At 42.1% G+C, this 100,593-nt stretch carries 73 protein-coding genes and 1 pseudogene; 45 read left to right on the plus strand and 29 right to left on the minus strand.

The annotated features are described in order from the left end of the window. Nucleotides 1-11 precede the first annotated feature (11 nt). From AC23P2_RS26415 to AC23P2_RS26465, 11 genes are all read right to left on the minus strand, one after another. On the minus strand, nt 12-737 hold the full coding sequence (locus AC23P2_RS26415; protein WP_487775972.1) for a hypothetical protein: 726 nt from the start codon (nt 735-737) through the stop codon (nt 12-14). A gap of 30 nt (nt 738-767) precedes the next feature. Next, nucleotides 768-1,886 carry an esterase gene (locus AC23P2_RS26420; protein ID WP_487775973.1) on the minus strand — a complete coding sequence of 373 codons (1,119 nt, stop codon included), beginning with the start codon at nt 1,884-1,886 and terminating at the stop codon, nt 768-770. 23 nt (nt 1,887-1,909) lie between these two features. Beyond that, the gene (locus tag AC23P2_RS26425) at nt 1,910-4,270 is read right to left on the minus strand and encodes a carboxylesterase family protein (protein ID WP_487775974.1); all 2,361 of its coding nucleotides are present in this window, start codon (nt 4,268-4,270) and stop codon (nt 1,910-1,912) included. A gap of 69 nt (nt 4,271-4,339) precedes the next feature. Continuing rightward, on the minus strand, nt 4,340-5,914 hold the full coding sequence (locus tag AC23P2_RS26430) for a glycoside hydrolase family 43 protein (RefSeq protein WP_487775975.1): 1,575 nt from the start codon (nt 5,912-5,914) through the stop codon (nt 4,340-4,342). Between the two features lie 114 nt (nt 5,915-6,028). Next, entirely contained in the window at nt 6,029-8,248 is a 2,220-nt protein-coding gene (locus AC23P2_RS26435) for a glycoside hydrolase family 127 protein (RefSeq protein WP_487776038.1), read from the minus strand. A gap of 75 nt (nt 8,249-8,323) precedes the next feature. Beyond that, complete coding sequence (locus tag AC23P2_RS26440; protein WP_487775976.1) at nt 8,324-10,000, minus strand: glycoside hydrolase family 43 protein; 1,677 nt, start codon at nt 9,998-10,000, stop codon at nt 8,324-8,326. Nucleotides 10,001-10,030: 30 nt separating this feature from the next. Next, the gene (locus AC23P2_RS26445) at nt 10,031-12,508 is read right to left on the minus strand and encodes a glycoside hydrolase family 95 protein (protein ID WP_487775977.1); all 2,478 of its coding nucleotides are present in this window, start codon (nt 12,506-12,508) and stop codon (nt 10,031-10,033) included. Between the two features lie 306 nt (nt 12,509-12,814). Further along, entirely contained in the window at nt 12,815-14,626 is a 1,812-nt protein-coding gene (locus AC23P2_RS26450; protein WP_487775978.1) for a RagB/SusD family nutrient uptake outer membrane protein, read from the minus strand. Between the two features lie 6 nt (nt 14,627-14,632). Continuing rightward, nucleotides 14,633-18,055, minus strand: coding sequence for a TonB-dependent receptor (locus AC23P2_RS26455; protein ID WP_487775979.1), 3,423 nt, complete (start codon nt 18,053-18,055; stop codon nt 14,633-14,635). A gap of 236 nt (nt 18,056-18,291) precedes the next feature. Then, entirely contained in the window at nt 18,292-19,356 is a 1,065-nt protein-coding gene (locus AC23P2_RS26460) for a FecR family protein (RefSeq protein WP_487775980.1), read from the minus strand. Between the two features lie 74 nt (nt 19,357-19,430). Further along, complete coding sequence (locus tag AC23P2_RS26465) at nt 19,431-20,015, minus strand: RNA polymerase sigma factor (protein WP_487775981.1); 585 nt, start codon at nt 20,013-20,015, stop codon at nt 19,431-19,433. A gap of 199 nt (nt 20,016-20,214) precedes the next feature. On the opposite strand from AC23P2_RS26465, the gene AC23P2_RS26470 reads away from it, so the two are divergent. Both AC23P2_RS26470 and AC23P2_RS26475 read left to right on the plus strand, forming a co-directional pair. Next, entirely contained in the window at nt 20,215-21,681 is a 1,467-nt protein-coding gene (locus tag AC23P2_RS26470; protein ID WP_487775982.1) for an MFS transporter, read from the plus strand. Nucleotides 21,682-21,765: 84 nt separating this feature from the next. After that, nucleotides 21,766-22,818, plus strand: coding sequence for a glycoside hydrolase family 43 protein (locus AC23P2_RS26475; RefSeq protein WP_487775983.1), 1,053 nt, complete (start codon nt 21,766-21,768; stop codon nt 22,816-22,818). Nucleotides 22,819-22,910: 92 nt separating this feature from the next. Here the strand turns inward: AC23P2_RS26475 and AC23P2_RS26480 are convergent, their stop codons facing one another. Then, complete coding sequence (locus tag AC23P2_RS26480) at nt 22,911-23,597, minus strand: NUDIX hydrolase (protein WP_487775984.1); 687 nt, start codon at nt 23,595-23,597, stop codon at nt 22,911-22,913. 187 nt (nt 23,598-23,784) lie between these two features. On the opposite strand from AC23P2_RS26480, the gene AC23P2_RS26485 reads away from it, so the two are divergent. Next, nucleotides 23,785-24,768: a metallophosphoesterase family protein gene (locus AC23P2_RS26485; RefSeq protein ID WP_487775985.1), complete on the plus strand. Its 984-nt coding sequence runs from the start codon at nt 23,785-23,787 to the stop codon at nt 24,766-24,768. A 65-nt stretch (nt 24,769-24,833) separates the two neighbouring features. On the opposite strand, the gene AC23P2_RS26490 is transcribed toward AC23P2_RS26485, so the two are convergent. After that, nucleotides 24,834-26,567 carry a PQQ-dependent sugar dehydrogenase gene (locus AC23P2_RS26490; protein ID WP_487775986.1) on the minus strand — a complete coding sequence of 578 codons (1,734 nt, stop codon included), beginning with the start codon at nt 26,565-26,567 and terminating at the stop codon, nt 24,834-24,836. Nucleotides 26,568-26,753: 186 nt separating this feature from the next. Between AC23P2_RS26490 and AC23P2_RS26495 the strand changes: the two genes are divergently transcribed. Both AC23P2_RS26495 and AC23P2_RS26500 read left to right on the plus strand, forming a co-directional pair. Further along, on the plus strand, nt 26,754-27,917 hold the full coding sequence (locus AC23P2_RS26495; RefSeq protein ID WP_487775987.1) for an ATP-binding protein: 1,164 nt from the start codon (nt 26,754-26,756) through the stop codon (nt 27,915-27,917). A gap of 87 nt (nt 27,918-28,004) precedes the next feature. Next, complete coding sequence (locus AC23P2_RS26500; protein ID WP_487775988.1) at nt 28,005-29,522, plus strand: glycoside hydrolase; 1,518 nt, start codon at nt 28,005-28,007, stop codon at nt 29,520-29,522. Nucleotides 29,523-29,545: 23 nt separating this feature from the next. Here AC23P2_RS26500 and AC23P2_RS26505 read toward each other — a convergent pair whose 3' ends face one another. After that, the gene (locus tag AC23P2_RS26505; RefSeq protein ID WP_487775989.1) at nt 29,546-30,727 is read right to left on the minus strand and encodes an ATP-binding protein; all 1,182 of its coding nucleotides are present in this window, start codon (nt 30,725-30,727) and stop codon (nt 29,546-29,548) included. Nucleotides 30,728-30,957: 230 nt separating this feature from the next. Here AC23P2_RS26505 and AC23P2_RS26510 point away from each other — a divergent pair, with 230 nt between their 5' ends. Next, nucleotides 30,958-40,671, plus strand: coding sequence for a LamG-like jellyroll fold domain-containing protein (locus AC23P2_RS26510; RefSeq protein WP_487775990.1), 9,714 nt, complete (start codon nt 30,958-30,960; stop codon nt 40,669-40,671). 193 nt (nt 40,672-40,864) lie between these two features. On the opposite strand, the gene AC23P2_RS26515 is transcribed toward AC23P2_RS26510, so the two are convergent. From AC23P2_RS26515 to AC23P2_RS26545, 7 genes are all read right to left on the minus strand, one after another. Beyond that, nucleotides 40,865-41,524, minus strand: coding sequence for a PD-(D/E)XK nuclease-like domain-containing protein (locus tag AC23P2_RS26515; protein ID WP_487775991.1), 660 nt, complete (start codon nt 41,522-41,524; stop codon nt 40,865-40,867). A gap of 73 nt (nt 41,525-41,597) precedes the next feature. Beyond that, nucleotides 41,598-42,422, minus strand: a complete 825-nt coding sequence (locus tag AC23P2_RS26520; RefSeq protein ID WP_487775992.1) for a DUF932 domain-containing protein — start codon at nt 42,420-42,422, stop codon at nt 41,598-41,600. A 77-nt stretch (nt 42,423-42,499) separates the two neighbouring features. Beyond that, nucleotides 42,500-43,159 carry a hypothetical protein gene (locus AC23P2_RS26525; protein WP_183980050.1) on the minus strand — a complete coding sequence of 220 codons (660 nt, stop codon included), beginning with the start codon at nt 43,157-43,159 and terminating at the stop codon, nt 42,500-42,502. A gap of 333 nt (nt 43,160-43,492) precedes the next feature. Continuing rightward, nucleotides 43,493-44,443, minus strand: coding sequence for a hypothetical protein (locus AC23P2_RS26530; protein WP_487775993.1), 951 nt, complete (start codon nt 44,441-44,443; stop codon nt 43,493-43,495). A gap of 5 nt (nt 44,444-44,448) precedes the next feature. Beyond that, the gene (locus tag AC23P2_RS26535; RefSeq protein WP_028524410.1) at nt 44,449-45,405 is read right to left on the minus strand and encodes a ParA family protein; all 957 of its coding nucleotides are present in this window, start codon (nt 45,403-45,405) and stop codon (nt 44,449-44,451) included. 65 nt (nt 45,406-45,470) lie between these two features. Then, nucleotides 45,471-46,427 (minus strand): relaxase/mobilization nuclease domain-containing protein, encoded by a 957-nt coding sequence (locus tag AC23P2_RS26540; protein WP_487775994.1) that lies wholly within the window; start codon nt 46,425-46,427, stop codon nt 45,471-45,473. Continuing rightward, complete coding sequence (locus AC23P2_RS26545; protein ID WP_487775995.1) at nt 46,424-46,705, minus strand: plasmid mobilization protein; 282 nt, start codon at nt 46,703-46,705, stop codon at nt 46,424-46,426. Before AC23P2_RS26545 ends, AC23P2_RS26540 begins: the two co-directional genes overlap by 4 nt. Before the next feature lie 175 nt (nt 46,706-46,880). On the opposite strand from AC23P2_RS26545, the gene AC23P2_RS26550 reads away from it, so the two are divergent. The 27 genes from AC23P2_RS26550 to AC23P2_RS26680 all read left to right on the plus strand — a co-directional run bounded on the left by AC23P2_RS26550 (nt 46,881) and on the right by AC23P2_RS26680 (nt 77,555). After that, on the plus strand, nt 46,881-47,270 hold the full coding sequence (locus AC23P2_RS26550; protein WP_487775996.1) for a hypothetical protein: 390 nt from the start codon (nt 46,881-46,883) through the stop codon (nt 47,268-47,270). A 5-nt stretch (nt 47,271-47,275) separates the two neighbouring features. Next, entirely contained in the window at nt 47,276-47,974 is a 699-nt protein-coding gene (locus AC23P2_RS26555) for a P-loop NTPase family protein (RefSeq protein ID WP_487775997.1), read from the plus strand. Continuing rightward, nucleotides 47,971-48,480 (plus strand): hypothetical protein, encoded by a 510-nt coding sequence (locus tag AC23P2_RS26560; RefSeq protein WP_487775998.1) that lies wholly within the window; start codon nt 47,971-47,973, stop codon nt 48,478-48,480. Before AC23P2_RS26555 ends, AC23P2_RS26560 begins: the two co-directional genes overlap by 4 nt. A 93-nt stretch (nt 48,481-48,573) precedes the next feature. Continuing rightward, on the plus strand, nt 48,574-49,236 hold the full coding sequence (locus AC23P2_RS26565) for a hypothetical protein (RefSeq protein WP_487775999.1): 663 nt from the start codon (nt 48,574-48,576) through the stop codon (nt 49,234-49,236). A gap of 18 nt (nt 49,237-49,254) precedes the next feature. Beyond that, nucleotides 49,255-49,578, plus strand: a complete 324-nt coding sequence (locus tag AC23P2_RS26570; RefSeq protein WP_183980711.1) for a DUF4134 domain-containing protein — start codon at nt 49,255-49,257, stop codon at nt 49,576-49,578. 1 nt (nt 49,579) lies between these two features. Continuing rightward, nucleotides 49,580-49,909, plus strand: coding sequence for a DUF4134 family protein (locus AC23P2_RS26575; RefSeq protein ID WP_487776000.1), 330 nt, complete (start codon nt 49,580-49,582; stop codon nt 49,907-49,909). Beyond that, on the plus strand, nt 49,906-50,352 hold the full coding sequence (locus tag AC23P2_RS26580; protein ID WP_487776001.1) for a DUF4134 family protein: 447 nt from the start codon (nt 49,906-49,908) through the stop codon (nt 50,350-50,352). The genes AC23P2_RS26575 and AC23P2_RS26580 overlap by 4 nt, the downstream gene beginning before the upstream one ends. Before the next feature lie 4 nt (nt 50,353-50,356). Next, entirely contained in the window at nt 50,357-50,698 is a 342-nt protein-coding gene (locus AC23P2_RS26585; protein WP_028524419.1) for a DUF4133 domain-containing protein, read from the plus strand. Further along, nucleotides 50,695-53,199 carry a TraG family conjugative transposon ATPase gene (locus tag AC23P2_RS26590; RefSeq protein ID WP_487776002.1) on the plus strand — a complete coding sequence of 835 codons (2,505 nt, stop codon included), beginning with the start codon at nt 50,695-50,697 and terminating at the stop codon, nt 53,197-53,199. Before AC23P2_RS26585 ends, AC23P2_RS26590 begins: the two co-directional genes overlap by 4 nt. Nucleotides 53,200-53,218: 19 nt before the next feature. After that, nucleotides 53,219-54,127: a hypothetical protein gene (locus tag AC23P2_RS26595; protein ID WP_487776003.1), complete on the plus strand. Its 909-nt coding sequence runs from the start codon at nt 53,219-53,221 to the stop codon at nt 54,125-54,127. A gap of 6 nt (nt 54,128-54,133) precedes the next feature. Continuing rightward, entirely contained in the window at nt 54,134-55,186 is a 1,053-nt protein-coding gene (locus AC23P2_RS26600; RefSeq protein WP_487776004.1) for a TraJ family protein, read from the plus strand. A 10-nt stretch (nt 55,187-55,196) separates the two neighbouring features. Then, the gene (locus tag AC23P2_RS26605) at nt 55,197-55,412 is read left to right on the plus strand and encodes a hypothetical protein (protein WP_487776005.1); all 216 of its coding nucleotides are present in this window, start codon (nt 55,197-55,199) and stop codon (nt 55,410-55,412) included. A gap of 1 nt (nt 55,413) precedes the next feature. After that, the gene (gene traK / locus AC23P2_RS26610) at nt 55,414-56,034 is read left to right on the plus strand and encodes a conjugative transposon protein TraK (RefSeq protein ID WP_487776006.1); all 621 of its coding nucleotides are present in this window, start codon (nt 55,414-55,416) and stop codon (nt 56,032-56,034) included. Next, the gene (gene traM, locus AC23P2_RS26615; RefSeq protein ID WP_487776007.1) at nt 56,034-57,362 is read left to right on the plus strand and encodes a conjugative transposon protein TraM; all 1,329 of its coding nucleotides are present in this window, start codon (nt 56,034-56,036) and stop codon (nt 57,360-57,362) included. The genes traK and traM overlap by 1 nt, the downstream gene beginning before the upstream one ends. A 7-nt stretch (nt 57,363-57,369) precedes the next feature. After that, complete coding sequence (gene traN, locus AC23P2_RS26620) at nt 57,370-58,293, plus strand: conjugative transposon protein TraN (RefSeq protein ID WP_487776008.1); 924 nt, start codon at nt 57,370-57,372, stop codon at nt 58,291-58,293. Further along, complete coding sequence (locus AC23P2_RS26625) at nt 58,290-58,832, plus strand: conjugal transfer protein TraO (RefSeq protein ID WP_487776009.1); 543 nt, start codon at nt 58,290-58,292, stop codon at nt 58,830-58,832. Before traN ends, AC23P2_RS26625 begins: the two co-directional genes overlap by 4 nt. 4 nt (nt 58,833-58,836) lie before the next feature. Next, complete coding sequence (locus tag AC23P2_RS26630) at nt 58,837-59,289, plus strand: hypothetical protein (protein WP_487776010.1); 453 nt, start codon at nt 58,837-58,839, stop codon at nt 59,287-59,289. Nucleotides 59,290-59,772: 483 nt separating this feature from the next. Further along, a complete protein-coding gene (locus AC23P2_RS26635) occupies nt 59,773-60,882 on the plus strand; it encodes a DUF4097 family beta strand repeat-containing protein (protein WP_487776011.1) in 1,110 nt (369 codons plus the stop codon). Nucleotides 60,883-60,910: 28 nt separating this feature from the next. Next, nucleotides 60,911-62,683, plus strand: coding sequence for a hypothetical protein (locus tag AC23P2_RS26640; protein ID WP_487776012.1), 1,773 nt, complete (start codon nt 60,911-60,913; stop codon nt 62,681-62,683). Nucleotides 62,684-62,790: 107 nt separating this feature from the next. After that, on the plus strand, nt 62,791-71,121 hold the full coding sequence (locus AC23P2_RS26645; RefSeq protein WP_487776013.1) for an Ig-like domain-containing protein: 8,331 nt from the start codon (nt 62,791-62,793) through the stop codon (nt 71,119-71,121). Nucleotides 71,122-71,125: 4 nt separating this feature from the next. Then, a complete protein-coding gene (locus AC23P2_RS26650) occupies nt 71,126-71,413 on the plus strand; it encodes a hypothetical protein (RefSeq protein ID WP_487776014.1) in 288 nt (95 codons plus the stop codon). Next, on the plus strand, nt 71,413-71,682 hold the full coding sequence (locus AC23P2_RS26655) for a hypothetical protein (protein ID WP_487776015.1): 270 nt from the start codon (nt 71,413-71,415) through the stop codon (nt 71,680-71,682). Before AC23P2_RS26650 ends, AC23P2_RS26655 begins: the two co-directional genes overlap by 1 nt. An 18-nt stretch (nt 71,683-71,700) precedes the next feature. After that, a complete protein-coding gene (locus AC23P2_RS26660; protein WP_487776016.1) occupies nt 71,701-73,164 on the plus strand; it encodes a hypothetical protein in 1,464 nt (487 codons plus the stop codon). 7 nt (nt 73,165-73,171) lie between these two features. Next, entirely contained in the window at nt 73,172-74,353 is a 1,182-nt protein-coding gene (locus tag AC23P2_RS26665) for a hypothetical protein (RefSeq protein ID WP_487776017.1), read from the plus strand. Next, entirely contained in the window at nt 74,241-75,776 is a 1,536-nt protein-coding gene (locus AC23P2_RS26670) for a hypothetical protein (RefSeq protein WP_487776018.1), read from the plus strand. The genes AC23P2_RS26665 and AC23P2_RS26670 overlap by 113 nt, the downstream gene beginning before the upstream one ends. Beyond that, nucleotides 75,773-76,861 carry a hypothetical protein gene (locus tag AC23P2_RS26675; RefSeq protein WP_487776019.1) on the plus strand — a complete coding sequence of 363 codons (1,089 nt, stop codon included), beginning with the start codon at nt 75,773-75,775 and terminating at the stop codon, nt 76,859-76,861. Before AC23P2_RS26670 ends, AC23P2_RS26675 begins: the two co-directional genes overlap by 4 nt. Nucleotides 76,862-76,925: 64 nt before the next feature. Next, nucleotides 76,926-77,555: a hypothetical protein gene (locus AC23P2_RS26680; RefSeq protein ID WP_487776020.1), complete on the plus strand. Its 630-nt coding sequence runs from the start codon at nt 76,926-76,928 to the stop codon at nt 77,553-77,555. 9 nt (nt 77,556-77,564) lie between these two features. Here the strand turns inward: AC23P2_RS26680 and AC23P2_RS26685 are convergent. Next, nucleotides 77,565-77,870: pseudogene (locus AC23P2_RS26685) on the minus strand (transposase); the annotation flags it as partial. Nucleotides 77,871-77,941: 71 nt separating this feature from the next. On the opposite strand from AC23P2_RS26685, the gene AC23P2_RS26690 reads away from it, so the two are divergent. Beyond that, nucleotides 77,942-78,214, plus strand: a complete 273-nt coding sequence (locus tag AC23P2_RS26690) for a transposase (protein WP_487776021.1) — start codon at nt 77,942-77,944, stop codon at nt 78,212-78,214. A gap of 8 nt (nt 78,215-78,222) precedes the next feature. Next, a complete protein-coding gene (locus AC23P2_RS26695) occupies nt 78,223-79,062 on the plus strand; it encodes an IS3 family transposase (protein ID WP_487776039.1) in 840 nt (279 codons plus the stop codon). Here the strand turns inward: AC23P2_RS26695 and AC23P2_RS26700 are convergent. Continuing rightward, nucleotides 79,016-79,945, minus strand: a complete 930-nt coding sequence (locus AC23P2_RS26700; RefSeq protein ID WP_487776022.1) for an IS3 family transposase — start codon at nt 79,943-79,945, stop codon at nt 79,016-79,018. The two genes, AC23P2_RS26695 and AC23P2_RS26700, sit on opposite strands and share 47 nt — an antisense overlap. Nucleotides 79,946-80,088: 143 nt before the next feature. Here AC23P2_RS26700 and AC23P2_RS26705 point away from each other — a divergent pair, with 143 nt between their 5' ends. After that, entirely contained in the window at nt 80,089-80,283 is a 195-nt protein-coding gene (locus tag AC23P2_RS26705) for a hypothetical protein (RefSeq protein WP_487776023.1), read from the plus strand. Here AC23P2_RS26705 and AC23P2_RS26710 read toward each other — a convergent pair whose 3' ends face one another. Next, nucleotides 80,284-81,333, minus strand: a complete 1,050-nt coding sequence (locus tag AC23P2_RS26710; RefSeq protein WP_487776024.1) for an IS5 family transposase — start codon at nt 81,331-81,333, stop codon at nt 80,284-80,286. 244 nt (nt 81,334-81,577) lie between these two features. Between AC23P2_RS26710 and AC23P2_RS26715 the strand changes: the two genes are divergently transcribed. Both AC23P2_RS26715 and AC23P2_RS26720 read left to right on the plus strand, forming a co-directional pair. After that, nucleotides 81,578-82,267, plus strand: coding sequence for a hypothetical protein (locus AC23P2_RS26715; protein WP_487776025.1), 690 nt, complete (start codon nt 81,578-81,580; stop codon nt 82,265-82,267). A gap of 950 nt (nt 82,268-83,217) precedes the next feature. Then, the gene (locus AC23P2_RS26720) at nt 83,218-84,159 is read left to right on the plus strand and encodes a RepB family plasmid replication initiator protein (protein ID WP_487776026.1); all 942 of its coding nucleotides are present in this window, start codon (nt 83,218-83,220) and stop codon (nt 84,157-84,159) included. 14 nt (nt 84,160-84,173) lie between these two features. Here the strand turns inward: AC23P2_RS26720 and AC23P2_RS26725 are convergent, their stop codons facing one another. From AC23P2_RS26725 to AC23P2_RS26745, 5 genes are all read right to left on the minus strand, one after another. Next, nucleotides 84,174-86,711 carry a toprim domain-containing protein gene (locus tag AC23P2_RS26725; RefSeq protein WP_487776027.1) on the minus strand — a complete coding sequence of 846 codons (2,538 nt, stop codon included), beginning with the start codon at nt 86,709-86,711 and terminating at the stop codon, nt 84,174-84,176. 13 nt (nt 86,712-86,724) lie between these two features. After that, nucleotides 86,725-86,964 (minus strand): hypothetical protein, encoded by a 240-nt coding sequence (locus AC23P2_RS26730; protein ID WP_487756954.1) that lies wholly within the window; start codon nt 86,962-86,964, stop codon nt 86,725-86,727. A gap of 21 nt (nt 86,965-86,985) precedes the next feature. Beyond that, the gene (locus tag AC23P2_RS26735) at nt 86,986-87,525 is read right to left on the minus strand and encodes a hypothetical protein (RefSeq protein ID WP_487776028.1); all 540 of its coding nucleotides are present in this window, start codon (nt 87,523-87,525) and stop codon (nt 86,986-86,988) included. A 269-nt stretch (nt 87,526-87,794) separates the two neighbouring features. Continuing rightward, a complete protein-coding gene (locus AC23P2_RS26740) occupies nt 87,795-88,292 on the minus strand; it encodes a hypothetical protein (RefSeq protein WP_487776029.1) in 498 nt (165 codons plus the stop codon). A gap of 125 nt (nt 88,293-88,417) precedes the next feature. After that, entirely contained in the window at nt 88,418-90,577 is a 2,160-nt protein-coding gene (locus AC23P2_RS26745; RefSeq protein WP_487776030.1) for a YWFCY domain-containing protein, read from the minus strand. A 102-nt stretch (nt 90,578-90,679) separates the two neighbouring features. Here AC23P2_RS26745 and AC23P2_RS26750 point away from each other — a divergent pair, with 102 nt between their 5' ends. The 7 genes from AC23P2_RS26750 to AC23P2_RS26780 form a co-directional block, all read left to right on the plus strand. Continuing rightward, nucleotides 90,680-91,111: a hypothetical protein gene (locus AC23P2_RS26750; RefSeq protein WP_487776031.1), complete on the plus strand. Its 432-nt coding sequence runs from the start codon at nt 90,680-90,682 to the stop codon at nt 91,109-91,111. Next, the gene (locus tag AC23P2_RS26755) at nt 91,093-93,084 is read left to right on the plus strand and encodes a hypothetical protein (protein WP_487776032.1); all 1,992 of its coding nucleotides are present in this window, start codon (nt 91,093-91,095) and stop codon (nt 93,082-93,084) included. Before AC23P2_RS26750 ends, AC23P2_RS26755 begins: the two co-directional genes overlap by 19 nt. 190 nt (nt 93,085-93,274) lie before the next feature. Further along, nucleotides 93,275-94,159, plus strand: a complete 885-nt coding sequence (locus AC23P2_RS26760) for a hypothetical protein (RefSeq protein WP_487776033.1) — start codon at nt 93,275-93,277, stop codon at nt 94,157-94,159. A 67-nt stretch (nt 94,160-94,226) separates the two neighbouring features. Then, complete coding sequence (locus AC23P2_RS26765; RefSeq protein ID WP_487776034.1) at nt 94,227-97,124, plus strand: T9SS type A sorting domain-containing protein; 2,898 nt, start codon at nt 94,227-94,229, stop codon at nt 97,122-97,124. Nucleotides 97,125-97,176: 52 nt separating this feature from the next. Beyond that, nucleotides 97,177-98,346, plus strand: a complete 1,170-nt coding sequence (gene porV / locus AC23P2_RS26770) for a type IX secretion system outer membrane channel protein PorV (RefSeq protein WP_487776035.1) — start codon at nt 97,177-97,179, stop codon at nt 98,344-98,346. Continuing rightward, nucleotides 98,339-98,782, plus strand: coding sequence for a DUF1896 family protein (locus AC23P2_RS26775; RefSeq protein ID WP_487776036.1), 444 nt, complete (start codon nt 98,339-98,341; stop codon nt 98,780-98,782). The genes porV and AC23P2_RS26775 overlap by 8 nt, the downstream gene beginning before the upstream one ends. 24 nt (nt 98,783-98,806) lie before the next feature. Further along, a partial coding sequence (locus tag AC23P2_RS26780; protein ID WP_487776037.1) for an N-6 DNA methylase occupies nt 98,807-100,593 on the plus strand: 1,787 nt, incomplete at its 3' end.

The following is a 100,593-nucleotide window of genomic DNA, read 5'->3' on the forward strand; positions in this document are numbered from 1 at the left end:
CTGCCTCGCTTTCACTTATGAGCTCTACATAGTTTTTCATTATACAAATATACGTCAACTTGATATGAGTTTAGTATCAAATCCTTATTTCTAAATATTTTAGAATTGTTGCCTAATAACATGCAAGCAAAATAAGTTGTGTACTTGCAAATCAAAATATTTGCAAATACCCATTTAAAGAAACTTTGAAATTTATCTTCAATTGATTGATTATTATCAAAGTACAGTTGAGCTAATTTAAGCATTTCTAAAAGATGCATTTTAAAATGATCATCTTCTAAATAGAATGAAAATGATTTTTCCTCTTTTAACTCTATTTTTGGAATAGAAGTACTTTTACCAGTTGCTAGATCAAGCCAGTGCTTAGGTGTATACTGCTTAAAAATTTCTAGAAATAAGTTATTTTCTTCACTTGATTCAGTATTTCTCTGACGAAAATTTGAATATTCAATTAATGCAAGAGCCGAGTTAAGTGCTATATTATTAAATTCTGCCCACAGCAATAGACTACTTATGATTTTTAAATCGTTATTTTCCTTCAGTTCTCCGTTAGTGACCAACCTTAAGATTTTAACTAAAATATTCCGATCTAAGATTATGACAAATCTCTTTTCTAAATATCCTGTAAAATCAGGGATTCCATTTGGGGATATTTTTGGATGTAATATTATTTGCTTTTCAATTAAAAATAACGTGATATTTTTAAGTTCACTTTCTTTGATTTCGAATGTTTTCATTTTGTCGAGCAGTATAGCATTTAGTTGAATTTATTTAAAAAGCTTAGGCGCAATGACGCTTAGGTAGTGCTTTACATTCATCCATGTATGCCCGCCGTCGGTGATGAGGCTTTCGTACTTAATCTTCTTCTGGTCAAGCACCTGCATATATTCCTGATTGACAGCATATAAGCCATCTTCTTTACCTACACCGATCCAAAATAATTTCAGGTTCTTATTGGCCTGTGCGGCATTCTTAAAAAACACCTCATTGTTACGGTCAAACTCATTTTTGAGCATACCCGGAGCGAAGCCACAGACATAGGCAAATTGGTCGGTGTTGTTCAGGCCAAAGTACAGCGTGGTTCCTCCACCGCCCGAAAAACCTGCGATGGCGCGGTTGTTTTTGTCGTTGAGGGTACGGTAATTTTTCTCAATAAACGGCATCAAATTGCCAAAAAAGTCCTTTTTGAATTCCTGCAAATTGTCCCAGTTTCTCAAACTTCCCGACGACTTGCTGATAACAGGATAAGCCCGTCCGTAGGGCATCACAATAATCATGGGTTTGGCCTTGCCCTGCGCAATCAGGTTGTCAAGAATGATATTGGCGCGGCCTACTTTTGTCCACGTTTCCTCGGTATCGGTGGTGCCGTGCAGCAAATAAAGCACTGGATAAGAAGTCTTTGGGTTAGATTCGTAGCCAGCAGGGGTATAAACCACCACGGGACGCGTTCCTAACTCTGCCGACTGGTAATATCGGTACGACACCGTGCCGTGAGGGACGTTTTGCAGGGTATGTACCAAAGGTGTGTTTCCCGTAATTTCGACCACACTATTCTGAAACCCTTCATTGGGAAAAAGCGCTGAATTGGCGGGGTCGGCCACCGAAATCCCATCAATATTGAACGCGTAGGGATACATATCGGGCTTCACGGGAGCCGTAGTGACGCTCCAAACCCCTTTGTCATCCCTGTTCATGGCCAAAGGCGATTTTTCAAACTGTACACTGAGTTTCACTTCTTTGGCCGCAGGCGCATAAAACCGAAACGTCACCGAATTGTCAGCATGTACTTCGGGCGAAACGATAGCGGGTCTTGACGCGGGCTGACCTATTGCAATACTCACGGTCAGGATTGCAAACAAAAGCAAGTAAATCGGTTGGGTTTTCATCGGTTAAGGGTTTGTTATTTGGTTTATTTTGCCCATTCTTTTCCTTCGGGCGTTCGTCTCCACTCGAAATACGAATTCAGTACTTTCATGGCATCTTCGCTCGGGACAGGCCCCATAAATGCCTTTTGCTGGAAATACATGACCGCAGGTTTTTGGGTAGAAAACGCTTCCCATTGCGGCACATTTCCGCCGTTTGGATTGCCGTTTTTGGCAAAATTTGTCCAGTACGTCATGATGGTTTCCGACATTTCGCCGTCCGTTGGCGTACGGTTCTGATCGGCAGGGTTGAGGTTTCCAAACACAAAAGCTACGTCCTGCGCGTGGGGTGAGCCGTAGCCAAACTTTGCCGAGCCTGCGGGGTGCTCAGGGTGTTGGTCAAAATAGTAATAGAAAACCTTCTCCTTTGATTTCTGAGACTGAAGATTGGCCCATGCCCACGTTTGCCAGCCAAAAGCGGCATCACGGGCTAAATCCCTTGCCGTTTTGGGAACGCTGTTTTCTTCAACAGGATACGCTTTTATCAGTTTTTCGGCAAACGGTCCGTAGCGTTTGTTGGTGCTTTCAATATAATCTTTCGGTGTTTTGGGAGGCATAAAACTTGCTCCTTCGTCGGAGTTGTAGCCAATCAATACAGGGGTATGGTTAAACTTGCCCTTTTGGTACAAAACATGTTGATCGTCGGGAATGACGTATCCATCGACGATTGGCCAGCCTCCGGGGTTGCCAAAACCGGATGGGAGTTTGTCGGCAGGCAAAGCACGAAGTTCAGCCAATGACGATGCCCCTGCTTTTTGCATAAACTCAACGCCTTGTTTTTCGGCCAACGCCAATAGCTTCATGTTTTCTCCGGGGTAGGTCGTGAGTCGGTGGGGGCCAAACGAGCCGCCGCTTTGCGAAATCGCCCCGTGAAAAAGTCCTTTGGCCAATGGTGAAGCACACAGCATACTCACGGCAATTCCTCCCGCCGATTCGCCAAAAATGGTTACTTTGTCAGGATTACCACCAAAGGCTCTGATATTTTTCTGCACCCATTGCAAACCCGCTATCATGTCCAGCAACCCATAATTTCCCGACGTTTTTTGTGGGGTTTCAGCGCTTAGCTCTGGGTGTGCCAAAAAGCCCATTTGATTGACCCGATAGGCGATACTGACGAGTATTACGCCTTTTTTTGCCAGTTTTTCGCCATTCGTTACGGGTTCGGAGGTAGCGCCAAAGCTAAACCCGCCGCCGTAAATCCATACCATAACGGGCAGGTTTTCATTGGCCGTTTTAGCAGGCGTCCACACGTTCAGGTACAAACAATCTTCGCTCTTGCCCGAAGGCGGATTGCCGCCCTGATAGGGGGCGGGGGCAAATTGGGTTGCTTGTTTTACACCTTCCCACTTGGCGGCGGGTTGCGGTGCTTTCCAGCGAAGGTCTCCCACGGGTGGGGCGGCAAAAGGAATGCCTTTATAGACCGATAACCCGTTTTCAGTGCTGCCTTGTACTAAGCCTTGCTCTACTTTTACAGGAGCGGGTGGTGCAATGCTGCTTTCGTCGATGTCGATTTTTTTGCCTTGCGACGCTAACAAAGCCGCTGCGTACCGCTTACCAAAAATGCGGATGCCTTCGCTGCTGAAATGCAGTTTGTCGGGAACGGCGGGCAATCCTTTGGACGAAACCACAATGGCTGACGGTATTGTTTGGGGCAACGTAGCGATGATGGTATTCATGCTCGCGCATTTACCACCCTGGTCGGCATTGACCAGTTCACCCGCCAGCAACGGAACCGAATTGGTGGGTAAATTCAGGTCGGCCAGTAAGTCGTCGTAGATTTTTTTGACCTTCATCGGCCATGCTTTATCGCCCGTGTTCGACTCGCCCTGATGCAGCAAAATGCCTTTAATAACCCCCGATTTTTGTGCCAAACGCGCCATTTCTACCAGTCTTTCGTACGGATTTCCACCGTATTGATTGGCCATGTTAATCATCCACGGCCTTTCTTTGGCCGAGGTGTCGAGGTACATTTTATAGTCTTTTTTATCAAAAATCTCAATTTTACTTCCCGCCACGGCCACGTGTACAAAACCTACTTTGACGTTTTGCGGTAGATTCGCAACTAACGTCCGACCGAAATAATCGGCGGGAGAAAGACGGGTATTGCAGCGGCAAAGTGGCGGTTTGGCTGTGTACCAGTTGCCTTTTGTTCGCCCCAACTCAGGACAATCGACTGCAGCCAACAATTGAAGTCGGTTGTCAACAGTGGTATCCTGTTGCTCAATTTTGGCAGGCCCTTCCATGTTTGACTGCCCGATGCAGAGGTAAATATGGAAATTAGAATCCTGGGCTTGGGCGCTGATGAACCCTACAAAACAAATGGTTAAAACTAAAAGTAAGCGTTTCATTAGTAGTAAGTTAAGGGGTTTATAACCACAAAGAGCTCAAAGAGTGGCACAACGGGCACGAAGTGATTATTACTTCTCTGAAATCTTGTCTTCAATTCGGAAATAGTCAAAATCGGCAAAACCGCCCGTGGTTTGAGTGGCGTAATTGAACAACCCGAAACGGTAGCCCATAAAGTGTGGAATGGTGTAAGGCATTTTCAGCGGTTCACCAATTTTTGTCCACAACTTACCGTCAAGGCTGTAAAAGAAATGGGCGATGTCAGCACGGTTCCTAAAATTGCATTCGGCTTTGAAATAGACAGTGCTTTGGGTAAGCGGAATGTTCTCAATGTCAACAGGTTTGCCCGTATTGGCGCTCACCATAACGATTGATTTCTGGCCTTTACTTACTCTGACTCCCACCAAACCAAAATTCTTTTGCAACAAACCCAAACCCGCGAAATCACCTTCTTTCATGTTCGAGGCATCCAGCAAGGCTGAGCCCGTCGATTCGGGGCCGATGGTGCGCTGGGTTAAGGTGTTTCGGGCCAGAACAAACGAGGTATCGACCCGACCTGTTTTTAACCGTAAAAAGCCTTTTCTTTCAGAAATTGACCACAGCTTATTATCTGGGTTGTGGTTCCATTGCCAGACCAGCGGCAAGGCCGCTTCGCCTTTTTTGCGGCTAAACTCGTCAGAGGCTACAATATTGGGAATCAGGGATTTGTTGGCGGGCAAATCCAGCGTTTCGGGGACTTTGCCGTTTTCGCCTAACACGGGCCAGCCGTCTTCCCACTTCACAGGTACCCAATACGGGATGCGCCCAACCCCGCCAAAATCGCGGAACAGGTACGCAAACCAGCGACCGTCGGGCGTATCAATCAGTCCACCCTGTGCCACCCCCAAATCCTGCAACGCCACTCGGCCTTCCCACGGCCCCGTGATTCTGTCGGATCGGTGAATAATCACCGTCCGCATGCCGCCCCGTGGCCAGCAGATGTTGAAGAGGTAGTATTTGCCGTTGTGCTTGAAAAGTTGAGAACCTTCAGCGCCCAACATGATATTGTTCCCTGCTGGCGCACTGGCATTTTCGATAACTACGATTTCGGTTGTCCCTTCGCGGACGCCCGTAAGGTCATCGTTGAGTTCAACCAATTTGAGTTTTCCTGCGCCGTAGATGAGATACGCCTTGTCGTTTTCATCAAAAAACAGCGTATGGTCGTGGTAGGCAGGTTTAAACGCGGCTACTTTCCACGGCCCTTTTTCAATGTTTTTGGTAGACCAGATATAGGTTTTTCCTGTCGTTTGGGCAAACGTTGTGACGTAGTAAGTACCCTTGTGAAAACGCAGACTGCTCGCCCACGAACCTCGTCCGTAGGTGCCTTTTCCGTCGGTGAGGTTCAAGGAGGGAACATTAGCCAGGGTGTCATAGACATAACTAACCATCTGCCAGTTGACCAAATCGTTCGATTTCATGATGGGCAGTCCTGGACTCATGTGCATGGTGGTGCTGCTCATGTAGTACGTATTTCCCACCCGAATCATAGCTAAATCGGGAACATCGGCATAAATGATGGGGTTGCGGGCAGTTTGAGCTATGGTCTGTACGGTCAGCAATAGCCCTACAATTGCCTTAAAAACACAATAAAAATTACATTTTAACATACGTTTATAACAATAGTCCGTGTTAAATTGACACAATTTAGGCTACCATAATTTGCCCCAAATACAGGTTTGTGATATCTAAAAGGCAGTGCGTTCCCGACCGCGAAACAGCCTTTATTTCACCAGCCTGATTTGAAAAAACCGTGGCGTCGGTCTTCCGTTTTCGGAGGTAATTTTTAGGTTGATAAGCTCTTTATCATTGGCTTTTACAATCATCACTTTGTCTTTCAATGCGATAACCTCGGCGGCTTGCTCATTGACTAAGAGGCCTACTTCCTCCGTTTTCAGATTCCCCGAAAAATGGATTTCGAGCGTTTTTCCTGCTAACTCCTTATTTTGTAATTGATATGAGATATACGAGCGGGTATTTCGCCAGAAGCGGCCATCGTCGTCGTAGCCAGAATCGCTCTTTTCTCCTTTATAGAGATGGTCCACTTCAGGCTGTTGTTCGCCGCAATTTATCTTATCAACCGTTCGGGCTTCCAGCGCAAGTGCTTCTGCTTCCTGCTGCTGTCGGGCGACTTTCTGGGCGTCAAAATCTGCCTGCGTAAAGGTTTGGAAGTACATTTGGTAACGGGTTTCATGTACTTCATAGAACGGTTGTAGTGTCAGCGAGTCGAGGGTAAAGGTCAGATTACCAGCCGATTTTAGTTTAGAAACATACGAATCGGGGCTGCCAATTAACGCATACGCCTTGTCGATGGGGTACAGTTTTCCTTTGGTTTCGTGCCCCATTCGGCTATCGTCGGCAAAAAGTCCGACTAAGTCGGTTTTAGCAGTTGGTGCCGCCAACACAATTGGCCCATGTACAAAGGCCGCCCAGTTGGAGTTGTCGGGCAGGTATTCCAGTTTGGTAGAAGTGGTAAAACGCACCACTACTTTATCGCCCGATTTCCATTTTTTCGCAATGCCCATGTAATTTGCAGGTTGGGCGTTGATCGGATAGGGTTTTCCATTGACCAACACCTCCGCGCTTTCTGCCCATTTCGGATAGCGAATGTTCAGGGTAAAGGTCTGGGATTTGTCCAGTTTCAGTACCAGCTCCGTCTGGTTTTTGTACGGAAACTCAGTGTTTTGAGTTAGTTGAATATTTTTCTCTTTCCAATTTAACGTGGAAGGAATAAACAGGTTGACAAACAGGTCATTGTCCGAATGACTGTAAATCAATTCGCCGTATTTCGTATGGTTTTCAATTCCCGAACCAACACAGCACCACATGCTGGTTTCGGGTTGGGAATAAACCCGATAATGGTTAGGGCGAATGGGGGTAAAATACACAAAACCACCCTTTTGCGGGTGCTGACTCGACAGGATGTGATTGTACAAAACCCGTTCGTAAAAGTCGAGATATGTCGGGTCGTTTTTATCCAGAAACAGCGCTTTACTCAGCCGCAGCATGTTGAACGAATTGCAGGTTTCAGGGCCCTGATTCGATTTGAGCATCGAGCTAAAATCGTTGGTCGGGTTAAAATGCTCGCGCACACTGTTACCGCCAAAGGCTACGCTTCGGGTTCGGGATACATTTTGCCAGAAAAAACGGGCGGCTTCCGACCACTCGGCATTGCCTGTCAGTTGCGCAATTTTTTCAAACCCAATCACCTTCGGAATCTGCGTATTGGCATGTAAACCAGTTAGTTTGTCCTGTTTTTGCAGTAACGGATTCAGAATAGCGCGGTGAGAAATACGCTCGGCGGTCGTCAAATACTTTTTGTTTTTGGTCAACAGATACAGGTCGGCAAAAACCTCGTTCATGCCCCCGTGTTCGGTACGGAGGATTTGTTGGATTTGGTCGTCCGAAAGTGGCTGTATGAGTTCGACAAACCAATCCCCCAAACCGACCAGTACCTGTTTCGCCTGTTGGTTTCCCGCAAACTCATACGCATCGCGCAGGCCCGCAAACAGCTTATGGATGTTGTACAGCGGCACCCACGTATTGTTTAACCCAAAACTGCTGCCGTCAATATCGCCTTTGTGAATCCGTTCCCAAAACACCTTTCCCTGCGGAATACCGCCTACGTAGCCGTTGCCGTTTTTAGCCTGACACTGAGCCAGTTGCTCCACCATGTAATCGAGCCGCTTTTTCAGTTCGGCATTGCCCGTCGAGGCATACATCATGGCCAGCGCCGACAGGTAATGCCCGCCGATGTGCCCGTCCAAGCCTGAGCTTTCCCAGTTGCCATAGCGTTGGGCTTTCAAAGGCAAACCCGCGTCGATCAGGTATGGCGCCAGCAGTTTGTCAGGGTTCAACGACAGGATGTATTTCATATCCACATCCTGCGCATTTTTAAATGCACCGTTCGTCACCTTCACCTCTTGAAGGGTGAACGATTGCATTTGCCCCAACGCCGAAAAGCTGAGCAAAAAGGCTGTTGCACTATGAAAAAAAGAGTGTTTCAAATCGAGTTTAATTTATTTTAAGACGGCATCATTGCCGCTGTATTTCAGGAATTTAAACGAGGCCGAGTTATCTGATTTTTCTCCCGACGAAGTTGCATACAGCCCATACACGCAGCCGATGAAACTATTGGCCACTTTGGTACTCAAGAATTTACCGTCTACCTGATCTTTCACCAGTTTCCAGTTTTTCCCGTCGGTTGAATAGTAGAAGCTATACAGGGCACCTTCCGACTGAATTTTAAAATTTACTTTGGCCGCAGGAGCCTCCAAAGGTAGTTCGGTCACTAACTCAACGGTCTTGTCTTTGCTCTTCCATAACTGAACGACGTCTTTGCCTTCGTTTTGCGATTTGGCAAGGAAATAAAAATGCCGTTCGTCCTGAAAGGTGACTAAACCTGCCTTTTCATTAGCCGTTTTTGGCGAAAAATTTACTTCGGTTTCGGCGGTGCTCGTCAAATGCTGCTGCCGTTTTCCGACAAACGAAGGGTTGCCCATTTCTGAAATGGTTTCAGATTTTAGTTTGAGCGTCAACCCGTTGGCTTTGGAGGTTTTGAACGAGCTACTATCTACCGTTCTCAAAAATAGCATTGACAAATCCAGCCCTTTGTCGAAGGTCATGGTGTAGGTAAAGTTGCCGTTTTGTGGTAACGCCCCTTTTTGTTTTACCTCCTTGATGTTGGTAGCATACTTGTATTGAATGGCTTTTTCGCCGTGCTCGATCATCGGCCAATCGTTCACCCACGTCAACGGTGCAATGAACATTTCGCGGCCAGTGTTGTAAAAATCACCTTCGTAGGGGCGAACGGCTAAGAAAATTGAGTACCAATTGCCGTCGGGGCCTTCGATAAATTGGGCGTGCCCTGCCGACGTAATCGGGTTGGGGCGGTCGGCGGGAAGTCCTCGTTGTGTCAATACAGGATTGCCTTCAAACGGTACATACGGCCCCCAAACGTCGCGGCTGCGCAAAGCCACTTGTGAGTGATTCACGGAGGTTCCTCCTTCGGCAGCGTACAGGATGTACCAGCCGTTGCGCTTCAAAATGTGCGGGCCTTCAATCCAAACGGGCTTTTTCGACAAATCCACCCCGCCGTTAACGAGTTGTTTTTCTTCGCCAACGACTTTCAAATTCTTATAATCAAACTCGTACATCCGAATAGTACGGTGTCCCGAATACAGTGGTTTGCGGTCGGGGGCATCGCTGTTATAAATGATGTAAGCTTTGTCGGTTTCTTCGTCAAAATAAATGGACGGGTCAATGCCTCGTACCTGTGGAATTTTCACGGGGTTGCTGTATGGTCCCGCTGGGTTGGTGGCGGTGACGACAAAGTTACCGTCGTGGTCAATATCCGTACAGGTAACGTAATAAATGCCTTTGTAATAACTGATGGCGGGGGCAAACAGCCCACGCGTCATCCGCTCGCCCATAAACTCCATTTGTGACGGGCGATTAATGACATTACCGATTTGTCTCCAGTTTTTCAAATCGCGGCTGTGCATGATAGGCAGCCCTGGAAAGTATGAAAATGTGGAATGTACCGTGTAATAATCAGGCCCTACTTTTACAATACTTGGGTCGGGGTAGAAGCCAGTAAGGATAGGGTTTGTCAGAGTAACTTTCTGAGCCAGAGTTACGGGGGTCAAAGCCACTAAACAAGCCAGACAAAAGGTAGTGAATGTAGTTTTAAACATGGTTATTAGTAAAGTATTCTGTTTGTCAATCTATTGAGCAACAAAGACATACGACTTACCCGCTTGCGTTGGTAAATCATACAGTACTGTTTCCTTCAACGAAAGGGGCGCCACGCTGGCTTTGGCCGAAATGACTGGCGTTGCGGTTTTCTGGGTGACATAAAAAGCATTCGGGTTCTCGCCAGTAGCGGGTTTTAGGCCGCCGCCGTTGGTGAGTTTGAGGGCATTAGGGGTACGCACCCGCAGGTTGCCACCCAAGGTTGATTTTACGGTCAGTTTGGTCAGTTTACCATCTTTCCACTGCATATCTGCCACCTCAAAACCGCCAATGGCGCGCAAGCCGCCCACGTTGCCAGAAGGCCACACATCGGGCAGTGCGGGCAGCAGGTGTACAGCCCCGTCAGCACTTTGCATCAGCATTTCGGTAATCCCCGACGTACAGCCAAAATTGCCGTCAATCTGAAACGGTGGGTGCGCATCAAACAGGTTGTTGTACGTTCCGCCGCCTTCCTTAATGACACCTAGTGGCGTCAATTGATTCTGAATCAAGGCATAGGCATGGTTTCCGTCCTGTAATTTGGCCCACCAGTTTACTTTCCACCCCATGCTCCAACCTGTTGAAACGTCGCCACGGTGAATTAATGTTGTTCGGGCGGCATTAAAAAGTTCGGGCGTGCGGTAAGGGGAAATCTGGTTGGATGGGAACAGGCCGTACAAATGCGACACGTGGCGGTGGTGGTCGTTGGGGTCGTCCACGTCGTCGAGCCATTCCTGCAACTGACCGTATTGGCCAACGTGCATGGGCGCCAGTTTATTCCTTAACTGCTTGAGCGTATCGGCAAAGGCAGCGTCTTTTTTGAGGATTTCCGATGCCCGAATCACCGTACTGAATGCATCAAACACAATCTGGTTGTCCATGGTCGTCCCCGCGTCCAGCGATGAACCATCGTGGGCTTGCGGGGCGTTTTCAGGAGAGCTTCCAGGGTTGATTACCAGCCATTTGTATTTGGGGTGTTCGATCAGGAAATCAGCGTAGAATAAAGCCGCCCCTTTCAAGATCGGGTAAATCTTTGTCAAATAGGTATTGTCGCCACTGTACAGATAGTGCTCCCAAAGATGCTGGGCTGTCCAACCGCCACCGCCGAGCCACATTCCCCAGAAAGCCCCGTCGATAGCGCCCGTTGCTCGCCAGATGTCGGTATTGTGGTGCGCCATCCAGCCACGAGTGTGGTACATGTCCCGCGCTGTCTGTTGGCCAGTTTCGGAAAGTTCGGTTACCATTTTCAAAAACGGTTCGTGCAGCTCCGACAGGTTGGTTTTCTCAGCAGGCCAGTAGTTCATCTGGGCATTGATGTTGATCGTGTACTTGCTGTCCCACGGTGGACGCATTCTATGGTTCCAGATACCTTGCAAGTTGGCGGGCTGCCCCGATTCCAGTTTATTGCCTGGCTGTGAAGACGAGATTAATAAATAGCGGCCGTATTGGTAATAGAGCGTAACCAGCTGAGGGTCATTGGTTGAGCGAAAGTTTTTAAGCCGCTCGTTGGTAGGAAGTTTCGCAGCTTCAGTAGTACCAAGGCTGAGTTGAACGCGGTTGAAGTATTTTTGGTAAGCAGCGATGTGGGGGGCTAAAATAGTCGCATATGACTTGAGATAAGCCTTGTTGAGATAGGCCGTTGCCCGCGCCGATTCGTCACCGCTGACGTCTTTATAACTGTTAAAATTGGTTGCAATGGAAATATAAATCGTGGCTGCCGAGGCACCTTTGACAATCAGGCTGGTATCATTAGCCGATACTGTTCCCCCTTCGGATTTGATGCGGGCGATTCCCTTAAAATTGACCACACCTGGCACACCCTCGTGGTCCGAGGTTGTGCCTGAAAGGGTTAATTCGTTGGCCGCCGTCGTTTTGATGTTTTTTTTAGTGTGCTGCGAAGCGTAGAAGGCTACAAACGAAAGGCTGTTGGGTTTGTCGGCCGCCAACCGCATGACAATCACACGGTCGGGGAACGAGGCCAGAATTTCGCGGCTATAAGTAACGCCATTGACAGTATAAGACGTTTTGGCAACGGCGCGTTCAATATCCAGTTCGCGGTAATAATTCGTGTAGTTGTCGTGTCCGTCAAAGGTAAGGTGTAGGGTGCCAACGGGCTGAAACATCTGCCCGTGTGATTTTTTGGTAATAATCGTTTTATTGGCCAGTTTCTCGGCATCTTTCTGTTTCCCGTCAAAAATCAGCTGGCGGATTTGGGGCAATGACTCCCACGCGTCAAGGTTATCGTTGCGGTTAGGGCCTCCCGACCAAACCGTATGTTCGTTGAGTTGAATGGTCTCCTTTCCTACGTTCCCGTACACCATTGCCCCAAGTCGGCCATTTCCAATCGGCAGGGCATTTTCCCAGGCCATACCAGAGGGTTGGTTATACCAGAGTTTAAGCTTTTTAGCTTCCTGACCAAAACCCATTAAGGAGAAAAGCAACAAAGAGTAAAACGAAAAAAACGGTTTCATTACTATAAAAAGTTTGTGATGGAATTCGCTTTGTAGGCTATTCCTCTGTGGAAAATAGAAAATGTGTAAATGTGACACATTTGTGGTCATAAAAAAAATAGTGATGGTAACACTACCGATTTTAGCAAACGATGACACCACTACAGATAGTTAGCTAACTTAGCGTGCCAATAGATATAAAAAGAGTTTAATTTATTTTATATAATGTACAAACAAGGTAAAAATCAAAAAAGATGTAAGTGACAAACGCCACTTACATCTCAGCATTCTATTTATCTATATTTCCACTTCATTCAATTAGAAAAATTAGTACCCAGGGTTTTGGGTGAACGCAGGCCCTACAACTACTCGATCAATTTGAGACTGAGGGATAGGTCTTAACATGTGAAACTCCTGAACGTAAGGCCCCGCTTCGTTATTCCATGCCTTTATGCGTTTTACAAGTGTTTTGGTACGCACCAAATCTTGAAATCTCATCCATTCACCAAACAACTCCCGACTTCTTTCATCCAAAATAAAATCCACTGTTACATCGTCGGCACTGATGGTCATTGCTGTAGCAGCGGCAGCATTTTGTGCAGCGGTGTTGGTTTTTCGATACGCTGCTCTTTGGCGAATGACGTTTAACAATTCAGCAGCTTTCGCTTTGTTTCCTGACATCAAATACGCTTCAGCACCCACCAAGTACACCTCAGAAAAACGAGTGATAACTACGGGTCGCGTAGAAGGGTCGTTGAAGTTAGTTCCGCGGCTTGGATCCATGTGCTTCTTGATGGCAGGGTACAAGTCAGATTTCCATAGACTTGGAGGAGCAATAATTCCTTTGAATGGACGTGTTCCGTTAAACTGAGGAGCACCTACAACTTCGTAATCAGTAATCCAAACCGCCGTATCCACTCCCATTTGCATGGTGTATCCAATTCCGCGTTTATTGTTTGCGGCAGTTACAGTATTTGTGACAGTTGTGTTAGAAATGTAAACGGTATAAAAAGTATTGGCAAAACGTGAATCGACGTCTCTCTTAACGAAAGCTTGATCGAGGAAATAATTTTTTCCTGCATTTGCCCCCGATGTTTGTTTTACACTATTGGGGCGAAGACGCTGATACGGACGACCATAGTAGGAGTCCCGAATCATAGTTGACGTACCCGAGTTGACCAAAACCCCTGACGCGTTTACAAACGAGTTAATCCCGCTGTTGTTAGGGTAATTCCAATTGGTAAACCAAGGCGTCAGGTTATTGGCAAATCCGCCGCTTTCGCCTGAACCTAGTCGGTAGTAGCCATACTTCGCATCGTTTGAGTGGTCGCTTACAAACAAGGTTTCTTTACCATAGTCGTTGGCAGGGACAAAAGCATCGCCGAAATCTTGCCATAAATCCAAACCGTAGGTGGCTTTGTTAGCGATAATATCATTCGCAATTTTGGCTGCTTCTGCAAAATCAGCCTGTGAGTTGGTCAACCAACCGCGCGTCAGATAGGCTTTTGATAAGAAAAATAAAGCGGCAGGTTTAGTGGCGGCTTTTCCTAAAAATGGCGCTGTAGGTTTGTCAGGTAAGTTGGCGGCTGCATCTGTAAAATCTTGAATAATAAGTTTATATACTTCCAAGGCAGGGTCCCTTTTGGCACTTTGCGAGGGAAGGGTAATAAACTCCGTGTGCAAGGGTACATCCCCCCAAGTTTGAACCAGATAAAAATACCAGAACCCTCTCAAAAACTTTGCTTGTGCTAGGTATTGTTTTTTGGTGGCTTCTGGTAAATCAATATTTTGCCCAAACTTCAAAACGCCGTTGATGGTATTGATACACGTAAAAGCTGATGCCCAAGCCGAACCAAAGTTGGTACTGTTGAGACCGTTGAAGGTATGCACAGGCCCTCCCCCGCTACTCGCACCTTGGATAAACTCGTCGGTGCCTGCTTGCATCTCAGAAGAAAAGCCCTCGGTTCCCCACTGTCCACGGATTTCGTTATACACCCCAGCGATTCCTCCCAATACCCCCGAAGCACTGTTGAAAAACGAAGGAACGATTTGGGATTGAGGATGCTCTTCCAGTATTTTGCCGCAGCCTAAGCAGAGCAATAACGTACAGGTAAGGAGTAAACTAGTTATCTTTTTCATCTTCAATTAAAATTTAAGATTTAAACCTAATGTAAATTGACGAACAGGAGGGTTGTTTAAATTTACAGTAATGAAGCGGTTGAAATTACCCCCTTGAATCGTGTTTCCGTATCCGTTTCCTTCAGGGTCAACGGCCAGTTTTGCTTTGACCAATGGCGAATAAAGAATAAACGGATTGGTTGCGTTTAGGTAAATACGGGCAGAACTTATGCCAAATCGAGTGAGCATTTTAGGGCTCACTGTATAGCCTAAGTTGATGCTTCGCATCTTAATGAAAGAGCCATCTTGGTAAGAAGTGGTAGAAGTGAAGTTACGTACGCCACCGCCTGCATCGGGTCGTGGGAATGCGTTAGTTGGGTTATCAGGTGTCCAATAGTCCATGACCAATTGGTTTGAGCGGCCTTGGTTTAAGAACCCAAATCCAGATCCCCCTCCCGACGTACCTGATAAATAGGGTACAACGACTTTCATGCCCATTCGAGCAAAAGTGACGATGGATAAATCAAACCCTTTGAAGCTGAATCGGTTCGTGAATCCTCCCTCCCATTTGGGTTGGAAATTACCGATGATTTTGCGGTCATTAGCATCAATAACCCCGTTGTTATCAACGTCTTCAACTCGGATTTCACCAGGAAGCTGTACGGGAGATTTTTGTTGTTTGAGCGTGCCGTTGTCAACGTCAGCCTGCTGCCAAATACCGATTTTGTTATAGTCATAAATGACCGTGAGCGGATGCCCAACAAACCAGAAGTTACCTTTATTGTCCAACTCGGTAGGAGTAGTGAGTTGGGTAATTTTTTCACGGTTCAAGAAATAGGTAACGTCGGCACTCCAGTTGAAACCGCTTTTATTTCTAAAAATGTCAAACGTCAACGATGACTCAAAGCCTTTTCCTTCGGTTCTTCCCAAATTTTTCAGGGTCGAACCTGCTCCGTTACTTTGAGGTAAGTTTACCGAAAGCAAAATATCTTTGGTCTTTTGGTAGTACACGTCAAACGACCCCGTAATACGATTGTTAAATAACCCAATTTCTAGCCCAATGTCTGATTGGGAGGTCGATTGCCAGCCCAAATCACTCGCAGGTAGGCTCGTAACAGTATACGCAAGTACTTGGCCCGCCGTGGTGGTACCGAAGTTGTAGTAACCTGTCGAAAGGGCACCTAAAGTAGCGTAAGCACCTACGTTGCGGTTCCCCGAAATTCCCCAACCACCTCTCAATTTTAAGTTAGAAAATACGGCTAAATTTTTCATGAATGGTTCATCGATGATGTTCCAACTCAAACCAATAGCGGGATAGTTAAAATACTGATTCCCTGGTGATAGCGTCGAAGAACCGTCGCGGCGGAACGTAGCTGTTAAATTATAACGGTCATTGAAGGTATAGTTTAGGCGTGCCATGTACGACAACAAACCTGTTTCGGCAAAGCTCCCGCTACCCGTCGGTTGCCCCGAAGCCAATGAGAAATTAGCAGTTTTGATGTAATCAGCAGGTACTCCCTTTACGTTGAAACTACTTCCAATGTTGTGGTTTTTGGTAATTTCATACAATGCCGTCAACCCGATTTTGTGCTTTTGCGCAAACACTTTATCGTAGTACAACAAGTGCTGCATGTTTATATCCCAATACTCCGTGTTTCTAATATCGGCGTTTGATACGTTTTGGTCAACCCCCGTATTGACGAAAGTGTTTGGTGGACCATAGCCATTAAAATGTACTTGGCTAAAGTTCAAACCTGCATTGAATCGGTACTTCAAGCCATCTAAAATATTTACTTCAGCATACAAGCTATTGAAGGTACGAATGGAGCGCTCATTGGAAAGAATGTCATTTCCGCGAGTGATGAGCGTCAGTGGGCTTACAGCTTGTGCCTCAATTGTTCCTTTTTTGGGATTTAAATTGACCGTTCCATCCTCATTATAGGGTTTAATGAGGGGAGAAAGCCGAACCAATTCAGTGGGTACACCGCCCCCCGCAGGGTCGTTTCGGTAGGTAAGAGTATTGATGGTATTTAAACCCACTTTTACGCGCTTGCCGATTTTTTGGTCGATGGTAGCCCGAATATTCATGCGTTGGAAATCTTGGTTAGGCATGATACCTGTTTCGTTAAAATAACCGATTCCTAGGCCATACTGGGTATTTTCGACGCCCCCTTGTAATCCAAGTTGATGGCTTGTGTTAAAGCCTTGTTTGTATAATAAATCCTGCCAGTCGGTCGAAACACCCGCGGCAAGGTTTGCTTTTTCTTCTTCTGTGAGTGGGTAGGCCGTTGTTCCTGCACCTTGGGTATTCAATGCCGCCGAAAGGTCTTTGAATTTGGCATATTGCTCACCGTTCATGACATTGTACTTGCCCATGATGCTCGTTACTCCGTGGTAGCCATCGTAGGTCAAAATGGGTTTGCCGACTTTACCTCGTTTAGTGGTAATCAAAATAACTCCACCCGCCCCACGCGAACCAAAAATGGCCGTTGCCGACGCATCTTTTAAGATTTCAAGATTCGCAATGTCATCGGGATTGATGTCGTTCAATCCTCCAAAAGGAATACCATCGACAACGACGAGCGGGCCGTCAAGGCCATCACCGTTTCCTGTAGTGATTGAGCGGTTTCCACGGATACGAATCGATGCTTGGCTTCCTGGCGTTGAGCCGTTGCTAACGATGGAAACCCCCGCCGCCCGTCCTTTGAGTTGGGTAAGAAGATTGGGGGCGGGTACTTCTTTCAGCGTCGCTTCGTTGACCGATACCACGGCCCCTGTCATGTCTCTTTTTCGCTGAGTTCCATAACCAACCACGACTACTTCACTAAGAGTCTTATTATCAGAGTCTAATCGAATGTTGATAATCTTTTGAGCGCCAACAGTCACTTCCTTCGTTACGTACCCTACGTACGAGAAAACCAATACAATACCATTGGCATCGCTTAGGTTTAGCTTAAAATCGCCATTGGCATCCGTGCTGGTTCCACGAGTGGTTCCTTTTACCTGAATGCTTACTCCAGGTAGGCCCTGGCCATCGTCACCCGTTACACGGCCCGAAATATCAATTAACTTCGCTTCGACGATTGAGGTTGCTTCCGATGCACTTGGTGCAAGAAAGGTGGTTGAGGCAGGCAGCCGTTTGATTAAAATTTGTTGCCCTACTACTTCGTAGGTTAAGTTTAGCGGTGTTAAAATGTGCTCTAATACGCCGAAAAGCTCTTCATTGTTGGCCTGGTAAGTGATTTTGCGTTTTGATTGTACAATTTCTCGACTGAATAAAAATTGCACTTTTGCTAATTTCTCGATTTTTTTGATAATCACTTCAGCATCCTGATTTTGAGCCGAAAAACTAATCCGACGATTCAAAAACTCCTGAGCTTTGCCATCATGGGCAAGACTGATTTTGAATAACAGAAGCACAAGCAAGAATTGCAGGCCTGAAATTTTCATAATCCTGATCCAAACGTTGTGTTTAAATAAATGGGAATCCATACATTTGTTCGTTTTGTTGTTTTTGGGAAGAAATGACAAACATAGTTCCTCGCCATCAAGGCGAAATGTGTCGTACAAACACATTTAGGAGCGGTACAAGCGATAGTGTTGGGAGCACTATCGCTTTTCTTTTTGGGAGAAGCGGTAGATTTTACTGCATAGTTCGATAGGATAGGTTAAAGATTGAATGAAAATTAGTTACAGCCTCGGCTGTGGATGATTACTTTATTGTCAACGATTTCGTAGGTTGATTCGATAGTAAGACAGATTAAACGGATTTTTTCAATAAAAGGCACATCATTGAGTTGCCCCGTAAACGTACACGATTGGAGCTTGTCTTTATCGTATTCAATGGGCATGTTATACGCTTCCTTCAGTTGGTTCAATACCTCAGGGACATTTGTAAACTCGTAAGTAAATTGCTGATTGACTATCGCCGAAGGATTGCCTTCTGCTTGAGAGTGTTCTTTCCGAATTACCTCATTGGTCTTTGCTTCAATACTAAGTTGCTGGTGTTCCGTAAGTAGGGTAGGTTTATTAGGGGATACCAAAGATGTAACCGCCACTTTTCCCGATTTTACTTTGACCAAAGCAATAGCTTCGTTTGCAAATGACCTTATTTGAAAGCTGGTGCCTAATACTTTTGTCGTCAGGTTGTTGGTATAGACAAAGAACGGGCTTTGGAGATTTTTTGTCACTTCAAAAAAGCCTTCTCCTTGCAAAAACACTTCTCGTTTGGTGCTGTTTTCTTTTTTGCTAAAACGTAAACTACTGCCTTTGGATAAAACCACCGAGGAGTTGTCGGGTAATAAAATCATCATGGGCTGCTGAGTATCATTGCTGACCAGAGTCCACTCTCCTACTTGCAAGCTTTTTTCTTCACTTCGGGTTGTCAGCGTGAGGGTTTGTATCTGGAATTGGTACCAGGTAATAAAACTAATGATAACCGCCGCGGCGACCCATCGTAGCCATGTCCAACCTAGTAATGGCTTTACGTTATCTGAAGACTCGTCTGGGATTAGGGCTAAAATCTGTTCTGTCTTATGGGCAACTTCCTCGTCGGAGATTGGGGCATTATTTCCCTCAATAACTAAAAATGCGGCAACCGCTTGTTCATATAGTTCTCTTTTCTCGGGGTAGGCCATGAGCCATTCTTCCCAATACAAACGATCCTCGTGGCGTCTTTCCTTCATCCACCGAAGGAAAGATTCGTCATTTAAAAAGTCTGCTACTGAAAAAGGAGGGGAGTGAAAGCTCATGGGGTACTTTTTTACTATTTTTTATGATAGTATGAAGAGCATTCACAGGGATACCCTAGTAAGAGCTCAGTTTTTTAAAGAAAAATACAAATAAGTAGAAAAACAGGTGCGACCAACCAACGGCTACGAAGTTTTGATAGGGCTTTTTGTAAAAAATTAGAGACTGACTGACGGTTCACATTCATCATTTCGGCGATTTCGGCTACCGACAGGTTCTCGTAGTATTTTAAGTACAATGCTTCTCGCTCGCGGGCAGGGAGGGTTTGGAGTTGACGTTTGAGTTCATTGACTTGAAACTGCGCCACTTCTTCCTGAATGAGGAGGGTTTCAGCATCTATTTCTTCGGGTAAGGAACTATCCCAATCAAGTTCTTGATGGGAGAAATGTTTTTCTACCCGTAGATATTGAATGACGTGGCTTCTCAATGATTTGAATAAATAATGCTTAACAGATGTCGTATCATTGATTTGTAGTCGGTTTTGCCAAAGTTGCAAAAACAAATCTTGAATACAATCTTCTACCGCAGCCTCATCTATCATAAACTTTAATCCATAGCGTCTCAATGTGCGATAATACCGCTCTGCAAGAGTGCCTAGAGCTTGTTTATCGCCCTCTCGATATGATTTCCATAGTACATGGTCTTGAACTGGAGAAGCCATAATGAATTAGAGCTAATATAACCAAACAAAGAATTTTTGTGAATAGTCTAACAAAAGTAATAAAGTTTTGCTATCTTATGGTATTTATTACAATAAGTTGATAGATATTTTTTAGAGCCTAAAAAAAATCTGTACATATTATAGTAAAAAATACCATAACCCTACTTATATTCCTGACTAACCTTTAATCGAAACTCCTATGAATTCCAACAATCAGCAACTTTCGGTCATTGAAAAAATTGGTTATAGCCTTGGCGATTTGGCAGCTAACCTAATTTTTCAGACATTGATGACGTTCCTGGCCTATTTCTACACTGACGTTTATAAAATTCCTGCTGGGACGGCAAGTGTCATCATTTTTGTAGGAGGAATTTTGGGGGCTTTTTTCAATGTATTGATGGGAATCATCGCCGACCGTACCAATACCCGCTGGGGAAAGTTTCGCCCGTGGGTAGTGTGGACGTCTATTCCGTTTGGGGTGATTTCTTTGTTAGCTTTTTCGACGCCTGATTTTAGTGAAACGGGAAAAGTTATTTATGCGTTGACGACTTACCTTCTGCTTGTAATTGTCTATTCGGCCAATAATTTACCTTATTCAGCACTGAGTGGGGTCATTACGGGCGATATGAAAGAGCGTAACAGCCTTTCATCGTATCGTTTTGTAGCCGTCATGGTTGCTCAATTTATCATTCAATCGTTGTTATTGCCTTTGGCACTGTCGTTGGGGCACGGCAATAAGGCCGTCGGGTTCGAGAAAGTAATGCTCTTTTTTGCGATTGTAGGAGTGATTTGTTTTTGGATTACTTTTTTGACTACCAAAGAGCGTATAGTGCCGCCCGTTGAAGAAAAAAATTCAATAAAACAGGATTTAACCGACCTTCTTAAAAACAAACCTTGGGTTATTATGTTGGTAGTGACCATCTTGGTATTTGTTACGTTGGCTCTTAAAGGGGGAATGTATATTTATTATTTCAAATACTATCTTGACCCTGTTGCCCAAGCCAATTATCTGGAATCCATTGGTTTTAACCGTTTTATCGTAACTCTCAACGAAACCATTACGGGCCTAGGACTGGGAAAATTTGAGTGGCCTGAAGACGCCCCCACTTCTGCCAATAGCGTTTTTAATGCGGGAGGGATTATTTTTATGATTGTCGGAATCATGTTCTCAAAACCACTAGCCGATCGTTTTGGAAAAAGAAACATCTTTGGGATTTTCTTGGCGTTGTCGGCGCTGTGTTTGTTGATGTTTAACTTTTATGCCAAAGACAGCATTGGTCTTGTATTTTTTACTCAAATCTTGCACGGATTTACGTACGGTGTCACTATTCCATTGCTTTGGGCTATGATAGCTGACGTGGCCGATTATTCAGAGTGGAAAAACAACCGCCGCGCAACCGCCATTATTTTTTCTGCCATGATTTTTGGTTTGAAAGCAGGACTTAGTATCGGTGGCTCACTTGGTGCAGGTATTTTATCGACCTATGGGTACGTAGCTGAGCAAGCAGAACAGACGTCAGAGGCCGTTAATGGTATCAAAATGGCGGTAAGTATTTATCCAGGATTAATTTTTCTGGTAGGTGTTGCACTGTTGTTTTGGTATGAAATCACCAAAACCATGGAAGTACAAATCGAAGCGGATTTGAAGCAAAAGCGCAAGCGGTAGGTTTTGGACTTCTCCTTCGTCGAAGTGACAAAAGTTTCTTATATCCAAAAAAATTGATTAGAGTAACTAATAAAACACAATAAAATGCCAGAAGAAAGCATCGAGCACATTGATTTCGCAGAACTTAACGAGCGAGCAATTTCTCAACCGTTGGTTACGCATTTGTTTACAGCCGACCCCTCGGCGCATGTCTTTGACGGGAAAATTTATATTTATCCATCTCATGATATTGATGCAGGGATTCCGTTTAATGACAATGGTGACCATTTTGGGATGGAAGACTACCACGTTTTTTCCATGGAATCGGTGGATAGCGAGGTTATTGATCACGGGGTGGCGCTGCACGTAAACGATGTGCCATGGGCCGAACGACAATTATGGGCGCCTGATGCCGCGCACAAAGATGGCAAGTTCTACCTTTATTTTCCTGCCAAAAACCACGAAGGTATTTTTCAGCTAGGAGTTGCGGTTTCAGATTCACCTTCGGGGCCTTTTGTGCCTCAAAAGTCCCCGATCAAAGGTAGTTACAGCATTGACCCTGCGGTGTTTGAAGATGCTGACGGAAGTTATTATTTGTATTTTGGGGGAATTTGGGGGGGACAATTGCAAAAGTACCGAAACAACGTCTATCATATTGAAAACCAAGAGCCTCTTGCTCATGAAACGGCACTTTGCCCGAAAGTAGCTAAGTTAACCGACGATTTACTGGAGTTCGCTGAAAATCCAAAAGACGTACAGATTTTGGACGAAGCAGGAAATCCATTATTGGCGGGAGACAATGAGCGTCGTTTTTTTGAAGCTTCTTGGTTGCATCACTATAATGGCAAGTACTATTTCTCGTATTCGACGGGCGACACACATTATATTTGTTATGCCACGGGCGATTCGCCTTATGGGCCTTTTACGTATCAAGGCCAAATTCTTCAACCTGTAGTAGGTTGGACAACGCACCACTCGATTTGCGAAGTAGCGGGCAAATGGTATCTTTTTTACCACGATTCGAGTCTTTCGGAAGGAGTTACGCACCTCCGAAGTATCAAAATGACGGAGATTTTTTACGATGCTGAAGGAAGAATTCAACCTATTGAGCCATACACTCGGTCTGACTATCGTCTGACCGAGTGTATGGCTCAATAGGAACAGGCAGAAGATACTGCTCCGTTGTAAGGGTTTCAGTCTGACTGTCGTCTGACCTGTAGCCCTTGGCCTGACTATCGTCTGACCAAGGGCTATACTTCAAAAGTAAATCCTTTTTCTAAGAGTTTATTATACACATTTTCGTCGAACCGATACAGGGTTGCGGCACGGTGAGATACGTCTTGTTGGCGTTCCTGGGTGTCTACTAATAGGTTCATTTTCAGAAATTTCTTTCTAAAATTCGATTTGTCGAGTTTTTGCCCCAGAATTGCTTCGTATAGTTCGAGCAACTGCAATAGCGTAAATTTTGTAGGAAGCAAATTGAACCCAATAGGTTCGTGTTGGATTTTATGTTTCAAAAAACTGAGACAATCCTCGAAAATTTTATTGTGGTCAAAAGGCATAGGGGGCACCTCCTGAATGTTAAACCACGATACATCAGCTTCGGTAGGACCAGGGTGTAGCTCAAATTTTTCAATATTAACTAACGCATAGTAGGCAATGGTAATAACCCGTCGACTGGGAAAACGACGCACATCTCCGAAGGTTTTAAACTGTTCCAAGTAAATGTTTTCCACAGAAGTTTGCGACGATAAGATTCGCCCCGCAGCTTCGTCAATACTTTCATTGTATTTTATCCAACTTCCAGGTAAAGCCCACTGACCGAGGGTTGGACCGATTCCGTGTTTTACCAAAAGAATGGAAAGCTGTGCGTCTTTAAATCCAAAAATAAGGCAATCAATAGACAAGGCGTCTATAATCTCGTCGGTAAAGTTCAAGAGAAATATCGGTTTTATTTTACAACTTTATTAGAGAGAGTAAAGATAGTACGGCTAATTGATAACATTCTCTTAATTTCTCCTGTTTTATTTTTGGCACAGATAAAAACGTTCACGATAGGACAATGTCTATCCTAAAACGTATTAAATCCACATCCGTAACTTCTTGTTTAACTTAACAATTTCTATGAAAAACAAATTTATTCCCATTGCTGCGTTCTTGTTATTTATTGTTTTCTCCATTCAAGCCCAAGAATTAAAGTTCCGTTCCGACAGTACATTCCGCATTGTTCAGTTTACCGACCTTCACTACAAGGCAGGGGCCGAACCTTCTAAAAAATCTATTTCTATGATGCGTACCACGCTCGACGAGCAAAAACCTGATTTGGTGGTTTTTACTGGCGACGTAGTGGTGAGCGCTCCTACCAAACAAGGCTGGGACGAGGTGCTTGAAGTTGTGATTTCGCGCAAAATTCCTTACATCGTTACGTTGGGGAATCACGATGACGAAAGCGAAATGAATCGTGCGGAAGTAGCTACGTATGTTTCGACCAAACCGTATCTTCTGAACAAAATTCCGTCGATTCCAGGGGTAGATGGCTACTTAAATGCGGCGATTAATGTTAAGGGAAAATCAGGGGCCAATGCTGCTATTCTTTACGCGATGGATTCGCACGCGTATTCAAAAATAAAGAGAGTGGACGGCTACGGCTGGTTTAATCATAATCAAGTAGATTGGTTTCGGAAAACCAGTGCTAAGTTCAAAGAATCTCAGAAAGATACCCTGCCCGCCTTGGCCTTTTTCCATATTCCGTTGCCTGAGTACCGAATGGCGTTTGACAACATCAAGAATCGCCGTCGTGGTGTACGCTATGAAAATGAGTGCCCGCCAAATATCAACTCAGGGATGTTTACTGCAATGGTGGAATCGGGGGACGTGTTAGGAACCTTCGTAGGGCACGACCACGTCAATGATTATTTGGTGGAATATTACGGAATTGCGTTGACTTACGGTTGTTTCTCAGGAAGTGAAAACACCTATTTACGCACCAAAAATGGCGCTCGTATCATCGAATTAAAAGAAGGCAAAAAACAATTTTCCACCTTCATTCGGGAGTTTGACGGAGCTATTTTGTACCCCATCACGTTTCCATTTGCGACAAAAAAATAGAAGACGAGATACCAGTGACGAATGGAGTGTTATGAGCACTTTTGGGCTACAACACCCCATTCTTTTTATTTAGCCTTGCGCGAAAAGCCTACGACTTTGTAGAGCTTCCCGTCGGCTTTGGTGAAAACGTACATTTCATTGTCTAAACCAATACCGATATGCGGATCGGGTTTGGCGGGAGAAAGCAATTGAAAAAAGTCCGTAGGCTGGTTGTCAATCAAAAGCTCAATTTCTTGAATATGAGCTTCTTTTCCTTGAATAAATTGCGCATTTTCTGCCAAGAAAACCCGCCCGTTGTTGATGTCAGTAAATACATACTTGCCTTGTAAATCAGGGTTAGCTTTGCCTTGATACACAAACCCTCCCGCAATGGCTTTGCCTTCGTCGTGGTCGTACTGCATGATAGGGTACGTGTATTTTTGCGGAGGTTCGTTGGCAGGTAGTGGAAATACTTTATCCATTCGTCCGCGCGGATTAATAACAAACGTTCCTTCGCGGTCGGGCCAGCCATAATCTGCAGCAGCCTTCCCAAGGTTTAGCTCTTCGATATTGGTTTGTCCAATGTCGGTAATGAGCATTTTTCCATCGGGGCTCCACGTGATACGGTTGGGGTTGCGAAACCCTCGGCAAAATACCTCCTTGACCGTGGTTGAAGACCTGGCATTAGCAAAAGGATTACTTTCGGGAATACCATAACGACCGTTTCGGCTATTTTTTCCGAGAGGGTCAATGCGCAAGACAGAACTCCAAGCCCCGTTGGTGCTATTACAAATCTGAGGGAAACCATTTTCGGAAGCGCCGCCATCGCCGATGCCAATGTACATCAAACCGTATTCGTTATCCCCAGCTTTAGCCAGCGGGTTAAAAGTAATTTCCTGCATTCCGTGAATGGGTGAAACCATGTTGATGCGAAACAACTCACGCCCTTTTACTGAAAAAGGAATCGTGCCCGTATTGGCAATTTTCCACTCCGTAACCACCCATTGCAACGTGACTTTGATGGAATCAGCATAACGAAAATCGGCCAAAGCACTGTTTGCTTTTTCGGTATGAGTTGTATATAACAAGCCATTTTGGTAAAAATCAGGATGAAAAGCATAACTTCCTAAGCCTGTTGCTAAGCCAGGCGACGAAATAAAATGAGGTCGTTCTTTACGAATATCGAAAGCGACATTCCACTGATTATTAATAAGTTCATATATTATTCCTTGCAAATCAGAGACAAAAACACGGTCTTTCTCACCTTTCAGAACAAGCATTTTGTTGATACGTGCCAATGGAGCTTTGAGGCCTGTAGCAGGAGCGGTTGAGAGGTAGCGAAGGTGCATTTGCCAGCCTTCCTTTTTGATTTTTGCGGGAAGGGGGTCTAACACGGCTCCCACCGCTTCTTTGTCGCGGGCTAATTCTTTTTGATTTTTATGAATAAAAGCCAAAATAGCCTCAATTTCAGCTCCTCTGAGTTGAGTGAAGGGAGGCATAACTTGTTTATATTCCTCAAAAAGTTTGGTTAAACGCGCGTCCCCGCTGGCAAGCACTTCAGGGGCATTATGGATGACTTTTTTCAACCAATCGGCAGGTAACTCAGTGGTGGCTCGTTCCAAACTTGGTCCTATTCCTTTTTGGAGAAAATTGTGGCAAGTGGAGCAATTGGCCTGAAAAAGTTGCTGTCCTTTGGCCAGTATTTTGGCGTCATTAGAGTACGAATTTTGGGCAGAAACATTCCAGTGGCTCAGCGAAAAAACAAAAAACAGCCAATAAAAACACTTTTTAAAAAAGGGTGTAAGGGGTTTTTGAAGCATATCGTGAACAGATTTCCTTAAAAAGGAATCAGGGGGTAGGTGGATACTCAACTAGATAAAATTAGGCTTCTGAAAGAGATAGGTAGGAAGGGCAAAAAAATTAGCTTCGTTTTTCTAAAAATTTTATTCCAACAATCAAATTTTGTAATTTTACCATGAAAAACCAAAATCAAATTTTTGATTTTCATGGTAATACATAGGGATATTGAAGCGATTTTATTAGAATATTTAGATATTTTTCCAGCTGTAGGCATTGTGGGGCCTCGACAGATTGGGAAAACAACTTTGGCGAAAAATCTAAGTAAATACCGAAGAGTTCACTACTTAGACTTAGAGTCAGCCGCTGACCGTCAAAAATTGTCTGACCCTATGTTATACTTGTCTAATCACGCAGATAAACTCGTGATTTTAGATGAAATTCAGCAAATGCCAGAATTATTTGCTGAATTGCGAGGTATCATTGACCGAGATAGAAGAACTGGGCGGTTTGTTTTGTTAGGTTCAGCATCTCCCGAACTTATCAGAAAAAGCGCCGACTCTCTAGCTGGTCGGATTGGCTACATCGAATTAGCCTCACTGCTTTTGAGTGAAGTTGGGATTGAAAACGAACATAAACTCTGGTTACAAGGTGGTTTCCCCTTATCATACCTGGCAAGTTCTGAACGGAGTAGCTTGGTATGGCGAAAAAATTTCATAAAAACCTACATAGAAAAAGACCTAGCCTCGTTGGGCCTCAGTGCTGAGTCTAAGGTAATCGAACGTTTTTGGAGAATGCTAGCAAGCTGCCACGCGAATCTTTGGAACGCTGAAAGTATAAGTAGGTCGATGGGGCTTACCGCTCCAACTATTAACCGCTATTTAGATTTTATGGAAGGCGCCTTTCTAATCAGACGCTTGCCGTCGTATTTTGTAAATATCCCAAAACGATTGGTAAAATCTCCTAAAATTTATCTTAGAGATAGTGGCATTTTGCATACATTCAAAGAAATCTCAAATTTTGGACAGTTGTTTGATGACCCGCAAATTGGGGCATCTTGGGAAGGCTTTGTAATCGAACAAATTATTTTAGCAGTTCAAGACAGAGCGCAGGCATTTTTTTATCGTACCCAGCAAGGTGCCGAATGTGATCTAATTTTAGAGCGGAACAATACAGTGGTAGCTGCAATAGAAATTAAATATAGTTCAGCCCCTTCCATTAGTAAAGGATTCAGAATCACACTACAAGATACCAAATCACAACAGGGGTTTATCATTGCCCAGACTGATGAAAGCTACCAAGTAGAATCGACTATTTTCGTTTGCTCATTAAAAACATTTTTGAACGATTTTTTGCCGACATTACTAGGCTAATCAATTAAACAGCATTTTGAGTACTAAGGAGAAAGGCTTGTGTTTTTCATTGGCGGTAAAAACTCTCTCACCTCTACTTATAGCAGTATGAAACGTTTACTTTACGTACTTGCTTTGTTTCTCTGGCTAACAAGCCATGGACAAAAAGAAAAATCCCTAGATTCGACGGTTCAAATCGTCATAAACCCCAGTATTACGTACCAAACCATTGAGCATTTTGGAGCCTCCGATGCCTGGTCTTGTCAGTTTGTGGGGCAATGGCCCGATGCCAAACGCAATGCCATCGCCGATTTGTTATTTAGCCGTGAAGTATCACCCAACGGACAACCCAAAGGCATTGGACTTTCCCTTTGGCGCTTCAACCTTGGAGCTGGAACGGCCGAACAAGGCGCCAACAGCGGTATCAAAGACGAATGGCGACGGGCAGAGTCGTTTTTACGGCCCGACGGTACGTATGATTGGGACAAACAAGCAGGCCAACGCTGGTTTCTTGAAGCAGCCAAGCAACGAGGTGTGCCCTATTTTTTGGCTTTTCCTAACAGCCCTCCCGTTTCATTTACAACCAACGGTAAAGGTTTTGCTACCAATAAAATCCCTAACCTTGCCCCCGAACGATACGAAGACTTTGCGGCTTTTATGGCTCAAAGCCTAAAAGGCATTCAAGCAAAAACGGGGGTAAGTTTCAACTACATTAGCCCTGTCAACGAACCCCAATGGGATTGGAGCGACGGAGGGCAAGAAGGAACCCCCTTTTATAACCAACAAATAGCGGGCATTTGCCATGCTCTGAACAAAGCTTTGGTAGCCGCCAAGTTATCGACCCAAATCAACGTTGCTGAGGCGGGCCAACTGGAGTTTTTGTATTCTGAATATGGTCGTACGGGCAAAGGCAATCAAATTCAGGCATTTTTTGACAAAAATTCGCCCGATTATCTTGGTGATTTGTCACAACTGACGCGTGCTATTTCGGGGCATAGTTACTTTACGTCTTCGCCCTATGCCAAGGCAGTCAGCGTTCGGAAACAGGTACTTGCCGAGCTGAACAAGCAGCAGAATTTGCGGTACTGGATGTCGGAATATTGCATTTTGGGAGATAACGGCGGCGAAATCAATGGCCCAGGAAAAGACCTTGGCATTACTTCTGCGTTGTACGTGGCAAAACTGATTCATAACGACTTGACCAATGCCAACGCTACGGCTTGGCACTGGTGGCTGGCTATCTCGCCCTACAATTACAAAGATGGATTGATTTATATCGACAAAAACAAAACCGATGGCGACTTCCAACCTTCCAAAATGCTGTGGGCGTTGGGTAATTACTGCCGTTTTATCCGCCCAGGGGCGGTTCGAGTGGATGTGACATTAAGCCAAACCAACCAAGCGTTGTACGTATCATCTTACAAAAATACCGATGGGCGATTGGTCACAGTACTTGTCAATCCAAGTGATATTCCAGTCGCTATACAACCTACTGTCACGTCCCCAAAGCGAACCCGTTGGGAAGCATTTACAACTTCCGAAAAAGAAGATTTGAGTCCAACCTCTCTTTCTTCAAAATTAGTGATCATCAAAGGGAAAAGCATTGTTACGTTGGTAGAAAAGTAGGTGCTTTACTGATTATTGGGGGGTTAAAATAAGCTACCACCCCACATAAACTCGGAAAAACCGCTTTCGGGGCGGTGACGTCCAATAAGTTGACAGTCAGTTAACGACAATAGTTTTGCCCGTTCAATGAGTGTTTTGAGGTCGTGAGCTGTACAGGTTTCTTTGACTTCAATAGCGGTTTTTCCGTTTAAAATAAAATCAATTTCTGAGCCTGCACTTTTTTCAAAGTACTGAACTTTCCCCAGGTGCCGTAGTTGATTTGCGATTTTATTTTCAAAGATTGCCCCACTACTTACCTGCCCACATACCTGTAGTAAGCCCGTATCGGAAAAATACATTTTAGGCTGCTTACTTATTTCTTTATCAATTCCAGTGGTTAGGGGAGAAATGGTTTGAATAAAATAAGTGTATTCGAGCAGGTGCAAATAATCCTTGATTTTATGGCGATTAAGCCCCGTTAGGCTTGCCAGTTTGGTATAATCTACGCGGCTCCCAACCCGATTAGCCAACAATAAAATAAGCTTGTACAGGCTATCGCTTACCGAAAAATCGGATAAAAGTTTGATGTCTAACTCAATATAAGCATTTAGAATGTCTTTGAGGTATTCTGTTTTGTCTTTAGGGTCGTTTGCGAGTACTACTTCAGGAAAGCCCCCATAGCGGATAAACTCTTCGTAAAATCCCGACCACAAATCAAAGTAAGTGGATAAAAAAAGTTGTTGTTTTTCAGGCTGTAAACGTGCGGTGTCAATGCCTTTAAACGCCATAAATTCTTCAAAGTCAAGGGGCCACATTTCAAAAATTTGTTTTCGCCCTGCCAAACTTTCCGAAAAGTGGTTTTTGAGGTAAAACGAACTTGAGCCTGTAACCAAAAACTTAATATCGTAGGTATCGTATAGGCTTTTTATGACGCTTGTGCTATTAGGAACGAGTTGAATCTCATCAAGTGCCAAAACGGCGGGTTGTTGTAGATTGAGTCCCAATGCCACCAAACCTCTCTCAATGTCATTATACGATTGTTGATTAAATAAAACCCTGTTTTCGATGCGTTCAAAATCCAGATATAACGTGTTTTTGTGAGCCACTTGGTTGAGTAAATACCGTAAAGCCGTGGATTTTCCTACCCGCCTCATCCCCGTAATTACGGTAACTTGCCGCTTAGGTAAGTGTTCTGTTAATGGTAAAAATGATTTTCTTTTGTACATATATTCAGAATTTATGTACAAAAATATAACAAATATTCTAAGTTAAAATTATTCGGAATAAAGAAAGGCGATAGGAAAATGTAAGAATGAAATTAAGACGGAAAATAAAAAAATACCCCAAAAAAAAGAGAATGCAACAAATTGGACACCGTTTGTCCGATTTGTTCTAACAGCTAATCCATTGAAATAACGTGTTTTGCAAAGTATATTATGATTACTTCGTAAAACGTATGAAAACGAACCTTTACCCTTTTTTTATCGCCAAAAATAACTGTAGCCTATTGCGTTTTTGTGCCATTCTGCTCGGTTTTGCGTTAATTTTTATTCAACCAGTGGTAGCACAAATCACGATTTCCGAAGACTTTGATTACGGAACGACTTCGGGAAACCTAACCAGTCAAAATGGTGGAACTGGTTTTGCAGCAGCATGGTCAGGGGGCACGGGAGCCTATACTGCCACGGGCCTAACTTTCGGAGGCTTAACAAACACAGGGGGGGCAATGATTGTTGCAAGTGGTTTGGACGCCCGTCGGCAAATTACGACGGGGTTTGATGCCGCAGGACCTGTTTCAGGAAGTTTTTTATTCAAGCTAAATGCAGCGCCCGCTAGTTCGTCGGTATTGATGGTGGGGCTAGGAACGAATGCTTCAACCAACAACCAAAATCACTATCTAGGATTTCTCCCTGCCAACGATGGACAATTGGGTAAACCTGCCCTTGGAGTCAGAGGAACAGGTATCTCAGCCATGACAGGCGGAGCCGCATTGACCACAGGAACCACCTACCTATACGCCTTTTCTTACGACAACGGTTCGACGTCCGCGTGGATTCTGTCGTTGGCACAGTACAACAATTTTTTTAATGGTACTACGCTCGACCAAGCAGCCATGAATACCGCTACGATAGGTTCGGCTGCAACAAACGTAACAGGCAAAGTTACCATTGCCACCAATGCCTCGAACCTAACGACGATGAATTATCTTTTTTCTTACTATTTTAGCAATGGCAGCTTAACCGTTGATCGTATTCGAATGTCAGGAACGGCAGCATTGGGAGGGCTTGGTAGTGCCGCAACCACCTACACCTTCAATGGTACTACCAGCACTGATTGGGCAACGGCTTCCAATTGGAGCGGTGGAGTGGTACCCACTTCGGCTAATTTGGTAGGCGGTGATGCCGTTGTGATTGCGTCCAATTGTACCATTACTGGTGGAACTATTTCTTTCCCATCGGGTACTTCGTTGACTATCAATGCCTCGACTACCTTCACAATGACCAGCACACCGACCATTACCATTCAGTCGGGAGCAACAATTACCATTGATGGCACTTTAACAGCCAACAATGGTACCTTAAACAACGCAGGTACCATGACTACCGCCGCAGCGGGTAACTTCTCCAATCCAAGTGGCAGTTTTAATAATTCAGGAACGTTCAATCATAGTGGTACGAGTACCTCTACCTATGGCGGTTTTACAAACACGGGGACAATCAATAACTCAGGAACTTTGATTAGTAGTCAATACATCAATGTTCAAAATAATGGTACGTTTACAAACAACAGTGGTGGAACAGTTCAATTCAACGGATTCTTCAATGCTGCTAACAAGACCGTCACCAACAATGGGTCAATGGCAGCAGCGTTGGATAATGCTGGAACATTCATCAACAATAATACCTTTAGTTTTAGCTACCTCGGTGTATCAAACCGTTCAGGAGCCACGCTGACCAATAGCACAGGAGCTACAATGGCGCTTGGCTTGTTGACTTTTTCAAACAGCGGCACTTTCAATAACAACGGTACGTATTCAATGACGCAAGGAAGTGGTTTGGCGAGTTTCGCGAATACATCAACAGGTACAATCACAAATACTGGAACGATGACGATAGGGACGTCTGTGCCTGCGACGAATGCTGGAACAATCACCAATCAAGCATCATCGACTTTTACTAATAATGGCACCTTGAGTGGTGCAGGTACGTTTACCAATAATGGTACGTATAAAGGTTCGGGTACTTTCTCGGGAAGTTTGTTTACCAACCCCAATGGAAGTTTTGTGGCACCAGGAAATTCACCTGGCTGTCATACCTTTTCCAACGGTTATACCAACAGCGGGACTCTTCAAATTGAATTGGGAGGAACTACTGTTTGTACTCAATACGACCGTCTGAACATCACAGGTACGGCAACCCTTGGGGGAACCCTCGACGTTTCTCTTATCAATAGCTACACGGGTAGCAATGGCCACCAACTCACTATCATAAATGCCACCACTTTGTCGGGGACTTTTTCGACGGTTAACCTTCCTGCCAATTGGTACATCAACTATAACCTGCCGTCGGCTGGACAAGTGACCTTGTCGTACAATGCCCCCATTACTGTTGGTGCGGCTCTATCTTTTGACGGATCAAACGATTATGTAAGTGCACCTGATGCCAATGTCCTTGACCTTGGGGCAAGCCTTACCCTTGAAGCTTGGGTTAAACCAGCCAGTTTTAATTCATATAACATCATCATTGACAAACGCACCAATACAGATGCAACTGCCAATTATGGCCTAACATTGACCAATGGCAAACCGATGTTTTATTTTTGGATAAACTCCAGTGATAGTCGCTTTCACACGGCTCCAAGTGCTATTTCTTTGAACACATGGAGCCATATTGCAGCCACTTACGACGGCGCAAAAGTAAAACTATACGTCAATGGAGTGCTGGTCTATTCGCAAGCAGAGACGGTGGTGCCTACCCCTACAAATCAACCGTTGAGTATCGGTAGAAACCCCAGCACGCTTCAATACTTTAACGGTGCGATTGATGAAGTACGTATTTGGAATACCGCCCGTACTTGTGCCCAGATTAGCCAACAATACAACTGTGAATTAGTCGGCAATGAAAGCGGGCTTGTCGCTTATTATAAATTCAACCAAGGAGCAGCTGATAGTAATAACTCCTCTATTTCAAGCCTGACAGACGCCACTGCTAACAGCAATCATGGAACTTTTAACAATTTTGCGCTTAGCGGTAGCACCTCAAATTTCATAGCTACAGGCGGTGTCACAACGGGTACGAGCTGCACGACGGTTATTGCCTCTGAAATTGATTTACAGGGCGGAGCACCTCTGGTTTCTATCCCTAGTGGAGACACAAGTCCCGCCACTGTCGATGGAACTGATTTAGGCAATGTTCTGGTAAATGGGTCATTGACTCGCACTTTTACGATTTTAAATACAGGAAATAATGCGTTGACTATCAATGATATTACCTCCAACAATACCAAGTTTACTATAAGTAATAAACCCACCTCGGTGGCGGCTAATGGCACTGCGACCTTTGATGTACTATTTAATCCCACGGCAACAGGGGTACAAAACGCAACCATCTCTGTTACCAACAATGATTGTGACGAAAGCCCCTACACTTTTATCGTGACTGGTACTGGGGCTAGTGCAGGAGCAGCCCTTGATTTTGATGGAACCGACGATTACGTGAGTTTTCCAACGACAGGAATGCCCTCAACGGCAGGAACGATTTCTTTTTGGATGAATGCAGCAACTTCTCAAACAGTAGGTGTTCCTGTAATTGTCGAGCTTGGCACTGAAAACGTAGCTATTTTTCTTTACGATAATGGGACAAAAATCTTCTTTAGAGCGGGCTGGACAGGCAATCAGTTTTCGGTGCCTTTTTCAGGTCTAGGCACTTGGAAGCACATTGCAATGACATGGGAAGGCGACGGGCAGCCCATAAAAGGGTACGTAGATGGAGTATTGGTGGGCTCCATCACGATGTCAGGCAGTACTAGTTTTGGTACGATGGGCTATTTGGGGAGAAGTTCGCTTTATGGTAACGGAAGTACCAACTTTAAAGGTGCATTGGACGATATTCGATTCTACAATCGTGCACTCTGCATAGAAGAGATCAGCCAATTAAAAGGATGCGAAGTAGCAACATCATTGGCCAATCTACAAGTGTACTTCAAGTGCAACCAAGGGGCTGCCGCTTCGGATAACTCAAGCATTACTGCTCTTACCGACGACGCTACTCAAATAGGAGGAGCCAACGATGGTACTCTTACCTCATTCACCCTCGACGGAAGCACTTCAAACTTCATCGGTTCGGGTGGGGTAGTTACTGGCACAAATTGCCCTGCGGTAGTCGCTCCCGAAATTAACATGCAGGGTGGTTCGCCTTTGGCTTCTATTCTGAACGGTAGTACATCAACTTCAACGATTAACCATACTGATTTTGGCAGTATGAGCATCAACGGTTCTTTGGGTCGGACGTTCACCATTCAAAATACGGGCAATGATGTTCTAACCATCACTGGCATTACATCTAATAATTCTACGTTTGTGGTAAGCAATGTGCCTGCAACGGTCGCGATCAATGGCTCAGCTACGTTTACCGTGACCTTTACGCCCACGGCCACAGGAGCCCAAAATGCCATCATTACACTGCTAAATAATGATTGTGATGAGGCCAACTACAATTTCAACATTTCTGGCACAGGAAGTTGCATAGCTCCGTCTTTTACAAATTGCCCTAGTAACCAAACTGTAAGCACAACGACTGGAGCATGTAACGCGACGGTCAATTATACCGCAACGGCCTTGGGTACTCCTACCCCTACAATCTCGTACGTTTTTGCAGGAGCCACCATTGGTAGCGGTAGTGGAACGGGTAGCGGAGCCATTTTTAATAAAGGAATCACGATAATAACGCTCACAGCCACCAATGGCTGCGGAGATGACGCAACCTGCACCTTTACTGTAACTGTCAACGATGCAGAAGTTCCTGTACTTAGTTGTCCTTCCAATCAAACACTGACAACAGCTTCGGGAGGCTGTGCTGCCGATTATACCATTGCAGACCCATTATCGGATAACTGTTCTGGAGCCACTTGGGGGTATACGTTGAGTGGAGCAACCGTCAGAACCACAAGCGGAATCACTGACGGAACAAACAGCGGGGCGATTAGCTTTAATATCGGAACTACCACAGTCACATTGACGGCAACTGATGGGACAAATTCGGCCACTAGCTGTTCCTTTACGGTGACGGTAAATGCTCCTGAGATAAATGTGAAAGGAAAGGGGCAGGATATAGCTGATGGTACAACAGGTACGTCGGAGTCGAACGATACGAATTTGGGAACTACTTCAGGAGTGGCAATTGCAAAAACCTTTATGATTCAAAATACAGGAACAGCTCCGTTAGCAATCAGTACCATCACAAGCAGTAATGCAAGATTCAAGGTAGGAAGCCTGAGTTCGCCAAGCCCCCTTTCCGCAGGTAGTTCTGCTACTTTTACAGTTACTTTTTTATCTAACTCAGTTACTACCCAAACCGCCGTCATTTCGATTATAAACGATGATTGTAATGAATCAACGTACGATTTTGAAGTATCAGCGACAAGTACCTCGGTCAATGCCAATGCCCTACATTTTGACGGAGGCGATGACCTCATTGAAGTTCCTATGTCAATCCCATTGTTTGGTACAAATTCAACCACTGTTGAGTTTTGGGCAAAAGGGGCTCCTAATTTCTCATTTCCCATCAATTTTACTGGGGCAGGAACGACTATAGTTTGGGGCCCAACGCTGGCACTAGCTGTTTACGGCGACAATTCGTATTTTACGGGTTATCCCATTGAGGATTGCTGGCACCATTATGCGTTTACTTACAACGGGGCAACGAGCACTGTGTACGCCTATGTAGATGGCTTACCAACTCCAACGGCCAGCTTTCAGGGCAATTTCCCCACCGTTAGTACAAATATATGGTTAGGTTCACGGGCAGGCAGTTATCCCTGGAATGGAACCATGGATGAGCTACGTATTTGGAATGTTCAACGAACGCAAGCGCAAATACAAGCCAATTTATTCAATGAGTTGGCGGGGAATGAAAGTGGATTAATTGCCTACTATAACTTCAACCAGGGAATTGCTGGGGGTGATAATACTGGAAATTCCACACTTTTGGATGCTCAAACCAATGGTACTGCCAGAAATGGAACCATGACAGGGTTTGTGCTTAATGGAACTGACTCCAATTGGATTGCTTCTGGTGGGATGCAGCATTATCCCGAAATCGACATTCAAGGAAATACCACCTCGATTGTCGATGGTGACACCTCCCCTACTGACACCGACCATACAAGCTTTGGTGATGTATTTATTGGCAATTCGCTCGTTCGAACTTTTACTATCAAAAACACAGGAACCAAAGAGTTGGCAATTTCTTCCATCGGAAGTTCAAATTCTTTATTTACGGTGGGAAGTTTGAGTACCGCCAGCCCATTAGCGGTAAACGCATCTGCTACTTTTACCGTTACCTTTACCCCTACTGCCACTGGAGCTCAATCAGCAACCATCACGGTCAACAACGACGACTGTAACGAAGCAGTGTACGATTTCGCGGTTTCAGGTTCGAGCTCATGTGCCGCTACCGCTACCATTAGTGGGACAAATTCAGCTATTTGTGCGGGTAACGATGCTGTTTTTACCCTCACAGGGACTAGCGGCGCGGTTATTACGTACAACATCAACGGTGGTTCCAATGCTACCACCACCCTCACGGGAGGCACTGCGACTGTGACAGTTTCGGGTGTTACTGCGAACCAAACGCTCAACTTGGTATCAGTCAATGGCGGTAGTTGTACGTTGAATCTTTCGGCCTCGGCTACGGTCACTGTTAAATCCCTGCCCTCGATTAACGTTTCTGGAACGACGGTCTGCGTCGGTGGTACGCTAACATTATTGCCTAACACTGACGGGGCTTGGATAAGCAGCGATGAGTCTAAAGCCTCTGTCACAAATGCAGGGCTGGTATCAGCAATTGCGAGTGGAAATGCTAAATTTTCGTTTACCGAAACGGCAACAGGATGTAGTAGCACTACCCCTACTATCACAGTGAATACATTACCCACATCGGTGGTCAGTGGTGGCGGAACGGTTTGCTCCACCGAACCACTTCCTAATGTTTCTATTGCTTTAACTGAGACTGGCCCATGGGATTTAGTTTATTCAAACGGAACAACATCCACGTCGAGAACGGGCATTACAAGCAGCCCTTACACCATTGTGGGCGCAACGGCAGGGACATATACAGTCACGAGCGTAAGCGATGCCAATTGTACAGCGACTTCCATTAGTGGTTCGGCGCTGGTAAAGGTCAATCCAATGCCTACTTTAGTGGCAGGGGCGGCCACTTCGCCAACCTCTTGCGCGGGTACGAACGGAAAAATTGCCTTTACTACAACTAATTTACCTGATGGCGATTACCAGCTTACCTACACAGGAACAGGAAGTCCTAAAACAATAACTGTTTTGTCCAATAAGTTTACGTTAGGTGGATTAAGCACTGGCGCATACAGTGGTTTTTCAATCGCAAACAATAATTGTACAGGTGTTGAGTCGGCCGTCCAAATGCTTACCGACCCCAATCCCCCAACAATTACCCTCGGGGCTATTCCTGCCATTTGTGCGGGTGCAACTTCATTTATCATTCCGTACACGGCAACTACTTTTTCGCCTGTTACTTATTCGGTTTCTGGAGTAGGAATTGTGGCAGCAACTAACCAAAGTTTAACGTCTGGAACTATTTCAGTCCAACTATCGGCTCCTGCATCAGGAAATTCAATAAGTTTTACCTTGACGGTTAAAAACGGAAATCAATGCGTTTCCCTCCCACTTTCAGGAGTGGTTGTCGTTCGTCCACTTCCAACTGCTAGTATCCAAGGAACAACAATTGTCTGCCTCAATGCTCCTATGCCCGTTATTCAATTTACGGGGGCTTCGGCCTCAGTACCCTATACGTTTGCTTATAAGTTAAACGGAGGGGCTACTCAAACCATAACTACTCAAAGTAGCAACACGGCCAGCATTAATGCTGCAACTACCCAAGCAGGAGTGTTTACGTATACACTAGTGAGTATCAGCGATAACTTTGGCTGTAGTCAAAGCCAAAGTGGGATTGTAACAGTTACGGTTCTAACTAAGCCAACTATTTTTCTCACCACTCAACAAGTCATTGTTAATGAAGGAAATATCCAAACGTTTTGTGATATTGATGCAAACCCAGTTAATAGTTTGCAATTTTCAGTTTTCAATTCATGTGTTGTAGGCTCCCCTGTTTGGCGAACTCAAGTGGGTAACGGTGCATGGAGTGACTGGTCATCTATTGTCCCTGTTTCTCAAGTATCCAACAACCAATCCTACCGTTACCAAGCAGCCTGTGACCCTGATTGTGCCATTACCTATACCGAACCTTTGTCTGTAACGATAAATTATCGAGCAAGTACACCGCAAAATGTGTCGTTGTTAGCCAACGGGGTTACAGTTTTACCAGGTGAATCAAAAACGATTTGTAGTACTGAGGGTAGTTTGTTAAGCTTTAACGGCTCTTGCGGGGTAGGTGAAGTTCTTCTTTACTCTGTAGATGGGGGTAATTATGGCTCAGTTATTCCTACGGCATTATTCGACAACCAAACGCATAATTATCGTGTTCGTTGTCGTAAATCGGATGGTACCTCTTCTTGTGTTGAAACAGATTCGGGAGTGATGAGCCTAAAAATGTCAGCTGTCCCTTTGGCACCAACAATTAGCATTACTCCCGAAAATGGATGCGGTACCCCGATGGCTTTTTCGGGAACATCTTCTTGTGGAAACTTTAAGACAGTTTGGTACAATGCCTCAACAAACGTAGCATTGCCTAATTTGCCACAAACTACTCCTACTGAAACCATGTCGTTTTATGCCCGTTGTCAGTCGGAAACGGGTTGTTTAAGCGAGAAAAGTAACGTGGCAACGTACGCAATTATCCCTGTCATTACTCCTCCCCTAGTTACATCCAGTGCCGATATCGTTTGCACAGGAGTTGAAGTAACATTGACGGCCAACTGCCCAAGTGGAAGTAGTACGGTTTGGAACACGGGTATAGAAGGCAACAGTTTTAAAGTGTCTTTTGCCAACATAACGACTCAGGCTTACTGGGCCTACTGTAAAGCACCCAATGGGTGTCAAAGCCCAGCAAGTAAGCCTAAATCCGTTACATGGAAAGGTTTTGAAGTCACATTGATAAACATCGGTCAAAGCAAATCCGCGATTAAAACCAATGACCGTACCGCATGGATTAGTCAATTTATAACTCCAGATAATGGTCCAGCACTGGAATTGAGTAGCCAAACAAACCCAACACTGTTTTATTCAGAATTCTTGAACAAAATTGCACCTAGATATTGGACAATTTATGTCGATGCGTGCGCCTTTGGAACCAGTGGTTCTTTGACCTTTGATATGCTGGTAACACCAGAAACAGGGGTTCCTCAATCGTTTAATACGCACGAAAATAATGCGCCCTATTTTATGTATGCCAACCGAGACGGTTTTACCGAATTGTATGCTCAAAATCATCCAGCCTACGGCTTTTTTACGGACAATGGCAATGGAGGAAATGCCTATGACGCGGGACTACCCAAAGGCTTATATAAACTGAGTATTCGGTATTGGGATCAGAAAGGCTGGGGAAGTATATTCCCCTCGACCCGCAAACCACAAGGGAATGTACTCGCCTATCAAGAGTATTGGTTTAGAATCCAATCGAGAGAGGGCGTAGGTGTCGGCGCTGCAAGGTCATCAAATGACAAATTGGTAAGTGATTCGGACAACGGACAACGCATAACCGATAATGATGCCTTCGCTTCGGTTTTCCCTAACCCCGTTTCGAATGTTTTACGATTAAAAGTACAAAATAGTAAAAGCCAAAAAGTGCAAGCTACATTAAACGATGCGCTGGGGCGCGAGGTCTTCACCCGAAGCTTTGTCCCTCAAACCCATTCGCACCAAGAAGATTTTGCAGTGGGCGCATTGCAAAGCGGGGTCTATTTTTTTAACGTAAAGAAAGAAGCAAAAGAAGTAATTCTCAAGGTGATAAAAGTACCTTGATTCAAAATACGATAACGTAATTATTTTGACCCCTATGACTAGAACGGCACCAATACTTTTTGGTGTCGTTTTTATTTGTGGAGAGAGTTGTAAGAAAAAAATGTGTTTTTATGTCCAGTTTTTTATGTATTGGGCCTTATTCCTCCCCTCTGTTCTTTTTCACTTGGGTAGGAAGTTCCCTCCTACCCTCTCTTTAAGCAGCTTGTAAAAATGGTTGTTTGGATTCAGTCCTTTGCCAACTACTGGGTATAAAACCAACTTCTTGCCATGCTTCCAAAAGACATTCATATTTATTTCTGCCTTCTGCTATAAACTCCCGACTCGGTTCATAGATAAACAAATCGTACGGATGTATTTTCTGAATACCGACAAAAACAAATCGCTTCCCTCCTACTCCATCCAGATAATACGCAGCTTGGCGGTCGTAATCGTATGTATGGCAACTTTTTACAAAAGCGGCGTATGTGCGCTGGCTGGTTGTTTTTAAATCAACTACCAAACTTTTCTTATATACCAAATCTAGCTTTGATTTGCAAGGTAAGCCTGTCGCTGGATTGGTAAATAGGCAGACACTTTCTTTTCTTGCAAACTGCCTTAGCCAACTGCAAAAACGATTCCTTAGCACTTTTTCTTTTAAAATATTGAGCAAATCCGCATCCATATCTTCGGGAATAACCGTCTGTTTCTTAGGTTCTAAAATCAGTTCATGTAATGTGCTTCCAAAAGCAAAAGCTTTTTCAGGTTTGAAACTCTTTAAACCAAACAGGTGATCACGAAATTCACTTAAATCCGAATTGGCTATGCGGGGAAGTTGGCGGTACTGGGTATCGCTTAGAAATGGAACAATGCTCATTTTTGATTAAATTTAGTGGTTTATAAAGGTATAAATTGGGTGTTTTGCTTAGTCCTCAAAGTCTGTTTCATTTTTAGGCTATTTCAAGGCAAAACCGAAAAGCGTCTTCATTCATGCGGGCTAAACTACCTACCGCATTACCAAACACGGCTTCTTTTGGCTTTTTAATGTGCGTAGTGTAGTGGGTTATGCCATTTAATAACCCAAATAGATTGTCTCCTAGGTCTGCACACTCTCGTTCTATTGAGTAGTTCATGGCATTGATTACATTGGTTTTGCGGGTTGAAAGTTCTGTTTTCCCCAACTTTTCCTCATGCGTCATACGCGTTAATCGTTCGGTTAAAGCAGACTTAATACTTTCATCAATTTGTACATTACCCAAGCGTTCAAATTGGTCAAACAGTTTTGTACGCTCCTCCATAAACGTTTCAAAATAGCGTAGTAACTGATTTATCTTAGTGTCGTGGTTCTTGGTGTGATGGACTTTTAACTGACGGAATACCTTTGAAAACCGATTTTTACACCGAATCATCATATTTGAATTTCCCATAAAAAAACCAGTACTGCTATCATGGCTGTTGCCAATCATTAAGTAGTCTTCAAAACTATGTCCTCCTACTTGAATCGGTTCGGTGCATTGTAAAAAGGCCAATACTTTTTTGCCTCCGTCAAATTCATCAAAACACTTGATAGGAAACCCTGTGATGTCATTCATTTTTTGGACTACCTCCATAAATCGTTCGTTGGAAGTAGGGGTATATGAATCTTTACAGACGTTAAGTAGATAGTTGTTATCACTTCTAAAAATGGCCTTGTAGCCATTAACTAGTTGATTGTTAGAATATATAGGTTTTTCTACGACATCCCAACTTGATTGAAATATTACGGGCATTTTCATGTTCTTATGGTAATTTAGAAAGATATAGAAGGTTTAAAAATGAGAGGGTCTTACTTTACCCCCTCATTTTTATTTGTCTATGCTGCTTGTTTGAACTCTTCGATAATAGGTTCTTCTTTTTCTTGCTCGGCTAAGGCATTATAGAAACAATCCGCTACAAAATGGTAAATAGCGCCGTTGGTTAGGGTATCTAATCGGTAAATACGATTACAGTCTGCATATTGCCCAAAGGCTTCAATGCGTTCAGGCATGGCATCTTCCATTTTAAATTTAGCAATAAAATAGGTGGCTTTGGGCTTGATTTTGGTATTTTCATGCGATTCAGGCGTCATGGTCAACACTACTTCTGATAGTTTTTTACGCTTATAAAAAAGCGGTTGTATCAGTTTTTGAAGCTCTTTCACCGAACTGTTATTGAACATAATGACCGACAAGCAGTTTTCACTATCCACGAAAAAAATTTCCGCCCAAGTTTCTTCCCTTTCTCTGCCAAATAGGGTATCCGTAAAAATACGCCACGCCAATGGCTGAAAAGTAAACGATTTCAATGGTTGACCATTATGGTCTGTCAAAATCTCTTCTTCCCCTAATTTAAACGTACCATTACGGGCATCAAAGCGATAATCACGGGGTTGTCCTTCAATGTAAAGAATTTCATCGCCGAAATCAGGATTTAAAATTTGGACATGAGAAGTCTGGGCAGCCAATTCGGCTACATTTTTTGATTTGGAAAACATAATAAGTGAGTTTTAAAAGAAAAGATTTGCCCGAACTAAAACGACTGTCGGGTATCAGTCCTCAAATTTGGTGTTTGTTCCTCCTTGTTTGATAATATAAAGGTACAACAAAAACGGACACAAATCAAGGTATACCTCTCATTATCAGACACTTAAAAAACTTTATGTAACCCATTATGTTTACTTGTGGCGAGGTATAAGCTCAGAGGATATATTTCACTCTGTTAAGTGGGATGAAGAAGCTGATTGGTTCCGATGCGTTGCTAATCGGAACCAATCAGTGTGCGTAGATTAAAACCTATTCATTTAAAGCTTCCCTCCTACCCCTCTGTTCTAAAGTATCTTTTTCAATTCTGTGGCGACTTCAATCAAACGCTCCAAATCCTTTATCGAAATTTTAGGAGCCTTCAATATTTTGGTCATTGTAACTGTCAACTGTTTCTGAACAGAATTGCGGGATTTATCAATTACTTTCGGCTCATCATCTCCCGAAAGAACATTTTCTAACTCTTCTACATTCTCAACTAAGTCTTTTTCCTTCCGTTTAGCCAGTTTTTGAATATCGGTTTTCCCAATCTTAATTTCGCCATTCAAAACTGCTTGTTTCAGCGTAGGTTGCAGTTGATCAAGACCTGCTGCAAATTCTGCATCTCGCATTATCGTAGCACGACTCACTTTATATTCCTGTGCTAACTTCTCCGAAGTAGAACCCTTATTTTCAGATACTTGAACAAAAGTATCAGAATGAAACTTATCTTTTCCCTCTTCCGTTTCAGAATAAGTCTCATTTTGAGATTTATAATCTTTTCGATCATATTTCCCTTTTTCAGCCTTCTCAATATTATACCGTAGTCCTCTAAAATAAGAAGCCTGTTGCGGTGTCAGGTTGCGCCGCCCCAACTGCAAATCAATCATGTAATCTTTGACCTCTTTCAAGGATTCAAAACGCATGACCTGAACGTTAAAATTGATTCCCCTTTCTCTACATATTTTGAAACGATTGTGTCCATCTACCAGAATATAAACGGGCGCTTCAGGGGTCAGGGAATTCTCGTCAATTACCCGCTGCGTGGTTTCCCAAAGTAAAAGAGCATCTTTGCAACCATTTTTTACAATGTTCGCTTCCAACTGAGTCAGTTCTTCATTAGTTGGGGATGGAATAAAGCTCCTTAGCTCTTCTAAAACTACAATACTCTGTTTGATTTGCTCAGAGCTAATGTAACTATTGTTGAGCGATTGCTGCGTTTTTTGGCTTATTGCTGCTTTAATATCTATCTTGGCCATGTTTGTTATTTTACAACTTGTAGGTATTGAATAAATTCATCACAAAAATCTCGGTAGTTTTTGGCAGCTTCTGAGTTGTCCGAAAATTTGGCGATGGGGCTTTGTAAAATCTGTGATTTCTGAAAATCTACCAAGTGTTTGATTTCTGTATTAAATACTCGAAATGGCACACTACTCTTGACATTTTCTTTGATACCTTCGTGAACACTATTTTTCTTAACCATTGTAAAAACAATCCCATCAACCACAAGCTCTGCGTTTAGGTTTGTTTTTACTTCCATCACCCGCTGCAATAACGAGTTCAACCCTTTTACCGCCGACATTTCGGGCAAAAGCGTAATGAGACAGCTATTTGAAGCATTCATAGCCGAAATGGTAAGCTTATTCAACGAAGGGGGACAATCAATCAACACATAATCAAAGGTACTCAAGATTGGCTGCAATTTGTTCTTTAACCTTAAATCCCCTCCCACACTCAAAATCAATTGGATTTCGGCATCGGCCAACTCAATATCTGAAGGAGATAAATACAGGTTTTCAGAAATTTCAACAATGGGCAATGGAATAGCGTGGTTCAAAAGTGCTTGGGCCACTTGGCTCTCGGGAGCATCAATACCCAAAATCTGGCTTAGGTTGCCTTGCGGGTCTAAGTCAATCAGGAGAACCTTGAATCCGCGCCTAGCCAATGCTTCTCCCAAAGAAGAAGTGGTGGTCGTTTTTCCAACTCCGCCTTTGTGGTTGATAATCGAAATCACCCTGGCTTTTTCATAAAGGCTGTCAGAATACCCATATTTTGATAAGATGGGGAATAAAGCAACAAGATGTTTTTCACTGAGGTTGCGAGTCCCCGCCAAGGTTTGAGCTATCGTTCCTTTTGGAATAGAGGCTTCTTTTTCAAGCGTGGAAACGGTTAAGGCAGGGTTATGCCTCAAAAAATTAATCAGGTTTTCTTGAGTTAGCATAGAAGATTTTTGTAATATTTGCTTCACAAAATAACTCAAAATAAGCGCTATTTGTATGTATTTTATTACATTTTTTTAAACTTTTTTACTGGCTTTTTATGACTTATTGTTTTTGCATTTTGCTTTATTTGACGCAACTGCATTTGAGCTTGCCAAAGAGATTTTTCTATTTTAGACAAGTCGGCCTTGATTTCATTGACAGATGCCCTAACAACCAAATAACCTGGCTCAAAAGGTAATGCTTCATTTTTAGGCAGGATATCCTTATGTGTCTTTAATAAACCAATGCTGTTACGACTTAAAAGTTCTTCAATTTGCTTTGCTTTAAAACCTACTTCGGTTCCTTTGATGGCCACTTCGTTGACCCGAAAACTACAGCCAACTAATTTATCATTACGATCGTACTTGAAACGGCTCTCAATCCCAAGGCTGGTCAACTCCTCACTGAGCTTATCAATGTTATTGATTTTTTTAGCAATCAATAGAGACGTTAGGGCCGCTTTCACTTTTTGACGAGCTTGCATTTTGGGGGGTAAATGGTCAGAAAGGCTTGTTCTTTGCGCTGGTAAAGGCTGAAAATTTAAGTTTCTTTCAATGTCTCGACACACCTTTACATTACGCGCATAATTATGACTTGAATCTAATGCAGCTCCGCCACCAATCGGAACACGATTCAAATAAATATGAATATGGGGATGTCTTTGGTCAAAGTGCTGGTAAACAACCACTTGATATTGGTCTAGATTTGCACCAATTCCCTCACAATACAACCGAGCCGCTTTGCGCATTTTTTCCTCATCAATGGCTTCATTCTCGCGCCAGCTCAACGAAGTATGCCATACAGCATTTTTGCACTTGCTCCTATTGGCTAAACTTTGCATTTGTAGTGCAAAATGTTCGGCGGTTGTTCCCATTACATTATGGCTATCAATGAGCTTAGCTTTTTTCTTTGGTTGTTTCTCTGCTGCTCCATACATAATTGCTCCCAAAAAACTACTACCAAGTACCGTCTTTGCTATCATGTTAAGCCCTCGAATAGGGTATCCAAGATTTTATTGATTTTACCTATGTTCAATTTTCCAGCATGCGCAAAGCGGGTTAGCTGGTTGAGGTTATTGGCTACGCCAACAATAATTCGGTGCTGTTCTTCAGTGAAGGCTTGGGTAACTTCAATCCCTAATGCCACCTGTCTCATATATTCACTGACAGAAACTCCCGCCTTTCGTGCCTTATTTTCGATTAACGTCTTTTCCTCCCCTGTTAAGCGTAGTTCTATCTTTTCGTCTTTTAGTGGTTTCATTTTCCTCAATAGCTTGCGTCATTCAACGACTTTGGCGAAAAATTTGTAAATTTTTTGTCAGGACAAAGTCATGGCTTGCTAACGCTTCGCTTTCTCTTTAATCTCCCATAATCTCCTTTTATCCCCGCTAATCTCCTTTTGAATTCACGAACTGTCCTTCTTTCTTTGCCCCTGTATGCCACCTTCGGAAACACACTTTATCAGCAAAAAAGACCTCTGTGACGCCGTGTTGTCAAAGGTCAGAAAACGCAATGTTATGTTGTATGCTTTCTATCGCCCATATATCATCTCTGCTTATTCGTCTCGATATGTGGCCGATAAAATAACTGCGGACCTTGGTATTACTATAAGTGCAAAAATCATTGAACGGATTCGTACACAAAAACACCGAATGGTTATTCTTGCCGCTACGCTTTCAGTAGAACCCCATATCCAGGCCAAAATACAAGCTCCTCTACCATCTCCAAAGCCAGTCAATGACAACCAAGCAAAAACCGACTTCTCATTTTCTGACCCAAATCATACTGACGAGCATTCGACAAAAACAAATCTCAAATTCCTATAAACACGATGAAACAGTTTCACTTTATCCTACAAGCCAAAGGAGGCGTTGGGAAATCTTTTTTAGTCTATCTATTGGCGCTCAAACACCAATCACAGCCTGGGGCATATTTCGTGGACGTTGATGCTTCCACACAGACGTCCTCTCGTCAGCTTTCTTTTCTGAGCGGTACTGGAAGGGTTGCCGCTCTTTCTATGCTGGACGAACGCCAGAAAATAACCCGTGACAAACTTTTATTTTCATTAACAGACTTGAGCCAACTTCCTTTTGAGAATTGCTATTTAGACTTTGGCGCGCCAGAGAGCGAACAAATCCCTGCCTTATTCTCCGTTGATTTTAGTACGGAACAGCTTTACGAACTAGCCCAACACTTACATTGCCAATTTATCTTTGACGTTGTGATTGCGGGAAATACTTCCTATTTCGCCTGTACGCAGTACCTTCAGCAGATGCAGCAAATTATTGGCAATACCTTTCCAATTTGCATTTGGGTCAATCAATATAGCTTTTACAAACACCCCCAACTCATTTCTGAAATTCAGTCGTATGCCACTCAGCATCAACTACAAGTTAATTTTTTTGGCGATATAGATACCAGCACCCAAGTAGGAAACCAAATTTTAAAAATGGTACAGCTAGGGCATGGGTTAGAACGATATGATTTCATAACTGCAATGAAATTAAAAAACGAATTGGCAAAGTTATGAAACCAATTACCTCGGAGCAGATGACACGCTTGCAGGGTCATTACCAACAGAAATATGGGATTAGGCTTGACGAAACGGTCACATCTATTCTTTGTGAAATCGAACAAATGGGAATAAAAAATAACAACACCATACAATCTGTTACTGAAAGTATCAAAGAACAAGCCAAGGTCATCCGCTTTGAAAACGACCGTCAAGCTTTTTGGTACGCGCTTGGTAAATTCGGGATAACTGGCATAAGTCTGCCCCTGCTCATTATTTTCGGCTGGATATATTTTACCAATTTGACCCAATATCAAACCATCCTGCGCCTAATTGACCAATATCCTACTTACAAACAATACGCTCAACTAATGAAAACAGCACAAACTACCACAACTCCTCAAGGAACATTTATGGTGCTAAAGCCTACAGAAAAAACAAAAATGGTTGTCGGCGTTCACTGCTTTTACCACGCTAATAAAAGACTTATCTACGTTCCAATAACGGTTAATGAAGCATTTTAGCTTGGCAAAAATAGCAAATAATTAAATATTAATAAATTTGTATTTTAAATTATATTAAATTTAATTTGCATCTTTATTGATTTGCCAACATTTATGTTCACCCTAATTTTAGTATATATTACATTAGGTCAGTACACCTTGTATTGCTTAATTTTCGTGGTGGTATGGTCAGGGAGTGTATTCTTATTTCACTCCAAATCCCCCACGAAGGCAAAACCACAAAGGGGAGATATAGAATTTATATCCCTCAAAAGCCCTTCGGTCAAATCCCCAGCTGTAGTACCTAACCTGACACCTGAAATTATAGAGACTGATTTTTTTGGTTCAATCCCTGAAATAGGCAAAAGTAACGTATCAACACCCACTGTAGATTCGATTGATACATCAAACGAGGCGTTTCAAACCCTCCTAGCCAATCAAATTGAGTCACCCGTTGAGCTAATAAGTGAAGAATTTGAGACAATTGCAGAGTTAGATTTCAAAGATAGTCAATGGCCATTCACAGAGTTGGACGAGGAGGGGAGAAGTGGAGACTTTATCAATGATAACTTCAATGACAATGAAAGCCAAGACCTTTTAACAGACGAAATCAATCATAACGCACTCTTAGAAGAACTTTTAAGCACGCATGAGCTAGTTTGTGAAATGCAAAAAGACCTTGGCTGTGACTATATGACGGCTATTGCAAATTTGCCAGAATCAACACAGGCCATTTATGAACGAGTGGGTTTTCAACCCTACATATCCGATAATTAGTTTTTTAACCATCAAATTATGCTTTCTAAATTTTCAAGCAAAAAACACGCAATTTGGCTGACCCTGAGCTTATGTTCATCATTCGCCTATTCTCAAAATCGGGGCATTCAAGCAGGAGCACAGGCTTTGTCTCAGGCGACCAATGACGTAAAAGGGTATTTTGAACCAGTTACCACACTCATTTACGTCGTCGCGGCAATCGTTGGGCTCGTAGGTGGTTTTCGGGTTTATAACAAATGGCAAAACGGAGACCAAGAGGTTCAGAAACACGCCGTTGGCTGGTTTGGGGCTGTCTTGTTTTTATTAGCCATTGCCGCTATTCTTCAAGCAGTCTTCTTCTAAAATGAAAATGATTTTTCTCGATATTGTGGGCAACGGAAGTGGACATACGACCAACACCCAGATTGACCACCTTATTACGGAACCATTGATTGGCATGATTGGAAGTGTATCCACCTTTAGTTACACCGTTTGTGGGTTATTGGCATTGGTAGGGGGATTTAGAATTTATAATCATTGGCAAATGAATGGCAGTGATGAGATATTGTCAATGATCGCTCGATGGTTAGCCGCTATTATTGCTGTTCTTATTTTAGGAGGAATTATCCAAGCGATTGTCAACTCACAAGGTGTTTTTGATCCAAGTCTCAATGATAAAATCATGTCTCGATGAATGCCCTCAATGGAATTTACGACGAAGTTAGATTGATATGTGTGGCACTTCTCTCCATTGCGGCAGTTATTGGTGGGGGTCGAATCTTTCAACGATGGAACCAAGGTCAAGATGGTGTTGAAAGCAGCCTGATTCATTGGTTTGGAGCACTAGCTACTTCCTATGGCTTAGTAGAACTCGTCGATTTCGGCATCAAAAGCCCCTATGGTTACGTTGGCTCTGACAATGCCGCTGGGGTTATACGAGATGCCGCTCCTGAGGTGTATCAAGCAAGCGTTTATCTAGGCATTGTGTTTGCCATTATTGGTATGATACGCGTTTTTATAAAAATTCAAAATGGTGACGATGATGTATATGAATTTGCCTTAAAATGGCTGGGGTCACTCATGTTTTTGTTTCTCATCGGTTACATTATCAACCTTACCTTTAGCAAATGGGCGTAGCCACATGAAAGAATTTATTATTTTCAAAGGAGTTGACCATGAAATAGAGTTCAAGGGCTTGCGGGGCAAATACTTTTACCTTGGCGCCATAGGAGGAGTTGGCAGTATTTTTAGCTGCCTCATTTTGGTCATTATAGGTATCCCCTCCATCGTCGTTTTTTTGTTACTGTTGCTTTTATTAAGTGCTACGATTAGCGCTGCTTTTCACCTGAGTAAAAAATATGGCCGATGGGGGATGGAAAAACAGCCCGTTCAAGAGCGAAAACCTCATTTTATCCATCAAAAAATGCCTTTTCATAAAATTGTTCCTGTAAAAGCCGTATTGAAACTTGCCACTAAAAAATGACCAAAAGCAGAATCAAAAATATTGAGCATATTTTCCCAATTTTGGCCGTAGATGAATCCACAAACGTGGTGGTTTCCAAAAATGCGGACTTAACGATTGGTTTTAGGTTGAACCTCCCCGAAGTTTTTACCCCTTCAGATGCAGACTATGATACACTACATACAACCTTTGTCAGAGCATTGGCTACGTTACCAAATGGGTATGTTGTACACAAACAAGACTGGTTTTTGGAACAACATCATCAATTAAGCGATGATACAAGAGCCTACATTGCCAATAACAATTACCTAGCTTATGAAAATGAGTTACACTTTTTAGAAAGGACGTATATTGAGCAACGTTCGTATGTTTTTATCACTCGACCTACCCAAGAAATTACCCGTAGAAAAAGCCTCAACTCGTCATTGCTAAAGAATCATTATGTGCCAAAAGATGCCTTAGACGCTAAGTTTTGGAAAGAGTTTTTGGATACCGTTATCCAATTTTCATCCATATTAGAATCCACTGCAAAAATCAAGTGCGACATAATGAGACCCGTTGATTGGTTAGGTAGTGAAACTGAGTCGGGAATTTTTCAACAATATTTCACACTTTCATTGACGGACACAACTTTACAGGATCTTCAAATGAAAGATGAGCTCAGGGTAGGGGGCAAATATACCCAGACTTTTACCCTTGCCGATTTAGAAGACTTTCCAAATACACTCAGTAATGCACAAATTCTGGAGAAATACTCCACAGATTCTACTAAATTTCCTACCTCTCTTGGGTCGCAACTGGGGCTTATGCTTGGATGCAATCATATCTACAACCAAGTATTTTATCTCGAAGATTCAGACCATTTAAGCAATAAACTAACCGCAGAAATGCGCAGACACAATAGTTTCTCAGCTTGGTCAAAAGAGAATATGGTTGCCTTCGAGGCCAAAGACGCCTTTATTGAAGAAATGAAAGCAGAAGGCCGCCGCCCAGTGAGAGTTCACTACAATGTACTAACCTGGCACGAAAATAAAGAAAAACTGGAAGAATATCGGTCCCAAACCGCATCTGCTATTTCTCGAATGGGTTTTCGTCCCCGCATTGCCAATTGGGATGCCGAAACCCTTTTCTGGTCGTGCATTCCTAGCAATGCTGCCGAGATTGGGTTAGACAATCTGGTACTGTGTTTTTCTGAAGAAGCCGTTTGCTTATGGAATATGGAAGGCAATTATCAAGATACAGTATTTACCCCCAATGGAGTACGGCTCACTGACCGCTTCGGCAAACCGATAATGGTTGACCCTTTTTTCAAACCCATGGAAAAGGGACTCATTAACAACCGTAATTTTATGGTGGTAGGGCCATCTGGTTCGGGTAAATCATTTGGGATGAATGCCTTGTTTTATTACTTGCGTTCTCATGGCGTACACATCAGCATTGTGGATGTTGGCCACAGTTATCGTCGCCTTTGTGATACCCTAGGCGGGCGTTATATTACTTATGAAGAAAGCAACCCACTCAGTTTTAATCCTTTCTACGTCAAAGGGTTGCATCCAGATGCCGAGACAGAAGAATCAATTGCCAATTTATTGGAAGCACTTTGGAAAAAAGACAATGAGCTGACTACCAAATCAGAAGAAATCACCATTTCTGACATCGTTTCCAATTATTTTGGATTTCTAAGAAAAGAGTGGGAGGGAGGCCGTAAACATTTTCCCTGTTTCAACACCTTTTATGATTATACCCAGCAGGTATACCCTAAAATTTTCACCCAAAATCAAGGGCGGGCTAACATTGAGTTTGATTTACAGAACTTCCTCTACGTATTACGTCCTTACGCCCAAGGCGGAAAATACGAGTATTTGCTCAATTCACGCCAGAACATTGACCTGATGGAACTCCCCTTTGTGGTCTATGAATTAGACAACATCAAAGACCACCCCGTTTTGTTTCCAGTTACTACCATTATGATTATGAACAACTACGTTCGTAAACTATTTACCGTCAGAGGGGTCTTAAAAATGTTGGTGATTGAGGAGGCATGGAAGGCTTTAGCCAAAGACAACTTTGCAACCTTCTTGAAATGGTGTTCAAAGACAGTAAGAAAACACTATGGTTCGTTGGGAGTAGTTACCCAAGAAGTGGACGATTTGGTAGAAAACGCCTTTGTTAAAGATGCAATTATCAACAACTCTCCCATCAAATTTTTATTTGACCAATCAAACTACGAAAAGCGTTTTGATGATATTATGCAAACCCTTGGCCTATCCGAAAAACAGGCCAACATCATTTTGAGCATCAATCGAATGAACGACTCAAATCGCCCCAAATACAAAGAAATGGCATTATTGATTGGCGATTACACGAAAGTTTATGGGGTTGAAATGTCTAAAACGGCCTACGCTACTTTTACTACCGAAAAGCGAGAAGTAGAAGAAATAGCTGATTTAACCCTTCATCGCTATCACGGAAACACGGAAGCAGGCATCAAAGCCTGGGCGAGAGGGGAACGATTTAACTAAGAATTTTTAACGAACATCTATGAAAAAACCGTTGTTAGGGCTTGCAATAAGCCTTTTTATTTCTGCGGGGACGCAAGCGCAATTTGTAGTCTCTGACCCCATTCATACAGGCATCACCACGGCCATCAAGCTACTTCAAGACCCCAGTTTCAAAGAATTAGTGGGGAATGTCAAGAAGCTAATGGAAGTCGCCTCTGCTGTACAACAATTCAATCGCGGGCGAGAACTCGTTGGGAACGTCCAAGGTGCAATGTCAGACATGAATAAAATGGCCGCAGTCATTTCACAAGATAAACACATTCATCCCAGAGAATATGGGCGTGTTTTGGCAGGGTTTCAAAAAATAAACAACGAGGGAAGCTCGATTATGATTGCTGCTTCCAATGCACTCATCCAACGCCATGCTAAAATGACTGATGCAGAACGAATGCAATGGCTGGAAGACATGTACCAGAAAGTGAATGGTTTTCGGGCAGTGATGAATGAATTTTATGGAAGTATTCGTAAATCCTCTATCAGCCGTGCAAGGACTAACCAGGACCGAATTGCAACTGCCAAACTCTATGGATTGGCGCTCAACGGATCTACGTATCACAACGGGCTGACCTCGGGAAATTTTGGAATACCAATCTCAGGAATCCACGCAAGCAACTATGACGTCATTGACTCAGGTTTGGGAGACACTAGCGTACAGGGCAATGAAGAAGCAAAGAAAGTGGCTGAACGCATGACAGCTTACCAGAGCGAACTACGTATTGCAGAATCCATTATCAATGCCGACATAGTTGATATGTTTGAGCCCCTCCTCAAAAACTGCGACAACAGTGAAGGATGTAAAGCCCGGGTCAATGCAGCAATGGAAATAGAACGTGAAAAAATACTAAAAGAAATAAGAGCCAACTTGCAACGAAAGTATGGCATTATATAACTCACTATGAACGAGTCTTTTGTAGAAATTATTCGTACCCAACTTTATCAAGAGCTAATCAATTCAACTCAAAAAGGGACGATTCAGATTTTTGAAAATTACGCCAGAGTAATTGCAGGAGCGGGCGCGATGCTTTACATCGCCTCAAGGCTTGTTGGCCAAATCAGTCGCAACGAACCCATTGATTTTTTTCCCCTTTTAAGGCCATTTGCCATTGCATTACTGATTGGTTCATTGGGGCGAATAACCAACGCCATTGATGCTGGAGCTGATAGTCTGGTATCGGCAGTTACTCAAAATGGTAACTCTACCACTGAGCGCATCGCCTACATCATCAAACAACGCGAAAAGGCCGTAGAGGATAAGTTAAAAATTTTCCAAGAACAACAGACTGAAAATGACTCAGGAGGTGATGAATCATGGTCTGAGACTTTCAAGTCACTGGGTCTAAAATTCTCTACAATTGCCGATTACACCGCCGCAAAAATCGACATTGCATTACAAGAAATGTTCCAAAATCTCTTGGTTGCAATTTGTAACATCGCCGAAGGAGTATTGTATTTGATTTCTATCTTATTCCGAATTGTACTTAGAATTATAGGGCCAATTGCTATTGCACTGGCCGTATTTGATGGTTTTACGGGTAATATAGCCGAATGGTTTGGCAAGTACATCAACTTCTCCTTGCTACCTGTTGTAGCCAATATATATGGTATCATCAGTTTCAAAATTCATGAATTATACCTTACTAATTACTCTCCTGCGGGTCAGACCAACGAGTCGCTCACAGGTGACGGTTTTCTAGGTTATGGCTATTTAGGGTTGTTGTTGCTTATTCTAATCGGCTATTTTCAAGTACCTGCCGCAACCAATCTTATTTTATCAGTAGGCGGCGTAGGCGGCATAACTCAAGGGATTTCCAACTACGCCCAAGCGGGTTATCGAAGCATGAAACCACCTTTAGACAGGGCATCAAATAAAGTTCAAAACATGGCCAATAAAGTGCAAACCTCCACTCGTTTTAAAAACTGGAACCAAATTTTACAGCGTAAAAAATAACACTACAAATATGAAACCGCATACCGCAAATTATCAGAATAACTTAGTCCAAGTTTTACAGAAGCGCTTACTGTACTCTACAATCCTTTGTTTTGTGGCTTTTGGAATTGCTTCTGTGGCGTTGCTTTTGGCATTTAATGAGTATCAACAAAAAACCAGTAAGGCATATATTCATCACCAAGGTAGCACCCTTCAGGCAATGATAAAAACCCAATCTATCCGTTAAAATGAAAGAGTTATTAGAATTGGAGAAACAATTTCAACGCGCTAAATACTTAACATTTACTGTAGTAGCAGGCTGTCTTACAATAGCCCTTGCAGCAGTCGTACTTTCTCTAAATTACGCCCACAATTTTTCAAAACGCATTTTTATTTTGAATCGGGGCGTTGCCTTAGAAGCCTTTTCAGGAAATGTGATGGACAATCGCGCTGCTGAAGCCAAACATCACGTTGCACGTTTCCATGAATTATTTTTTACCGTTTCACCAGATCCAACATCTATAGAAACCAACGTTAAAAAAGCCTTTTTCCTTTGCGATGAAAGCGCAAAAAAACTGTATGATAATTTGCGAGAACAGCGATTTTACGACCAAATTATAACGTCAAACATCACACAACGCGTTAATATTGACTCTGTTAGCATTGATTTACGCTATTATCCATACCCTGTGGTAGCCTATCTAAAATTAGTGCAAGAGCGAGCAACTGCACGTAGTACCCGAACCCTTATTACCCAAGTTGAAATGGTGGATGTTAATCGTTCCGATGCAAACCCCAATGGTTTTTTAATGAGAAACTTTAGGGTATATAGTAGCAGTCAGCCAATCGAAGAAAACATTGTAAGATAATGACCTCTAACCAACCATCAAGACTGGGGGAAGTAAGTGAACAATTGCAAGCCAGCAAAAAAATAGTCGCACTTTCGCTCATCCCAGTACCCGTTTTAATCATTATTGGTCTTCTAGGTTACCAAAAAGACTGGATAGTAAGCACTGAGCCAGCTGTACCAGAGACACCCCTAAGTTTACAACCGCCGTCTGCCAATCTCAAGGAATTTGATCACCAAAATAAGTATGCCTCAACCCCCAACGGGATTACCGTATCTGGCAGTTTACTCGACGAAACAGCCAATCAAAACACCCATAAACTTACAGGTACTAACCCCGAAAATGATGGTTGGGGAGAAAACACTTCAACTCAAGTGTCAACCGTTGAAAAGCAGGTCCAGAAAAAGGAGCTTTTGGGTATGTATCAGCAGGCTCAGAGTCAGACAATTGGAAGACAGAACTCAACTATCCAGTCATTGTACAAAAACGCAGCTGCTCAAAATGAGATAGAAGACCCTACAACGAAGGCAGCTAATGAAGAATTAGTAAAAACACTTCGTTTTAATAACAAGCTACTCGAACAGCAAGTATCGGGCAAAGCGCCAACGAGTATCGACTTAGAAAACTGGAGAAATGGTTTAAAAGAACGGATACACCAATATGAAACACCCAATATTGATACAATGTTTCAAACGCCACCGTTGAATGATAAAATGGGTGAAACTAAGTTGAAGTTATCAACCGAAAGGATAAATATTCAGGCTAATCATGCTCGCAACGGATTTTATGGTTTAGGTGGCAAAAAAATGGATACTGGTATTGCCAATCCTAATACCGACGCTCAAACAATTCCTGCTGTCGTTCACGGAGAAGGTGAGGGAATAACGGTTGAAAATGGGATGTCCATTTTGATTCGGCTTACCCAGGAAACGCAACTTATCGTTGGCAAAAATAAGCTAAAACTTCCTATCAACAGTCTCATTTCAGGAAATTGCTCCGTAAATGGTGATCGGTTAAAAATTATCGTAACTAATATTCGGGTCGAAAATAGTTTATACCAGATTCATCTCATTGCATTTGATTTAGACGGGAAAGAGGGACTGTATGTTCCAAGTTTGCAAGAAAAAACAAAAATCGCGCAAAGTCTAAGCCAATCGGCTAGTGGGAGTGTCTCGCCTTATATGTTTTTGCCACAGGGCAATGTAGGCCAGCAAGTAGGGGCTCAAGTTGCTATCCAAGCCACCAATGCAGGTTTTAACGTTGCACGTGGACTTATCCAACAAAAAATGTCCCAGCCGAAAGTTACAATTAAATCTAATCACCGCATTTTACTGCGTGTTCGTTCCTAATACTTTTATGAAAACCTTCATTTTTTTACTTATTGCGGCAGGGTGGGGGAGGAGTTGCTTAGGTCAACTACCCGATACCTCTCGTATTTTTGTTACGGCAAATCCCTACTTGTTACCCATTTCCAAAGCAGCCATTAAAGGATCATATCCAATAGAAGTCGCTTATCAAAAAACAACCCACATCATTTTTCCTGCCCGAATTAAAGATTTTGACGCAGGCTCCGACGCTGTAATCGCCCTCGTTCCTGAAAATGTCACCAATGTTTTACGCGTAAAAGCAAATATCAAAGGGTTTGCCGAAGAGACCAACATGACCATTATTACCGAAGATGGCGGTTTTTATTCATTTTTAGTGAATTACAACGAAAACCCAGAAGTATTTAACATCAACATTGCCAACAATCTTCAATCGGATGCGAAAGTTGCTTCTCACCTTGGGATTGGTTCAATCAACCCTTTTAATCAAACGCAAGAGGCAAAACGTATCATTCCGACAAATGAATTGCTATCGTTTTGTCAGAAAGTAAATACAAAAAGTGCGTTCCTCGTTGGCATCGGGATGGTGAAAAACGAGTGTACTGCAATGATTATGGGTGTTTATCGCAAGCAGGATGTTACCTTTTTACAAATCAAACTACAGAATGAGAGCGAGCTCGACTATGAATGGGATTTTATCAAATTTTTCGTCAAAGAACGTCATACAATTAAACGGATGGCAGTACAGAATGAAGAATTGACTCCTCTATATGTACATCCAGAATCTATTCAGACCATTGGTGCAAAAACCGAGCGAAAAATGGTGTTTGCCCTACCCATCAAATCTATTACTGACAACAAACTGATCAGTATAGAAATTTATGAAAGAGGGGGCGGGCGGCACTTGACTTTTGAAATAGATGATAGCGTACTTAATCAAGCAAAAAGTATATGAAAATCTATGTGACTGCCCTCATGTGGCTGGCATTTAATCTTACCTCATTTTGCCAGCAGTTGAAAGGCCAACGGTCCCTCGAAATATCAATAGCCAAAATAGACGGCTTACGGTCAGCAAATAATTCGGGTTTTAACATCGAATTGAACCGTGGAAAAGTCATAGGGAATCGCTTAACCCGTCAATGGGGGATTGCTTACTTAAGAAAAGACTATGCTGTTCTAAAACAAGATGTCCCAGTAGAGACAATGGCCATTCACTTCGCAATGGGCCGAATATTATTTCAGCAGAAAGGAGTAGCAGGACTTGTTACTTTGGGGGGGGTAGGAGGGTATCAGTTGATAAATCGAGGAAAAAGTATTCTTGATAACTCAGCTTATCAACTGACTAATCAAAATAGGCTAATTGTTGGTGGAAAGGCAAAAGTGAGTTTAATCGTTGCTTCTACCATTTCTGTTTTTACTGAAACGCTTTGGTTCCCTACCTCAGATGTCCAAAAATTTCATTTTGCGCTAGGGGCTTCCATTTTCTTTTTCTAATTTCATGAAAATCATCAAGTTTCTACCATTTGTACTACTCATTTTGGGCTGTGATGGAAATCTTAATGTGGCTCCGTTAACCCCAGCGCTCGAATCACTGCCTGATTTTAATTTTCAAATACGCACAGTATCAGGAATCGAGACAATTCGTCAGTCAGAATATCAAAGATTTGAGTTATATGTAAAACAGCAAGGTGCGGAAATTCTTGCTACGGACTACATTTTTGAATTTTCGGTCACTGAATTTGATGGAAACATTGAATTTAACAAGGCTATCTATCGTCCAAACGACCAAATTCGTATTCCATATACAGATTTTAAGAAAGCACTAAATCTGCTTTACTTCAATTATTACCCCATTAAACCAGCTGTAGGAGTACATACAGTGACATTTACGCTCAAAGACACCCAAAAACGCGTAAAGTCAGTTCAAAAGAAAGTGGTGGTGGTACTGTAAATAACCCATCAGAAATTAGGAGTGCTACCCATTACTTCCTCTGTTTGTACTTCAAGTAGTTCCTTAACACTAAGTTATTAATTGTACTTTTAGAAGAATCTTCTAGTTAAAATAGATTACTTTTTCCTAATTTTTTGGGTTAATCAACTAATCTAGTTCGCACATTTTGTGTAGATTTCACGGGTTAAAGTGTAGATTTCACGGAAATCTAGTAAATATATAAAACAGTTAGCACGATTATTGCTAGCTATTTTTCCCGTAGTTCCTTCTAACTTGCATCTTTCTAATAGGCGCTTGACATTCATATGTTTTTTTGCACAATTTTGAGACGAAATTCAATTCTCAAATAACCAAAACGAGCCTAGCTCAACAACAGCCATATTAATTTCTACACTTGAAGGTTATCATCCTTCACACGTCTTTTAGCAAGCGTCAATTAATTCAAAATGTAGGCTAATTATATTTCATGATTATAAATCGAATATGAAAAAAACACTTGTGTACTTGTTTTATATGCTATTTTCCCATTTTTCATATGGGTATAGTCGTTTTTGTATACCAGACACAACACTGGATGTTGAACTTTATACTAATGGCGCTGTTAATTTTTCTCCCCCTTCATTGTTGAATACGGCTAAAGAGCTTGCAAACAAAGCTCAAGGTACAGCTGCTTCCATCATCAAGAAAAGGCAACAAAAGAACCAGAATGAAACCAAAGTATATACCAAAAAAACAGATAAAGGGAAGTCTCACGGAACAACCCAGATTGATGTACCTAAAAATACAAATCTAAAGTTTCAAACTGCCATAGGCGATGTCTCGCTAACTGACCTAGAAGGAAATATAAAAGGTCATGCTGATGGAGGAGGTATTACTCTTACCCGTGGGAAAGGGAAAGTAGAATTGGCCACAGATCGAGGGGATATATTGGTGACAGATACGGAAGCCTCAGGTTTTGTTTTGACTCGAAGTGGCAATATCGTTTTACAGGATGTGAACGGAGACGTCAAAGGAATAGCCCCCAATGGAAAGGTTGTAGTTAAAACAACCGCAAATTTCTTCACAAAACGTAGTGCAAAGGCATTTGCCTTAGATTATGACAACGTAGACCTTGACATTGCTAATGCTCCAGCGGGTGGTGATTTTAAGCTCCGCAAGGGAAACATCGTGATTTCTGAAACAAAAAAGAATGCTCTGGTTAGAACTGAAGAAGGGAACATTGATGCAAAAGCAGTTGGAGCAGGTATTCGAGCTAGTACTAAAAAAGGAAAAATTTCAGTACAAATTGCGACCAATAATAATACCAACGACCCTATTATTATTGAAAATCAAGAGGGTGATGTTGAGCTTCTGGTGCCCAATAACTTTTCTGCCAACTTTAGTATAAGCCTGATTCAAACCAAAAACCTCACAACCCTTTCTCAACTATCAAGTTTCATTGATTTAGGTACAATTACACCACAGGAGATAAAAGACGCAAAGACCAAAGTAGTTTTTAGTCGTGAAACACAAGTCACAAAAACTATAAAAAACAGTCGACGTCCTGTTCAAATCCGTGTAGTTAACGGCAATGTTTATATCCGTAAAATCTAAGTAAAAGCGATTTTTAATAAAGATACGAATGAAAAATTGGATTATTTTACTCCTTATTTTCCACTCATCTTGGGCTATGGCTCAAAAATATTGGGTAGGTACCGTTGATTCCAATTGGAATAATGCAGCAAATTGGTCTCCTAGTGCCCCAAATCCCAATGAGGACGTTGTCATTTATCCAGGTAACCACACACCTATTTTGCCTACGAATGTAAATCTAGGAAATTTACATTTAGACTGGGGCTCGTCTATCAATTTAAACGGAAAAACAGCGACTGTTTGGATGCTTACCTCCACGGGAGCGACTATTTTCTCTAACGGAGGCAAAATAGATGCTGTCCGAACAGGTGCCTACCAAAACAATACCTTTAAAGGGGCCTTTACGCTCAAAATCAACCGAGATGGGACCAATAATTATTTGGGAGCTCAACTTGGAGCAAATACCTATGAAGGTGACTTTACTTTAGAATGTCACACTGGCGATTGGACTACTTATGGAATTTCAAACCAATACGGAGATACCTTTTGGGGTACAACAGTCATTAAAAACATTGGTTCAGGTTGGTTAATGGTAGCCACCAATCCGTCCAGTACCGCCACGTTCAAGAACAATGTGACTTTGTACAATGCCCACTCTTACGAGGGAAAAATCCAAGTAGGTGCGTATGGTGGAAAGATTCAATGTGAAAAACCCATGTTTATAAAAGACGAAACTGTGAGTTGGGGTTCATATGTTACTATCGCTGAGGGTACCTTCCAAGATGATGTAAGTATCGATGCTAAAGTTGGGATAATCGGAATTGGATACCAAAACATTACGGCCTTTAAAAAACAAATTAATATTACAAATCGTAATGGTTGCGTAGTTGAATTTGGTAGTTCAACAGGACAAGTAGTTTTTGAGAAAAATGTTTCGTTTTCAACGGCTCTAACTACTCCCATGACCCGAGGCCAGCTAAAGTTTCAAAAATGTACCTTTGAAGGCGATGCTTCTACCGCCAACAACCCCATTTTATTACAAGTTGATAATATCCCAGGATCATCCACTCCTACAACGTATATTATACTGGGTGATCAAATTACTTTCAATAGACCCGCAAAAATTCGAGCAGATTATATCTACTATAAGAATTGTTATTTTGGGTATGATGTTGAAATGGAGCGAACAGGATCATCGAACCAGCTATCGGGAGGCTATGCTGGAGGGTTTTGCCATGGGGGAAGTACTTTTATGAAAAAAGCCGCTTTTATTAATACCTATGGAGATAATTGGATTCTTCAAGGACAAGAAAAGGATATTTTCAAAGACGATGTCACCTTTTTTCAGCAAAGCCACCCCTGGGGTGTATTACGACTATCCTATGCTGATAATACCGTTTATGAAGGCAATGTAACCGTAACAATACCGACAGGGGCTAGTAATGGTGTTTCATGGGGGGAAAGTGGCGGCACCACTCAGTTAGTGTCAGGTAAAACACTAACAGTCAATAGCTTAGGAAACGGATGGATAAGTATCGCCAATTTTAATCAAATTGGAAGTAGCACTAGACATGCTTTGAATGTATTGGGGAGTAGTCTGTACATAAACAATAGCTCTTTTTCTGCCCCTCTTATCGCCGAATGTAGTCGATTGTTTGTAGCTAATTCTACTTTTAATCAGCCTTCGTTTACCAAAGTTGGGAATGGAATCGATGTTAGCAACGGAGGCAATACGTTTAAAAGAAAAGTCTTTATTAAAAATGCCTCCTCAACGGGTCAGATTCAATTTGCAGAACAAAATAACACAATAGTTGACCCTTAGTGGGGCTAAATTAACTTGCCCTTAACCATTAATCATTCATTGAGGTTAGTGGGGGCTATTGTGTACCAACATACTACTCTTTACATAGTACAAACGTATTTCCATATATGTCGTCTTCTATCAAATCTTGGATTCAGGCATCTTGCCTGTGTACTTTCTTACTTCTTGCCGCATTTGTGGCACAAGGCAAAGAGAAGATTGAAACTCCTCACAAACGAGTTGAAGGTAAAAGCATCATCCCAACGTTACACGTACCTTGGGTGTACCGGAATCATCCAATGCTGTCTAAATCATCGCTTCCTCTCAGTTTAGACCCAATTCGTTTTACTCTACACGCTAATAAGCAAATTATTACGATAGGTGAGGAAGTAGAAATTACAATTTCTGCACAACTCTTGGATATACCAGCAAGCGCATTTTTTATAATTGAAGATCAAAAAGCATTCTCACTAAAACTTCTTCTCCCTCAAGGCTTTACTCAAACGGGTGGAGATTACCAAGAATATATCGGAGGAAAACTTACCACTCCTCACAGTTCATTCACAAAGCGTATTCGAGGAATATTTACTTCTTTACCCGAAAACCCATGTTTTGTTCTTTTACGTGGAGCTTATAATGCCAACTCCTCAAGTATATTTGAACAAAAGCAAGTCCTATGCCTTAGTAAAAAGACTACTCCAAAAGCCACTCGGGAAGCCGATTGTGTTTCGCCTTGGATTGCAATACAGAATAAAACATGTGGTACAAATACCTATAACCTCAATGTATCGGTAAGCCAAGAGGCACTCTTAGCTTCAAACGTAGGACAAATTTCAGGAACGGCACCCAACTATACCATTACAAACATTCCTCAAACTTCAGAATTAATACTGACAGCTACCAATTGCGACAAACAAGTACAATTAATTTTGCCCGTCTCCCCCTGTCAAAGCTGCGCTCCTCCTACTTTAACCGTGGGAGTCCCTAATTGTGGCACTACCACTTACTCCTTTGGTGTTGACATGTTTGACGGTGTTTCATTGACGACCAATTTTGGAAACTTAACAGGCTCAGCCCCCCATTTTACTATCAATAATATTTCACTGGGGCAAAATATCACACTTACTGCAACAGCAGCCAACGGCTGCCAATCTCAGGTTATTGTTTCAGGCTCAGCTTGTAGTAGCAATAATAACAGTGGACAATCGTGCACATCACCAGTGCTTACCCCAATTAGCCCACAAACGATTTGTTATGGCGGTGCTTTTTACACAGTAACTACAAGCGTAACCAACAATGTTGAAGTAAATTACCAATGGTACAACGACAACGGCCCTGCAAATAATAATACTAACCTAATTGTAGGAGAAGAACGAGCTAATTTAAGGACTTTTCCGACAACTCCTGGCATCTACAAATACAAAGTTGTCGCTACTTCGCCAGTCAGCTCATCCTGTAGTTCTTCACAAACCGTAATATTGACTATCAATCCTTCTCCAAGCCTAACTTCCGCAGCGGGCAGCAATCCAAGTTGCGTACCCAATTTTGGGGGGGCTATTTCGGTTGCAGGAACTGGCGGGACTTCCTTCCTATATTCTAAAGATGATGGAGGCAATTGGGTGGATTTAACAGGGGCTAATGCGCAAAACGAAATAAATCGTAATGCCATGCTTTATGCTCCCCAAAATGATGTAGCGAGAGTAAAAATCACCCTTGAAGAAGGTTTTGGACTAGGCCCAGGTGGGGAATACACAGGCCAAATACTGAATCAATCTTCTCCTCCTACGTTTGAAGGATTGGCAGCAGGGACATACAATATCCGTGTCAAAGACGAAAATGGTTGTATTTCGGCTCCTACGGCTGTTACATTAACCAACCCCAACGCCCCTGCTATCTTCAACGTAACAGGTGGCGGTGCTTGCCTACCCAACGGAGCTCCTATCAACCTGAGTGGGTCTGTAGTAGGGGTAAACTATTACCTCCTTCGAAACGGCATTGCAGTAACGGGCGCGGTAGCTGGTACAGGAGGAGCATTGTATTTTGCGAACCACTCAAATGAAGGGACTTATACTGTTGTAGCTTCTAGTGCTTCAAGTGGCTGTAGTGCCCAAATGAACAATAGCGTGGTAGTCAGTAGTGGTACTCCACCAACTGCCCCCACCAACAGCGAGGGAGATAAGATGTATTGTGCAGGGAAGCTCAATCTACTTGGTGTTTCTGTAGGAGCGGGTCAAACCGCAGACTGGTACTCAACCCCAACGGGAGGTACACCACTGAGCGGTGGTACTGGTGTCGTAAGTTTTGCTCCTCTCACAATAGGAGTCTATTATGTAGAAACACGCGACATAGCTACTAAATGCAAAAGTACGACGCGTACTCCAGTGACATTATATGCTGCGCCTACACTTTCTATCACTGGCTCATCGTCGATTGGATGCGAAAACCCTACGGCACTTTTAACTGCTGAAACCAGCTCAAATTTACCTTCAAGCATCCCCGTAAGTTACGCTTGGAAAATGGGTTCAAATAGCACTATTGTGGCAACTACCCCTACTTTCAGTGCTGCCCAAGAAGGCACTTATACCGTATCTTTGTCCTATGAAGGGTGTACACTTTCTTCTTCTAAAACAGTAAGCAATTTAGACCCTGAAATAACTCTTGCAAGTACTGCAAACTTAGCTTGTGTAGGTGACTTAAGTTTAACGCCTACCATCACCAATACAAACGCCAATACCAGCTATGAATGGAGTGGCCCCGATGGATTTACCGCTACTACTTCTTCGGTAAATGTCTCTAAATCGGGCACATACACTATTTTAGTAAAGAAAAACGGGACAATTCCTTGCGGTGCAAAGGAGATATTTGTAGGAGATCGTCCTCAGACTCCTGAAGCTCCCGAGTTGATTGCTACTGAATTGAGTATTGACCCCGAAAATGCCACCACACTGATTGCGAGGGGGTGTCCTACTACCGTACGTTGGAGTTACATCTCCAACGACCCCGTCGAGCCTAGTACATCCCCAATAAACCAAGATCCTCAAACCGCAAATACCTCCGTTTCTATTGTAGAATCTGTAACAACGCCAGAATTACCGCTTTCATTTCAAACCACCTCATTTCAAACATCGGCTACTTATACCGCTTCGTGTATGGGAGCATGTGGGTTGAGTACAAGTTCGTTACCAATCACGATATTCAAAAATATCTGTGGAATTAAAATTGAGGCAGATAAAAAAGCAGTAACGCCTAACACTCCTGTGACTTTGGTTGCTCTATCGTGCGAACCAGCCAACATTACTTGGAGTACGGGTCAAACAGGCACTCGTACCATTATTGTTTCACCTTCGACAACTACTACCTATTTTGCGGTTTGTCAACTACCAACAACGGGTAAAAGCTGTAGTAGTTCTGTTGAAATCAAGGTTTCGTCCAATGAGTGTCTTTCTAATTTTAACATCACAGCCTCCTCGACCTCAATCCAAAAGGGAGATGTCGTTACATTAACTGCCTCTGGATGTACAGGTAGCCTGAATTGGTCCAACGGCGTTCAACAGAGCACCATCATCAAAGTTTTCCCTACTGATAATGTCAGTTTCTATGCAACCTGTACCCAAAACGGAAATACCTGTTATTCCAACACTATCCTCATTCAAACCCAAAAAACGAGTTGTCTTACGGCATTATACTCAAGCGGAATCCGATTTAATAAAGACCATTGGTCAACAAGTATATTGCCTTCCGGTTGCGAAAACGGCACCTTAGTATATTCTCATCAGGGAATGGTAAAGCAAGCTTATAAATCGGGTTCAGCTTATCTACTCAATGAAGTGACCGGCAGCATCACCGTTACTGCTGTCTGTACCATGCCCGATGGAACAACGTGCGGCAAAACGCTGACCATCACTTCACCTTCCAAAGACTGCAATAATTTAACCCTCTCGGTGGATGCTCAAAACAGAATTTCGGCTTCAAATGGTGAACCTTTTCTATTGACCGATGAGACAGGCAACCCACTCAATCAGACGGCCTACACGTCACTCAAAGTGCCGGTCTCGGTAAAAGACAGGTTCTATACCGCTACTTTCGGGAACGGTTGCAAAGCATCCATTAAGGTGCCTGCTTTCAACTTTACTATCTATTGGAGAATAAATGGGGATATGTTTGATGTCAGTAACTACACCAACGACCCAAGCAGTACTTTCAAAATTACCATGGAGCCTTTGGACAATAACTGTACGGGGCAAATCATCTGGACTAACGATCAAGATCCTGCATTCCGCTATGAAGGCTCAACGCTGGTATTCCAAAATTCATACATTGTATCAGGTGGGATAGGCTTAGGCTTGCCTTTCCTACCCATGCCGGCCGTAACGACCACTTACTACGCCAGCTGCTATCAAAACGGAGTATCTTACCCTGCCACCAACGCCAAAACGTTGGTCGTCAACACCTTGGGTGGATGCCTTACCGTCACACGAGATGCCTGGCAAATTACCCATGGCAGCGCTATTACTATCCAAGCTTCGGGATGCTTAGGACAAAACACGTGGACTTTTAACGGTACTGCCGCAGGCACAGGCAATACCCTGACTCATACCCCCGTTTTAAACAGTACTCCAAACAATGCTACTTATACAGCAACTTGTACCAACCCAGCTTGCAGCCAAACAGTAGCATTCAGAGTGCAGCCTTGCCAATTTAGCATTTCTGCCCCCAAAAACCTCGTCAAAATGGCCGAACCGCTGCTGCTCTCGGCCAAAGGATGTTCGGGGGGAGTTGTGGTATGGAACACGGGTGAAATAGGCAACAGCATCACCGTCAAACCGCTTACGGCCACCACCTACTCGGCTACCTGTGTCGTCAATAGCCAAACCCTGTGCCAATCCAACAGCCTTGCTGTTGATATTGATAATCAGTTAGCACCAGACATAGAATGTCCATCCAATTTTTCTATATCGGGGCCAGCTACCTTTGTAAAGTGTAGTCAATCAGCCATTACAATCACGCCTATGGGTTGTCCTGTTGGAAGTACTGTAGTGTGGCAAAACACAATAAGCAAGGCCAACAATGAGACTTATACCTTTACTCCACAGGTTACTACTACTGTTACGGCCGTTTGCACCACCCTCTATGGCGATAAGGCTACGGCAACAATCACCATCAAAGGTATCAACAAAATCATAGCTGATCCAGCCGAGGTTTATGGGGGCTATCCTGCCATACTGAGGGCATCGGGCTGTAAAACTAATGCCTGTACGGAAGGCACTTACCGCTGGACAAATACCAAAACAGGCGCAACATTTTCGGGAAGTAGTGTTACAGTCAAACTCTCCGAAGCCACCACCTACACCGTCAGTTGTGTTGAAGGGGGGGAGACTTTGCAATTACCCGTAACGATTAAGACCTCAGACTGTAATGCTTTCCAAAACTGTTTTATAAGTAACCAGACCAATGCTACTCAAGAAGGTATTAATGCTTGCGGATGTGATGCTAAGTACCCCATTTATTGGTATAAAATTGAACAGAGAATAAATATTTTGCCAGATAAAAAGTACGAATATACTTCAGGTGCTAATCAAAGGTCAATTCTTGTAACAAGACCCCCTGACAATGTAATAGAATTTTCAGGTACCCTTTTAAAAAATTCTCAGACAGATCTTTACGAGGTGTATTGTGCTAACAGCAAAGGTCAATTGTGTACTGGTACATGGACTGTTTATAGCCCTTATGGATATATTCCATTCCTAGGCAACACTTCAGCTCCATTGGGGGTAGCTTCTCCGGAACCATGCAATGGCAGTTTGAACATTGAAAAAGGCCGCTGGTTAAGTTATGCTAAACAGATAGGCCAATTGACCTCTGATTTTTGTGCGGGAAAAGTAGATTGGTTTCACCAAGGAGAAAAAATAGCTACTCTGACTTCCAATGCTACCTACGAATTAAAAGTAAACGACAGGAGCGATACGTATGAATACTACTGTTATTTTAGTGCCACAGCGCCTCCTTGCAGTGGCAGTATTCGATTTGAAGATTATGCTCGTAGCCCAGGAGATGATGAAGGTCTTCTTCGCCTCGCCACCACCACCTCTGAGCAGGCCACGCTAGCGTGTGCGCCAAGTTATCCGCTCAAAGACCTGCTTGCACCAGAATTTGCGAGCTTAATCTGTGCTCATGTAGAACTACTCAAAAACCCCGATGGCAGTATGTCATCGGCCAAAGTAGCAGCTTTCTTAACAGCTCTCAAAACTAGCGTAAGCACGAGATATGCGGCTAGTGGTATTACGGTGAGCTTCCCTGCCGATGATGCTGCCACCATAGCTGCCATCATGGCTCAAAACTGCACCCAAGCAGGGCAATTGTTGGCTGCACCAAACACCGCAACCGTTACCCCTACCCAGTTTAATACCGTCAAAAATGCTACGCATCCACTTATATTACAGGATTTGAAGCCTGTACTCATTTCGGAATGTAGTACCCCTCAACTCCCGCCAACGATTGAGCCCTTTACTACTATTTCGAATGGACGGGTTGCTGCCCTTGACCCCAACCGTTACTTTATTGCCCCCGATGGCAGGGCTGTAAAACTCCCAACTGGGGCTAAACCCGAATTCTTTAATTTCTCAATCCCTTATTTTACTCCTCCTAAGGGTACACTACAGGGAATAATAACATCTGATGGTAAGCGCTACTTTGCAGATATTGCCATTGGTTCAGGTACCTTCTTTGGTTATCGTCTTTGGGAAACCCCTCTTAGTTGCCCAGGAGTGTATCTTGATAATGTCGTTAGTCTGTATGCCTCTGTTGCCTCACAACCCGCAGTGAATGTCTATTATATCAAAGACTACAAAGCCAACGGCCAATGTGGCTATGAGTTTATAGCAAGCCAATATAGTTTTGTACCTACTCCCAAAACCATCATTGACTTAGCTCCGCTCACGGGCACTCCTGCTGAAAGATGGACAAAAGTTTGCCCCACTGAAGAAATCTACGATTTTTACGGAAACCAATTTAAACTTACCACCACCAACGGCAGCATCACCAAAGTACAAGGCACATGGCAAACTTTTGGCAAATGTCCAACTTGCCCATCCATTGCTGAGCAAGCCCTGCAAAATGCCTTAGCTAAAGTGACGGGCACACTTACAACACAAACAATTGTTGTTCCTACCACTACCAAAACCTACGGCACAGCAGGCAGCATTGAATACTCAGAAATGAAGCTGTTGGATTTGCTCAAAAACCTATCAAAGACCTACAACAGCCTCGTGGACCAAGCCAAAGTACCCGAAGCCGTTTGGCAGCCCCAAGCAGACCTACCTGCTGAGGACAAAAACTTCTTTGTGCAAGACGGTACTGGCATGATAAGCGGGGCATTCGACCAAGGTATTGAGGAGGTAAAAGACATTCCCGAACTGGTAGGAATGGGGCTAAAATTGGTATCTGACCCACAAGGAGCTTACAATCAACTGTCCACATTTGCCCAAAATATGGACTGGGAAGTTGCTAAGTCATTAGCTACCGAAATTGCGAAATCCACTGTTCAATATGATAATTTCTCAAAAGGCGGACAGTATGCCCGTTATGGAACTGGCCGCGTTGGGGTTGTAATCGTCAAAAATATAGCCACGGTAGGAGCCGCTACACTTACTATTGCCAAAGCAGTAGCCGACGCACCAGATATTTTGAAGTTGTTTGGCAAACTTCGCAACAAATTAACCGACCAAAGCAAAGTCATACTTGATGCCTTACAACAAGACTTGAAAGACATCAACTTCAAAACATTGATGGAAGGTGCCGATGGTGAAAACCTCGTGCAAGCTTGGGAATTATTGAAAAATGGTCCCAACAAATTACGAGAAGTGTATTTGCGTTACTTGTCCAATCCAGATGCAAAGAGTGCGTGGAATACAGTTAAAAATGCCAACATACAAGCTCAATATCCTAACTTGCCGTTGGAAAATATTACGGCAATTTATCACTATACAACTAATGCCTATTTTGATTTGAACGACGCACTCAGAAATGGGTCTTTAAGCGACTATTTTCGTTCTTTCAATGATGTTTTGAACGAATCGTTGAGTAAATTGCCAAAATACACACAAACTACCTACCGTGGAACAGCTATTTCAGAGGCAGATGTTTTGTCTAAATACAAGACCGCATTTGATAATGGTACGTCGAGCATAGAAAAAGGGTTTTTATCCACAAGTAAAGATTTTGATATAGCACAATCTTTTGCTGATGATGTTTTGGAGGGAGACAAAGTACGAGTATTTTTTACTATTGAAGGAAAGAATGGTGTTGATATAGAAAACATATCAGCTTATGGCCCTACTTTTAATCCTAATTATAGTGAATCTGAAATTTTGTTTAAAAGTGGTTCGCCATTTAGAGTAACAGGTTTCGTTGAAAAAGTAGATTCAAGAGGAAAATATTATGATATAAAACTAACCGAATAAAACTATGGAATATCCGAAAGAAACAAATGAAGAATTCTCAGTCAGAATGGATAGATTGAGAAAAGAGTCAGAAGAACGTATTGCGAAAATGCCTCCTGAACAACAGGTAGCATTAAGAGCAACACAACGGCGTTTTGCAAGAAAATGCCAAGACCAAGCAGATACTGATTTTGTATTGAGAATTAGGGAACAATTAGAAACATCACCAGAATCGATTAGTCCTGAAATTTATCAAGCATATCTGCGTATTTTGGAAAGAGACAAGGAACAAGAAAGAAGAAAAACAGAATAATGACTCACGAAGAGTTTATTCAAAAGCAGAAAGAAGCTCAAGAACATTTTGCAAAAATGACACCGGAGCAACAAGCAGCTTTCAAAGCAGCAGCAAGGCGACATCATCGAAAAGTGAAAGATGAAATGGAAACCTCTTTTGTTGTTGGTGTCAGAAAAAAATTAGAGGCAAATCCTGATACCGTTACAGAACAAGAATATCAGGAATATCTAAAAGTTTTGGAACGAGATAAAGAATTTACAAGGAGTAACAAGAATTCTGAACAATAGTAAAAAGAGCCTCTTATTTTGAGGCTCTTTTATATCCCACCCACTACCAAAACCTACGGCCCAGCAGGCAGCATTGTTTACTCTCAGATGAACCTACTGGATTTGCTCAAAAACCTATCAAAGACCTACAACAGCCTTGTAGATAAAGCCAAAGTACCCGAGGCCGTTTGGAAACCACAAATTGACCTGCCAGCCGAGGATAAGAATTTCTTTGTTCAGGATGGTACTGGTGTAATAAGCGGCTCTCTTGATGGTGTGGCTGGCGGGCTTACCGATAAAGCTCAATTGGTTGGCTTGGGGTTAAAATTAGTCTCTGACCCTGAAGGCGCATGGAATAGTTTAGTGTCTTTTAAAAACAGTTTAGACTGGGGTAAAGCAGGTATCATCGCCAAAACAATGGCGCAGGGTATAGTAGGCTATGATGCAACTGAATTTGAAAAAGGAGGTATTTATTCTAAACATGCGACAGGAAAAGTAGCTGGTACAATTACGTTCGATATAGTCACAGGCGGCATTGTACTGAGTATGGTAAACAAAGTGCCAGATTTGTTAGAATTACTCCGCAGAGTCATCCAAAAACTCGAAGATGCCAACTGGTCAAAAGCGGACATTGATGCTTTCACGTGGGATTTTCAAAAATCAGAAGACTTACTTAAAAAATTCGACGATGGAACCCTTGATCCCAATGCGTGGAAGGTTTTGAAGGATTCTCCCAATTTTAGAAAAAATCTTAAAGTCCTCGAACAAATAACAGCTTTGATGAAAAATCAAAAAGCCATAACTTTGTTTGACGATGCTGCTCAACTCTCGACATCTCTCAATAAGTTAGCCAAAACTTTTGACACACAAACTTGGCCCAATAAACTTAATTTTGAAGATGCTTTAGCCCAGCTCAACAAAAGTATTGATAATTTTCAAGGTATTACAGGTTTTGATGAAAGCCTCAAAAAAGCCATAAATAACAGCAATGCTTATGTGCAGGATGGGCTTTGGTTTTCGTTGAAGGACATGGACAGATTTAGTGCTACCGACATCAAAGGCATAGATTTATCGTTTGAAATAGATGAACTTGGCAACTCGCTGCCCTGTACCAGTGCCAATGGTAAGTGCTTTGATGTAGAACTTATTGGCTTAAGTCCTCGATTTATTGAGTACAAGAGCGTACAATACTTTAAGTTGAGTAGTGGTAAGCTATCTTTCAACTTGGGGCAATTAAAAGCTTATCTTGAAAATGTTAGCAACCTTTCCGAATTAAACTATGTTTTCAACAAAGCCAAAATAGCCGATCCTAAAAAGTTTATGAAAACTATTTTTGAAGAAAATGCAGAGGAAATATTTAACGCAGGAATTTCAAAAGTTTTTTTTAACAACATAAAGTTAAAAGATGGGTCTAATGTTACAATAAACTCTTGGCAAGAATTACAAGGGTATTGTGCAAGTGTTGATTTTGAGAAATCCAGTTTATTTGATTTTGTAAAATAAATTTGTTATGATGCTATTAAAAGTGCTAAAAAATGTATTCAGATTTAGGCTAATAAATCATGTTGTATATTATTATGCTGAAAAATCTACGATTCTTCAAAGATATAATATATCTAAATTTCAGGAGAATGAAATGGTTTTACACTCAAAAATTAAAGATATATTTGTGTTTAAAGATAAAATTCTTGTTACATCTGACACCAATAAAGGATATTGGTTAGATGGTGGCTATTTTGAAGAAATAGAAAATTTCAAATTTGATTCAGTATCTGAAAATTTAGAGTTAGGTGTTTCAAAAGATATTAAAAGTTACTATCCTGTGGATATTGAGCATACAGTTTTTAGTATTTTAGAGGAAAAAACTTTATGGAAAGGTAGTTTTTCAAATTTAAGATTTGAAAACGACCTATTATTTTCAAATCTCAACCATGGATTTATTTTATTTAACCCTAAAACAGGCGATGTGCGCTGGCAATATGATGTACCCTCAGAATTTGATTGGGTGAGTGAACTATATATCAACCAGCCCGAATATCACAAAGCAGAGATTCAGCGATTGATAGGTATCTATCAGGGTATTTTGTGGCTCACGCTCAACAATGGGCGGCTGTTAGGCTTAGATGCTGAAAGTGGGAATTTGGTGTATAATATTCACCAAGTGAATCAACACGGCAATAATCTACAACGCCCAAATCTTGGTCCATTTTGGGGCAATTATCTACAACTTGATGCTGAGAAAGGAGTTTTGTTTGGGCTTCGCAATCATTATTATTATGAAATAGATTTAAAGGCCCCCGACGAAAGTTATTTTTTGTACGATATTTCAGAAAGTTGTAAAACATGGAAAATAGAGGCGGATGTAGCGGGGTATGAATGGTCATGGAAAAGAAACGAAATTTATTTTGGTCAAAATTTTAGTGATGGTAACAACTTAGGGATTTTTGATAGAAGTAAACATGAAATAATATGGGCAACCCGCCTCCAAAAAGACAATGGACAGGCCCGAAATTTCAACAAAATTGAGTACGCCGATGGCAAGATGTATGCCTTAGACCAGTCACAAACACTACATATTTTTGAGAGAGAAAGCCCTGCAAGCAGCACTTGCAAAAGTGACAGGGACGCTCACCAAAGAGACAGTAATCATCCCAGCTACTACCAAAACCTACGGCACAGCAGGCAGCATTGAATACTCAGAAATGAAGCTGTTGGATTTGCTCAAAAACCTCTCAAAAACCTACAACAGCCTTGTAGATAAGGCCAAAGTAGCCGAGGCCGTTTGGAAACCACAGGAAGACCTGCCAGCTGAGGATAAGAATTTCTTTGTTCAGGACGGTACTGGTGTAATAAGCGGCTCTCTTGATGGTGTGGCTGGCGAGCTTACCGATAAAGCTCAATTGGTTGGCTTGGGGTTAAAATTAGTCTCTGACCCTGAAGGCGCATGGAATAGTTTAGTGTCTTTTAAAAACAGTTTAGACTGGAGTAAAGCAGGTATCATTGCTAAAACAATGGCGCAGGGTATAGTAGGCTATGATGCAACTGAGTTTGAAAAAGGAGGTATTTATTCTAAACACGCGACAGGAAAAGTAGCTGGTACAATTACGTTCGATATAGTCACAGACGGCATTGTACTGAGTATGGTAAACAAAGTACCTGATTTGTTAGAATTACTCCGCAGAGTCATCCAAAAACTCGAAGATGCCAACTGGTCAAAAGCGGACATTGATGCTTTCACGTGGGATTTTCAAAAATCAGAGGACCTACTCAAAAAGTTTGACGATGGGACTCTTGACCCGCAGGCGTGGAAGGCGTTGAAGGATGGAGGTATAGATGTTGCCAAACGTACTGCTCCTGAAATTTTGGAAACAATGACAAGACATTTCAAAGATGCTGATTTCTTGACCAAACTTGGGGGAAGTGTTGAAGCTGGCAAAGCCAAATATGTGCAAATCGTCAAAGAATATGCAGGAAAATGTTCGACATGTGGAAATCAAGGGTATAAAAATCTACCCGATACGCCCGACTTATACCTGAATATGATGTTTGCCTACACCAAGAAATTTGGTGGAAATGACATAGACGGTTTTGAAATACCTACTTTCAATGGGCAGCCATTCAGCCAAGATGGATTTTATCACATGATGAACCACATGAATGCCAATGTTGACCCTTCAAAGGTCAAAAAAGTAGATATGACCTTTGAAGATGAATTAGGGAATTCATTACCTTGCAGAGGAGGAAGTGGAGCATCTTCCTGTTTTGATGTACAGATGAAAGATGGTGAAATACCCAAGTTTTATGAGTACAAAAGTGTAGGCACGGTAAATCCTACATTGAATCAATTTGTAGCTTATTTGACTAATATAAACTCTCTTTCGGAACTACGCTATATCTTTAACGCTACCAAACTAACTTCTGAACAAGCAAAAACGGGTATGAAGGCGTTTTTGAGTAATAACGCCCCGAATATTTTTAAACGAGTAGAAGATGGAGGTATTGGACTTGAAAAATGTGTTACATTATTTGGTGTTGATAACGTAACCGACTTTAGAGCCTTGATTAATACTGCCTCTGGTTTTGAGAACATTTTAAAATTTGTTGAAACAAAATGAAAAAACTTAAAGAAATTAACTCGGTATCTTCTTTTAAGATTTCGAATAATAAGCTTTTTTTTGATTCTCAAAAGCAACTGAAAATTTTTGATTACGATTTCATTTCTTCGATAGCTATCGACGACGATTTTCAATTACGAGAAGTAAAAGATAGTATTTGTATACTTTCAGATACTAACGAGCCAAACATACTCATATATTCCAGCTTACGTAAAAATATTAGGTTGAATAATACCAGTTTTTTACACTTCTGTAATAAGAATATTTTACTGTATGATAGGGAAATCAAAGCTACCATCTTTTACGATGCTGTCGCAAATTGTGAAATAGGAAGAATAGAGGAAAGGTTGGGGAATAAGATACATTGTTTTGAAAATTTTGTAGTTGCAAATCCTATTTTTGACAATACTAAATTAGTTTATTATTCTACCAACACCTTCAGCAATCTCTGGCAGTACGACTTACCCGAAGGGGTTTATAATTGGATAGATGGTAGTGGGAGGAATACTAAAGGTGAAATAGAACGAATCATTGGCGTTTATGAGGGGGTTTTGTGGCTATCTCTCAATTCAGGTCGGTTATTGGGGCTGTCGGTAAAAGATGGGTTTTTACTTTACAATATTTCACAGCCCAACTTATACCCACAAGGTTATGTTTTCAGAGAAGAAAACAAATATCTGTGGTATGGTCGGCATTGGCAATTAGATACTGAAAAGGGTGTCCTGTTTGGGTTGACGAGTTGCTACTATTTTGAATTAGACCTCAATAACCCCAATGAAACCTTTGCCTTTTATGATATTTCACCGACTTGTGAACAACACCACATCAAAGCAAATATGCCCGTTTTGGAATGGTCATGGCAAGGCGACGAGGTATTTTTTGGAGATACAGATTTTAAAAACCAACCATCTCATGTAGGCATTTTCAATCGAAAAACTCGCCAAATCACCTGGACAAGTCGAGAACTGGGCGAAGATGGCATTTTTAAAGGTATTAACAAAGTGGAGTATCAAGACAACAGGCTCTACGTTTTGGACCGAGCCAGTACATTACATATTTTTGAGAGAGATAGCCCCACCAATTAGGTGGGGCTTTGTTTATGTCTTTCCAAGACCATGGCGCAGGGCATTGTAGGCTACCTACGCTATCATGGCTCAAAACTGCACCCAAGCAGGGCAGCTATTGGCCGCACCCAACACCGCAACCGTTACCCCTACGCAGTTTAATACCGTTAAAAATGCTACGCATCCGCTTATATTGCAGGATTTAGCCCCCAAATGCGATACGCGCATACCACCCGACGAAGAAATGCCAAAGGCCCTCATCAATGGCCGACCCGTCAAACTTCCCATAGGGGCATATCCTAAGTTTTTTTCCTTTGACGGTGTACGGTGGGGCATTCCGCCAGCTGGTACATTACAAGGGTTTTTCTACAACAACCAAACCTATTTTGCCGATATTGAATCGGGTACACAGCAGTTCAATGGCTATCGTACTTTTGCAGGTTCCTGTGACAAGCCCGACCCCAACCTGTTTTATGTAGCCCCAACTGGCACACTTCAAAATGTCTATTATTTCGAGCGGTATTTCAGTAGTGCCACTAATACAGCCTGCGGCTACCGATTCATTGAAAGCACCTATACGTTCAACCTTAGCCAAGGACCAAACAGCAGCGTTGCTTTGCCGCTCCTTACTGGCCACTCTAACAACGAACTTATCCTGCAAAACTGTGGTAGTATGGTGCTCCCAAAAGCTTGGACAATTTTCAGAGTAATTTAAGAAAGAATTCTACTGTTCATTAATTGTATTTTCTGCTTTTTTCTCACCTTGAATATACCACTGAGCAGGGGTTTGATAACCCAATGACTGATGCTTGCGAATATAGTTATAAAAATGGAAATACTCTGTAAGACCACGCTGCAAGGATAGACCATCTTTATAAGCATGTAAATAGATATGCTCATACTTTACCGTACGCCATAACCTCTCCACAAAAATATTATCCAGAGCTCGTCCTTTTGAGTCCATACTTATTTGTATATCAGCGGTAAGGCAGTTAAGAAATTTAGTGCTTGTAAACTGACTTCCCTTGTCCTGCCCCCGCAAGGCGTAACCATTTACAGTTAGAGAAAATTTCTTAATTTTCACTCTAAAATGGTATGACAATGAAGGCAAAAAAGTTTAGTGAATCTCAAATTGTATTGATATTGGGTAGTGTTGGCAAAGATAAGAGCATTGAAAATATCTGCCGAGAACATGGTATATCGCCAGCAACATTTTATAACTGGAAGAATAAGTATGGTGGTATAGGAACAGATGAACTCAAACGAATGAGAGAATTGGAAGCGGAAAATGCTCGTCTGAAAAAACTTCTGGCTGACAAGTCGCTTGATTATGACATTCTCAAAGAGGGTTACGAATTACTAAAAAAGATGTAAGCCCTTTTATCCATCAGCAGGCTGTTAAGCAAGTCAGTACTGACAAAGAAGTGTCTATACGACGATGCAGTCGGGTATTAGGGCAACGTAGATCAAGTATTTATTACAGACACAAGAGAAAAAACGAAGATGCAGAAATAGCCCAAATATTAAAACAGAAATTGGCAGAAAAGCCAAGTTGGGGTTTTCGATTAGTGTTTTATTGGTGTAAGAATCAAGGAAAAGGGTGGAACAAAAAAAGGGTGTACCGGGTGTATAAGTCCCAAAAACTAAACCTACGAAAGCCCAAAGCAAGAAAAAAGGTTAAACGGGTAGCTATAAATCCATTACCTGCCGAACAAATAAATCAAGGGTGGGCAATGGATTTTTTAAGCGATGTCTTACTAAGCAATGAGAAAAAGGTTCGAATATTAAACGTACTTGACGAGTGTTCTCGTAAGGTACTTTTAGCCTTCGCTGCCACTAGTATCAAAGGCAGAAAATTGGTCAAACTTTTGCAGGAATTGATTATCCAAAAAGGTAAGCCGGCTTATATCAGATGCGACAATGGTCCAGAATTCGTTAGTAGAGCACTGGAAAAATTTGCAGAAGACAACAGCATAGAGATACGATTTTCTCAACCTGGTAAGCCTACGCAAAATGGCTTAGTCGAACGATTAAATGGTACTCAAAGAAACGAATGCCTTAATCTGAAGTATTTCCAAACCGTCCAAGAAGTACAGCACGATTTGGACATCTGGTGGAACTCGTATAATTTTGATAGACCACACTCATCATTGGGGTATTTGACCCCGCAACAATTTATTGACAAAAATCAAAATCTCTACTATAATTTGGTAGCGGCTTAGGGGAGCAGGACACCTGATCTGAATTAAAGATTTTCGGTTTTCCCCATCTGGTTAGAGCTTCTTGTAGCGCTTCAATGCAAAAATCTACCAATAATGTATTTGAAAGTCGCCAACTTAATACAAATCGGCTAAACCAATCTATAATCACACACAGATACAAAAAACCGTTAGCCATTGGAATATAGGTGATGTCTGTTGACCAGACCTGATTAGGAAAGTCTATAACTACGCCGCGCAGTAAATATGGATAGATTTTATGCCCCTCAGCAGGTTTAGACAGATTAGGCTTGGGATAAACGGCCTCCAGACCCATTAATCGCATCAGTCGCCGTATGCGTTTGATATTTAATGGATTTTCAGAGCCAGTTAATTCCTGATGCATTCGTCGAACTCCCATTTCCGGCCGATCAGTAAAAAGTTTATCAATTTGCTGCATCAAGGCCAGATTTTCCCTGGACTCCCCAAGTGGCTGATAATAATAACTTGAACGAGCTAAACCCAACAGGGAGCATTGTTGGCCAATACTTAACTCCGTATGAAAAGGGTCAATCAACCGGCGTAAATCTGCTGTCAACCCATCCGTAATTTTTTTTTCAGATAATCGTTTTCTACCGCACTGGCGGCCCAGTTTTAATTGGCCAATCTGTTGAAAAAGAGGAGCTTCGATTTGCTCTCGTTCCTGAGCTGATAAATCTACATTGCTTTTCCCGGCAAATAAAGAAGGTAATCCTTCGAGTGCCTGTTGTTTCCAGAGAGTGATTTGAGTGGCATGAATGCCATATTCGCTGCTTAATTGGGCCAATGTCTTGTGCCCCTTCAGTGCCTCTAAGACAACTTTTGTTTTGAATTGTGCGTCGTGAACGCGTCGAGATAACTTTGTCATAATTGGACATTTCGTAGTTCTAAGTTAATTGATTTTTACTTATTACTGTTGTCCAGTTTTTGGGGAGCACTTTAAAATGGACGACTGCCATATTATTGACCGTACTTCTATCTGGTTGTTTTGTTTTTGGATACAGCCGTCAAATGAAAATCACTCTTGTCAATAAAAGTGGATTGGAAGTAGAAACGGTTGTTATCAAGTTTTTCAATTACGAATTCCCTACGTATCGTGGAGATTCTATTGTTGTAAAAAATATTCAAAACCAGAAAGTTATGGATGTCTTGTATAATTTGGAGCAAGTAGAAGGATTTTCTGATTTGAGTGGCTTTGTTGCATGATTAATTTGTAATGATTTTGATGGTTTTTGGTCTAATCAATTTCGAGAACAGATTCAGGCAGTTTGCCTTTATTCTTACCTCAACCTTCTGATTGTTAATCAACCGACTTTTTAATCGATCGCTAAATGTAGTTTTCAGACGATACATAGCTGTTTCTGCCATGCTTCGCCGATGATAGCCTGTCTGTTTTTTCCATTCTGAGGAGCCAAAGTCTTTACAGGCAATTACTGCCTGATTGCGCTGATGGGCTAAAATTTGCCCTTGTTTATCCTTCCAAACAATAGCATTCACTCTGGGAGGAATCAGGGCTTGGATTTGACGTTTTTGCAGGTAATCATAGACTTTCTGCCGATCATAGGCACCGTCTGCGGCAACTTTTGCAATTGATAAAGGTATTTGTTCAAGGAGGGGTTCTAGCATAGAAGCATCATCTATGTCATTGTTTGTCACAGATATAGCCAGTATTTGATGAGTTGACTCATCATAAGCTAAGTGCACTTTACGCCAACTACGCCGTTTACTGAGTCCGTGTTGCCTAACCTTCCATTCACCTTCTCCGTATAGTTTTAATCCCGTAGAATCAACCACAATGTAGCCCCCTTGTGAATTAACTGTTGGTGAGGGTTTTGTAGATAATTGGTGATTTAGGCGTGCTTGGCGACGACATAATTGGCTATAACTTGGTATGTGTAAGTTTATGCCCATGAGCTCAATTAGACTACATAACAACCCTTGTGTTTGACGAAAGGCCAGCCCTAAAACATATTTAAGTTGCAATGCACATTCGATACAAGCATCACTGTAACGGTAAGGCGCGCCACGGCGGGGTTGTCCGCTGTAATACCAGTTTTGTAGGGTTTGTTCATCGAGCCAAAGTTGAAGGCGACCTCGTTGAATTAATGCTTGATTATAAGCAGGCCAATTGGTGAGTCGATAGCGAGCTTTAGGCTTGTTTTCCGCCGTCGAAGGAGGAATTTTGCGCTTTTTAGGCGCTTTTTTTACAATCTCAGGGGTGAAAAAGTGTATATTTGGGCGAGCACTGGTTCCCATTGGGATTTATAACTTTGGTGGTTTAGCGATTCCAAAGTTAACAGTGCTTTCTTCATATTGGTCTTTTTATCTGCTATTCATGCAACAAAGCCGATTTGAGTTGTAAAGTGGTTGTAAAATTTAAAGAAGTACAAAGTCAAACGCTTGAACGCTCACTTTTTACCATAGACTTACGGCGAATCAATGCGAAAACTCCCATTATGGTAACTATAAAAAGTGATACACTCCTTAGAAACTATTGACTATGTTAACTAAAAAACTGATTTCTAATGGATTCTACTTTAAACTTTGTTGTTTCTTAGGATTAATTAAAAGTATTTCAGCCTATAGCCAGAAGGAAAACTACTTCATAGATTATGGCTCTATGCAAACTTATGGATTGGTCAGAAACTCACTTCACTACAACGATTCAAATACTCATTTCAGAGGAGGACTTAGTGTAGGATTAGGTTGGACAAACAAAATGAAAAGTCATGAGCATTGGCACTGGTTCTGGAGTTTTTCCTATAACCAACGCCGTTTTGAACTCAATCGTTTGCAGCCTTACAGTGGCTCCTCAGCGGTTGTTTTATTACAAAGAGATACAAGGGGGATTGAAGTTGCATGGGGAGTAATGCGAAAAACCCCTGTCTCGCCTATGGTTACTATTCTAACTACGGGTGGCTTAACTCAAGATGTGGTAGCTAAACAGTATCAGCGTTGGAGGGACGATTTTGGAAATATGATTGAAACTCAGACGTTCGGAATAGGTAGTGCTACCTTTAGAAATCGTGCTTTTTTGCGGGCTGGAGTAGAATTACAGGTGATTCCTAGGTATTCTTTGGTCATTGAGTCTAGCCTTTCGGCGGAGATTAAGGCGGCTTTTGTCAAAACAATAGATAAAGTAAACCCAGTTTCATTTGGTGTACATCTTCGGATAGTTAGGGTGAGATAGATAGGATAGTGTGGGCTTGTTTGGCTCTCGCCTTCTGATGCAGTTTCGAAACCAGAATTGTTAAAATCAACCTATTATAAGGTCTTTTAATTAATTTCATAGTTCCACGTATCCATCCTATGTTGGTAGGTGAGTGATTTTGATTGTTTTTTGTTTTGAAATTTTTTGAAAGAAGAGAGTTGCTGAGATAATTTTTTCCCTAGAAGAAAGACTGTATTTAATTGTTTAAAAACTGGTTATATTTTTATTTAAGATTGATGATTAAAATATTGATGATTTACAGGGCTTGTAATTCATTGATTACGAGATGGTTATGTAGTCTAATTCTGTCAAAATGTAGTCTAATTCTGTCAAAATGTAGTCTAATTCTGTCAAAATGTAGTCTAATTCTGTCAAAATGTAGTCGAACTCTGTCAAAATGTAGTCTTTAATTCTGTCAAAATGTAGTCTAATTCTGTCAAAATGTAGTCGAACTCTGTCAATTAATATGACTGACATTATTATTTGACAGAATAAATTTTGAATGTGATAAAATTAAATATTATTAAATTTGTTTTTTTTGTATTATTAAATAGTTGTACTTTTGTAAACCTAGATTTCCTACTTCAGAAGCTACATATTGTCAAAATACTTGTTTTAATTCTGTCAAAATGTAGCCGTTTTTCTCTTTTCTTGTTTGTAATTATTTGGTATTCAGTGATTTATATGTATTTCTTGTATTGCTGTTAACTGTCAAGGTGTTGAGAAGCCGTAAAAATGGCATTTTTTACGGTATTATATTGAAAAAACTTCATCTATTTAAAAAAAACAATTTTATAATATATTGATATACAGTGATTTGTATTTAACTCTGTCAAAATGTAGTCCAACTCTGTCAAAAAATTAAAATTTCTGACACTTTTTTTATTTGACAGAGTATTTTTTTTAACTTGCTTTCAAATCAAAGAAAAATGAAGTTAAAGCATTACAATAGACAGCCAAATGCTTCGATTATGACTCGCCAGAGTTTTTCGCTTCTGGAGAAGAGAGTTTTCTATATCGTGTTGAATCAATTAAGTGAAGCAGATATAAATCTAAAGCAAAATAAGCAATTTAGAATACCCGCGAAGCTTATAACCCAAAATTATCGACAAATGCTTGGGATGGCCCAGTCGTTGATGCGTAACTGTCAGATATGGCTAAGAAACGATGAACAAAAGGAGTTTCAAGCTTACAATGTATTTTCATCAGCTCGATATAGTGCCAAAGAGGGCATCTTTGAAATAGGGTTGTCGTATGAGGTGATACCCCACATTGCTCAAATTAAAAGTGGCTATACAGAATATGAATTAGCAATTGCGCTATCGCTAAATAAAACCTATTCGCAAAGGTTGTATGAAATGCTATCGCGTTGGAAGAACTTTAACGGTGGGACTTGGTCTCAAGTCTCGGTGGAAGATTTGAGAGACTTACTTGGAGCCAATGAGGAAACCTATGATGATTTTGGACAACTAAAGAGACGCGTGTTGGATCCAAGTTGTGAAGAAATTTCGGACAAAACTGACATTAGTTGTAGCTACCAAATACAGAAAACAGGCAGAAAAGTAACTCACCTGAGTTTTTACATTCAAACTCAAAATTCGAAAGCGATCCAAGAATTGCAAGAAATTCGTGAGGCATTGAATGCCCTAAATATGGATGACCGTTGGAAATACATGCACGAACGGTTGGAAATGTATGATTTTACTAAAATTCAAAGAAATAAGATACTGCAAGATGAAGACTTGGCCAATCGCTTTATAAATGCCGATATGGAAATACAAGCAGGCAAAAGAAAACCTAATGATGCAACGGCATATATGGCCGTCATTCTTGGCTTTAACGAAAGTAGGGCAAGAAAAGCAAAAAAATAAATGCTCGGGAGTATTTAGATGGCTAGCTTGTTTTGTGCTTTAGTGGGGTTGTGACTCAAATTCAGATTAGCGTGGGGGCGCGGGGATAATTTTAAAAGGCTACTGTCGGGGAGCTTTTCGCCATTACGCTGTTGTAAGATTTCATTAAAGTCTTTTTGTGTACGGCTGGGGCGGCTAATTAGAAATAGAGGATGGCTTTGCTTTTGGTTAATGCTATCTGAAAGTCTGTTGAGTGCTCGAATGAGCATATTTGTGTCGTTGGGAAAAGAAATGACAACATGGGTGCATAATTTGTCTTTACTAGGCGTTTGTAAGTGGCTCAATTGACTGGCTTTCGCCTTGAACTCATTTCCTTCTTTTGTTACAAACTTATTCAAGCAAGCGGTTAAGTCGTTAATGTATTTTTCGTGTTGATGTTCAAGTGATTGCAACGTAGAGCCTTGTAACTTGTGCGAAAGTTCGAGCCGAAGATGGTTTTGCCCCTTTATGAAATTATCATCTTCTGTTGGAAGATGACCGTCGTTTTCGATTTCAGCGTTCCCAATCAATTGCTGTACACTTTGGATACCAATAGGTGGGGCGCTATAGGTGATATAAGGGGTTAGGTTAAAATCCTGCTGTTCGCTGGGATGTTTAAGCCCAAGGTAATTAATCGCAAACCGAATTCCAGCATTATCACCATCCTGCGCAATTACCACTTCAGCTAATGGATTTCGGTTAAGTATATGTTGAATATGCTCCATTTGATGTTTAGCTGGAGTGCCACAAGTGGCAATATAAAGCCGACATTCATCAGCTGTTTCGGGGTTTAATTGAGCGAAGGACAAAGCATCAATTGGACTCTCACAAAGTACAAGGCGATTGGCTGATATGGGCTCAAAAAGTTCTGCCACTTTGTTAGTGGGAATAGAAAGTTGAGTGGAGAGATTAGTTGGGTCAAGGTAGCAAAAGTAAATTTCATTATTACTTAGGTTTCGGTAAAGTGTACCTAAGGTATTTATAGGAATGTGTTGATACTGAGTTGTTAATCTAAAATAGGCGTTAGACAGCCAAAGTGCTTCACGCCTTTCTATGCTAGGAAATTGTTTAAATTTATCGTTCCTTATGTCCAACGACGCTAAATTTCCATCAATTGCAAATAGCGGGAAAGCCGTATTTTGGAAGATTAAGTCCTTGGATTTTAGGCGGTTTAAATACTTGTTAATGAACACTTCATTCAGAGCAAACCGATTGATTTGCCCATCAAGTTTTGTGAAGAAAAACCTATCACCCAGGTCATTAGATTGAAGTTGCTCTTTAGTAAAAAGCAATGTACCCTTAGAGAGTATCATGTTTTGCCCTTTGGTATTATTGAGAACGAGTGGTTCAATTAATTCATAGGCCAATTGTTTTAGGCCGACATTCAAAATTTTTGACACAAAAGCAGGGTGACCCAGGGTTGGAATATTGATTGCCCGATTGAGCAGATAGCGGTTGTCTTTTAGTAGGGTTGGAGTGTAGGTTTCTTTTAAATCGGCCTCTCTGAGTGCCGTATTTTTCAAAAAATAGCTTTCAGAGACCTCTCGAAGTGGGGCTAGTTTGGCCACTTTGTGTTGGTATTGGGTATCTCCTAAAATTTGGTCAACAACAGCAAAGGTGCTCTTCCAATTCTCATTTTCCATGCGATGAATAAATTGAATGGAGTCACCTTTGAAGCCTTCGCTTCGTTTCCAATTTCCTTGGGCGTCTTTGTACGGTTTTCCCAAATCGTTCAGGTCACAAAACCCTTTATATCGGTACTTACCTGCGATGTTACAAACCGCTAATCGTTGCTTGTCCCCTTTAATCCCAGTTTTATAAATTCTCCAAACACCATTTTTACTTGTCTTTTGGGCGTCCAGATAATAGCCGTAGTGTTGTAATACAATCTCAATGTCTAATTCTTTTCTCAGCCAATCAAAATCACGTTTGCTGGTGGGTTCGGCGTGTGCAATCTTGGTAACTTTTGGAGGTAAGCCATTTTGAATTTGATAAATGTTTCTTAGGTCAAGTTTGTTCCTTTCAGCAACTTTTTCCAGAGCGGTAGAGTCCCATAGTTTTCGGGATGAGGTGGACTGTAAAATACTGGCATAAAGTTGATTGATGTTCAACTGTGGGAGCGAAATAATCTGAGATGGTGACTGCTCTCCCCACGCGGTTGCTTTTCCAGTAATATGCTGCTGATAAGTGTTTAAAAAATCATCAGCCCTGAAGCCAGCAATACATGGATATAACTCTACTTTGAAATTGGGGGCGCCAACAGACAGTATCCTTTTAGATACATTTCTAAGTGGTATTGATGTTGGTAGTTTTGTATATAAGCGATTGGGGTTTGCTTCCTTTAGGGCCTGATTTAATCGTTCAATATTTTTTGGCGTAGAATCTATCCAGAGTTTGATATGTGTAATGGGACGTCCCTTCTCAAAAGTATTGATTGCGAAGTCGCCAAAAATCAAATACTTGACATGATGTTTATTGAAAAAATGTAAAAGGTTAAGTTGTTCAGGGTGAGCGTAATTTGTGTGTATATCCAAAGTTTTACGAAAATTATTCGTTTAAAAAAATACTGTTGTTTGCGAAAACCGCCATAAAGTTTTTAAGAATGATATCACGCTGTTCCTCGTCTAAATTGAACCAGTCGGTTGGGTGCTCGACCCTCAAACGAGGAAGCGTAAGTTTTAAATCATGTTCATCTATCCCCATTTCAACAGGTTCAAGAATGTGAGTGCCAAATTTCTGTTGAAGTTGTAAAATGAATTCTTCTTGGGCTTGTTGAGAGTATTTCATTAAAATGTGGGCTAGTTGTTGTTAAATGCGAAATCCTCTTCTAGTGTTAAGGTTGTCTTGAACATCTTGTGAAGGGGGTTGGCTGTTTGAAGCGTCAATACTAGGTGTTGCTTTTTTCTGAAATGCTTTTTTAGGCTTTTCGAGTTCAAATCGGAAAGTAATTTCTCCATTAGGAAATGTCGAGAATTGGAGTAAAATGGGGCCAATATAGCCCACTTTTTTCCCGAAGGCATCAAACAATGGGAGGGATTCGACAACAGATTGTTCTTTTAAAATAGGGAGCTTGGATTTTGTAAAATCGTTAAACCAAGCCAGGGATAATCGTTGAAATGGTGAGAGTGAACTAAGATTCGGAGTTGGGCTCGATAACTGAAGGTCATTTTTTATTAAAACTTCTAGTTCAGGTTTAAGCCATTTTAGCAACGCAATCTTGGTCGGATCTCGTTCTTTGTCAATGAGTTGTTCCACTATTTGTGTTTCTGACAAAGCTTTGGCAGCTTCCCTTAGTACTTTTGGACGAATCTGGTCATAAATCTTTTGGGCTTCTTTTTGTTTAAGCATTTAATAAATTTTATTTTGATTTAATTTCGCAAATTAACTAAATTAAAATAATTTAACGAAATTAAATTTATCAATTAAATCTTAATGTCTTTTTTAACTAAAAAATGCCCAAATCACCGCATAAAGAAAGCAAGTTGAAGTCACACTAAATGAATGGATTATCAGTATCGAATGTTGCTAAATCACTAACGGGGGCTAAAATGTGGAAATTGTTACCATGTCGGAGCATTAACTCATGAAGTTTTGTTACTACAGGCAGAGCTTGGTAATTATGAAGAAGGAGTAGGGGCGGTTCCTTTTTCTAACATGCAGTAATACTGATAGGCGGTGTTTACGATTGAAGGGTGATACATGAACTCCTCGATCGATAAGCCGTGCTTTTTAGTAAAAGTCATAAATTTTAACAAAGTAGAAGAAGTGTTTTTCCCAAAAGAAAGATCTCTTAGCTGAAAGTACTCTAAACCAGCCATTTGAGCAATGTCTTTCACAGAAAGCACTCTCTCAAATTTGCCTTTTATTTTGGTCAAATCGCCCTTAAAATATTTAGTTTGATCGTCTAATAGTTTTGCTTTTATAAATTGTACGCATACACTAAATACTTTTCCGTAGTAAAATTTTTCACTTTCGGGATGTGAAACTATTTGACTGATTTTTTCAAAAATATTTTTTTTGTCATCCTCACTTAGTGAATCAAAGGATGTTGAGCTAAGTTCTTGAATTACAACAAATTGTTCGGTTTCTGTTAACGATTTTTGAAGCTTTCGCATGATTAAATTGCAGGGTAAATTGTATGATGTTTCTAAGATAATGCAATTTAAGCATCTTATAAGATTAAATCAAACTTAATTATATAAAATAGTTTGATTTAATAAATCTACTTTTTTGATGTATTCTATGTACCATTCTTTTTGTTGATTAATATACCAAAAAATCCAATCTCACTTTGGACTAGTTCTCTGACATCTTGTTTTACTTTTTGGTAACATGAAGAGGTTAAATGTTCTCTAATGAGCCGTTTGGTAGATTCACTTTGGGTGGTATAGCCCTGAGAATAACCCATTTTTATAGCAAATTGCTCAAAATCCTTAATTGGTGGCAGTTGTTTATGCTTTTTTGTGAGCGTTTTGTCAATAAGAATTTGTCCTTTGAATGTCTTCAAATCAACTTCTTCCCCAAAGTTATCAACTGTTTGACCTACAAATTCACCCTGTTTAAGGGTCGCGATTTTTGACGGAGGAATCACATCTTGTTGCTGCGTTTGAACGTTAAGGGATGTATCAGTTCTTGAAAATGTAATACTTTCCTTCAATTGATTCGTTTTACCAAAACGTTTTGACAATGTTTCAGCTGAATTAAATACTACTACCCCCGAAAAGAAATTGCCAACGGTATTCATAATCACTTTGGCTTCTTTGTCACCATAGTCACGAGTAAGTTGCTCAAAATCTTGAAAACCAAGCCATGGAGCTACTTTATTGGAACGAGCGGTAGCAATTAAGGTATCAATCCCTTTAATGAACATAGTGGGTAACTCATCCCAAAACAGGGCCGATTTTAGTCCTCCCTTTTTGTTGACCATTTTGAGCATCCGAGAAGTATAAAGCGAAAATACTGTACCGTAAATTCCAATTCGTTCGGGATTGTTTCCTGTACAGAGAATTTTTGGGGCTTCAGGGTTATTGATATCCAAGGATAAGTCGTTGCCAGTCATTATCCAATAAATAGTTGGCGAAGATATTCGAGTAATGGGAATTCGTACGGAAGCAATTTGACCAGCGAGTTGCTCAATGGCGCCGTCTTGCCAAGCATCTTTGAATGGTTTTACATATACTTCTAAATCTTGGTATTTACTCATTATCTCAAACATAGAACCGTAGTCTTCGTTTACAAATTCAATAACGTGTGGGAATGTGCATACCTGTGATAGCTGTTTATAACGATTGAGGGCGATTGTATCTTGTTCAATTTCAGGTTTTTGAGTCTCAATGAGGTATAAATTTTTGTATTTCACACTGGCAGAACGCAAGTACCAAATAACGGCGGTTAGAAAGTTGATGGCTGATTCAACAAAAAAGTCGCCTTGTTTTTGAACCCACGTTCGATTTAAATTCAACATGATTGTTTGAGCTGCTTCGTAGGCGTCCATGATGTCGGTCATTGAATCTGGAAAAAGGGGGTTACAACGGTGTGAGCGCTCAATATCATCGAAATTGATGACGAAAAATTGGGGAATGAGTGGTTGTCCATCTCCCTTTTTTCCCCAAGCATAAGGATTTTCGGCCAACGTATGTCGGTAGGCATTGTAAGCTTCGAGGGTTAAGTCAGGGTATTTAAAATCATACACATAAGCAGTGTAACCCTTCCAAATGGACTGCCAAATTGCTGGTATCAGTACTGCAAATGATTTTCCCGATCCAGGTGTTCCTAACACCATTACTGACCGCATTGGGTTGATAATGTTTATCCAGCCTTGGTGCCACTTTTTCTTAAAGTAATATTGAGTTCTGAAGTGGATAGAGTACTCATTCTCAATGTATCGCTCATTCTGAGGGAATGTTTCATTTTCTTCGTTAAAGATGTCATCATTTAGACTTCCCAAAAACAAACGGCTAGCGTATTGTAGCCCTTTTATAAGAAAAAATACGCCAGTTATAGTCGTGAAAATATAGAGTAAGTGGTTGCCAAAGTTAGAAATGTTGATAGGATAGTAGAGCAAAAAAGTACTCCCGAAAAAAATAAAAAAACCAATGAAAACCGTTCTTTTGACCTTTTCGACGGTTATGCTTGACTTAAATGTTCCCTTTGACCCGAGCCCGTGAAATACAAGTAAGGCGCAAATAATAAGTTTAGACGTAAATGGGTTATTGAATAAGCGATATTTATCATTCAGTTTACCTAAAAATTCTTTTAAAAACTCAGATAGCCATACGTAGCTAGAAAAAAGAGATATATTAAACCAAAAGTGGTGGCATATTAGAAGTAAAATACTGATAATGAGTAACAAATCAACGCCTTTTTGGTGTGATTCACCATTGTTGGATGCGATTCCCATACATTTATTTGGTTTTAAAATTAAATAATATTTAATTTTAATGTGCAATAATATTATATTTGTGCCGATTTATAACAACCAAATTATTGTACGGGCAAAGTAATGAGTTACACAATTGACCAATTTGTGGCCTATCTTCACCGAGAAGGTTTTGAGGCTGCTTCTTCCGAACGAACACAGTGGCATCAGTTTTATGACAAGAAATTAGATGAGCAAGTCTCCATTAGGGTGTATCTACCTTTATTGAAGAACGACTCTTTTTCGGCATCTTCAGGGGTTAGGATGTATTTATTTCATGAAGTTTTACAACGATATGTTGGTGAAACAGCCTACTATGAATGGACAGACGAAGCAGATTTAGAAGATGCACTCAAATTGAGAATAGAAATGTTTAAAGGCGCTTATCTTTCAGGTCAGTACCGTAGTCCGCTGAATATCAATGGCTACGTTTTTAAGAATGGATTACAGCCTTATTGGGTTTGTCGAGAAACAGGTGGCACCTTTACGGATGAGGAATGGAAAGCAATGCAATGATGAAAGGTCTTTATTTATTGGTCTTGATTATGTTGGTTCGTACTTTGAATGCCCAAACACCCAGAATTAGAATTAACTCTTTTCTACAGGGAAGTGGTACTGTATCGGTGAGGGTTTGGAGTCCAACAACGGGTTACGATTATACAATGCAATATGATTTAGGAACGCCTTATCAAAATCAAGACCCTGAAATCCCATCACCACCAGCTGGGAGTAATTATAGCATCTTGGTGACAAACCATTCGAATCAAAGTTTGTCATTTGCGCTCACTCAAACAGGGGTTAATTGTGATGCTTCTCGGACTCGATATACGAACTTTGCAGGGCCAGATTACGGATTTGTTGATCTTTTGGCCAATGAAGTAATGTCAGGGCAGTCTTTCTATATCGCTAAAGACACCCTAAAAATTCGTACGAACGCTAGCTATGGGCAGGTTTGTACGCAATCAACTGCCCAAAATAGTTACCAAACCGGAGAATTGTTTGTCAATTTGTTTTCGGGGAACGGTTACATTCGTCTTCAACCAATTCGTTACATAGACAGAGTGCTGTATTTTTCGTCTGTTAATGAAAATTGCGTGTTAAATGGTCAATTTAAAGTGTATGTCAATGGAAACGCGGTTTCTTATACGCCTGATTTCTTGGGTTATGGGTTGGCATTTCTGCGGTTGAGTTCATCGACAGAACTGTCTGTAGGGGATGAAGTATGGGGATTTAACCAATGTACGGGTCAAATTTCAAATGTCGAGTACCCCCGCGATGTTTTTGCCTATTTAGAGGTAAAGGATGGTTTTTCGCATACTGGAAACCGAATAACACCGACCTATTCGTTACCTCCTTATGGATTATACACAACACCCGTTGAGGTTAATCAATGCACGCCTGTAAAATTATCTTCTCATGTACTATATGAATTGGGTCTGAGTAATTCAGGGAATAACGATAATACGTATCGTGAAGAGGGACCTTACAAAATCAACGGGCAACTGGTACAAGAATCTGAGATGTGGCATGGATTTGTGCCCCCTAATGCGGGTACGTATATACAGCAGGGTAAGGTGTTTACTAATAATGGACTCATCAGCTGGCTTACTCGTCAGCCAAGAGCGGCACCTGTAAAATGGGAAGTCAACTACCGAGGTATCGTTGGAAATGACGAAGGAGACAATACCTTTTATATGAACGGTTCTGGCTTTGCCCAAATGAAAGATGACAACTATGATTTATTTCAGACTACTTATTCCGAACACGACTTACCAAAGAATAAAAATAAAATGCCAACCTCTAACCCTGCTAACTATACGTTAGAGGCGACAAAGGAGGGCGTTATTCGTTTTTGGCATAATGGCGTAAAAATAGACTCATTAGTGGAACGGGTTAAATTTGAAGTTTTAGGCGGAAAAGGTCTGCTGAGTGAGACGGGGTCAGTCCCGTATGGGAAAGAAGTAGTATTTACCCCACAAGACACGGGCTATTATTATGTAAAAGCTACATTTAATGGACAAATCGCTGTCAAACAATTGTTCCATGTAAAATCAAACCCTCCAAAATTATCGGTGGGAGATACGCTTAAAGTAGCGACCAATCAACAGGTAATGATTTCGATAACCAACTGTGCAGGAACTGTCAAGTGGGACGATGGTAGTACAGGTAGTTTTATTCAATTTAGCGCTAAAGAGAGTCGCATGGTAACGGCGAGTTGTCAGCCCGAGACAGGTTGTTTTACAAAAACGGTGAAAACGTATGTACAAGTAAAACCCCCGAAGCCGACTGTTCAAAGTTCATTGACGGATGTTTGTGAAAATACCATGGTTACCTTTAGTGCGGGAGGCTGTACGGGACAGTATTTGTGGTCGAACGGAGCGAGCGGGAACCAAATTACTTTAGTAGCAACCCAGCCGCAGTTATTGTGGGTCAAGTGTCAAGATAAAGCGGGTACATCAGACCCCAAATTTATTCAATTTCGGAATTAATCAATTAATACAGGTCTTCCCCAAAGACATTTATCCAAAACACACCTCCTTTTGGGGGAAGGGGGCTTATTTTATGAAAATATCAATTTGTGCCTTTTTTGTACTCCTATTATGGAGTTCAGTGATTGCTTTTGGGCAAGACACCACCTTTGTTACCATTCGTAAGTTACCATCAAAGGTTTCTCTTACAATGAATACAGATTCAATTTATCTCGGACAAAAAGCCACGTTAACCGCATCAGGTTGTGCTGGGACTGTTACATGGTCAACGGGGCAAACGGCAGCCTCCATTCAGGTATCGCCAACTACTCAAACATTCTACAGCGCTTTTTGTACCTCAGCTTTTGGTTGTGTAGGAGTGAAAGATTCACTGAAAGTACTAGTAAGAAAAGCCCTTGTCCCCAAAGCTAGTCCTACTACGATTTGTGCAGGCGATTCCTCTGTTTTAACTGTAGCAGGTTGTACAGGTGGAACGTTGACGTGGAATAATGGAGGTGTTGGAACGAGAATAGTCGTAAAACCCAACGTGACTACGCAATATTCTGTTACATGTATGCAAGGAACACTGGGTACGTCACAACCTGTCTTAGTGACAGTAAATGTAAATGCCACGCCAACAGTTCCAGTTTTAACGGCTAATCCTCAAAACGTAAAAACGGGTGAAAGTGTAACCCTGGCTGCCACAGGTTGTAGCGGGACGATAACATGGGCGCACGGAAAAACGGGAGCTAGCATTACAGAAACTCTGACCAAAACTACCGTATTTTCGGCATTTTGTACATCCACGCAAGGTTGTAAAAGCCCTACCGCCAGTGTCACTGCGGGGGTAGATTCTCCGATTCCGATTGTCAATGCAACGCCCAACGAACTTTGTGAAGGGCAAAGTTTGACTTTGAAAGTATCGGGTTGTTCGGCAACAGGTACGTACGAATGGCGAAATGCCAGCGACCAGCTTGTCAATAGTACGTCAACTTATACCCTAACTGTTACGGGCAACCAAACGCTAAAAGTTGTTTGTAAAGATAGCGCAGGTACATCTCAGCCTAGAATTGTAAGCCTTAAAGTAGCGAACTAAACGCCCAAAAAGTGGGGAGTAATTGCTGTTGTAAATAAGCAGCTATTCCCCACAAAAACTTTACTAGATGATTTCAAGAATTGTTTATTTAACGCTGTTGAGTCTGGGACTGTTGCAAAATTCTCAGGCGCAAGATTCTCTGTATGTAATTGTGGGTCAAACGCCTCCTGCGCCGTTGCTTTCCGCCAACAAAAACCCAGCTAATGTCAATGAAAAAGTGGTACTGGTGGCCAATGGTTGTACTGGACAAGTGGTTTGGTCTGACGCAACCATTGGCGCAAGTCGTATCGTAGCTTTGGAACGAACCACAGAGTTTAGGGCGAGGTGTATCACAGCCCAACGGTGTACCAGTTCAGAAAGTAAATTAGAAGTGCAGGTAAAACTCACGCCCCCACAAATCGAAGGATTGAAAGAAGTCTGTGAGGGACAAAATGTCACATTGACTGCGCGTGGGTGCCCTCAAGAAACGCGTTGGCAAGATGAGGGCGTTGGAGAAGTTCGGACATTTCGTCCCTCAGTAACGACGACTTATTATGCAAAATGTATTCAGAATGGCTTGGTGTCAAATAACGCTGGCGTTTTGGTGATAGTTAATTCTAAGCCAGTTCCACCTACAATAACAAAGAATGAACAGACAGCAGACAATGTAAATGAGGTTTCATTACATGCTAATTGCAACGGGGCAACTGTTAGGTGGGACAACGGCTCAACGCAACCCACTATCAATGTCATACCCGTACTTCCAACCAACACGTATTCCGCAGTATGTATCTCACCCCAAGGATGTCAGAGTGAAAGCACCCGTTTTACCTTAACGCTACAAGTTAGTAAACCAGAATTAACGGTTGCTAATCAAAAGGTGTGCGCGGGTCAATCAGTTTCTTTGATTGCCAGCAATTGCAATGGCTCATATGTCTGGTCTTCGGGGGAAAGTACCGCAGTTATCACCCCAATAGTGAGCAATACCAGTCAGTTTTGGGTAAAATGTAAGACGAGTGCGGGCCTATCTGAACCCACATCGGTAACGATAGAAATTATCACAACGCCAACTTCTCCCGTGCTTACGGCACAACCTAGTTCATTGCTATTTGGACAATCAACTCAGATAACCGCATTTGGTTGTAATGGAGTTGTAAAGTGGTCAAATCAAACTACAGGTAATACCTTACATGTAACACCTAATGGAACCAGTACGTATGAAGCCTATTGTGAAACCCAAACGGGGTGCCGAAGCGCTACGTCTAGTGTTGTAGTGACAGTCTATCCATCTACCACGAGACTGATAGCAGCACCTGCGGCCATTTGTGCTGGTGAAAAAACTAGTTTAAAAGCGGTTGGCTGTAAGGGAACGGTAACTTGGTTGTTTGGTTATAAGGGAGATAGCGTGCAAGTTGTTCCGACGCGGACAACTACCTACTTTGCCGTATGCCAAACGGGCGATGTGAAAGATACGAATGCAGTAGAAGTCTTGGTTTACCCTTTGCCCAATGAACCAACACTAACGGCAAACAAGACGCAACTTCAAAGCGGAGAGTTAGTGGTGTTAAATTCACAAGGTTGTAGTTACCGAACAATATGGGACACAGGCATTGTAGGTGAGAAAATACAACTATTCCCTCAAATTTCGACGGAATATGCGGCTTATTGCCAGAGTGAAAAAGGCTGTATGGGAAAAATGTCACGTATCAAAATCCAAGTCAATGCCGCTACCTTGACTTTAACAGCCAATCGCCCCAAAATATGTCAGGGTGAAACATCAACCCTTGTCGCAGATGGCTGCCAAAATGGAACACTAACTTGGGAGCAGTTTCCTAACCAAAGGAGTAATTCTTTGATGGTTCAACCAACTGTAACCACCATTTACAAAGTAAAATGTGAAACACTTTCAGGAGTCTCAGAAGCCGCAATTACGGTTACAGTAAATCATAAAACAAAGCTTTTGGTTTCAAATGCTGAGTTATGTGAAAACGCTACGATTGATTTGAGAAAGCAAGTTTTGAATGCGGGCTCTTTTGGTAATTTACTGTTTAGAAAGAGTACGCCAAGTTCAGTTAATGTTTCTTATCTTCAGACATTTACTCAAAGTGGTACGTATTACGTAATTGGAACGAACCCTAATTCATGTCTCGACACTGCCCAAATTGCACTTATTGTTAACCCTAAACCAGCCATCCCTTCGGTAAATACCCCTTTGGACTCTGTGATGGCAGGAAGTAGTTATTTTTTACAGGGAAAGGGCTGTGAAAATGGAACGATACATTGGTGGGTAAATGACAAAAAAGAAACAGGAGGAAAAATCAATCTTGTGGCGGAACAAAATACCCGCATAAAGGTCATTTGTGTAAGTACGAAGGGTGGATGTGCCAGTGATACTAATTTCTTGTCAATACCTGTCAAACAAGGAGTTCCTGCACTGGCCATTTTATCTTCAAAAGCCTGTGAAGGAGGAATAGTATCGCTTGAGGCAAAAGGATGTGCTCAGGGTTTGTTGGTAGGCACCCCCAATGATTTTCGTATTTTGCCCATCACTTTTTCGCTATCAGTACCATTAAATAGGGATTCAATCTTCTATAATGGTACTTGGGTAGGTACCAAGCTCAAACGGGGAGATTCCCTTTTTGTCGTCTTACCTGCTTACTGTTACACAGGTAATATCAATTCTACGTTCAAAAGTACTCCTCGTCGCCTTGAAATCCCCATCCAATTTGTATCATTAACTGATTTGTATTTTTATCCTAATCCTGCGTCTGGCAAAATTCGTATCAAGGGGCGTGATTGTGTCAATGGGCTACGCCTCAAGGTATGGGATTTGGTAGGGCGTCTATTGATGGATGATTATGGCCTCAACGTTGACAATGAGATTGAGCTGGATGTTTCTACTTTGGCTTCAGGGGAATACCTTTTGGAAATACAAACGGCATCGGGAGAAAGTAACGTCAGTAGGTTATTGAAATACAGTAAGTAAAGTTGCTAATGACCTGTTAACGAGGTGTAGTAAAACCACGAAAAATAACAAAATGAATACTTGGAACATCAACAAATTCCTGTTTGGAGTCGGCATCACGTTACAGAGTATTTGCCAGGCTCAAATTAATACACAACGTACTCCAGTGTCAGCCCTTGAATATCTTTATATTGTCCCCGATGCACGTCACGGAAGCATGGGCGCTGGTGCTTCTTCTTCCCCATCGGCGTATAGTACGGCTACAAACGTAGCCGTGCCAGCATTTTGTCAAGATTTTCAGGCATTTAGTTTGAATTATACCCCTTGGAATATTGACTTAGTGAAAGACATGCGAATGCTACATTTTAATGCTTACGGGCGTACCGATGAAAATGGGCGTTGGAATGTATCTTTAAGTCATTTTAACTACGGTAAAGCCGAATTGAGGGATGATTTTGGCAACTATCAGGGAGAAATTAGCTCTTACGATATGAATTTGCGACTTGCCCACGCACGTAAGCTGACCCAAAATCTATCAGTTGGTGTCGGCTTACGTAGCTTTTATTCTAACTTATTCGGTAGAATGGCGTGGCAGGGATTTCAATTACGGCCTGTTTTTGGGGTGAATGCCGACCTAGGGGTTTATTGGCGCCAAGACCGTAGTGAAGAGCGAGACTGGTTTTCAGATTGGGGGATTAGTATTCACCATTTGGGGGGACGAATCAGCTACGGAGATGATAAGCGGTTGAATTTTCAGCCTACTTTATTTCGGGCAGGAGTGGCTCTTTCGCATCCTATTGATAAAGAGGAGGGAAGAGAAGTACAGTTTTATTTGGATGCGCTCAAACAACTCGTACCAACGCCTCCCGTGTATGGAGTTGACGGAAAGCTTGAGCGCGGAAATGACCCGACAAAGCAATCGGGAATGAGGACAATTTTTACGAGTTGGGCAGATGCCCCAGATGGGGTTAAAGAAGAAATACAAGAAATTTGGTGGACCATGGGAGTGCATTACCAACATAATTCAACTTTGGCACTCCGCCTAAATTATTTTACCGACCACCGCAACAAAGGGAATCGCCACTTACTGACCGTAGGATTGGGCTTGATGAATCTTAACGGGAAAAAAAGTGCATTGAAAATGGACTTAGACGTTTCATACACTTTATCCGTAAAAGGGTACAACCCATTGAACCATTCATTTCAAATAGGCTTATTAGTGAAACGTCAACCAGATGAATAGCACGGATTTAGACTTTTTTGAACTCTATTTAACGGATTTTTTGCAGTCGGATTTTCCTGAGTTGTTGCGAAAATTGAGTTCATCAGAAATAAAAACCCTCTTGACCGTGCGGGCGTCAAATGCAACCACGGCGTTTGAAAATGCCCGAAGAGAGGGCTTAACGGTAATGGCTGCCCAAGAAGTAGCTATTCACTCACTGGTGAAAGGTCTTAACTTCTCAATTTATAACTTCCTGCACGATACATTAGAAAAAGAATTTAAACATATTTTTGAAGCCCTCACTCAGCAGCAGCGCCTTGTTCCCATTTTATTGTCTTTTTGTACCCCTTTGAATGATTTTATTCTTCAGTACGAAATGGATGATACACCTACTAAACAATTTAGGTACAGTTTGATTGTGAACACATTAAGTCAAGCATTGGCTAAAGTGGTTTGAGACGTTGACAGCTAAAAAATAAAAATGGCGTTTAATCCTAAACAACACTTGGTAACCAATACCGAGGTGATAGCTCTTGCGTTGCAATTGCAAAAACAAGGAGCTAGTCCAACGTCGGAGCAAGCCGATTTAATTCGTCGCTATGCAGGTTTTGGAGGAATCAAAGCGATACTTTTACCCTTGGAAGACGACAGTGCTTGGCAAACGAAAGCAGATATTGAATTACGCCCCCTTGTTCAAACACTGTGGGAAACAATAAAAAATGCAGTTGGCGAACAACGGGCTGAGGAATACTGGCAAAGCCTTAAAAATAGTGTATTGACCGGTTTTTATACTCCTCCAGCAGTGATTGAAGCGCTCGGAGAAGCTATCCAACAAACGGGGTTTGAAGTGAACAACTTTTTAGACCCTTCGGCGGGGTTGGGGCAGTTTTCGGAAGGATTTCAGCAAAAAGGTTTATCTCTCTCCAATTCCCTTTTGATTGAAAAAGACCTGCTAACGGCTACGCTGTTGGAAACGCTGCACGGCAAGAATCAAGTAAAACAACAAGGATTTGAAGACATTAGCAGTCGCTATTTGAATACCTTCGACTTGGTAGCCTCCAACATTCCCTTTGGCGATGTGGCCGTGTGGGATGCCGCCTTTGCCAACAGCAAAGACAAAACCAAACGCCAGGCTTGCCGAAGTTTGCATAGCTATTTTTTTGCCAAAGCCGTGGACGTGGCCAAAGAGGGTGGGGTAGTGGCCTTCTTGACAACTGATGCGTTGATAAATAGCCCAAGTAATGAGCCGATTAGGCACTATTTGATGCGGAATACAAATCTGATAAGCTCAGTTCGCTTACCTCACAATCTATTTACTGATTTTGCGGGCACAAGTGTTGGCAGTGATTTAATTATTCTTCAAAAAAACACGCAAAAAACAAGCCTGAGCCAGCGGGAACGGCTCTTTACCCAAAGTCCACGGGGAGAGTATCCGAGCAGCCGCTATTACGAAAACTTGGGACGTATTGTCCATACCCAGCTTCAATTTGATACCGACCAGTATGGTAAACCCGCTCGGATTTTCATTCATAAAGGGGGAAGCGAAGCCATTGGTCACGAATTGAAACGAATGCTGGATGAGGATTTGGGCCAACACCTCAAAATCGCTGTACCAACTGAAAAAGCGCGGGTTGTCATTAGTAAAGCCCCACCTACGCCTCAACTTGACCTTTTTGCGACGCTTCAACCAACGTTGGTGATTGAACCTCAGCTTTTTGAAGGCATAAAATACCCTCACTTAAAAGAAGGTTCGTTGGTAGAACAAAATGGGCTTGTGGGTAAGGTGTACGAGTTGGCCGAGGCAAAACCTTCTTTTCGCCCTCTGGAAGTCTCGAAGACCCAACAGGAAAAAGTGAAAAGCCTGATTCAGCTTCGAGATAATTACCATTTACTTTACAACTTTGAGCAGGAATTTCAAACAGAAAATGCAGGTTTACGTCAATTACTCAACGAATCGTATGACCAATTCAAGCACCAATACGGCGAGCTAAATCGCAAAGAAAACGTTGGGACCGTCTTGCTCGACCCGCAAGGGAAAGAACTGTTGGCCTTGGAGCGGGTCAAAGAGGGGCAATTTATTAAAGCCGATATTTTTGAACAGCCTGTTTCATTTTCCACAAAACAACGCATTGAAACGGCCGAAGATGCCCTGCTTGCGTCGTTGAATTGGTTCGGGAAAGTCAATCTTGATTACATGCAAGAAGTGAGTGGTTTAAGCGACGAAAAATTGCTGAATCAGTTGCAAGACCGCCTGCTCTTTGACCCGAT

The organism is Runella sp. R0.1_18, from assembly GCF_057652155.1.

What these genes read in the sequence shown, in the direction of transcription:
- AC23P2_RS26415 (WP_487775972.1), bottom strand. Translation starts at nt 737, where the DNA reads ATGAAAACATTCGAAATCAAAGAAAGTGAACTTAAAAATATCACGTTA.
- AC23P2_RS26420 (WP_487775973.1), bottom strand. Translation starts at nt 1,886, where the DNA reads ATGAAAACCCAACCGATTTACTTGCTTTTGTTTGCAATCCTGACCGTG.
- AC23P2_RS26425 (WP_487775974.1), bottom strand. Translation starts at nt 4,270, where the DNA reads ATGAAACGCTTACTTTTAGTTTTAACCATTTGTTTTGTAGGGTTCATC.
- AC23P2_RS26430 (WP_487775975.1), bottom strand. Translation starts at nt 5,914, where the DNA reads ATGTTAAAATGTAATTTTTATTGTGTTTTTAAGGCAATTGTAGGGCTA.
- AC23P2_RS26435 (WP_487776038.1), bottom strand. Translation starts at nt 8,248, where the DNA reads ATGCAATCGTTCACCCTTCAAGAGGTGAAGGTGACGAACGGTGCATTT.
- AC23P2_RS26440 (WP_487775976.1), bottom strand. Translation starts at nt 10,000, where the DNA reads ATGTTTAAAACTACATTCACTACCTTTTGTCTGGCTTGTTTAGTGGCT.
- AC23P2_RS26445 (WP_487775977.1), bottom strand. Translation starts at nt 12,508, where the DNA reads ATGAAACCGTTTTTTTCGTTTTACTCTTTGTTGCTTTTCTCCTTAATG.
- AC23P2_RS26450 (WP_487775978.1), bottom strand. Translation starts at nt 14,626, where the DNA reads ATGAAAAAGATAACTAGTTTACTCCTTACCTGTACGTTATTGCTCTGC.
- AC23P2_RS26455 (WP_487775979.1), bottom strand. Translation starts at nt 18,055, where the DNA reads ATGAAAATTTCAGGCCTGCAATTCTTGCTTGTGCTTCTGTTATTCAAA.
- AC23P2_RS26460 (WP_487775980.1), bottom strand. Translation starts at nt 19,356, where the DNA reads ATGAGCTTTCACTCCCCTCCTTTTTCAGTAGCAGACTTTTTAAATGAC.
- AC23P2_RS26465 (WP_487775981.1), bottom strand. Translation starts at nt 20,015, where the DNA reads ATGGCTTCTCCAGTTCAAGACCATGTACTATGGAAATCATATCGAGAG.
- AC23P2_RS26470 (WP_487775982.1), top strand. Translation starts at nt 20,215, where the DNA reads ATGAATTCCAACAATCAGCAACTTTCGGTCATTGAAAAAATTGGTTAT.
- AC23P2_RS26475 (WP_487775983.1), top strand. Translation starts at nt 21,766, where the DNA reads ATGCCAGAAGAAAGCATCGAGCACATTGATTTCGCAGAACTTAACGAG.
- AC23P2_RS26485 (WP_487775985.1), top strand. Translation starts at nt 23,785, where the DNA reads ATGAAAAACAAATTTATTCCCATTGCTGCGTTCTTGTTATTTATTGTT.
- AC23P2_RS26490 (WP_487775986.1), bottom strand. Translation starts at nt 26,567, where the DNA reads ATGCTTCAAAAACCCCTTACACCCTTTTTTAAAAAGTGTTTTTATTGG.
- AC23P2_RS26495 (WP_487775987.1), top strand. Translation starts at nt 26,754, where the DNA reads ATGGTAATACATAGGGATATTGAAGCGATTTTATTAGAATATTTAGAT.
- AC23P2_RS26500 (WP_487775988.1), top strand. Translation starts at nt 28,005, where the DNA reads ATGAAACGTTTACTTTACGTACTTGCTTTGTTTCTCTGGCTAACAAGC.
- AC23P2_RS26505 (WP_487775989.1), bottom strand. Translation starts at nt 30,727, where the DNA reads ATGTACAAAAGAAAATCATTTTTACCATTAACAGAACACTTACCTAAG.
- AC23P2_RS26510 (WP_487775990.1), top strand. Translation starts at nt 30,958, where the DNA reads ATGAAAACGAACCTTTACCCTTTTTTTATCGCCAAAAATAACTGTAGC.
- AC23P2_RS26515 (WP_487775991.1), bottom strand. Translation starts at nt 41,524, where the DNA reads ATGAGCATTGTTCCATTTCTAAGCGATACCCAGTACCGCCAACTTCCC.
- AC23P2_RS26520 (WP_487775992.1), bottom strand. Translation starts at nt 42,422, where the DNA reads ATGAAAATGCCCGTAATATTTCAATCAAGTTGGGATGTCGTAGAAAAA.
- AC23P2_RS26525 (WP_183980050.1), bottom strand. Translation starts at nt 43,159, where the DNA reads ATGTTTTCCAAATCAAAAAATGTAGCCGAATTGGCTGCCCAGACTTCT.
- AC23P2_RS26530 (WP_487775993.1), bottom strand. Translation starts at nt 44,443, where the DNA reads ATGGCCAAGATAGATATTAAAGCAGCAATAAGCCAAAAAACGCAGCAA.
- AC23P2_RS26535 (WP_028524410.1), bottom strand. Translation starts at nt 45,405, where the DNA reads ATGCTAACTCAAGAAAACCTGATTAATTTTTTGAGGCATAACCCTGCC.
- AC23P2_RS26540 (WP_487775994.1), bottom strand. Translation starts at nt 46,427, where the DNA reads ATGATAGCAAAGACGGTACTTGGTAGTAGTTTTTTGGGAGCAATTATG.
- AC23P2_RS26545 (WP_487775995.1), bottom strand. Translation starts at nt 46,705, where the DNA reads ATGAAACCACTAAAAGACGAAAAGATAGAACTACGCTTAACAGGGGAG.
- AC23P2_RS26550 (WP_487775996.1), top strand. Translation starts at nt 46,881, where the DNA reads ATGCCACCTTCGGAAACACACTTTATCAGCAAAAAAGACCTCTGTGAC.
- AC23P2_RS26555 (WP_487775997.1), top strand. Translation starts at nt 47,276, where the DNA reads ATGAAACAGTTTCACTTTATCCTACAAGCCAAAGGAGGCGTTGGGAAA.
- AC23P2_RS26560 (WP_487775998.1), top strand. Translation starts at nt 47,971, where the DNA reads ATGAAACCAATTACCTCGGAGCAGATGACACGCTTGCAGGGTCATTAC.
- AC23P2_RS26565 (WP_487775999.1), top strand. Translation starts at nt 48,574, where the DNA reads ATGTTCACCCTAATTTTAGTATATATTACATTAGGTCAGTACACCTTG.
- AC23P2_RS26570 (WP_183980711.1), top strand. Translation starts at nt 49,255, where the DNA reads ATGCTTTCTAAATTTTCAAGCAAAAAACACGCAATTTGGCTGACCCTG.
- AC23P2_RS26575 (WP_487776000.1), top strand. Translation starts at nt 49,580, where the DNA reads ATGAAAATGATTTTTCTCGATATTGTGGGCAACGGAAGTGGACATACG.
- AC23P2_RS26580 (WP_487776001.1), top strand. Translation starts at nt 49,906, where the DNA reads ATGAATGCCCTCAATGGAATTTACGACGAAGTTAGATTGATATGTGTG.
- AC23P2_RS26585 (WP_028524419.1), top strand. Translation starts at nt 50,357, where the DNA reads ATGAAAGAATTTATTATTTTCAAAGGAGTTGACCATGAAATAGAGTTC.
- AC23P2_RS26590 (WP_487776002.1), top strand. Translation starts at nt 50,695, where the DNA reads ATGACCAAAAGCAGAATCAAAAATATTGAGCATATTTTCCCAATTTTG.
- AC23P2_RS26595 (WP_487776003.1), top strand. Translation starts at nt 53,219, where the DNA reads ATGAAAAAACCGTTGTTAGGGCTTGCAATAAGCCTTTTTATTTCTGCG.
- AC23P2_RS26600 (WP_487776004.1), top strand. Translation starts at nt 54,134, where the DNA reads ATGAACGAGTCTTTTGTAGAAATTATTCGTACCCAACTTTATCAAGAG.
- AC23P2_RS26605 (WP_487776005.1), top strand. Translation starts at nt 55,197, where the DNA reads ATGAAACCGCATACCGCAAATTATCAGAATAACTTAGTCCAAGTTTTA.
- traK (WP_487776006.1), top strand. Translation starts at nt 55,414, where the DNA reads ATGAAAGAGTTATTAGAATTGGAGAAACAATTTCAACGCGCTAAATAC.
- traM (WP_487776007.1), top strand. Translation starts at nt 56,034, where the DNA reads ATGACCTCTAACCAACCATCAAGACTGGGGGAAGTAAGTGAACAATTG.
- traN (WP_487776008.1), top strand. Translation starts at nt 57,370, where the DNA reads ATGAAAACCTTCATTTTTTTACTTATTGCGGCAGGGTGGGGGAGGAGT.
- AC23P2_RS26625 (WP_487776009.1), top strand. Translation starts at nt 58,290, where the DNA reads ATGAAAATCTATGTGACTGCCCTCATGTGGCTGGCATTTAATCTTACC.
- AC23P2_RS26630 (WP_487776010.1), top strand. Translation starts at nt 58,837, where the DNA reads ATGAAAATCATCAAGTTTCTACCATTTGTACTACTCATTTTGGGCTGT.
- AC23P2_RS26635 (WP_487776011.1), top strand. Translation starts at nt 59,773, where the DNA reads ATGAAAAAAACACTTGTGTACTTGTTTTATATGCTATTTTCCCATTTT.
- AC23P2_RS26640 (WP_487776012.1), top strand. Translation starts at nt 60,911, where the DNA reads ATGAAAAATTGGATTATTTTACTCCTTATTTTCCACTCATCTTGGGCT.
- AC23P2_RS26645 (WP_487776013.1), top strand. Translation starts at nt 62,791, where the DNA reads ATGTCGTCTTCTATCAAATCTTGGATTCAGGCATCTTGCCTGTGTACT.
- AC23P2_RS26650 (WP_487776014.1), top strand. Translation starts at nt 71,126, where the DNA reads ATGGAATATCCGAAAGAAACAAATGAAGAATTCTCAGTCAGAATGGAT.
- AC23P2_RS26655 (WP_487776015.1), top strand. Translation starts at nt 71,413, where the DNA reads ATGACTCACGAAGAGTTTATTCAAAAGCAGAAAGAAGCTCAAGAACAT.
- AC23P2_RS26665 (WP_487776017.1), top strand. Translation starts at nt 73,172, where the DNA reads ATGATGCTATTAAAAGTGCTAAAAAATGTATTCAGATTTAGGCTAATA.
- AC23P2_RS26675 (WP_487776019.1), top strand. Translation starts at nt 75,773, where the DNA reads ATGAAAAAACTTAAAGAAATTAACTCGGTATCTTCTTTTAAGATTTCG.
- AC23P2_RS26680 (WP_487776020.1), top strand. Translation starts at nt 76,926, where the DNA reads ATGGCTCAAAACTGCACCCAAGCAGGGCAGCTATTGGCCGCACCCAAC.
- AC23P2_RS26690 (WP_487776021.1), top strand. Translation starts at nt 77,942, where the DNA reads ATGAAGGCAAAAAAGTTTAGTGAATCTCAAATTGTATTGATATTGGGT.
- AC23P2_RS26700 (WP_487776022.1), bottom strand. Translation starts at nt 79,945, where the DNA reads ATGACAAAGTTATCTCGACGCGTTCACGACGCACAATTCAAAACAAAA.
- AC23P2_RS26705 (WP_487776023.1), top strand. Translation starts at nt 80,089, where the DNA reads ATGAAAATCACTCTTGTCAATAAAAGTGGATTGGAAGTAGAAACGGTT.
- AC23P2_RS26710 (WP_487776024.1), bottom strand. Translation starts at nt 81,333, where the DNA reads ATGGGAACCAGTGCTCGCCCAAATATACACTTTTTCACCCCTGAGATT.
- AC23P2_RS26715 (WP_487776025.1), top strand. Translation starts at nt 81,578, where the DNA reads ATGTTAACTAAAAAACTGATTTCTAATGGATTCTACTTTAAACTTTGT.
- AC23P2_RS26720 (WP_487776026.1), top strand. Translation starts at nt 83,218, where the DNA reads ATGAAGTTAAAGCATTACAATAGACAGCCAAATGCTTCGATTATGACT.
- AC23P2_RS26730 (WP_487756954.1), bottom strand. Translation starts at nt 86,964, where the DNA reads ATGAAATACTCTCAACAAGCCCAAGAAGAATTCATTTTACAACTTCAA.
- AC23P2_RS26735 (WP_487776028.1), bottom strand. Translation starts at nt 87,525, where the DNA reads ATGCTTAAACAAAAAGAAGCCCAAAAGATTTATGACCAGATTCGTCCA.
- AC23P2_RS26740 (WP_487776029.1), bottom strand. Translation starts at nt 88,292, where the DNA reads ATGCGAAAGCTTCAAAAATCGTTAACAGAAACCGAACAATTTGTTGTA.
- AC23P2_RS26745 (WP_487776030.1), bottom strand. Translation starts at nt 90,577, where the DNA reads ATGGGAATCGCATCCAACAATGGTGAATCACACCAAAAAGGCGTTGAT.
- AC23P2_RS26750 (WP_487776031.1), top strand. Translation starts at nt 90,680, where the DNA reads ATGAGTTACACAATTGACCAATTTGTGGCCTATCTTCACCGAGAAGGT.
- AC23P2_RS26755 (WP_487776032.1), top strand. Translation starts at nt 91,093, where the DNA reads ATGGAAAGCAATGCAATGATGAAAGGTCTTTATTTATTGGTCTTGATT.
- AC23P2_RS26760 (WP_487776033.1), top strand. Translation starts at nt 93,275, where the DNA reads ATGAATACAGATTCAATTTATCTCGGACAAAAAGCCACGTTAACCGCA.
- AC23P2_RS26765 (WP_487776034.1), top strand. Translation starts at nt 94,227, where the DNA reads ATGATTTCAAGAATTGTTTATTTAACGCTGTTGAGTCTGGGACTGTTG.
- porV (WP_487776035.1), top strand. Translation starts at nt 97,177, where the DNA reads ATGAATACTTGGAACATCAACAAATTCCTGTTTGGAGTCGGCATCACG.
- AC23P2_RS26775 (WP_487776036.1), top strand. Translation starts at nt 98,339, where the DNA reads ATGAATAGCACGGATTTAGACTTTTTTGAACTCTATTTAACGGATTTT.